This window comes from Gammaproteobacteria bacterium (assembly GCA_016705365.1).
Lineage (GTDB): Bacteria > Pseudomonadota > Gammaproteobacteria > Pseudomonadales > UBA5518 > UBA5518.
The window spans coordinates 57,672-173,014 of sequence record JADIYI010000006.1; the positions used below are offsets into that span (position 1 = coordinate 57,672).

Below are 115,343 nucleotides of genomic sequence, written 5' to 3' on the forward strand. Positions count from 1 at the left end.
TGACCCGCATGTAGGCATCGGTATCGTGCCATGGCGTGCCGAGTTCGATCTCGTAGGCAGCGGAATACTGATCGACACCGTACATGCCGAACATGTTCGATGAACCCGCCTCGCTTACCGCGGCGGCGAAACGCCGGTCGCTCGCAATCACGTAATTGGTGAGGATCCCGCCATAACTGCGCCCGCCCACGGCAAGGCGCTGCGGGTCGGCAACACCGATCTCGATCGCATGATCGACCACCGCCAGCACGTCCTGCACATCGTGATTGCCCCAGTCCGCGAAGATGGCCCGCGCGAAATCGAAACCGCGTCCCGAAGAGCCGCGCGGATTGACGCCGAGCACCGCATAACCATGGGCCGCGTAAAGCTGCCAGTCATACATGAACTCGTGGCTGAACTGGTATACCGGTCCGCCATGCAGGCGCACGATGGTCGGCAGCGGACTCTTGCCGTCGTAGCCCGCCGGGGTGCTCAGCAGGGCGTGGATCTCGGTACCGTCGGCGCCGTGCACCACCAGGTCACGCGACTCACGCAGCTGCACATCGCGCAGCCATTCATTGTGCGCGCTCAGTACTCTCGGCTCGCCCGGCAGCGCATAAATCGCATGGGGCGTCTGTTCGTCGCCCTGCAACAGCGCGATGCGTCCATTGGCGGCGATATCGTATTGAAGGGCGAAGCGCTTGCCGCTGGTGAGATACTCGACCTCGTCGCTCAGCGGATCGATCCGTGCCAGCCAGGTGTTCTCGGGCTGTTCGATCAGCGCGTAAAGACTGTTGCCGTCCGGGCTCCAGCGCGGATGATAGTAGCTGCGGTCGATGCGCCCTGGCGTGCTCAGCTTGCCGCTGTCGAGATCCGCCACCACCATCTGCCAGGGCTCGTAGTTCACCCACTTGTCAGCACCCGATTGCAGCCACACCAGCTTGCGGGAATCGGGTGACCAGTCCGGGCGCGCCTCCCAGTAGGGATCGTTGTCGGCGCCCTTCAGCGTGGAAATCCGCCGCGCGGTGGCACCGGCCTGCGGCGAGGTCACGTACACATCAAAATCGATGGTGCGGTCGGGATCAGCGTTACGCTTGGCGACGAAGGCAATCGATTTCCCGTCCGGCGACCAGGACGGCAGCCACACGTCCTCGTCGGCGCCGCTCAGCACCGTGGTCTTGCCGCTCACGACATCCAGGATGTAGAGCCGCAGGCGTTGCCCGGCGAGGTAATCGCGGCCATCCTCCTTGAACTGGAAGCGATCGATCTCGATCGGTGGCGCGGGACGATCCTCGCCCCGGCTGTCCTTGGTGGCCACCGGTGCCGGATCGGTCGCGATCAAGGCGATGCGTTTGCCATCCGGTGCCCACACGAAATCCTCTACCCCGCCCGGCATCCTGCCGAGAGTGCGCAGCTTGCCCCCGCTGGCGGCCACCAGCTTGATCTGGGTCGTGTCGTCCCCGGTATCATCGGACAGGAATGCCAGCGCCTTGCCGTCGGGTCGCCACTGCGGCTGCCATTCGCTGTTGAATGCGGTATCGGTGAGCTTGCGCCGCTTGCCGTCCGCCCAGCTGACCACCCAGATATCGCTGACCGAGGCATCGCTGTCGAGATTGCGAGTGCCGAGCGAGTAAGCCACCGCCGATCCATCCGGGCTGAGCCGCGGCCCGGAGACGTCCTCGAGGCGATTGATATCGTCCAGCGCGATCGGGCGCGCCATCGCGCCGGCAGCGGCCAGCGCCAGCGCACCGGCAATCAGAAAACGAATGGCGGAAACGACGCGCCGTGCCCGCGCGCCGGACATCAATCCGACAAGCGCGCGGCGCCTGAAACATTCCCCGATCGCGGTCGATCTCGCAGTCGAAGCAGATCTCACATCGCCTCCTCGAAACGAAGACGTGCACTGCGCAGATACGCGAGCGTGGCCTCCTTTTCACGCGCCGTATTGAAATCATCGCGCGCTGCCACATCGGCGATCGTGCGCTCGAGCCAGGCTACGAAATAGCCCGCATCCCGCGGTGAACGCACAGGCGCATCCCCCATCTCGATCCACACCGGGTTGGTGCTCGCGTAGGGATAGATATCCATCAGCAATGGTGTGGACGGCCCCCAGGCCCGCAACAACACCCAGCCACTGTGCTGCAGATCGATGCTCCCCTCGAAGTCTCCGCCGCCGTTGCGGCCGGGCTTGAGCTGCGCGACCGCCTCGCCATTGACCAGGACTTCGAGGTGATCCACCGGAATGCCGGTCCGCAGCGAGGCGCGGAATACGGCAGCACCACCGTTCGCCCGCGCCAGCACTTCGCCGGGGCGCTTGCCCTCGAGCGTGAAGCCGAGCAATGGACCGTTGCTGACAAAGCCATGTCCGCTGCGGATGCCTTCGGCAAGCGCAGCAGGACTGCGTCCGGACTGGTTCAGGAACAGACGGTTGAGCCCCACCGGCCCGCGCATGGAAGCATAGTTCGCCATCGCGTCGGTGCCCGCCCCCGCCGGTAGCCGATAACCCAGGTTCAGCAGACGGTGCCACACATCCGCGGTTGCCAGATGATCGGCAAATGATACGACTTCCATATAGTCCATGTTGCCGAGCGCCACATCCGCCGGCAGCGTGTTGGTGAGTGCTTTTTCCTTGGCCGGATCGATTGGCCAATCGAACGGATGCACATAACCGACCACCGCGCCCTGACGGTGCGCAAGCGCCGCTACCACTCCGTTGTGCGGCCACGGCGAGGCAAGCGCGGTATGCCGGTAGGCGGAGAAATCCGGGGTCAGCACATGATCGCCAAGATGCAGCACGCCGAGATGGCCCCAGTAGCTCGAGTGGAATTCCTGCGCCTGTACCAGCGTGACACCGCCGATCTCGCTCGCGCCGGGACGAAACTCGGCGATATCGTTGAGGCGCTGTTCCTTGTTCACGATCAGGTTGTAGAGCACGTCGAGGTCTTCCGCGCGCGCCGCGTCGGCCAGCGTTGCGGTGGTGTTGCGATAGTGCCCGCCATAATTCATGTGCACATGCTGATCGAGACTGGTCCAGGGACCGAACTGCGGCGGCAGCGCGTTGTCCTCGAATGCGAGTTGCAGCCGTTCACCCGCGGCCGCGAGCCTGAGCTTGCGCGTGAGCGGACGGCGTTCGAAACCGGCGCTGGCGCTGACCGATATCGCGCCCTGTGGCACCTGCAGGGTGCAGGCGTCGGCACAATGGAAATAATGCGTCTCGTGTTCCTGCACCGCGCGATCGAATCCGTCGTCGGCGCGCATCCAGGCGTCGTCGGGTGCGTAGTGGCGGCCATCGCTCCCCAGCACGCTGAGCCGCGCAGCCAGCGGCTGATCCGCCGCATCGCGCAACTCGATCCGCAACTGCGCCGTCGGCCGCAGCCAGGCGCGGCTGCGGGCCACGATCTCGCGACGCTCGCCACCAACCGTGTCCTGCACCCACAGGCTGGTATTGCCACCCTCGTTGCTGATGTACAACACCTGCTCACCATCGGCCGACCAGCGCGCATTGCGCCGGTCGAACTCGCCGAAGGTGAGCGGGAACGGATAGTCCCCGGTCGGCGTGGTCAGCCAGAGTTGATGCCATTGCCGCCCCTGGTAGCTGCTGTAGAGCAGGCGATGACCATCAGGCGAGATTTCCGGGCGCGTCGACCAGGTGGTTTCCTCGCGCAACACGTGCTGCCAGTTATCAGGCGCGTCCAGCGCCACCGACCAGATATCGCCGCTGCCCCAGGCCGCATCGCGGTTGCTGACGAAATACAGCCGCTTGCCATCCGGACTCCAGCCGGGATTGATCGCGTGATCGTATTCCGAGTAGTAGTAGCGTGCCAGCGTGGTGCGATTTTCCTTCAGCAGGCGGTGCGGCGCGAGCAAACCCTCGCCCGTGTGATCCGCGATCCAGATCGTGAACCGACCTGCCTCGCGGCTGGAGACATAGGCGATGCGCTTGCCGTCCGGTGAATAGCGCGGCTCCACGGCGACCGCCGCATCGCGCGTCAGGACCCGTTCCGTGGCGCTTGCCAGTTCGAGTTCCACCAGTTCGATGGCGTCGCGGTGCTGGCGTGCAAATACCACGCGGGTGCCGTCGGGAGAGACATCGGGTTGAAAGTCGTAGCCCGGGCCGCTGGTGAGTTCGGTGGCACGATCCTCGCCGATGGCCTGGCGCCACAGCGATCCGCCCATGCTGTAGACAACGGCCTTGCCGTCGGGGGTGAAATCCGCCGCCGAGGGACCCGTGGTCAGTTGCGGCAGATAGAGTTCGCGCCAGTAATAGCTGTGTGGCAACTGCACCTGCCGGAGCACCGCCTCGCGCGCGGCCTGCGCGGGAAGCGCCAATGCAAGCAGTGATATCGCCGCCAGCATGAGCAGCCGGGGAAGAATCCATGGTGCTGCCATCCTGAGCTCCTCCCCGGCCGATTGTGCAGTCATCCGTTCAGCGCCTCTGCCAGGCTTCCCTCGATCAGCGCCAGCGCCTCGTCGGCCGTTGCCCGGTCGATCATCAGTGGCGGCATCAGCCGCAGCGTGCTGCTGCCGCAGTTGAGCAGCACGATGCCGTTGTGGAAACCGCGCTCCAGCACCCGCTGACACAAATCGACCGCGGGCGTCCTGCAGGCCTGCGACTCCACCAGCTCCATACCAATGAACAGTCCCTTGCCGCGCACCTCGCCGATGCAATCGAAGCGCGTCTGCATCTCGTGCAGGCGTTCGAGCAGGTAGGACCCCACCGCATCCGCATTGTGCATGTACTCGCCCTGCACCAGGTCGATGGTCGCGAGCGCCGCGGCGCAGCAAACCGGGTTGCCGCCGTAGGTATTGCCGTGCGCGCCACGCGTCCACTTTTCCATGTAACGTTTTTTCGAAATCACCAGACCGATCGGCATGCCCGAGCCAAGCCCCTTGGCGAGGGTCATGATGTCCGGTCGCACCTGCTCGTGCTGGCACGCGAACATTTTCCCGGTACGCCCGATGCCGCTCTGCACTTCATCGAAAATCAGCAGGATGCCGTGGCGGTCGCACAACGCACGCAGGCCGGAGAGAAAGCCCGGCGGCGGCAACAGGTAGCCACCCTCGCCCTGGAACGGCTCGATCAGGATACCGGCCACCTCGTTGGCCGGCAGGTTGCTGCGAAAAAGCACGTTCTCGATGTACTCGAGCACCGCCCTGCCCTGGTCCTCACCACTGAAGAGCGGCCGGTAGCTGTTCGGGTACGGCACATGCGTCACCCCGGGCATGCTCGGGAAGAAGCCTTTCTGCTGCGTGTACTTGCTCGCGGTGAACGACAGCGAGCCCATGGTCCGGCCATGGAAGCCGCCGAGAAAACCGATGAAGCGCTGGCGGCCGGTGACGTAGCGCGCAAGTTTCAGCGCGCCTTCGACTGCCTCGGTGCCGCTCTGGCACATGAAGCTCATGGTGTCTTCGCCGAAGGGGTTGATCTCGTTGATGCGCTCGGCCAGGCGCACCTGGTACTCGTGCCAGAAATCGCTGGAAATATGCAGGAATTTCTCCGCGGCCTCGCGGATCGCGGCGACCACCTGCGGATGCGCGTGACCGGTGGAGCAGACCGCGATGCCGGCCGCGAAATCGAGAAAGCGGTTGCCGTCCACATCCCAGATTTCCGCGCCACGCCCATGCGCCATCACGAACGGGTAGTCGCGCGGATACGAGGGCGAAACCACGCGTGCATCGCGTGCGATCAGCGCCCTGGCATTGGGTCCCGGAAGCTCGGTACAGATATGCGGGTTGTGCATGAAATATTCCTCAGATGGGCAGGGGGTGATGAACAGCGTGCGCGCGATCGGAACGTTCGTGCAACGCGCGCAGCGCCTCGAGATGGGCACGCGATGGCGGCTCGATGGATTCCAGCGTGGCGAATCGCCCGAGCGGCCAGCCACAGGCGGCCTGCGCGGCGGCGGGATCGATACCGGGGTATATCGCCGCCAGCAGCAGCTCGCGGGTTTCGGGATGGGGACGCAACACCCCGAAATCGGTGATCACCTGTTGCGGACCCGCCCCCGGTGCACCCGAGCGATCGCGCTCGTCACCGCCACCGAGAAAGCCGCCGCTCGAGCGAAAATCGATACGCTCGACAAAACTGCGGCGCGACTGGCGCAGCACCACGAAGGTCTGCTTCGCATGCGCCGCGATCTCGGGTGCGCCACCGGCGCCGGGCAGCCGGGTCTTCGGGTGGCGGTAGTCACCGATCACGGTGCTGTTGAGGTTGCCGAAGCGGTCGATCTGCGCGGCGCCCAGGAAACCGACATCGATGCGCCCGCCCTGCAGCCAGTAAGCGAAGATCTCCGGCAAGGGCACGATGCAGTCGGCGGTATCGGCCAGCTCGCCATCGCCGATGGACAGCGGCAACACCTCGGGGCGGGTGCCGATGGTGCCCGACTCATAGATCAGAACCGTGTGCGGAGCATGCGTGAGACGCGCCAGGTTGGCAGCCGCCGAGGGTAACCCGATCCCGACAAAGCAGCTGTTGCCATCGCGCAGCAGGCGTGCCGCGGCGACCGTCATCATCTCGTCGCTGGTGTATTCCATCACTCACCCCTCCCCGCGCGCAGTCGCAGCAGGAATTGGCGATGATCGGCGGTGCCGAACACGTGCTGCTGCATCCAGGCCGAGAAGCCGTCGCGCTCGCGCGCAATCGCATCCCAGTCCTGGTAGAAAGCATTGTCGCGCGGGTAGTAACCCTGCGCATACGATGGCCAGGCACCACCGCGCACCGGCGCCACCGCGGTGATGATCCAGTGCGGCAGCACCGTGGCATTCATCGGCGCGGCGAGTTTCTCGACCTGTTCCTCGACCGTGACCAGTACCCGGGTGGCCGCCATCGCCGCCTCGCGCGCGGCGCCGAGTATGCCGCGGATCAGGACATTGCCGGCGCGGTCGACCTGCTGCGCATGCAGGATCGTCACATCCGGGTTGAGCGCGCGCACGGTGGCCAGCTGCTCCCCGGTATAGGGGCAAGTGACACTGCGGATCTGGGCGTTGTGCTGCGGCAGATCGGTACCGAGGTACCCGCGCAGGGTGCCAAAAGGCAGGCGCGCGGCACCGGCGCAATAGGCGGCGGCCATGCCGGCATGGCTGTGTTCATTCCATGCCAGCGGCTGCGGCCAGCCATTCTCGATCGCATCGCGCAAGCGGTGCAGGGAGCCGACACCGGGGTTGCCGCCCCAGCTGAAGGTGAGCTCGCGCACCAGCCCGCAGCCGATCATCTGGTCATAGATGATATCCGGCGTCATGCGCACGAGATGCAGATCGCCGATGCGCTGGCGGATGATCTCCTGCCCGGCGGCAAACGGTATCAGGTGGGTGAAGCCTTCGAGCGCCAGGGTCTGGCCCGGCGCGACATGGCGTGCGATCATCTCGCGCAGCGACAGCATTTCCATGGCACCTCACTCCACCACGGTGCGCGACTGCTCGCGCAGGTACTGCGGCAGATAATAAAACGAGGCGATGGCCTTGCCCGTGGAGCCCGAACCCTTCCAGCCACCGAAGGGCTGGTAACCGGGCCAGGCGCCGGTCGTCGCCCCCTGGGGCCGGTTGGCATAGGTGACTCCGGCCTCGATATTCTCGTGGAACCAGTCTACTTCCGCGGCACTCCCGTAGAAACCCGCGGTCAGGCCGAAATCGCTGGCATTGGCCAGCGTCATCGCATCGGCATTGTCGCGGGTCCGCGCCACGGTGAGGATCGGCAGAAACATTTCCTCGCGCCACAACGCATGTTCCCGCGGCAGTTCGGCAAGCGTCGGCTGCACATAATAGCCACGTGCGAGCGCAGCGCTGCGCAGTTGCTCGCCGCCGGCGTACACGCGGCCACCGTCCGCCGCGAGCCGCGTCGCGCAATCGACGAAACGGCGATAGGCACGCTCGTTGACCACCGGGCCGAGCCAGTTTTCGCGCACGCAGGGATCACCGATGCGGATCGCATCGATCTCGGCGCGCAAGCGCCCGATCAGTTCGTCGGCCACCGATTCGTGCACGTAGAGACGCGACAGCGCGGAACACTTCTGTCCGCCCATGCCAAACGCCGAACGCGCGATGCCGCTCGCGGCACGCTCGAGATCGGCCGCGGCGGTCACGATGCAGGCATTCTTGCCACCCATCTCGGCGATGCAGGGGCGCGGATAGTGCCGCGAGGCGAGCTTGCGCATGATCTCCATGCCGACGGCATACGAACCCGTGAAGGTCACGCCACCGATATGGGGATGCTCGACCAGCGCGCTGCCGACCACCGCGCCGCCACACACATAATTGAACACGCCCGCCGGGATGCCGGCGTCGTGCAGGCACTCGGCCAGCAGGCGCCCGGCCCACGGCGTATCGGTGGCGCCTTTGAGCACCACGGTGTTGCCGGTCACCAGCGCGGCGGCCACCGGGCCTCCGGCCAGCGCAAAGGGATAGTTGAATGGAGTGATGACCGCCCACACCCCATGCGGACGCATGACCGAGCGGTTGTGCGAACGCCAATCCTCCAGCGGATCATCGGGCAGCACCTTGTCGAAGCCGTTGTGGGCCTCGAAGTCGTTGCAGTAGCAGACAAAGAAATCCGCGGTCTCCTGGACCTCGCCAAGCGCTTCCATGCGGTTCTTGCCGACCTCCAGCGCGACCGCCGCCGACAACAGGTAAACCCGCTCCTCGATCAGCGCCGCCGCGCGGCGCAGCAATGCGAGGCGCTCGCGCATCGGCAGCGCACGCCAGGCCGGGTACGCGGCGCGTGCAGCCGCTACCGCGCGCACCGCATCGTCGGCGCTGGCCTCGGAAAAATGTCCCAACAGCAGATCGGTGTCGGCGGGACTGTATTTGCTGATGAAGGATTCGCCCATCACATCGCCGCCATCGATGTAGAGTCCGTGGCGGCGTCCGAGATCCGCGCGCACCGTGGCGAGTGCCTCGTCGAAACGCCGGTGCATTTCGGCGGGCGGGTTGTACATCGTCGAGTAGGTCAGTTTGAAGCTCATGATAGCCCCCGTGTTCAACGTGGTTCAGGAAATACCGCCGGCAACGGCCCGATCGAGCCCGACCAGCAGGCGATCGAGCAAGGCGATCGCGTCGTTCAGCTCGTGTTCGGCAATCACCAGCGGCGGTGCGAGGATCAGCAGGTTGCCGCGGGTGGCAAACGACACGCCCTCGGCCAGGGCCTGCGCAAGCAATGCGTTCAGCGCAGGATGCGGCAGTGGCCACGGCGCCAGCGGTGTCCGGGTCGCGCGGTCGCTGACCAGTTCCACCACCGCGAACAGGCCATCACCACCGCGCACATCCCCGATCGCCGGGTGGCGTGCCGCGAGTTCGCGCAGCGCACCGTACATGCTGCGACCGAGCACCCGCGAACGTTCGATCAGCTTGTCATCCGCGTAACTCTCGAGCGCCGCAACACCAGCCGCACACGACAACGGATGGCCGCAGTAGGTGAGCCCGGTATAGAGCATCTGCGAATCCAGAATCCGCGCGAGTTGCGCCGAGACCACCACCGCGCCGAGCGGCAGGTGCGCGCCGGTCAGCCCCTTGGCCAGCGTCATCAGGTCGGGTCGCCCCTCCTCGCCGTAGCGCTGCCACGCAAACCACTCGCCGCAGCGGCCGAAACCGCTCATCACTTCGTCGGCCACCAGGAACACCCCGCGCTCGCGGGTCAGCGCGCGCAACCCGGGCCAGTAAGCCGGCGGCGCCACGATCCCGTTGGTACCGGCATTGGGCTCCATCAGTACCGCGCTGACCCCGTCGGTGGCGTGCGTGTCGATCAGTTGCGCCACGTGCGCCACGGCATGGCGCGCGCAGTCATCCGCGTCGGTCGTGCCAAAAGGGCAGCGATAGCTGTAGGGAGGCAGGGCATGGCTCACGTGCATGGCCTGCGGATCGGCCTGGGCGCGCGTGCGGCTGTCGCCCGAAAGCGCCATCGCGGCATAACTCGCGCCATGATAGGAGCGATCGCGGGTAATCACCCAGCCGTTCGCGTGACCACTCGCCTGACGCGCAAACTTGATGGCGTGCTCGTTGGCATCGGCGCCACCGAGCGAGAAGAATACCCGCCCGCCTTCGAATCCGGATCGCTCCAGCAACATTTCCGCCAGCCGCGCACGCGGCTCGGCGCCCCAGGCGGCGGTCACGAAACAGAGCTTGTCGGCCTGCGCCCTTATCGCCGCCACCACCCGCGGGTGCTGGTGCCCGAGATTGCTGCACTCGGCGAGGCTGCTCATGTCGAGGATGCGCTGGCCGTCCGCGGCGTGCAGCCACGCGCCTTCCCCGCCGACGATGGTCGGCGCGTTCCAGTCGCTCTGGCGGCACCAGCTGTGCATCACGGTGTCGCGTTCGGTGAGTTCTTGCTGCTTGTTCACGGCATTATTCTGTGCGGTAATCGCACCATAATTCGTATTGCGAACAACTATAAATTTCCTCTAAGATACCTGTCAATCGGGATTTCATTCAAATCTTCACCATGGATCAAGCAAGCCGGAAAAAACGCTCCGCCGATTTCCAGAGCAGCGCGGACTACGTGCAGTCACTGGAGCGCGGCCTGGCAGTGATCCGCGCCTTTGGCAGCCAGTGTCCGGCGATGACGCTCAGCGAGGTGTCCACGCTCACCGGCCTGTCACGCGCCGTGGTGCGGCGCCAGTTGCTCACGCTGGCACACTTGGGCTATGTGCGTCAGGACGGGCGCAGCTTCGCACTCACCCCCCGCGTGCTCGAACTCGGTTACGGCTTCCTGGGATCGCAGGCTTATCCCGAAATCGCCAGGCCACCGATGGAAGCCCTGTCGCGACGGGTGAACGAATCCTGCTCGCTCGGTGTGCTCGACGGCGACGCCGTGGTGTACATGCAGCGCGTGCCGGTGCGCAAGGTCATGACCGTCGCGCTCGGCATCGGTGCCCGGCTGCCGGCCTTCTGCACTTCGATGGGCCGGGTCCTGCTCGCGGGGCTCGATGATCCGACGCTCGATGCCTGGCTCGCCACGCTCGAGCTGCGCAAGGTCAGCGAACACACCTGTACCGATCCGCGGCAACTGCGCCGCCTGATCCGCCGCGTGCGCCTCGACGGCCATGCCTATGTCGAGCAGGAACTCGAGCGCGGGCTGTGCTCGATCGCGGTGCCGCTGCGCAACCCCGCGGGCACCGTGGTCGCGGCCCTGAACGTGGGCATGCCCTATCGCGACGAGGCGCGCCCGCGCGCGCTCGGCGAGGTGCTGCCGGCGCTGCGCGACACCGCGCTCGAGATCGAACGCCTTGCCGGTCCACGCTTCCCCGCCGGCCCCGGCAGTGCGTCACAGCCGCGCGCCAACCTGCCGAGGAGCGCTTGACAATGAAGCGCGCATCACGTGAGATCGGCCGCGATCAGGCACCGGGGGGAACCATGCAGGACAGCAGATCATGAGTGGCGCGCCCGAACCGACGGGCAGTTTCGATACCGCCATCGAGCATGCCAACCGGCTGCTGCAATCGGATCCGCAACTGGCCGCGGAACAGGCCACCGAGATCATCCGCGCGGTGGGCCGGCATCCGCGGGCGGTGTTGGTGCTCGGCAATGCGCAATTGCGCTGCGCGCAGATCGAAGCTGCGCTGGCCACACTCGAGGCACTCGTTGCCGAGCAGCCCCGCTGGGCGCTGGCGCAACTCGCGCTCGGCGTTGCGCTCGGGCGTGCCGGCAACGGCGAGCGCGCACAGGCGGCGCTCGAACGCGCCGTGGCCCTCAAGCCCGATCTTCCGGATGCCTGGCTGGCGCTGGCCGACCATCGCAACGCCATCGGTGACCACGAGGGAGCCGATGCGGCCTACACCCGCCACATCAAGGCATCCACCCGCGATCCGCGCCTGCTGGCAGCCGCCTCGGCACTGGTCGAGAACCAGATCCCCGAGGCCGAGGCAAGGCTGCGCGCGCACCTGCGCGAATCACCGACCGATGTCGCGGCCTTGCGCATGTTTGCCGAGGTCGCGGCGCGACTCGGGCGCCAGGAAGACGCCGAGCACCTGCTCGAGCGTTGCCTGGAACTCGCGCCCGGTTTTGATGCCGCGCGCCAGAATTACGCGCTGGTGCTGTATCGCTCGAACAAGCCCGAGGCCGCGCTGGCCGAAATCGCCACCCTGCTCGCGATCGAGCCACGCAACCCGGGCTACCGCAACCTGAAGGCGATCGTGCTCGGCCATATCGGCGAATACACACAGGCCATCGAGTTGTTTGGCGAGTTGCTGGCCGAGTACCCCGGCAGCGCCAAGGTCTGGATGAGCTACGGACACGCGCTGAAAACCGCCGGCGATACCGAACAGAGCGTCGTCGCCTACCGCAAATGCATCGCGCTCGAGCCCGGTCTCGGCGAAGCCTGGTGGAGCCTCGCCAACCTGAAGACGCTGCGCTTCGATGCCGCCGACCTGGCCGCGATGCGCGCCGCGCTGGCACGCGAGGACCTGGCCGATGAAGACCGTTTGCATTTCGAGTTCGCGATCGGCAAGGCGCTCGAGGATGGCGCCGAGTATGCGGATTCCTTCGCCCACTACGCCGAGGGCAACCGGGTGCGGCGCGCGGGGATTCATTATTCGGCCGATGCGACCAGCGCGCGCGTGCAGCGCACGCTCGAAACCTTCACCGCGGATTTCTTCGCGACCCGCGCCGGCTTCGGCTGCGCAGCCCGCGATCCGATCTTCGTGGTCGGCCTGCCGCGCTCGGGCTCGACGCTGATCGAGCAGATCCTCTCCAGCCACAGTGCGGTGGAGGGAACCATGGAGCTGCCGGAGATTCGCGCCCTCGGGGACATGCTGCGCGAGCGCGCCGAGGGCGGCGACAGCTACCACGCGGCGCTCGCCGCAATGGATGCCGCGCAACTGCGCGCCCTGGGCGAGAGCTACCTGGAACGAACCCGCATCCAGCGCAAGACGGCGGCGCCGTTTTTCATCGACAAGATGCCGAACAACTTCATGCACCTCGGGCTGATCCACCTGATCCTGCCGAACGCACGCATCATCGACGCCCGGCGCCACCCGATGGCCTGTTGTTTCTCGGGTTTCAAACAGCATTTTGCCCGTGGTCAGCATTTCAGCTACAGCCTTCCCGATATCGGACGTTACTACGCTGACTACGTGCGGCTGATGGCGCATTTCGACGCGGTCTTGCCACGTCGTGTGCACCGCGTGTTCTACGAACGCATGGTCGGCGATACCGAAGTCGAAGTACGCCGCCTGCTCGACTACTGCGGCTTGCCCTTCGAAGCGGGTTGCCTGCGTTTCTTCGAGAACGAACGCCCGGTACGCACCGCCAGTTCGGAACAGGTGCGCCAACCCATCTACACCGGGGGGGGTTGAGCAGTGGCACCACTATGAAGCCTGGCTCGAAGCGCTGAAAATCGCGTTGGGACCGGTGCTGGCGGCCTATCCCGCCACACCGCGCAATTGAGTTAGAATCTTTTTCGTTCGTCTGAATACAACAAGAGCAGAGCTACCAATCAACAATTTTCAAGGGGAAATGCCGATGAAACGCATCAAGAAAAACAATTCTTCCGTATTCGCAAGGCTGCCGCTGGCCGCTGCGATCGTTGCGCTCAGCCCGCTGTCGCTTGCCCAGCAAGCTGTGCCACGAGGCCAGCTCGAGGAGGTGATCGTTACCGCACAGAAGCGCTCGGAGAGCATGCAGGACGTACCGATCAGCATTCAGGCCCTGGGCAACCAGAAGCTCACCGAGCTGAACGTGCACGATTTCGAGGACTTCTCGAAGATGATGCCGAGCGTCTCGGTACAGAGCTTTGGCCCCGGCCTGTCGCTGGTGTACATGCGCGGCGTGGCCAGCGGCGGCGACGGCAACCATTCGGGTTCCTCACCGAGCGTGGGCACCTATCTCGACGAGCAGCCGATCACGACGATTACCGGCGCGCTCGATATCCATATCTACGATATCGCGCGGGTCGAGGCACTGGCCGGCCCGCAGGGCACGCTGTACGGCGCCAGCTCGCAGGCCGGCACCATCCGCATCATCACCAACAAGCCGGAACTCGGCGAGTTCTCGGCGGGATACGGGCTGGAAGGCAATACCGTCGAGGATGGCGACCAGGGTTATCTCGGTGAAGGCTATGTCAATCTGCCGATATCCGACAACGCGGCGATCCGCCTGGTCGGCTGGGCCAAGCACGATGCCGGCTACATCGACAATGTCGGCGGCCGGCGCGGTTATCGCGCACTGGGCGTCGTCAGCGAGAACTCGAAATATGCCGACAACGACTACAACGATGTCGACACGTATGGCGGGCGCGCATCCTTGCGTATCGATCTGAACGACAGCTGGACAATCACACCCACGCTGATGGGTCAGAGCCAGTCGGTGAACGGCGTATTCGCCCAGGACAACACGCTGGGCGACCGCCAGGTCATGCACTTCTCCAAGGACGGGTCGGATGACCAGTGGTACCAGGCGGGCCTCACGATCGAAGGACGGATCGGCAATTTCGACCTGGTCTATGCCGGTGCCTACCTGAAGCGCGATGTCGAGGGAGAACTCGACTACAGCGATTACTCGTTCTGGTACAACGAGTATTTCGTCAACAGTCCCGACTATGCCAACGACTACCATTGCTACCTGCTGTTCGATACCGCGAACAGCGGCTACTGCGGCAATCCCAGCCAGTACATCCAGAGCGAGGACAATTTCGAGAAGCAGAGCCATGAACTGCGCGTTTCCTCGCCCTCCGACAAGCGCCTGCGATTCGTGGCCGGCCTGTTCTGGCAGGACCAGTTCCATGATATCGAGCAGCGCTACATGGTGAACGATATCCCGGTTTCGCGGGAAGTCACCGGCTGGCCCGACACGGTGTGGCTAACCAAGCAGGAACGCGATGACCAGGACGAGGCGATCTTCGGCGAGATCACCTACGACATCACCGAGCAATTCAGCATCACCGGCGGTACCCGCTTTTTCAGGACCAACAATGACCTGAAGGGCTTCTTCGGCTATGGTCTGGAGTTCCCGTACAGCGGTGGTGGCGGTGAGCGCAACTGCGTCGATGAAGCCGATTTCAACGGTGCGCCCTGCACGGTATTCAACAAGAAGACCGACGAGGACGACAATATCAGCAAGGTGAACCTGACCTACCACATAACCGATGACCATATGGTGTACGCGACCTGGTCGGAGGGTTATCGTGCGGGCGGCCTCAACCGCCGCGGCACCCTTCCACCGTACAGTTCGGACACCCTCACAAACTATGAACTGGGCTGGAAAACCACCTGGTTCGACAACACGCTGAGCTTCAACGGTGCCGTATTCCAGGAGGAATGGGAAGACTTCCAGTTCTCGATCCTCGGCCCCAACGGCCTGACGGAAATCCGCAATGCCGCGCAGGCGAAGATCAACGGGCTCGAGGTCGAGCTGAACTGGGCTGCAACCGAGGCGTTCACGCTCTCGGGCGGGTTTGCGCTGTATGACGCCTACCTGTCCGAGAATTATTGCGGATTCACCAACTCCAGCGGCTCGCCGGTGACCAACTGCGCGGTTGCCGAAGCACCGGAATACCAGGAGCTCCCGGTCACCGCCGAGAGCAAGGGGAACATCACCGGGCGCTATACCTTCAACGTAGCGGGCTACGATGCCTACACCCAGGCGACGGTGGTCTACGAAGGCAGCCGCGAGTCCGACCTGCGCACCGTCGAACGCGGCATTCTCGGCAAGATGGACGCCTACACCCTGGTCGACCTGTCGACCGGAGCGAGCTGGTGTGATGACACCTACAGCGTGGAACTGTATGTGAAGAACCTGACCGACGAAAACGCCGAGACCAACAAGTACGCACAGTGCGCCGAGGGAATCTGTGGCGCGCAGGTCTATTCGGGCGTGATCCAGCCACGCACCGTGGGCCTGCGGTTTGCACAGCAGTTCTGAGTGCCATCGGCTCCCGTCTTCGGGCGGGTGCCACTTCCACAATGTGTCGCGACCGGTAACGGCCGCGACATTTTTTTTCGCTCGCCCGCCAGGGAAGCGCTTCACACCATACGGTCAAAAGGATTGTTCATGCGCATTCGACACATGCTTCCGCTGCTGGTACTGGTTGCGTCGGCCCATGCCGCCCCAGCCGCCGTGGCCCCGGAAATACAGGCCCGCGCCATTCTCGAACATGCGGTCAATACGCGAACCGTGGCCGGCGCGGCACAGGTCCCGGTGCTCGCGGCCTGGCTTGCGGACCAATTGCGCGCCAGCGGTTTCGCGCCCGGCGATATCGAAATCCAGCCCTACGGTGAAACCGCGGCGCTGATCGCCCGCTACCGCGGAGCCGGCAACGGCGCCCCGCTGGTGCTCTCGGCGCACATGGATGTGGTCGAGGCAAATCCCTCGGACTGGGAGCGCGATCCCTTTGTGCTGACCGAGGAGAACGGGTTCCTCTACGGGCGCGGCGTGATGGACAACAAGTTCGAGCTCAGCATGGTGGTGGCCACCCTGGCGCGCTTCAAGCGCGAGGGCTATGTGCCGGCGCGCGATATCGTGCTGGCACTGAGCGGTGACGAGGAAACCACCATGATCAGCACGCGCGGGATTACCCCGCAGCTGCGCGGCGCCTGGCTGGTGATCAATACCGACGGAGATGCCAATCCTCTGGGCAGCGACGGCAAGCCGCTGGCATTCAAGCTCCAGGCCGCGGAAAAAACCTACGCCAGTTTCGAGTTGCGCGCGCACAATCCCGGCGGACATTCGAGCCGCCCGCAGCCCGACAATGCGATCTACCAACTCGCGCACGCCCTGGTTCGCCTGCAGCAGCACGAGTTTCCGCTGCAATTGAACGAGGTCACCCGCGCCTACCTCGGTGGGCTGGCGAGCCAGGCACAAGGCGCGCAGCGCGCGGCGATGGAGCAACTGGCGAAAGATCCGCACGATGCGCAGGCCGGCGCCCTGCTCAGCGCAGACCCTGAATACGTGGGCATCCTGCGCACCACCTGCGTGGCCACGATGCTGAATGCGGGGCACGCGGAAAACGCGCTGCCGCAACGCGCCGTCGCCACCGTCAATTGCCGCATCCTCCCCGGCACCCCGATAGACAGCGTGCGCGACACGCTGGTGCAGCTGATCGCGGACCCCGCGATAGAGGTCGAACTGCTCGATCGCTACCCGGAAGCACCGGCCTCGCCGTTGCGCGACGAGGTCACCACCGCCCTGCGCAAGGCAGTGGATATCCGCTACCCGGGATTGCAGATCCTGCCAAGCATGGCGGCCGGCGCCAGCGACAGCATGTACTTCCGCGCGGCCGGCATCGACAGCTACTGCGTGACCAGCCTGTTCATGCATCCCGAGGACGATTATGCGCACGGGCTGAACGAGCGCGTACCGGCGGATGCGATTGCACCCTCGCTCGCATTCTGGAACGTGCTGCTGCGCGAACTGGCCGCGAGCCCCTGATCCGGCGCGTGCGCGCGGAGCGCGATTGGCGATGCCCCGATGCCCGAAATGCGGCCATGTGCGCAGCGCAGCGGACCCGAGCGTGCACGAAGGTGTGTGTCCTGCCTGCGGCATCGCCTATGCGAAATGGCGCCGGCCCCGCCAGCGCCACCCGCGTGGGCGCGCCGCGACGCAACCGTCGGCGAGCCTGGCGGAAAGACTGTGCTGTCAACTGGGCGAACTGCCCGAACGTCGCGATCCGCCGAGCCTGATCGCGCGCCTCGGGCTGCTTCTCGCGCTGAGCCTGTGGACGCCGTGGTTCGTGCTGCACGGAATCGATTGGGAAATCATCGGCGGCTCGTTCATGCACAACGTCAACCTGCCGTTCCACGAGTTCGGTCACCTGTTGTTCGCACCCTTTGGCCATTTCATGGCGATTCTCGGCGGCAGCCTGTTCCAGCTGCTGTTGCCGCTGGGGCTGACGGCCTTTTTCGTGATCCGCCAGCGCGACAATTTTGCCGCGGCGGTGACCCTGTGGTGGACGGGGCAGAGTTTCGTCGACCTGGCACCGTATATCGCTGACGCACCGTACCGGCTGCTGCCGCTGGTCGGTGGTGGCGGCGAGGAAAGCCACGACTGGGGCAACCTGCTGACGATGCTCGGCGCGCTCGACAGCAGTCTTGCGCTGGCGCGTGCAAGCTTCACGACCGGCGCGCTGCTGATGTTGCTCGCGCTCGGCTGGGGCACCTGCCTGGTGTATCTGCAATACCACGCCCGGGATGCGGCGGGAAGCGCGTAACAGGAGCACTCAGCCGCGCTCGATACGCTCCGCCGGCACGTAGTCAAAAATGAATGTGATGCGATCCTCCGTACCCTTGTTCATCACGCTGTGGTTGAGCAGATTGTTGATCTCGTAGGCGCGCCCGACTTCGAACTGGTAAGGACGGCCATCGATCATGAAGCGCACCCGCGGGTTGGTCGTGATCGGTACGTGGATGCGATGCCCGCAGGCAAACGAGGGATGACTGTCGCGGTGTGGCGCGATCACCTCGCCCGGCAACAGCTTGGCCGCCATGGCGCGGATGATGGTGCCACCCGTGCTATAGCAGCGTTCGATGATGTCCTGCATCAACGGCACCGCCGGTTCCGCCAGCAGATCCCAGCCCGCCTCGCGGGTCACGCTGATCGCGGGCCAGCCGGAACCATCGGTGAACACCATCACCACCGACTCGGTGCGCCGGTGCACATCGTAGTCCTGCTGGCGCTGCTGGTTGGCCAGCCAGGCCGCGCGATCGAGCCCCAGGATCGCATCCGCCAGCGCCTGCATGTTCACGGGACCCAGGTCCCGCAGTGGCACACCGATATCCATCGCCTGTTCGCTCCCGCCTACTTCTTTTTTCGGTAAACCCACACGCCATCGATCATGGTGCCGAGCACCTGCGTATCGCGCACGACCGTACCGGCGGCCAGCGGATCGCGATCGACCAGCACCAGGTCCGCGGCCTTGCCGACGCGCAGCGATCCGGTTTCATCCTCGATTCCGAACATGCGTGCCGCATCGATCGTGTACGCGCGCAGCAACACCTCCACCGGCAGGGCCTGTTCCGGCACCAGCGGCGGACGTTGCGGTTCCTCCGGGTTACGCCGCGTGTGGCCGATGTCGATCGCCTCGAACGGGTTGAAGGAACTCACGTTCCAGTCACTGCCGCCCACCACCACGCCACCGGCATCGTGCACACCACGGGCCGGGTACATATAGCGCATCCGCGCGGCACCTATATACGGCGCCACCGCCTCGATGCTGTAGGGATTCGGTTGCGCCCACAGCAGCTGGAACGACGCGAACACATCGAGCGCGGCGAAGCGCGGCCAGTCCGAGGGTTCGATCAACTGCAGATGGCTGATGCTGAAACGCACCCCTCTTCCCGCCGCGGTGGCACGAGCGGCGGCAAACGCATCGAGCGTCTCGCGCACCGCGCGATCCCCGATCGCATGCACATGCACATTGAAGTCCTGCGCCGCCGCCGCGCTGACAAAACCCGCGAATGCGCGTGGTGCGACGTAGACTTCGCCGCGGTTTGCGCCGGGCTTGCCGTCGGCATCGAGATAGGGCTCGAGCAATGCCGCGCTCTGGGTCGGGTACTCGATTACCCCGTCGGCAAAAATCTTCACCGTATCGAGCGTGAGGTGCGGCAGACCGCGGTACTTCTCGCGCCAGGCACTCATCTCCGCGATGCTCGCGCTGCCGCGCGCCACGTCCGCCGCCAGCGCCGCGAATACGCGTGGCACCAGGCGCTTGCTGCGTGCCAGCTCCGCATAGACCTCGAGTTCCGCGGGATGCACCGCCGCGTCCATCACCGCGGTGATTCCCACCGCCTGCATCGAGGCGAAAACCCGCGCGGTGGCCTCGACCTTGCTCGCCAGCGAATCCTCGGGCAGCAGAGCGGTGAGCGGCTGCTGCGCGTTGTCGATCAGGTGACCGGTGGGCTCGCCATGTGCATCGCGGGTGATGCGCCCCCCCCGGGGATCCGGCGTGTTGCGATCGATGCCGGTGAGTTCGAGGCCACGAGTATTCACCCACGCGGTGTGTTCATCGGTGCCGAGCAGCGCCAGCGGCCGCTCCGCGACGATGCCATCGAGCGCCACCCGATCGGCCTCGAAAGCGGCGGGATTGAGATTGATCGCCACGACCCACTCCTCGGCACCGGCGGGGCCGTCCGCAGCCATGCAGGCATGCACCAGCGGCGCGATCGCGGCAATGTTCAGCGGCTCGTCGCCGAGACTGCAGTCATCGAGTTGCGCCGCACCGATCACCGGGTGGCTATGGGTATCGATGATGCCGGGCAGCAGCGTCGCACCGTCCACGTCCTCGACCAGCGTGCGATCGCCCTTGAATTCCAGCACCTGCGCGAGCGAACCCACCGCCAGCAGGCGCCCATCGGCGATTGCCACGGCCTCGGCACGGGGATTGTCCGTGTCCTGGGTCAGGACGCGCGCATGGGTGATGATCAGGTCCGCGTCACTCGCGTGCACCGCTGCCGCGAACACGCCCGCCCACACCGTCGCGATCCATGATGGTTGCATGCTGCTTCGCCCTTGCCCGATCCGGTTCGAGTCGCGATCATAGCGCAGGCGCCGAAGATGGCGCGCGTTTCACCATCCGGGATTGTTGTCATGTCACGCTCGCTGATTGTTGCCGCACTGCTGTGTTTTCTCGCCTCCCCGGGCTTTGCCCAAGACGGGCGCAAGGTGGTGCATGCGGGTCGGATGATCGACGTGATCAGCGGCAAGACGCTCGCCGACCGTGCCATCTGGATCGATGGCGAACGGATCGAACGAATCGATGCCTGGAGCACGGCCGCGCCCGGCATCACGGTGATCGACTGGTCAGACTACACCGTGGTGCCGGGGCTGATGGATATGCACTCGCACCTGGTCGGCGATATCCAGGGTGCCGACAGCATGAGCCTGCTCGCCAGCAGCGGGGCTCAGGACGTGATGCTCGGTGTGCGCCATGCGCGCGCCACGCTGCGTGCCGGCTTCACCAGCGTGCGCGATGTCGGGACCTATCGCGCGTGGGTCGATGTGACGCTGCGCGATGCAATCGACGAGGGCATCGTGCCGGGGCCGCGGATGTCGGTGGCCGGTGCCTACGTGACGGTGAGCAGCGGTGGCGGCGAACTCGTTGGCGCCGCGCCCGATGTGGTGATTCCCGCGGACATGCGGCGCGGTGTTGCGAACTCCGCGGATGAAGTGCGCCAGCGGGTGCGCGAACTGCTGCACGGCGGCGCCGATTTCATCAAGATCATCGCCACCGGCGCGGTACTGACTGCCGGAACCACGCCGGGTGCGCCCGAGTACAGCGAAGCGGAAATCCGCGCGGCCGTCGAGGAAGCGGCCAGGTACGGTACCTACGTGACGGCCCACGCGCACGGTGCCGAGGGCATCAAGCTCGCAGTGCGCGCCGGGGTGCGTTCGATCGAGCACGGTTCGCTGATCGATGACGAAGGTATCGCACTGATGAAGCGCAACGGCACCTGGCTGGTCGCCGATGTGTACAACGGCGATTACATCGAGGAAGTCGGGCGCCGCGACGGCTGGAGCGCCGAGATCCTGCGCAAGAACCTCGAAACCACCGAGGCCCAGCGCGAGGGCTTTCGCAAGGCCGTCAAGGCCGGCGTGAACATCGCCTACGGCACCGACGCCGGGGTCTATCCGCACGGCCTCAACGCGCGCCAGTTCGCCTACATGGTGCGCTTTGGCATGAGCCCGCTGCAGGCACTGCGCTCGGCCACCATCGATGCGGCGCGGCTGATGCGACACGAGGAAAACAGCGGCAGCATCGAAGCCGGCAAGTACGCGGACCTGGTTGCCGTCAAGGGCGATGTGCTCGCCGACATCAGCCTGCTCGAACACGTCGCTGCCGTGATCAAGGGCGGGCAGCCGCTCGAATGATTGTCACGAATTTCCCAACCGGGATCACTTCAGTACATCCCGGCTGATCAGCTCCTTCATCACCTCGGAGGCACCGCCATAGATGCGCTGCACCCGCGAATCGGCATAAAAGCGCGAGATCGGGTACTCGCGCATATAGCCGTAACCACCAAACAGCTGCAGGCAGCCGTCGGCCACCCGGTCCTGCAACTCGGTGCAGCTCAGCTTTGCGATGCTCGCGGTTGCGGTATCCAATTCGTCGCGCATCAGGCTGGCGATGCAGCTATCGAGAAAACGCTCGTGCACGGTCACCTCGGCGGCCATCTCGGCCAGCCTGAAGCGCGTATTCTGCATGGCAGCGAGCGGTTGTCCGAAGACGTTGCGCTCCTTCACGTATGCCACGGTGATATCGAGCGCACCGCGCGCGTGCGCCGCCCCGCCGATTGCGAGCACCAGGCGCTCGCGCGGCAGCTCGTTCATCAGCACCGCAAAGCCGCGGTTCAGCTCGCCGAGCAGCTTGTCGGGCCCGACTCTCACATCGGTGTAGAACAGCTCCGAGGTGTCGGCGGCGTGCTGGCCGAGTTTCTCGAGATTGCGTCCACGGCTGAAACCCGGCGCATCGGCGTCCACCAGCAACAGCGAGATGCTCTTCGAGCCACGAGCGCCGGGATCGGTCTTCGCCGCCGTGATGACAAGGTCGGCGTGCTGGCCATTGGTGATGAAGGTCTTGGAGCCGTTGATTTTCCAGCCATCGCCGTCTGCCTGCGCGCTGGCGCGGATTGCCTGCAGATCCGAACCCGCGCCGGGCTCGGTCATCGCGATCGCACCGACGCATTCACCGCTCACCATTCGTGGCAGGTAATGCTGTTTCTGCGTCTCGCTGCCCGCATTCAGCACATAGTGCGAAACAATGTCGCTGTGCACGGCGATGCTGCAGGCCAGCGCGAGGAAGCCCGCGCGGGCCAGCTCCTGCTGTACCACCACCGAGAAACGGAAATCGGCACCGATACCGCCGTATTGCTCGGGGATGTCGGTGCCCAGCATGCCCGCCTCGCCGAGCTGCAACCAGATCTCGCGCGGCATGATTTCCGCACGCTCCCAGCTGTCGTAGAACGGCGCCACCTGCTCGCGGGTAAAGCGGCGTACATTGTCGCGGTATATCGCGAGTTCGGTGTCCTGTTCGGTCATGGTGCCGCTGCTTCCCTCGATCGCTGATTAGGCGCCAGCGCGCCATTTGCCTCAGAGCCAGCCCACCCGCTTGAATTGCCGGTGCAACAGCCAGCAGGCCACCGCAATGGTCAGCAACGCGGCCGGATACCCGTAGCGCCATTGCAGCTCCGGCATCACCTCGAAGTTCATGCCCCAGATGCCGGCAAAGGCCGTCGCGACCGCAAAGATACCAGCCCACGCGGCGAGTCGCTTGTTGACCTCGTTCTCTTCGATACTGACCATCGACAGGTTGACCTGGATCGCGGTGCCGATGGTGTCGCGGATGGTATCGATCGAGGCATTGATCCGTGCCAGGTGGTCATAGACGTCACGGTAATAATCCCCGGCCCCGGCGCAGACCCGTGGCGCGCGCCCGCCGTAAAGCTTGGAGGCCGCCTCCATCAATGGCGCAACCGCGTGCTTCAGCAGCATTACCTCGCGTTTCAGCTCGTAGAGCCGCTCGATATTCGCGCGTGCGGTGCCTTTCACGAAAATCTGCTCCTCGATGGTCTCGAGCTCGGTCTCGAGCTCGTCCATCAACGGGAAATAGCCGTCCACCACCGCGTCCATCAGCGCATACAGCACGAAGCCGGCGCCGTGGCGCAACAGATCCGGTTCACGCTCGCAACGATCGCGCACCCCGAGAAAGGTATGCGAACTGCGCGCGCGCACCGACAGCACGAAATTCCGGCCGGCAAAAACGTCGAGTTCCCCGACCTGTATTTCACCCTCGTGACGCTCGAGCAGATGCATCGCGGCAAACACCGAATCGCCGTATTCCTCGAGCTTGGGGCGCTGATGACCATGGCGCGCGTCCTCCACCGCCAGTGGATGCAGATCGAACTCCTCCTGCATCTTGTCGAGTTCCGCCGGCTCGGGATCGCGCATCGCGACCCAGATAAAACAGTCATCACGGCCGATATATTCAGAGATATCCTCGACCGCGACATCCCTGAGCTTGTTGCCCTCCTGGTACACCACACAGTTGATAAGCATTTGCCGGCTCCAGCATCGCGTCATATATCCATTCAAAATAGCGTGGCCACGACACTTTGACCACGCCGCGCTCCAACATTCACGATTCCCTCGGGACGCCATGGCAGCGATGCCCCCTTTCGCCCGGGAAGCGGACTGCTCAGCGGCGGGAGCAAGTCCTTCACCCTGGTGGCGCGCGGCACCGTGATCGTCGATCGCGAAGGGATCTCGCGCCACATCGAGATAGTCCCGCAGCCCGGTCAGGAACCGGACTACGAAACCGCGGGCCGGGCAGCATCCGGATTGAAGCAATTCGTGACCGTAAACCTTTTGCGCTGCGCAGCGCAAAAGGTTTACGGTCACGAATTATCCCGAATTACTCTACTGGAAACCAAGCCATGGACCCCAACCTCCTCCACACCGCCGCGCACAAGCTCATCGCGTTCCACAAGCAGGCGCAGGAGCGCAACGAGTGGACTTTTTTCGTCGACGCGATGTACGCGCCCGGATGCGTCTATACCTGCGAGTACGCCGGCACCATGCTGGTACGCGCCGACGGCATCGATGAGATAAAGGCCACCCACTACGGGCGCGACATGCTCAAGGGCTGGGACGGCTGGACCTTCCCGTACCTGGACGTCTACATCGGCAGCGAGGGCCGCGTGATCACCCACTGGATGAACCGCGGGCCGGGCAGGCGCGCGGACGGGCGATATTTCGAGACTCCCGGCGTTTCCTTCATCACCTTCAACAATGGCGGCAAGATCAACTCCCAACTCGACCTGTTCGATCTGGCGCACCAGATGCGCCTGTGCGACGAACTCGAACAGCACGGCCTGCTGTCGGCCGAACTGAAACAGAACTGGGTGATACCAATGAAAGCCAGGTTGGTTGAAATGCTGGCAGCGGATTAATTGGGGTCAGGATTAATTGGGGTCAGAGGCATTTATTTTCCAAATAAATGACTCCGACCCCAATTAATCAACGCATCCTGGCGCGCATCAACGAGCTCGCAGCCGATCCCCGTGCCCAGGGCTGCGAAAAATTATCGGGAAAGGAGCACTACCGGGTTCGGCAGGGCAACTACCGTATTGTCTACGAGATCCGCGATAGGGTCTTGGTGGTGGTCATGGTCAAGGTTGCCCAGCGCAAGGATTCCTTTCGCCCTTAGGCAAAAATACCAATTGCCATCGCTCCACAACCGCGAGTACCATTTCCGTCAGCGCTGATTTGATTCTCGGATTGCGGGCGCTTTAGAAATTCAGCTAAAGAGGGTGTTTCAAAAACCCGCTTTGGTCGTAACCGAGCGGGTTTTTTTACACGTTGTGCATCGAGAGTGGGCTGACGCCCCGCCAACCTGCCCCCCTGAGGCAAGGTGGTGTACCCGCAAGGGTGATGCGGCCGGACCGGCAACTGTTTCAGGTCCACTGCGTACGTCAGCACGTTCCCGATGCCAGCAGGCAGCGGAGAAACGCACCATGTCCATTCCATCGGCTGAACTGGCCAATCCATTCACCAGCGCCGAGTTCGAATTGCTGCGGCAGTTTTACGCCGGCGTGCCCACGCGCGTATTGCGGCGCGAATTCGCGCTCGATCCTTGGGCGCTGCTCAACCGGCACCGTCATCTGCCTCCGGCACAGCACCAGCGGTTGCTGCACGAACTGCGTGCCAGACCGACAAGCCCCGAGGAAATCGCCACCACCGGATAGAAGCAACACGACACGCATCACGAGTGAGCTGAGGCTCCGCCAACCTGCCTGCCCGGGCAAGGTGGTCGCCCCGCAAGGGGGATGTGGCCGAACCGGCAACAATACGGGAAGCGCTTCAGCGCCTCAGCTCCCGATACGTTTCAACCCCACGTACCAGGAGTACATCGATGAGCCCCAAGACCAGGAAAACCACGCGCCAGACGCGCACCGTCAGCAGCGCCGCAGCGGCCAATGACACCGGCAACGCACTGCAACCGCCGACTTCCGACCGTTTCGCCACCATCGGCGCCTACGGTTTCGCACCAGTACAGATTGCGCTGCTCGCGGCACTGGTCACCGAGGACCCGCTGCTGCTGATCGGCCGCGCCGGCACCGGCAAGACCTATCTGCTCAACAGCATCAGCGAGGCACTCGGGCTCGAGCACCGGCACTACAACGCCAGCCTGATCGCCTTCGATGATCTGGTCGGCTTCCCCTACCCGGATGACGAACGCCAGAGCGTGCGCTTCCTGCAGACCCCGGCCACGATCTGGGGGGCGCAATCGGTGCTGGTCGACGAGATCAGTCGCTGCAAGCCCGAACACCAGAACCGGCTCTTCTCGCTGGTCCACGAACGGCGCATCCAGGGCATCGCACTGGAGAGCCTGCGTTTTCGCTGGGCCGCGATGAACCCCTGCAGCGCCGATCAGCAGGACAACGGCGAATACCTCGGCAGCGAGGCGCTCGACCCGGCCCTGGCCGACCGTTTCGCGATCATCGTCGAGGTGGGTGACTGGGCCGGGCTTAGCGATGCCCAACAACGCCTGGTCGCGAATCCCGGTGGCGAGGGCTTGCTCGCCAACGATAACGGCGCGCTGCGCACGGATATCGAAGGCTGGCGCGCATGTTTTGTGGCCGATATCGCCAACTGCCCTGCGCTGCTCATCGAGTACGCACGCATCGTGACCGGCGAACTCGGCAGGAGCGGGCTGCGCATCTCCCCACGCCGCGCTCGACTGCTGGCACGCAGCCTGCTTGCCGCGAGCATCATCGAGGGAAAGGTGCGCGAGGCATCGGTGCACACCATCCTCGAATGCAGCCTGCCGCAACGCGCCTCGGGCATCGTCCCGCTGCCGGCCAAGATCGCAGCCGCACACCGTATTGCGTGGGATGCCAGCCTCGCCACCGGCATCGACAAGTGGCTGCACGATTTCCATCTCACGCCCACCCTCGATGCCAAGCTGCGTGTGCTGGCCGAGAGCTGCCCCGGCCCCGATGCCGGCACGCTGGCGATCGAGCAATTCCTGGCCAATGATCGCCCCGAACGCTGCGCGGCCTTCGCCCTGGCGCTGTACCCGGCCGCGCTGCGTGGTTACTTGCCGCTCGGCGCCGAGGCAATCGGCGATCTCGGCCGGCTTGCCACGGAGTTGCTCAGCATCGACGGCGAGATCAGGTGGCAGGAAAGCGCGAGCCAGAACAGCACCACACACCCCGAACTGGCCGGGCTCATGCGCATCGTGGATGCGCTGCAGCCGCACAATCGTCAGCACCGCGCGCGGCAGTTGTTCTACTGGTCACTGGTGAAACGCATCGCGATCGATCAACCCGCCGTGCTCGAGCAGGAATTCAATGCCTGCATCGAGTATCTTCGCGCGAGGGCCGCGTGATGCACATCCACTCCAACCCCGGGCAGCGCTGCAATGCGGGTGCGCCGATGGGTCGCATGCGCAGCCAGCCGATCAGCAGCTCGATCCTCGGCACCGGTGCAAATGGTTACGGCTGCCCGCTGGTGATCAGCGTGGGCATCGATTTCGGCAAGCGCGACCCGCTCAATACCATTCTCAAATTGCTGGAAAAGAAGCGCATCCACGACCCGGAAGCCTTGCGCGAGCGCTATGAACTGCCGGCGGAACCCTGCATCTGCGCCGAATGGCGCGAACCAAAGCCGTTGCGCTTTGCCGCAGCCACTGTTGACGAGTTGCTTGTCCAGGTGCTGCTGCTCGGTCTGTGCACCGCACAGTACTTTGATCCGCAGCGTCCGCTGCTGCTGACCCGTGCCAGTCTCACGCGACGGCTGCAGCTCTACGCCGGCCGGGGGGTCTACGCATGAACCACCAGATGTTTCACGCCATTCTGCGCGAGCTGATCGACGAGAATCCATTCGCCTGCCGTGCACTGCTGAGAATTCTCGAGGTGGTTTTCACCAGCGAGGTAAAAACCCTGGCGGTGAGTTGCACCGCGCAACCACAACTGCTGGTCAACCTCGATTTCGTGCGCGAGCACTGCAGGAATGATTACCACGTCAAGGCCGTTCTGTGTCATGAGTTCCTGCATGTTCTGCTGCGCCATACCGAGCGCAACGCGCCCGCCAGTCTCGAGGAACACCTGGCGCTGGACGCGGTGATCAACGCGATCATTCACCGCCAGCTCGGCGAAAACTACAGCAGCTTCATGAGCGTCTTCTACGCCAGGGAAACCGGCGTGCACCGGCTGCTGCGGTGCCAGCGTAATGATGAAACCACGCACCGATCAATCGACAAGGCCTTCAGCGGGGTCTGGAGCGGTCTCTACCACGGAAAATTCCTGGCCGATGATATCCGTGAGTTCGCCCACGACCTGCGCGACGGGCGGCGCAGCGTTACACCCCGCGGCGGCTGGCTCGGCAACCACGATTGCCAGCAGGACAGCGGCATGTCGGAGGCCGTGAGCGATGCACTGGACCGCACGCTGAGGGCAATGAACGGCGACGGCATCTGGCGCTCGCAACCCGGGCGCGGAATCACCGCCCATGCCTACAGCAATCGCACCACCGGCACCGATCAGGCCATCGAGCACTGGCGTCGCAGCGCCTGGGCGGTACTTCGCAAGCACCTGCTGCCCGATCCCGAGGGTGCGAAAACCGAGTTCGAGACCGTGAACAGCAATCTGCCGGTACTCAGTCCCGGCGACCGACGCAGCTTCGCACGCGCGTTATGGAGCCCGCTGATTCCCGAAGCCGCCTGGCAACACCCGCGTCGCAGCCAGGGCGCCACTGCCCAGGTGTACCTCGACGTAAGCGGTTCCATGAACGCGGAAATGCCCTTGATCGTGGCGCTGCTCGCGCGTCTCGGCACGCACATCCGCCGTCCGTTCTGGGCCTTCAGCAACGTGGTTGCGCCCGCGCGGATCATCAACAACCGTCTGCGCGCCGACACCACCGGCGGCACCAGCATTGCCTGCGTGCTCGCCCACCTCGCCCGTACCCGACCCCAATCCGCGGTAATCGTGACCGACGGCTATATCGAGTCCGTCGAACCGCAGTGGCTTTCAGCCTGTGCCGGCATCCGGCTGCACGTGATCGTGACCCGCGACGGTTCGCCCGCCCTGCTGCAGCGTGCCGGTATCCCCTACACCCAGCTCGGGAGACTGCCCGCATGATCAGGGTTTCCGAAACCGTGTTGCCGGGTCACCCGGACAAGTTCTGCGACCAGGTCTGCGATGCGATCGTGCAGCACTGCTACCAGGTTAACCCGCAAGCCTACTGCCAGGTCGAGATGAGTTGCTGGAGCGACCAGGTATTCCTCACCGGCGGCATCGTAACGGCCCGGCCACTGCGCAAAACGCTGGAGCAGATCGTGCGCGAGACCGGCCACGAACTCGGCTATGTTGCCGGCAATGCCATCGACGCCGAGCGCTATGCCATCCACAGCACGGTATGCCAGAACATCGGGGTAGCGCGTCAATGGACGCGGCATGTGAACGATCAGTGCATCTCGGTAGGCTGGGCTGGCTACGACGAAAAGCTCGCGTGGCTGCCACCGGAGCATTTTCTTGTCCACGTGTTTCGCGAAGCACTGGTTGCCAGCTTTGCAGGTGGACGGCTGCATCGCCAGGGGCCGGACGGCAAGCTGATCGTGCGCCTGCGCGAAAACCACGACGCCTGGGTGCTCGAGCATGTGCTGCTGACCGTGCAGCAACTGGAGGATAGTTGCATTACCGAGGTGTGCGCGGCCGCGTGCACCGAACTGGGCACGGCCTACGAAACGCTGCGAGCGCGCGACCGACGCTGGGTGGCCGACTGGTGCGATGTCGAGTTGCTGGTCAACCCGAATGGCCCGCTGGTCAATGGTGGCAGCGACGGCGACAACGGCCAGACCGGGCGCAAGCTCGCGGTCGATTATTACGGCCCACGCGTGCCGATCGGTGGCGGTGCGATGTCGGGCAAGGACCTCAGCCATATCGACCGCGCCGCGGCCTATGCACTGCGCCAGGCTGCGATCCACGCCGTGCAAGGGGGTGCGAGGGAATGCCTGGTTACCGGGGTGTGGGCACCCAACCAGGGCGAGCCGCTGGATATCATCTGGCAACTCGCGGACCGCGGGCCACGCCTGCCGAATGAATGGTTCGCGCATCAGGCGATGATGGAGCGGCAGGAGGTGTCGGTGGTGGATCGCAGGCTGGCGACGGGGAGGCATTTTTACGACAGCGATCTTCCCTGGAACCGTTAGAAGCCATGCCCGTGCACAGCAATTTCACGCAGCGTCACCACCCAAGAAACAACTCGCGATCCTGTTCGTATCTTCGGTCAGGAGACCGCATGGCGCGACAAGGTGATTGCGGTTACCGAGGGGTTGCTGCCGAAGGATTGCCGGATGGTGCGCGCGATTGCCATCGCAGCGTCTTCGCTCGAATACACTTCCATCACTATTCTGTATTTGTGCAATTCGACTGATCCTGTTTGCCCGGGATTTTCTGCAACGTCCGGATCATGCGCAAACCCCTCCGGCGCGTTCAGCACGTCGACTTCGAGTGCAACGCTTGTCGATCCCGTTTCTTCATTTAGCCGCGCGATACGTTGCTGGATGAGCAGATCCAACTCCGGGCCGGACAATGAAACAAGGGAATCGCGGTCCTGGAACAGCAGCCGGTAGTTATCAGGCAGGGAATCGATCAGTTGCCCGTTCTTGCAGACTTCCCCGCTTCGCTCCTCGATTTCCCGACCGATGGTTGCGCACAGGCCATTGATTGCCGCGTAAACACCCGAGGTCCCCATTTTCCCCTTCACCGCCAGCTCGAATCGGGCGCGGTCAAGATAGTCGCGCTGGTCGAGCAGCTGGAAATCCTCCGGCTGTGCCGCAATCATCTTGCGGACAGCGGCAATACCCGTCTCGATCAAGCCGTCCCTGATTTGCTGTTTGCGCGTCCTGATCTGCCGCTCCAGCGCCAATCGAGCCTGTCTGGCCTCTTCCGAAACCTCGTCAATCGCAGCGAACAATCGCTGGATATCGGCTGCCTGGCGCAGCGCGGACTCCTTGGCTGCCTGCAATGTGGCTTCGGCCGTCTTGAACAATTTCACCCGTCTGCCCGCTTCGACGAAATCATTGTCAGTGCTCAGTTCGGTTCTGGTTGAGCGAATCTGGGCGACCAGCGCATCCTTCCATTGCTCGAAGTTGGAACTCAATACCTCGCCGGTCAGCTTTATCACCAGATCGTTCATGATCGTTTTCCGCTAGTAAATAACAACATCCTGATCGACTTCGAACCAAGCCACGCTTCCTGGAACAGTGAGGAAACTCCGGCAATGACCCAGGTCCATTGCACCAGCTACTCGCTGCGCTTGCAGTACTCGCCCGCCTTGTAATAGCCCGATGGACAGGACGAGTCGATTTGCTCTATCACATGCGTTGCCGTTTGCTTGCTGGCCACGCAGTATTCTCCGCTGCGGTAATAGCCCGACGGGCACGAGGAGCCGTGCCGCTGGGTCACCGTCCTGGGCTGTTCGCTGCTGGCCACGCAATATTCGCCCGACTTGTAATAACCGCCGGGACAGGATGAGCCGTCGCGCTCGAGTGCCGCCTTCGTTTTGTCTCCGCTGGCGACGCAATACTCTCCCGATTTGTAATAGCCGCTCGGGCAGGAAGAGCCCTTGCGCTGCAGCACGGCTTTCGTGGCGTCTTTGCCTGGCACGCAGTACTCGCCGGACTTGTAGTAACCACTCGGGCAGGCGCTGCCGGAGCGAGGCATTGCGGCCGCTTGTTCGGCATGGGTAAATTTCGCGCCACCGCCCGTGATCAGAACAATCACGATGAACAATTGCAGCGGGAATTTACTCATGAGTGCGGCGCCTCTCAGTCCTCGTAATCCCATAGCCCGTCGTTATCGATGTCACAGTCGATAACGCCGCGACTCGCATCCCATACGCCGTCGGTGTCGCAGTCGCGGTCGATGCCCTGGGCGAACCATCCGACAACGTGCAGGCCGAGAATAAAGCTGAAAAAAAACCGCATACAACTCTCCCGATTGACCGGACATCAAGTCCAATGCGTATCAGGCTGCCAAAATATTCCGCCAACTACCAGAAAGCGCGTTGAACTCTTTGTTGCGAACCCAAACGCGGGCACCAAGATCCTCGGCATGCCCATAGGACCATCTTGTCGCGCACATCGATGCCGCGTGGTCTATCAATATACCTGCTTGCTCACTGGCACAAACGAGCTCTCGCGAAAATCTCTGATTCCGTTCACACCACCGGTCAAGATGCTCTTCTGCCGCAAGAAAATCGGACTTGGCTGAATTGCAACTCGCGTGCGTGAGTACAAAATTGTGGATCAGATCGCGCGGATATCTCGACCATGGAACAAAGTGATCTACATGGCCTTCCTTTCGGATCGATCGATTGCAGTAGAAACAACGGCCTCGCTGGATTTCCTCGAGCGGACCGCGCATCTTCCGCAACGACTGGCGCTCGTCTCCGAACATGAAACTGGCCAAAGTTGCCGCTTGTCCGAGCACTGCTCGATTCGCAGGCAGATTCTGCACGAACTCCAGCCAATCCGATTGAACCAATCGCCTGATAATCTGAGCGTAGCGACGAAAATTGAATACCACGCCGGGCAGCAGGTCGATCGACTTCGATTCCTCATCAATGCGATACAGAAACTCGAGCTTGTCACCACCAATCGTCTGTAATTTGCCGAGAGGCATTTTGCAAATCAGGGCTGCTATCGTTGACCGCAGCGATTCCCATCGGCGACTGGCCCTGAGTTGCGTCAAGGTCGCAAGCTGTTCGCGTGCGGCAGAAAGAGTTGTTATGGCTTTCGCCTGTGCCCCTTTATTCTGGTGCAATCGGCCGTCCGTCGTGGAATCCATGCCACTGTATGGAAGCACTTGTCTCCAGTAAAGCTCGATGAATTTTTCGGCGATCGAAATTACCGGAACGCGCATGGGCGCGCCGCTGTCGTTGCCATGTTCGATCGCCAGTTCAACCAGCGAAAGAAGCAATGCATACTTGTATGTGGCGACGAACTGCCCTTCATCAAGCAGCTTTTCAATCATCGCGAGAAACCGAACCTGTTCCTCCGCTGATGGTTGAGCGCCGACGTAGTACGCGCGGCTGGACTCCTCGATCGAATCGTTCACCTTCAATCTCGCCAGTACTTCGCCTTGGCAGGCAATATCCACCGCACCCCGCCCCGAGGATCGGCAACGTCACCTACGAATCGTGGAATCAGGTGCATGTGCATGTGCGGAACGGTTTGCCCGGCCTGTGGACCATCGTTTATTCCGATATTGTAGGCTTCCGGATTCAATTCCGCGTTCAGAAGCGCTCTCATCGACGCCAAAAGCGCCATGAGATCCGCGCGTTCTACAGATGAAACTTCGAAAAATGAACCTATGTGCCGTTTGGGAATAATCAGCGAGTGACCCGGTGAGACAGGGTATGCGTCGCGAATGGCAATCGCGGTAGCGTTTGATTGAACTAACCTGTTCGCCGGCAGTGCACAAAACACGCATGGTCCGGTATCAATGGTGCCCTCGCCCATCACCCCCCACCACCCTGAGCCGACTCCCGCTCACCCCCGCCTCCACCACCACCTGCGCGCTGATCTGCTGCTTCAACTCAGGCACATGGGAGATGATGCCGACCATGCGCCCGGCGGCCTGCAGATCGACCAGGGTGCGGATCGCGAGATCGAGCGAGTCGGGGTCGAGGCTGCCGAAACCCTCGTCGATGAACAGCGTGTCGAGGCGGATGCCGCCGGAGTGTGCCTGCACCACATCGGACAAGCCGAGTGCCAGCGACAGCGCGGCCATGAAACTTTCACCACCCGAGAGCGTCGCAACCGAGCGCCGGGTGCCGGTGTAGGCATCCTCCACGTCGAGATCGAGCCCCGACTTGCCCCGCATATCATCGGCCTCCAGGCGCCGCAACAAGCGGTAGCGGCCCTTGCTCATGAGCTTGAGCCGGTGGTCGGCCTCGATCAGCACATCGTCGAGCAGCGCGGCCAGCACAAAGCGCTGCAGGCTGAGGCGATAGGCATTGCTGCCATTGGCGACCTGGCTCAGCTTGCCGGTCACCGCGTACTCGGCTTCGCGCGCGGCCTGTTCGCGGGCCAGGGTTTCGAGGGTCTTGAGTACCGCCGATTGCGTCTTGTGCCGCTCACCAAGCATGCCGAGTTGGTCGATGGCCTGCGTCAGCGTCGCGCGCTTGTCGCGCTCGAACTCTGCTGTTTGCGTCAGCTCCGGACGCACGAGCCCGGCGATCGCGGCCTGCTTTTCCTCCAGCGCGCGGCGTGCAAGCAGCAGCGTGTCCTGGTACTCGCGCAATTGCTGCTCGAGCCCGGCCTGTTCCTGGGGCGTGATCAGGGCCGCGCGGAATTCCTCGTTGCTGGAATAGCTGCTGCTGGCCAGTGCCTGCTGCCAGCGCTGTCCGGCAGCCTTGTGTTGCGCGCCCGCCTTTTCCGCGCCTTCGCGAGTGGCCGTGGCGCTGCTCTCGGCGGCGATCCGCGCTTCGCGAGCCTGCTCCAGCGCACTGGCGCTGGCACTGAGCAGCGCGCCGAGTTGCGCGAGTTCCGTTTCAAGCGCGGCGATGGCCCTGCCGAGCGCGGCGGGTTGCTGCATATCCTCCGGGACACGTTGCTGACGTTCACTGACCATTGTGGCAGCGCTCGCTTCCTCGCGCGCGGCGGCATCGACTGAGTCCGCAGCGCTGCGCAACTCCGCCTCGTGCACCCCGCGCTGTTGCCGCAACTTTTCCAGATCGGCCTGCGCTTCCGGCAATTCGGCGCGCAGCATTGCAAGGCGCGCGGCATCCTTGCTCAGGACCTCGCCGCGTTGCGCAAGCGCAGCAGCGCTTTCGTCTGCATGCTCGCCCAACTCGCCCTCGAGCGCCGCGATCTGCTGCTGGTTTGCCACCCGCGTTGCCGCCAGCGAACTCGACTGTTCGCGCAGCGTATCGCGCTCGGCACGCGCGCTATCCTCGGCGGTGCTGGCCTGTTCCAGCTCCGTGGCATCGGGCACCGCGCCACCCTGGTGCGCGGGTTGCGGATGCTCGGTGCTGCCGCACACCGCGCAGGGCAGTCCGGGCTGCAATTGCGAAGCCAGCACCGCGGCCTGCGCCGCGGTCCAGGCATTGGCCAGTGCGCGCGTGGTGGAGCTCGCCTGCGTCAGAGCGGCCTCGGCAGCCAACTGCTCCTTGCCAAGCGTCTTCTGCTTCTCGGTGCCTTGCTCCAACTCGGCGCGCAGCGTATCGAGGCGTTGCCGCTTTGCCAGCAACTCACGCAGCCGGGCATGTTCGGCAGGTGCATTCGCGAGCGTGTCGATCTGCGTGCGCTGCTCCGCAATGCGCGTCTCGCTGGCAGCAATCTGCCCGATGCAATGATCGAGGGCGCCCTGCAATTCGTTTGCCCGCTGCTTTGCGGCCGCAAGCGCCGCGCGCTTTGTCTGGAGTTGCGTGCTGGCTTCGGCCAGTTCGCCGACCAGGGAAACCATCGCGTTCAGCTGATCGAGCGTCTTGCTGTTCGACTCGAACAAGGGCCGCTGCGCCTGCACGGCGCTCGCCGCGCTGCTCGCATCGGATTCCGCCTGGCGTGCCAGCTGCAGCGCAGCCTCTGCGCTCTGTTGGCGCTGCAGCACCTGGGCATATTCACCCTCGCGCTCCTGCAAGGCATCGAACAAGGGCGCGATGGCGCGGGCCGCGCGGGCGCCCTCGATACGCCTGCGATTGTCCGCCTGGAGATGCTCCTGGGTTTCCAGTTGCGCCAGCGCAACCTGCGCTGCCTCGCACTGCGCGAATGCTTTTTCCTGCTGACGGGCGCGCTCCAGTGCCTGCTGCGCCACCGTATGCTGCTGCTCGGCTGCCTTGCGCGCGGTCTCTGCAACAACCAGCTCCTGTGCCAGTTGTGCCACCGCGCTCGCCAGCGCCGCGGCATTTTCCGCACCGGTATTGAGCAGCATGCCGCCCTGGCGTTCGCGCAGCCGCGCGACCTCGCTGGACAGGGCATTGGCGCGCTCGCGCAACAGGTTTTCCAGCCGCGAGTACACCTGGGTCTGGAACAGTTGCTGGAATATCTTCTCGCGCGCCTCGGAGGGCGCGAGCAGCAGCTCGCGGAACTTGCCCTGCGGCAGCACCATGACCTGGCGGAACTGTTCGGCGCTGAGCCCGGTCAGATCGATCATCATCTGGGTCGCGTCGGTGACCTTGCGCGCGACCAGCACTTGCTCGCTGCCATCCTCGGCGATGCGGTACAGCTGCGATTCGGACGGCTGGCGTGTCTTGCCCTCGCCGCTCTTCTTGGGCCGTTCCTGCTCCGGCACGCGGCGAATGCGGTAACGCGTGCCACCGAGTTCGAACAGGAACGTGACTTCGGTCAGCAGTTCGGGCACGGCGTTGTGGCAGCGCATCTGTGCCGCGTCACGCTCGTTGCTGGTGGTCTCGCCATAGAGTGCGTAGCAGATCGCGTCGAGGATGCTGGTCTTGCCAGCACCGGTCGGGCCATTGATCAGGAACAGCGGGTTTTGACCGAGTTCGGCAAATTCAAGCACCTCGCTGCCGGCAAAGGGCCCGAACGCGCACATCTCGAGACGGATCGGGCGCATCTCAGGCATCCGCCCCGGTATGGATCTGCCCGAGCAGTTCGGCGACGACGGCGGCGGCGCCGTCGTCGAGCTTCTCATTGGTCATCTGCTGCCAGAAATCGCGGAACATCGGCATCTCGCCCTGCTTCAGGCGGTCGCGCTCGGGTGCGCGCCGTTCGCCGCCCTCGTTGAGCGTCGGGCGCTCGATATGCAGCACGTTGGAATACACGGTGCGCAGCTTGCCGAGCACATCGAGCATCGCGTGGGTGTCCAGCAGACGCACCAGCAGGTAGTCCTCGGCCTGCGGATCGCTGCGGCCATTGACCAGCAGCGCCTCGAGCTCGCCCTCGATCACCCGCAGGTCGCGCCGCGCCTTCAGCTCGACTCGCTCGATCGCGCACCGGCCCGTGGCGTCCATCTCGACCACGGTCACGCTCTTGTGCTGCCTGGCTTCCGAAAAGGAGTATTTCAGGATCGAACCCGAGTAACGGATATGTTTGGCGCCGCGCGCCTGCGGGGCATGCAGATGACCAAGCGCCACGTAATCGAAGCCCGCGAAGCACGCCGCCGGCACCGTCTCCACGCCGCCCACCGCCAGCGGACGCTCCGAATCACTGCTCTCGAAGCCTTCGAGAAAACAATGCGCGATCACCACCGAACGCCGCCCCTCGGGATTGTGGGCACGGATCTGCGCGGTCAGTGCGCTCATGGCCTGCTCGTGGCCCTGCACGTCCGCGCCGAGCACCTGGCGCACGGTGGCGGGATCGGCATAGGGCAACGGGTAGAACGCGACGCTGCCGTGAGCATCATCGAGCAGCACGGGCTGCGGCTGCGGCAGCAGCGGTCCGCAGACATGAACGCCGGCCTGCGCGAGCTGGCGTGCCCCGAAGCCGAGGCGCTCGGGGCCATCGTGGTTGCCGGCAATCAGGATCACCGGCACACCACACTCACCGTTCAGCGCATGCAGCACCTGGTCGAGCAGCGTCACCGCATCCGGCGAAGGCACCGCGCGGTCATAGATATCGCCCGCGATCACCACCACGTCGATGGCGCGCGCAGCGACAATCGCCACGATCTGCTTCAGCACATGGCGCTGATCGTCGATCAACGCCACGCCATGCAGTTGGCGGCCGATGTGCCAGTCGGAGGTATGCAGGATCTTCATGTGCTCGGTAGCTTCCTGTGCGGGTCCGGCTTGTCGATCAGGCACCATTGTAGGGAGAATGGCCCGGCCCGGCGTGTTCGATCAATGCAGCTGGCGCGCAGCACGGCCCGTCTCCGCGGCCCGCAGCCGGCGCACGCGGCGGTTGTCGGCCCGGTAGGTGGTGACCAGCGTTCCGTCCTGCTCGATCACCGCGACACCGGCGAGATGATCGAGGCGCTGCAGGATACGCTTGATATCGCGGCGGGCCAGCGCCAGCGCCCGATCGCTCAGTACGAAACCCTCATCCACCGATTCGCCGTAGCGCATCACCAGTTCGAGATCGGTATTGCTCACGCCGCGCTGGCGCTGGCGCTTTGCGGCGTGAAAGCTCAGCTCGAACACGATTTTCTGTTTTGTCGATTCGCTCATGATCCACCTCCCGAGAGTACCGGCTGGTACCGTTGGACGCAGTTTCGTCCAAGTCGGCGCGACTCGCCATACTGCGAATTTGCACATGTAGGATTTGCGCGCAGATCGACGGATCTACCGTTGGGATGCCGGACAGCCGCCACGAACAGTCGCTCAAAAAACGACCGGGTCAGTCCACAAAAATGATATTTACATTCTTATTTATCAGTATGTTATATTTTATTTCTGATAATTTACACGAATACAAAATACAGGCCAGTCCTGCCGCCACTCAATCCCATATGTCGTGATTTGCTACAGGTGCCGCGCAAGGCTGATGCGACCGGGGCGATCAGGCACAATGGCCACGCAGGACGAACACCGGAGAACACATGGACACCGCCGCCTGGCCCCACCGATGGGATCTGCTCACCCGCTACCGCCTGATCGAGATCGTGGCGTTGTGGGAAGGCCGGCTCACCACCAATCACCTCGGCCACGCCTTCGGAATCGGCCGCCAGCAGGCCTCGAAGGACATCAACACCTACAACCGCGAGATCGCGCCCGGCAACCTGTTGTATGACGTCCGTCTGAAGGGCTATCGGCCGGCGCCCGGTTTCGTCCCGCAGGTCACCGCCGGCGAGGCCGACGAGTACCTGCAACTGCTGAACCGGCACCGCGATCTCGCGCTGCGCTTCGAGAGCCTCGGCCTGCAGCACGCCAATACCGAGGTACTGGCGCTGCCGCTGCGCAATGTGCGCCCGCAGATCCTGCGCCCGCTGCTCGAGGCCGCGCGTGACGCACGCCGCGTCGAGGTCGAATACGTATCGTTCACCACGCCCGAGGTCGAAACGCGGGTGATCGCGCCACACACCCTGGTATTCAGCGGCGCACGCTGGCATCTGCGCGCCTATTGCGAAAAGAACCGCGACTACCGTGACTTCGTGCTGAGCCGCTTCCGCGGCGAGGCGGACCTGATGGACGAGTCACCGAATCCCGCTGCCGCCGACGAGGCCTGGAACACCCGGGTAACCGTGCGCATCGTGCCGGATACCCGTCTCGATCCCCACCAGCGCGACATCATCGAACAGGATTACGGAATGCACGACGGCGCGCTTGCGATCGCGACCCGCGGCGCGCTGGTGCACTACCTGCTGCAACTGCTGCGCATCGACATGAACATCCTCGACGCCAACCCCAGCGCCCAGCAGATCATCGTCGCCAACCGCGAGCAACTGCGCCGCTGGCTGTTCGGACTCCAGCCCGCTCACCACTCCAAAGGAGACCTCTACCGATGAAACGATTCGACAAGCTCAGCGGCACGCTCACCGTGCAGGAACTCTCCGACCGGGTGCAGATCGAGGATCTGCTGTACCTCGAGATCACCGCGATCGATGAACGCGACTGGGATATGTGGGAGAGCATCTACACCGCGGATGCGCTGGTCGACTGGTCGGAGGCCGGCGCCATGAAAGGCACGCCCGCCGAGGTGCGCAGGTATGCCGAAGGCGTGCTGAACACATTCCCCTACCCGGCCTACCAGCACCTGTGCTCGAACCTGGTGATCCGCCTCGCCGGCGACGAGGCAAGCTGCCGCTCGATGCAGTACATCGCGGTGCCATTGCCCAACGCCGATGGCGAACGCCAGATGTCGTTTCAGGGGATCTGGTTCGAGGACCGCTTGCGGCGCACCGCCGAGGGCTGGCGCATCTGCGAGCGGATCGAGCGGCTCGCCTGGCGCCACAACTTCCCCGCGGGTTACGAGATTCCCGATCCGCTGAGATTTCGCGCGCCGGCCCGCTAAGCTCGCTGCCAGGCGCGGGGCCAGGGAAATCAGCCGGGGGAGAGCCACGAGCTCATTTTCTCGCGCCCAGGTCCGCCAGCAACTCGAGCTGCAGTTCCTGAATCTGCACCAGGCGTTCCCACTGATGGGACAGCAGGTGATCGACTTTTTCGTGCAAGTGCCGTATCTCGAGTTCCGCCTTCAGGTTCACCTGGTAATCGTGCTCGGAGCGAATCCGGTCTTTTGCCTCCTGGCGGTTCTGGCTCATCATGATGACCGGTGCCTGGATCGCCGCAAGACAGGAAAGAATCAGGTTCAGGAATATGAAGGGATAGGGATCCGGTGGCCGCCACAGCAGCAACATCGAGTTCATGCCGATCCAGATGCACAGAAACACTCCGAAGCAGATCAGGAATGCCCAGCTGCCCCCGAAAGAGGCGATCCTGTCGGCGAGCCGCTCGCCGAAACTCCAGTTCTGTTCGAACTCCGCATCGATATTCGAAGACAGCAACTCGTGCTCGCGCATGCTGCGTACGACTTCCTGCTCGAGCGATGACAATTCGCCACGCTCGGATTCGAGCAGCGTATGCAGGTAGCTGCCGCGAATCCGCGCGAGATCCGGCCGGCAAATGAATTTGTCCGACGACCAGTCCGGAACGCTCTTGAGAATTTCGGCCGCCATTTCCTTGCGCACAATCTCGCCGGAAACCACATTGCGCGCCGCAAACGACTTGCCGCAGATGGCACAGGCCTTCGGTAAAGCGCTCTTTGAATGCATGACGGTTCAACCTCTCGAGCGGATGCTCAGGCTGCAGAATACGCCACCACGCAATGCGCGCGAATCGTCGCCGGACAGCGCGCCTGCAAGTAATGGTTGCCACGGGCCGGATTCCGGCCGGCCCGCGGCACGACGATCAGTCGTCGGCGTTGCCAAGCGCCCGGTAAACCAGCGCACCGAGAACCGCACCGACGATCGGTGCCACCCAGAACAGCCACAGTTGCGCGACCGCCCAGTCGCCCACGAACAGCGCCACCCCGGTGCTGCGCGCCGGGTTGACCGAGGTGTTGGTGACCGGGATGCTGACCAGGTGGATCAGCGTCAGGCACAGACCGATCGCGATCGGGGCAAATCCGGCCGGGGCGCGCTTGGCGGTCGAGCCCAGGATCACCAGCAGGAACATCATCGTCATCACGACTTCGCAGACCAGCGCCGCAAGCATCGAATACCCGCCCGGCGAGTGCGCGCCATAGCCGTTCGACGCAAACCCCGCCGCGACATCGAATCCTTCCTTGCCGCTCGCGATCACAAACAGCACGCCACCGGCCGCAATGCCGCCAAGCACCTGCGCGATGATATAAGGCGCGAGATCAGAGGCCGGGAAACGCCCTCCCGCCCACAGGCCTACCGAAACCGCGGGATTGAGATGACAGCCCGATATATGGCCGATCGCATACGCCATGGTCAGTACCGTCAGGCCGAAGGCGAGAGCCACACCAAGCAGGCCAATGCCAACTCCCGGGAACGCAGCGGCCAGGACTGCACTGCCGCAACCACCGAGCACCAGCCAGAACGTTCCAAAAAGCTCCGCACCATACTTTTTCATTTTCTACATCGTGTGCCAGATTTTGTTTGAACGCGAGAACAACCACGCCGCGAACGGCAGCCTTTCCTCGCGGTGCACAGGGTAGCGCCGATCGGCCCGCCGCGCACCCTTCAGCCTTCCGGTCACTGGTAGTGGGAATGAGCGCGAACCGCCTTGCCGTGGCTATCGAACCGCGGCTCGCCAGACGGGTTCATTCGTCAAGCGGACAACCTGCCTGCACCAGAGTCCGCTCGCGCGAGCGATCATGCGCCAGGATGGCGAACACCACCCCGGCTCCGGCAAGCAGCATGCCGAACAGAAAAGTGAAAAGCGTATCCATGAAAAACCTCCGCGAAACGTGATACTGCTGGTTCGCAACAAAAAAGATGGCCGCCACGCGGCTGGTAGTTCTCCACGGACGAGGAGGAGCAGGCTGTCTCCAGCCACGCCGGCGTGGCGCCATCAACGCCCACGATTACGCCCGGGCGGGCCGAGCGGATCAGTGGCAAATTGCCCGGCGCCGGCATCCCGATCACGACGCGCCCCTGGGCGCCATCCCCTGCCCGGCCACCGGCGAGCACCACTCACCCTGGCCGCTTCTGATCGAAGCTGTACCACTTGCCCTCGTGCAGATAGAGCCGGTACTTCTTCGCGCACTGCCCCTGCGGATCCTCGCTGGACACACCGGTTGCGCCGGCCACGTACTCCTTCGACCGCAGGCAGCGCTTCATGTTGTCAAGATTGAGTTCCATCTGCTCCTCGAAAGTGACCGTGCGCATATTGCGGATCGGCCCGCTCCACAACCACCATGCGCCGGACACGACGAGCACCAGGATCACCAGGCGCGACACAGACTCCATGACTCCTGCTCTCGCCACACACTCGAGCTTCGAGTATAGCCAGCCCCGCGAAGCACGCCCGTGATGGCGCTCGCACAATTGCACGCTCGCCACCATCGCGTAGCCTGCGACAATCAACCACACGAAGACGAGTGGTCTTGTATACACTGCCTGCCGTCCAGAACTTCGTGCCGGAGCCCCGCCGTGACCATGACCGCGAGCATCATCCTGTTTATTGCGATTGCGATCTGGGCGATCACGCGCTTCTATCTGCGCGGCGAGGATCTCGGGCGCTTCGACCAGGGAGGGCACGTGGTACGCGGAGAGCCGCGCAATCCAAGTGCCGGTCACTATGAGGCGATCGCACTGCTGAACGAGCTCATCGGCGGCGGTACCGGCAAGCCGGGCGGACGCGAGCAACTGGTCTACCTGCGCCGGAAAATGGACGAACTCGGCGATCGCGCGGACCTGGGCGGGGTCGAGATCCGCCCTGTGGACAGCGAGGGCGTGCGCGGCGAATGGGTACTGGCCGAGGGCGCCGATCCGGCACGCCGACTGCTCTACCTGCACGGCGGTGCGTTCACGATGGGCAGCCCGAAGAGCCATCGTTCCATCACCTCGCGTCTGTCGCGGCTAGCCGGTGCCGCGGTACTGGTCGTCGAATACCGGTTGATGCCCGAGCACCGGCGCCTCGACGGGCTGGAGGACTGTAAACATGCCTATCGCTGGTTGCTGGAGAATGGACCCCGCGGCCGCGCGCCGCTCGAGACCCTGTTCGTCGCCGGCGATTCAGCGGGTGGCAATCTGTGCCTGGCGCTGATCGCCTGGGCGCGCGATGCGGGTCTGCGGCCCGCCGACGGCGCGGTGGCCCTTTCACCGGCCACCGATGGCACGTTGAGCAGCCCAAGCCTGATCGCTAACCTGCACAGCGATCATATGCTCGGCCCGATGTTCGGGCGCATGGCAAAGATACCGCGCGGCCTGCTGTTGTGGGTATCGTGGTTCACTAACCGCCTGCGACCCTGCGACCCGCGCATCTCGCCGGCTCACGGCGAGCTTTCGCGACTGCCGCCAACGCTGGTGCATGCCAGCGAGGCGGAGATGCTGCTCGACGATTCGCGCCGCTACGTGAACAAGGCGCGGGCCGCGGGCTCCCCCGCCACGCTGGAAACCTGGCACGATATGCTGCACGTATGGCATGCCTTCGAGGGCACTGTTGCCGAAGCGGCGGAAGCCTTTGGCCACATCGGCGAATTTCTCGAGCGCTGCAAACCCCGCCCCAAGGAACCCGTGTCATGAATACTTCTTCCAGCAGATCCGGATTCGACCGTCGCGCGACCGCCCAGCAGGTAACCGAGGGCCTCGATCTCGGCGGCACGACAATCGTGGTCACGGGCGCCAATTCCGGGCTCGGTCTCGAGACGCTGCGGGTGCTGAGCCTGCGCGGTGCGCACGTGGTCGCGGTGGCGCGCAGCCTCGAGAAAGCCGAGCAGGCCTGCGCCCAGGCAAGCGGCGAGACCACCGCGATTGCCTGCGAACTGAGCGACCTGGAATCGGTGGTCGAGTGTTCCAATCGCATCAACGCGCTCGGTCGCCCGATCGATACCCTGATCTGCAACGCCGGCATCATGGCCCTGCCGCGGCTGGAACAGAAAATGGGGCTGGAACTGCAGTTCCTGACCAACCATCTGGGGCATTTCGTGCTGGTCAACCGGCTGCTCGACAAGGTACTGCAGGCACCGGCCGGGCGGATCGTGATGCTGTCCAGCGCGGGCCATGCGGCGGCACCGAAATGCGGGATCGATTTTGACAATCTCTCGGGCGAAAAAGGCTACAGCGGATGGCGTTTCTACGGCCAGTCGAAACTGGCCAACCTGTTGACCGCAAAAGCGCTGGCACGGCGGCTCGAGGGCACGCGCGCCACCGCCAACGCGGTGCACCCCGGCGTGATCAACACCAACCTCGGACGGCACATGCCGGGCGTGCTGCGCCACGCAATGCGATTGATCGCGAATATCGCATTCAAGAGCGTCGAGCAGGGCGCCGCGACCCAGTGCTACGTCGCCACCCACCCTGCCCTCGCCGGCGTGAGCGGCGAATATTTTGCCGATAGCAATATCACGAAGCCGGCGCGGCGCGCCGAGAACCGCAAGCTTGCCGAGCGCTTGTGGACGGTTTCCGGGCAACTCGCCGCGGATTATCTCTGATGCCGCCCTGTCAGCGACCGGGCACCATGCCACCGTCGACGCTGTAGAGTTGACCGCTGATCCAGGCCCCCTGATCGCTGCATAAAAACACCACGATATTCGCGATATCCAGGCCGGTACCCGCGCGGCGCAGCGGCACATAGGATTCGAGCATCTGCTGCCACTGCTCGCCCCGCCCGATATCGTCGATGCGATAGGTGTCGATGATGCCGGGGCAGACCGCGTTCACCCGCACGCCATTCGGACCCAGTTCCGCCGCCATCGCGCAGGTCAGCGCGTGAATGCCCGCCTTCGAGGCTGCATAGGCCGCGGTGCGTGCGGCCATCATCTTGCCGCCGATCGATGAGATATTGACGATCGAGCCGCCGTTGCCGAGCTCGAGCAGCGCACGCCCGAAAGCACGACTCATGTAGAAGGTGCCGTTCAGGTTCACCTCGATCACCTTGCGCCACTCCTCGACCTCGAGATCGACCACCGGCACCCGATCGGCACCACGCGCCGCGCCGGCGTTGTTGACCAGCACATCGACCCGGCCGAATTCCGCAAGGCTGCGCTCGAACAGCGCATCGACCGCCAGTGGATCGGCGACATCGCTGACCAGCGCGAGCGCGCGCCGACCCAGCGCGCGCACCTCGGCGGCAACTGATTCGATATCCTGCCAGCCGGCCGCCTGCTCCTCCGCGGGATAACGATCCGGGGCGCGCCCGGTACCGGTCAAAACGACATCACAGCCGGCACGTGCCAGTTCCACCGCGATCGGCCGCCCGATCGAGCGCATCCGACCCGCGCCGGTCACCACCGCCACCTTGTTCTCGAGCCCCGTGATCTCCATGACGAATTCCTCGCTGTTGCCTGGCCGCAAGTCTAGCAGCAAGTCACTTCGCGCTGCCGGCACCCAGCAAAGAAGCTTCCCCGGCGGTCGCGAGCCTGTAGCTGTCCTCGGCCGCTCGCTCTGCTAAGATGCGGGTGTTGATCAGGAGCCCGCCATGGACGATACCCTCGACGTGATCAGCTCCAGTCTTGCCTCCTCACTGCGGCTGTGGCGCGGCACCAACGCCCATCCCGCCGCCGTGCAGCCCGCCAAGGTGCTGCAGCTCTATGACATCGAAGCCTGCCCCTATTGCCGCCTGGTGCGCGAAGCGCTGACCGAACTCGACCTCGATGCGTTGATCTTTCCCTGTCCGAAAAGCGGTCGCCGTTATCGCCCCCGCGCCCGCAAGCGCGGCGGTCAGTCGCTATTTCCCTACCTGGTCGATCGGAACACCCGTACGGCCCTTTACGAATCGGCCGATATCATCGCCTATCTCTATCGTGAGTACGGTCAGCGCCATCCGCCATCCCGGCTGATGCGCATGCTGGACGTCAGCAGCTCGATGAGCGCCAGCGCCATGCGTGGGCGCGCCGGATTCCGCGTGCGCAAATCCATCCGGCCCGCGCAGCCCCTGATGTTGTTCAGTTTCGAAGCGAGCCCCTATTCGCGCCGCGTCCGTGAATTACTGTGCGAACTGGAGATTGCCTACCTGCTGCGCAACACCGGCAAGGCCGTGTGGCAGGACCTGGGACCGCCGCGACTGCGCAAGGCGTTGTTTCCGGAGCTGCCGGTCGAGGGTCGCTGCCGGCGCGAATTGCTCGAGCGCGCCGGGCGGGTACAGCTACCCTACCTGGTCGATCCCAATACCGGCAGCGAAATGTTCGAGTCGGAGGATATCTGCCGCTACCTGCTCGAGAACTACGCCCGGGCCTGACCCTGCATTCGCAGCACGACTCATTCGCTGCCGCCACGCACGGCATGCCCCTGCGCGCGCCAGCGCAGCATGCCGCCGGACAGATTGGCCAGCTTCGTGAAGCCCGCCTTCTGCAGGATCGAGTAGGCCTGCGCCGAGCGCGCCCCGGCGCGACAGACCGTCACCAGACCCCGCTCGCGGTCGAATTCGCCGCTGCGCGTCGCAAGCTGCCCTAGCGGCACCAGCCGCGCGCCGTCGATGTATCCGAGCGGACCAACGTATTCCTCCGGCTCGCGCACATCGACGATCTGTACCGTACCGATGATTTCCTCGAGCGCCTGCGGGCTGATTTCCCAGATACCCCCGAAGGTATAGCCGAGCGGTGCCCAGTCCTGCTCGTCGCCCGGTGCCTGCACATCGGGCTCGCCGCAGCGCAGGTTGGCCGGCACCGCAACATCGATCTGGCGCGGGTGCGCCAATTGCAGGTTGCTCATGTAGCCGACGAAATCGTCCTCGCTGATCTCGCCACCGAGGCGCGGATTGAAGCGCATCTCCTCGCCCACGCTGGTTACCGTCAATCCGCGGTAGTCATGGGCCGGATAGAGCAGGCAGGCACGCGGCAGCGTGAACAGCTGAGTGTGAACCGAGCGGTACATCAGGCGCGCATCGCCCTGCTGGAAATCGGTGCGACCACTGCCGCGGATCAGCAGGCAATCACCGGTGAACGCCATGCTCTCGTCATCGAGGACGTAGCTCATGCAACCGCTGGTGTGGCCGGGCGTCGCGCGCACCCGCAATTTGCGCTTGCCGAACCCGACGCTGTCACCGTGCTCCAGATAGCGATCGGCGCCCTGGGCCGCGCCCACACGCGCCAGCGCGATCACGCTGCCGAAGCGGCGCCGGTGCAGCCAGCTTGCCGTGACGTGGTCGGCATGCACGTGGGTTTCCAGGGTCGCGACCAGTTCGAGTCCGAGCTCCTCGATCAACGCCGCGTCACGGCGCGCCTGCTCGAACACCGAGTCGATCAGCACCGCCTTGCCGCTTGCGCCGTCGGCAAGCAGGTAGGTGTAGGTCGAGGAAGTGGGATCGATCAATTGTCGCAACAGCAGCATGACGGCCTGCCTCCAGGTTCAGGAGCGAAAAACGGCACCAGTATAACGCCGGGCAGCCAAGAGCACCGACACGCGCGCCACCCGGCCAGCGCGCGCATTCAGCCCAGCAGCGGCCATGCCATCGCGACAGCCACCACCAGCATCGCGCCGGCAAAGCCCTGCTGCAGTCGCGGGCCGGCAATGCGCGCGGCCACATGGCGCCCGCCAGACATCCCGATCACGGTGCCCGCGACAAACGGCAGCGCTACCAGCCAGGGAATGGATTGGCCCTGCAATACCGCGACCCCGACCGTGCCGCCACTGATCAGGGCGATGGCCATCAGCGAGGTGGCGACTGCCGAATGCATGCTCAGATCGGTGGCCGCGCGCAGCGAGGGCACGATCACGAAGCCGCCGCCGACGCCGAGCATGCCGGAAAGAAACCCGGTCAAGGCACCGATCGCGGAGATCACCGCGAGACTGAGCGGGGTCCAGTCGAAGCGCCCGGTGCCCGGATCGAGATGGCACACCGCGACCGTCGCGCGGACCACCGCCGCATCGTCGGGGGTGCGGCTCGCCTGGATCAGCAGGCGGACACCGACCAGCAGCAGCACCAGCGCGAATGACAGCGTCAGGATATCGACCGCGAGTACCCGCGCGGCGTGCAGGCCGAATGGCGCCATCAGCCACGCGGCCAGCGCCATCAGCAGCGCGGCGCGGTAACGCACCAGGCGCACGTCCCAGGCCACCACGGTTCCAAAGCCGGCACCGATGCACACCGCGAGCAGGGCGACCGGCACCGCCTGCGGCAGGGTCCATCCCAAGCCCCACATCAGCAGCGGCACCGCGAAGATCGAGCCGCCCGCGCCGGTCAGCCCGAGCACCAGCCCCACCAGCACGCCGAGCGCGATTGCAGTGATCATCGCGCGCTGCCTCTCAGCCCTGCACCTGCTCCAGCGCCGCCGCGAGGGTGGCGAGCGTGCGCTCCACGTGATGCAGCTTGTCGAGGCCGAACAGGCCGAGCCTGAAGGTCCGGAAATCCGCCGGCTCGTCGCATTGCAGCGGCACGCCGGCAGCGATCTGCAGGCCCGCCGCGGCAAAGGCGCTGCCGTTATGCATCCCTGCGTCCCCGGTATAGCTCACGACCACTCCGGGCGCCTCGAAGCCGGGCGCCGCGACGCTGCGGATGCCGCGCTCGCCGAGCAGCGCACGCACCCGGTCGCCGAGTTCCTGCTGCTCCTCGCGCAGCTTGTCGAAGCCGTAGACCTGCATCTCCAGCATCACGTCGCGCAGCTTGCGCAGGCCGTCGGTGGGCATCGTCGCGTGATAGGCATGCGCGCCGTTCTCGTAGGCTTCCATGATCTGCAGCCACTTGCGCAGATCGCAGGCGAAGCTGCTGCTGGTGGTTGCCTCGATCCGCTCGCGCGCGGTCTTGCCGAGCATCACCAGGCCGCAGCACGGTGATGCACTCCAGCCCTTCTGCGGCGCACTGATCAGCACATCCACGCCGCAGCGCTGCATATCGACCCAGATCGCACCGGAAGCGATGCAGTCGAGCACGAACAGGCCACCGTACGCATGTACCGCAGCGGCCACCGCACGCAGATAGCTTTGCGGCAACATCATGCCCGAGGCGGTTTCGACGTGTGGCGCGAACACCAGGTCGGGGCGTTCGGTCGCGATACGCGCCACCACTTCCTCGATGGCGGGAGGCGCGAACGGCGCCTCTGCTTCTTCGCCGGTGCGGCGCGCTTTCAGCACCACCGAGGAAGCCGGTATCGAGCCCATCTCGAAAATCTGCGTCCAGCGGTAGCTGAACCAGCCGGTGCGGATCACCAGCGTTTTTTTCGCGCCGGCAAACTGGCGCGCGACCGCTTCCATGGCAAAGGTACCGCTGCCCGGAACCACGATCGCGCTGTGTGCGTTGTAGACCTGCTTCAGGATCCCCGAGACATCGTTCATCACCTTCTGGAAGGTGCCGGACATATGGTTGAGCGCACGATCGGTGTAGACCACCGAGAACTCGAGCAGGCCATCGGGATCGATATCGGGCAGCAGACCGGGCATGGTGTCCTCGCAGGGGCGCAACAGGGCAAAGGCGAAGTCTCGATGATTCATTTGCGGCTGACAAGCCGGAATGCCGGGCTCGCACCCGTCTGTGCGACATCGATCATGGCCATCACCGCGCGCATTCCGTCTGCGGCGAAGCCCGTGGCAGCTGCCCGGTCACGCGAATCGGGGCGAAATTCCCCCCGCTGAATTTGCTCTCGCCCGGCACCTCGCCTACGCTTCTTTATATTCAGGCTGCGGGAAATCGACATGCCCTCCTTCTCGTCGCCACATCGGAGAAGCCACAGACCATGATGCTCATGATTGCCGTTGCCGGTGTGGGCCTGCTGGTTGCCATCATCGGGGTAGCGCTTTACCAGCGGCCCGCGAGCAAGCCCGCGCGCCCTGCTTCCCCACCGCCGCGCCCCACCCGCGCCGTTGCCGTCGATACCGGCGCGCTCGAACGCCAGCCCCCGCCTCCAGCAAAGGACGAGGCCCCGAGCGCCCCGCTCGAGATGCCGCCGGCATTGGCCGACTTCATGCTGATCGGCGAAGCGGATATCAGCCTGGAGATGCAGGCACAACTGCAGGCCTCGCTGAACAACATCTCGCTGCCGCACCGTTCGCTGCGCGACCTGATGTCACCCGAGTTCCTCGAAAGCGGTGCCTCGAAAAAACTGAGCGAGCTGATCCTGCGCGAACCGATGCTCGCGGCCAGGTTGCTGGCGCGCGTCAATTCCTCGTTCTACGGCCTGCAGTCGGCGATCGTGAGCGTACCGCACGCGATCACCTTTCTCGGCATCAGCGCAGTGCGCAACCTGTCCCTGCGGTTCATGGCCGAGGATTCGTTCAAGGCCGAAACCCCGGAGATGCAGGCCCTGTTCGCCAATGTCTGGGATGCCGGCATGATTGCGAGCGAACTGTGCGTATTGTTGGCGCAAAAACTCGGCTGGAAGGAAACCGCCACCTCCTCCACCCAGACCGTGCTCTCGTTTCTCGGCTGTATCGCAACCATGACGCTGCTGGCGAAGGAATCCGCCACCAGGGCGTGGCGCTCCGGGCTGCTGGTCCAGACCGAGATCGAGCAGGAGGAACTCGGTCTCAACTCGATGATCGTCGGCGGCGTGCTGATGCGTCTGTGGGGCTTGCCGCAGAGCATCATCGACGATGTGAACGCGACCCAGCGCATCCTCGTCACGCCGGTCCAGGAGATCCAGAGAAGCGATCGTGCACGGCTCGCCCTGTGTTACCTGAGCTCGCGCGTCGGACAGCGCATCGCGCTTGGCGCCATACACGAGGCGCGCGACATCAACCTCGGCGCATCGACGGAAGCAGAGGATTATCATCTGCACGGTTATCTCGGCCTGCCCGAGCTGGCGCGTATCCACGAGCACCTCGCGGCACCCGATATCGGGCTGGCGATTGCACGGATGATCAGCAGCGTGAATCCTGCCGATGCGCCCGCGTCGGCCTGAATTGCTCCCGCGATCGCCGCGCCCAACAACGCCCCGAACCGGCTAGGGGCGTGAAGCGTAGCGGGATCAGCCGCTGCGGCTGGTCACTTCCAGCAGGTGGTAGCCAAACTGGGTCTTGACCGGACCCTGCACCGCATTCAGCTCCGCGCTGAATACCACCTCGTCGAACTCCCTGACCATCATTCCGGGTCCGAACTCGCCGAGTTCACCGCCCTCCTTGCCGGAGGGACAGGAGGAAAACTGCTTCGCGAGATCCGCAAAATCGGCGCCCTGCCCGATCTGTTCCTTGAGTGAAAGACACTGCTGTTCCGAATCCACCAGAATATGGCGGGCACTGGCCTTGACCATGCGATAAACTCCTTGATGACTTAAGAGGCGAATGGTAACGCGAACGCAACGCAATTTGTCGACAGCGAAGGGCGCAGCGAGTGCAATAATCGGTTGATGCACACGCCGATGACCCTGCAGTTCGGGATGGTGGGTGACACAGGTGAGCATTTTCGACAAGAGCGATCGCCCCTTTGATGCCGAGGGTATGGAGCGCCATATCGCGCGTGCGCTGACCGTGAAAGCGCCCTCCGGGCTCGTCGAGAATGCCTGGTACCAGGCCATTCGGCGGGTATTCGACCCACAACTCGTGGCCGCCGGGAATATCCCCGCGCGCCCTTGTCTTTTTGTCGGTAATCACGCGCTGTTCGCACTCGACGGCATGGTGCTCACGCCGGTGATGCTGCACCGCCAGGGTCGTTTTCTGCGCGCACTGGGTGATCGCTTCCTGTGGAATTCCCTGACCGAGAACCGCCTGCTCGCACAGGGTGCGGTGATTGGCGATCCCGCGGTATGCAGTGCGTTGATGGAACACGATTGTGATCTGCTGGCGTTTCCGGGCGGCGCTCACGAAGCGACCAAGACGGCGAGTCGCCAATACACCCTGCAATGGAAGGAGCGCTACGGCTTCGTGCGGCAGGCCGCGCTGCACGGCTATACGATCATGCCGTTTGCAATGGTCGGGCCGGACGAGTTCTACGATCACCTGATCGAAGGCGAGGACCTGCCCGACACTGCAGTCGGTAAATTTCTGCAGCGCATCGGCGTGCTCGGCGAGCATACCCGTTCGGACATGCTGCCGCCGATACCGATCGGTGCGCTCGGCTCGTTGTTTCCCAAGCCCCAACGCTGTTACATCCAGTTCGGGCAGCCGCTGGATCTCGGTCGTTACACCGGCAGGAAACTCACGCTCAAACGCCAGCAACTGATCCGCGCCGCGGTAGCGCTGCAGATCGAGACCATGCTCGGCGAGCTGCTGGAGCGGCGCGAGCGGGAAAAAGAGCGCGATGGATTGCTGCGTCGGCTGCTGACCCGCTGACGCTCGCAACCCGAGCGGCGGGGCGCTTCAGTCGGCGGCTGCAACCGGGAAGCAAACCCGGAATTCCGCTCCGGGCTCCCGGTTGAGGGCAGCGACCGTTCCATCCATCGCACGCACCAGTTGCCACACGATCGCGAGACCGATACCGGTCCCCGCGGTCTCGCGCCGCAGTTCGGATCCGGCGCGGTAAAAGAGGTCGAAGATCCTGCGGATCTGGTCCCCTGGTATGCCGGGGCCGTAATCACGCACGGTGAAACTGACGCGGCGCTCGCCGCTTTCCCGGCAGCCGATCTCGATGATCTTTTGCGGTGCGTCGTGCGCGAACTTGAGCGCGTTATCGACCAGGTTGAGGATGATCTGGGTGAAGCAGTCATCGTCGATGTCGAGCACCAGGCTTTCCGCGCCCGGCTCACGCCGGATCCGCAACTCGAACCCGGCGCGCTCTGCCAGGTTGCCGATTTTCGACTCGACCAGGCTCATCAGTTCGCCGACGCCACACGGTTTGCGCTGGTACTGCGGTTCGTTGCGGCTTATGCGGGCAAGCTGGAGAATGTTCGAGATCAGCCGCGTCAGGCGCTCGGCCTCGTCGTGTATGTACTCGTAGTACTGTTGACGCCGGTCCGGCGTGACCCAGCCTTCCCGGAGCATTTCACCGTACATGCGGATCGAGGTGAGCGGTGTCTTCAGTTCATGGCTCACTGCCGCGACAAAATCCTGCTGTTGCCGGGCGAGCTGGATCTGACTGTTGGCCAGACGATAGAGCGCCACGAAACCACCGCAAAAAACCAGCGCGATCACCACCGTTATCCAGCCCAGCACACCGGCGCCCGGACCCGATGGCAGGCGCTTGATCGTGTAGATCAGCTCCAGCGCATCGAACGGGGCCGAGAGCCGGTTGCGGTAGAGCAGCGTGCCCTGCAGCGGCTCGCCGCGCGGCGCTTCAGCCTCGCGCGCACCCCCGATCAGGCTGAGCACATCGTCGCGGTAGCCGACCACGAGATCCGACATGCCCGCCAGCAGGGTGGGGCGAAACTGCGCCTCGATCGCGCCGGCGAGAAACCGCGCCGGATCGAGCAGCAGCCCCTGGATGAATCGTTCATCCTCGCGCCACACCTTGCGAAACAGCACCAGGTGCCCGCTGTCGAGCAAGCTGAATTCCCAGGGATCGATCTCGCCGGCAAAGGTACGGATACGCAGCCGCGCGGCACCTGCCGGCACGGCCTCGTTCAGCGCCGGCGATTGCGCCGGCATCGACTGCTCCGGGCGCCGCGCTGTGTTGCTCGGCGCGCGCTGCTGCATTCCCATGGCCTCGTCGCTCGCCGACTCGCGCTCCAGGCGCTCGCTCTTCTTCTCCAGCGTGCGGTCGAGATCGAGATCCGCGAGCTTGCCGTAAACATTTGGCGCGCGGCGAGCGGCATCGGTTTCGGCATCCGCCGCGTTGCCGCCCAGCTGGTCGAAAACCTGCTGACTGTAGCGTGACTCCGGTATTGCGGAAGGCTGCGGCGCAGCGATGGCGGCGGAGTACCCGATGTCCTTGTCCTGCCTGGCACGTGGCGTGGACCCGGCCAGAGCCACACTGGCATCGGCGGATCCGGGCGCCGCGGGAGCAGCGCCGGGATCAGCCGCCACCACCGGGTGGGTACGCGCATCGCGCGCCCGAATCAGGCGGTTGTCGGCGAGCACGGCCTGGATTGTCAGCGCGAGTGCCCGGCGTTCGCCCAACTCGCGCGCCCCGATGCCAAGCGTCTCGGGCGCCTGGTCGTCCGCCGGCAGCAAGGGCGTGCTGAACCTGCCCTCGGCATCGACCTGGAAGTAACCGAGCAGGCCGGGAAAGTCCTGCGCCACCGGAAAGCGCGCCAGGGGCGAGCGTTGCGGCACATTACCCCCGGCATCGCCGCTGACCGTGAGAAACGCATAATCGGCAAAGCCGTGGGCCTCCACCGCCGCGATCCGCTCGATCATCGCCGCATCGATTCGATCGCTCAACTCCTCGGCCAGCACCCGGTACTGGTGGAACGCCTCCCACTTGAGTTGGCCGTAGGCTTGCCAGATCAGCGCGCCGGTGGGCAGCGCAAGCGCCAGGAAAAACAGCAGCAACAGCCACTTCAGGCGTGCGGAATCGAGCTTGCGGCCGACAGCACCCGGCATCGGCTCAGTCCCCGACGTCGAGCCGGTATCCCGCACCGCGCACGGTCACGAGATTGCGCGGCTGCCTGGGGTCGGCTTCGATCTTGCGCCGCAGCTTTGCGATATGGATATCGACCGTGCGCGTTTCGATATCGAGATTGCGCGCGTAGCCCCAGACTTTCGCCAGCAGTTCCTCGCGCGCCACCGGACGCCCCGGGTTCGCTGCCAGGTAATTGAGGATATCGATCTCGCGCCGCGTGAACACCAGCGGACCCTTGCTGCCATGGCCGCTCAGGTTTTCGGTATCGATGGTGATTCCGCCCAATTGCAGCGTGCGCGCCTGCTCCTGCCCGATCCGCGTGCGACGCAGCACCGCCTCGATGCGCAATACCAGTTGCTGGATGGAAAACGGCTTGCCGACGTAATCGTCGGCGCCGAGCCTGAGGCCCTCGATGATCTCCTGGTCCGAGGTGCGCGCGGTCAGCATGATGATCGGCAGCTGGCGGTCGTGCTCGCGCACGCTGTTGCAGATCGTGTAACCGTCCATGCCCGGCAGCATGATATCGAGCAACAGCAGGTCGAACTTGCCGCTCAGGGCTTTCCCGAGTCCGGCCGGCCCGCTCGCCGCGCTCTCGACCTGGTAGCCGTGATAGACCAGCACATCGACCAGGCCGGCGCGGATGGCCTCCTCGTCTTCGACAACCAGTATGCGTATCTGTCTGTTCATAGGAGGCGCAGGCTACCACCTGGCGGCGCCGCGCGAGCCCCCGCAAGGTAAAGTTTTTGTAAAACCGGGGGCCGATGTTTTACCGATCCGTGCCTGTGACCCGCGCGATTGCCTGCCTACGATGAACTCACCACATCGGGCAGCGCAACAGGAGCACACCCATGGCACTGGTCAATCGGATCGCACGGCTTTTCAAGGCCGATCTGCATGCCATTCTCGATCGCATCGAGGAACCGGCACAACTTCTCAAACAGGCCGTCCGCGACATGGAGGAGGCGCTGGCCGGCAGCGAGCAGCGTCTAGAGGCGATGGCGCGGGAGCAGGAAGCGCTGCTGGCACGAAGGGCCGCGATCGAACGCGAGCTGAGCGGGCTGGAGCAGGAGCTCGACCTGTGCTTTGCCGCGCACAAGGAGGAACTGGCGCGTGGCGTGGTCCGGCGCAAGCTCGAAAGCCAGCGCCTGCTGCAACACCTCGAGGCCCGCCACGACGCCAACGAGCGGCAACTGGCGGAGCTGCGCGCCAGGCAGCTGCGTAACCGCGCCGCGCTCGAGACAATGCAGCAGAAAGCCGCGATCTTCAGCACGTACGCACCCGCCAACGGTGACCCCGTGTTCGACGACTACGGCGGCAGTGGGCGCACCCTGGCGCTCGCCGACGAGGAGATCGAAGTCGCGTTCCTGCGCGAGCAGCAGGCAAGGAGAACCCCATGAAACAGCCCGGCTTTCCCGAAGGCGTGTTCGTGGCCGCCGCACTGGCAATCATTGCCTCCGTATGCACCACGGTGTTCGCGCCCCTGATCGGTTTCCCGGCGACCGCCCGCCTGCTGGTTCCGGTATTGGCGCTGGGCTACCTGTTGTTCCTGTTCAGCCGCAACCGCAAGCGCAGCGGGCAACTTGTCATGCTCGCGACATGGGGACTCATGGCCCTGCTCGCCTGGTGGCTGACACCACCGCTGCCGCTGTACCTGGTGATTCACGCCGGCGCCCTGTGGCTGGTGCGCTCGCTCCACTTCCACCCCGGACTGCTGCCCGCGCTGCTCGACATGGCACTCGTGGCGTTCGGCGTCATCGCGCTCTCCGCGGTGCTGTCACGCACCGGCAGCGTGTTGCTCGGCTGCTGGTGCTTCTTCCTGGTGCAGGCACTGTTCGTCGCGATTCCGCGCACGCCCGGTGCCGACTCGGCAAGCGTGCCGCCCGATGACGGGTTTCAGCGCGCCCACATGGCGGCGCAAGCCGCGCTCTCTCGATTGATCGGACAATGAACCTCAGCAAGGAGAAAGTCATGAACTACAAAGTCGCAGGAAAATTATTCGGGCTGGCGCTGTTTTCGCTGACCCTGGCCGCGATCGTGTACTACCCGGCGCTCGATGCCGCCGTGATCCGCCAGCCACCGCCACGGATCGAGCCCGTGCCGCACGCCAATCGGCAACCGGTGGTCGATGTGGTGTTCGTGCTCGACACCACCGGCAGCATGGCGGGCCTGATCGAGACCGCCAGGGAAAAAATCTGGTCGATCGCCACCACGATGGCCGCCGCGCAACCCACGCCCGCGATCCGCATCGGGCTGGTGGGTTTTCGCGATCGCGGCGATGCCTATATCACCAAGCGCGTCGAACTGTCCGGCGATCTCGATTCGGTGTATGCCGCGCTGATGGATTTCGCGGCCGACGGCGGCGGCGATGGCCCGGAGAGCGTCAACGCGGCACTCGACGAGGCGGTACGGCGGATGTCGTGGAGCCAGGCGGGCAATGCCTACAAGGTGATTTTCCTGGTTGGCGACGCACCGCCGCACATGGACTACCAGGACGAGGCGCAGTACCCGGAGATTCTCGTTGCGGCCGCGCAAAAAGGCATCGTCGTCAACACCATCCAGTGTGGCGACAGCGTCGCGACCGTGCAGCCGTGGACGCAGATCGCGAGTCTCGGCCACGGCGCATTCCTGCAGGTCGAGCAGGCCGGCGGCGCGGTTGCGATCAGCACCCCGTATGACGCGCAGATCGCCACGCTGTCGGCCCGGCTCGACGCGACGCGGCTCTACTACGGCAGCACCGAGGACAAGGCGAAGATGTCGGCGAAGATCGCCGCCACCGAGAAGCTGCACGATGGCGCCTCGGTGGCATCACGCGCGCGGCGCGGCGCCTTCAACGCCGCACCCGCCGGCAAGAGCAACTTCCTCGGCGACAAGGAACTGGTCAGTGCGGTGGCCGAAGGCAGCCTGAAGCTCGAGGAACTCGAGCATGATGCGTTGCCGGAAGCGCTGAAGCCGATGGCCCCCGCCGCGCAGCAAGCCTACATCGGGGAACTCGCAAGTGAGCGTCGGCAACTCGAGGGCGAGGTGCGCGATCTGGCCGCAGCGCGCAGCGAATTTCTCAGGAAGAAAGTCGAGCAGGCGGGAGGCGCAAAGGACTCGCTCGATCAGAAACTTTATGACACCGTCAGCCGCCAGGCGGCCGAAGCCGGGCTGGTATACACCGACGGTCCGGATTACTAGGAATCGGCAACGGGCCGGCCCGCAATCCGCGGGTCAGGCCGCCACCCACTCAGGGTATGGCAGTTTTTTCTTCCACAGGAACTCCGCGTTGAACAGCTTGCTGCGGTAGCGTGTTCCCGAGTCGCACAGGATCGTGACGATGGTGTGACCGGGGCCGAGCTCGCGCGCCAGCGCCACCGCACCGGCGATATTGATCCCCGAGGAACCGCCCACGCACACGCCCTCGTCTTTCAGCAGGCTGAAAATATACGGCAGCGCGTCGTCGTCGCTGACCTGGCAGCAGAAATCCGGCACCAGCCCCTCGAGGTTGCCCGGCACGAAACTGACGCCGATACCCTCGGCGATCGACTCGCCGCTGCTCACCAGCTCACCATGACGGAAGTGATTGAACAATGCCGAGCCCAGCGGATCGGCCAGACCGATCCTGACGTCGGGATGGTGTTCGCGCAGTGCCTGCGCCACACCCGACAGCGTACCCCCGGTGCCGACTGCGCAGATGAAACCGTCGATCTCGCCCCCGGTCTGGTCCCAGATTTCCTGACCGGTGGTGTCATGATGAATCCGGCGGTTTGCCGGGTTGTCGAACTGGCGTGCCCAGATCGCGCCGTTCCGCTCGCGCGCGCTGCGGCCCGCCGCCACCTCGCGCGCGGTGTGGATGTAGTGCTGGCTGCTGGTGTGGGGAACCGAAGGCACCAGGATCAGCTCGGCGCCGAGCATTTCCAGCTGATCGATCTTTTCCTTGCTGGCGCTTTGCGGCATCACGATCACGCTCTGATAGCCCAGCGCATTCGCAACCAGGGTCAGGCCGATACCGGTATTGCCCGCGGTTCCCTCCACGATTACCCCGCCCGGACGCAATTCGCCGCGCGCCTCGGCATCGCGGATGATGCCGAGCGCGGTACGGTCCTTGACCGAACCACCCGGATTCATGAACTCCGCCTTGCCGTAGATTTCGCAGCCGGTCAGCTCGGACACCCGGCGAAGATGAATGAGTGGCGTATTGCCGATGATGTCGGGAAGTCGCGTCTGTTTTGGCATGGGATCCTCGCGCAAATCAGTGAGTCAGACTCGGAAAACACCCGCCACCTGCAGCGTCCATTCGATGTGCGCCCCGCCCGGGTACCGGGCGTGCATCAGTGCGCTGCCGGCTGCTGCTGCTGAAGCGGCGGTGCTTCGCAGCAGCCCGGCGGCATCACTCCCGCGTAGTCGCCGTTTACCAGCATGTGAACCCAGATACTCAGGCCGAAGCCCAGCGCAACCGCCGGCGTCCACTTCAGGTGCCCGAAGAAAGTGTACCGGCCGCGCGCCTGCCCCATCAACGCAACACCGGCGGCCGAACCGATCGACAGCAGGCTGCCACCGACCCCGGCGGTGAGCGTGACCAGCAGCCACTGCTGCACATCCATCTGCGGATTCATCTGCAGCACCGCGACCATTACCGGGATGTTGTCGATGACCGCCGACATCAGCCCGACCAGGATGTTTGCCACGGTCGGGCCCAACTCCACGAACAGGTAGCTGCTCAGCTGATCCAGGTAACCGATGAAGCCGAGCCCGCCCACGCACATGATCACGCCAAAAAAGAAAAACAGCGTGTCCCACTCCGCGCGCGCCACCTCGCGAAAGCTGTCGAAGGCACCGATATCGCCGGCCTCGCCATAGCCCGCGCTATCGGTGGGGCTTGCGATGTGCGTGCGGCGCAGGTAATAGCCGAAAAATTTCAGATAGGCGAGGCCCGTCATCATGCCAAGAAACGGCGGCAGGTGCAGGAAGTTGTGAAAACACACCGCCGTGGTGATGGTCAGGAAGAACAGCGCGATGACACGCCGCGCACCGCGCTTCATGACCACGACCTCGTCACTGACCTCGGGGCGCTCCTTGCCGAGCGCGAGCGACATCAGCATCGCGGGCACCAGGTAATTCACCAGTGAGGGCAGCAGCAGCGCAAAGAAGCTCCAGAAATCGACCAGTCCCTTTTGCCAGACCATCAGCGTGGTGATATCACCGAACGGACTGAACGCGCCGCCGGCATTTGCCGCGACCACGATATTGATGCACGACAGCGCCACGAAACGCTCGTTGTTCTTGCCCACGGCCATCACCACCGCGCACATCACCAACGCGGTGGTGAGGTTGTCGATCACGGGCGACAGGAAAAAACTCGTGATGCCGGTGATCCAGAACAGCTGGCGATAGGTGTAATGGCGGTTCACCAGCCAGGTGCGCAGGCTGTCGAATACATTGCGCTCGCTCATGGCGTTCACGTAGGTCATCGCCGCGAGCAGGAACAGAAACAGCTCGGCAAACTCCACCAGGAAATGACGCACTGCGGTCTCGGCCTCGTGCGGCATGCCCCGCTGCGCGTACTCGAAGGCGATGATGGCCCAGATCATGCCGGCACCGAGCATCACGGGTTTCGATTTGCGCAGGTGGGTGAATTCCTCGCCGATCACGGCGACGTAGGCCAGGACAAAAGTGGCCAGCGCCGCAATTCCCACCCAGCTCGTGGTCAGGTCCATGCTCTCTCCTCGTTTCGCTGTCGTTGTAGCCGATGAAAAGCGCAGTACGCAACGCCAGCACGGGTTTCCACGGATCGGCCTGAAGCCCGGGTAGCGATGCCATTACCAGGGCCAACCCGCGGTCAAGCGAGGCATTATCCCGCTTTTTGGCGCTCAGCAGGACGGGAAAAAGTCGCCCTGTGCCTGTCCTCCATCTGCCATCGGAATGCGACCGGTGTCTCATCCCGGACCTCGATGCCCTCGCGATGCGTCCACCGCGGGTGATCGCTGGACTATAGTTGGATCGAATCTACTGCCCGTGCTTGCATCGCCTCTGCGGTGCACCCGCGAGCAGCGCACGCGTCGAGGAAACACGCCATGCCAGCAACAGCCTCCGAACAACTGTTCCTCGAGCTGATCAATTCGGCGCGGCTCGATCCACTCGGCAACGCCGCACGCTATATCAGCGATTACGCACCCCTGACGTCGGGCAATTCCGATATCCAGTCGGCACTGAATTATTTCGGTGTGAACGGCAGTCTCCTGCTGCAGCAGTTTTCCGCGCTGGTGCCGGTGCAGCCACTGGCCTTCAACGATGCCCTCGCGGCGGCGGCGCGGGCGCACAACGTCGCGATGATCAACGCCGACACGCAGTCGCACCAGCTGCCCGGTGAGGCATCGTTCGGGGCGCGCCTGCAGGCGCAGGGATACAGCTACAGCTCTGCCGGGGAGAACGTGTACGCCTACGCGGACAGCGAGTTGTACGGCCACGCGGGCTTCATGGTCGACTGGGGCGGCAGCGCCGCCAGCGGTGGCATGCAGTCCCCGGCCGGTCATCGCCAGAACATCATGAGCGCGAGCTTTCGCGAGATCGGCGTCGGCGTCACGCTCGAGAACAGCGGCGCCACGAGTGTCGGTCCGATGGTGGTCACCCAGGACCTCGGCGTGCGCCAGAACTCGAACAGCTTCAGCCTGGTGCTAGGCGTCAGCTACAACGATGCCGACGACAACGCGTTCTACTCGGTCGGGGAAGGCGTGGCGGGGCTGAATGTCGCGCTCGGCGCCACCAGCACCACCACCAGCGCCGGTGGCGGCTATACCCTGGAGCTCAACGCAACCGGGCTGCAGACGCTGCGCTTCAGCGGTGGCGAGCTTTCTTCCGCGGTCGATGTGAGCCTCAACCTGGTGAACGGGAAGAACTACAAGATCGACGTGATCGATGCGCACACCTTGCAGACATCGGTTTCCGCCACGGTCTCCGGCCCGATCAGCGTGATCAACGCGCTCGGGCTGAGCGGTTTGTCATTGACCGCCACCAGCGGCAGCCAGACGATCAACGGCAGCGCGGGCAACGACACCCTGAATGGCGGTGCGGGCAACGACACCCTGTTCGGCGGCGCCGGCAATGACAGCCTGCGCGGCGGCAGCGGCAGCGATACCCTGCACGGTGGCAACGGCAACGACACCTACGTGGTGACACGAGGCGACACCCTGATCGAAGCCGGAGCTGCGGGAATCGACACCGTGCGCAGCGCGGTCAGCTGGAAACTCGGCGCCAATCTCGAACACCTGAGCCTGGTCGGTGCGAACGCAGTGAACGCAACCGGCAATGCCGCGGCCAATCACCTCACCGGCAACAATGCCGCCAATGTGCTGAACGGTTACGCCGGCGCGGATTCATTGCGTGGTCTCGCAGGCAACGATGTGCTGAATGGCGCGCTGGGAAATGACACCCTCAGCGGTGGTGGCGGCGAGGACACCTTCGTATTCGCCCACGCGCTCTCGCCAGCCAATGTCGACACCATCAGGGATTTCAGCAGCAGCATCGACCGCATCCGTCTCGATGACGATGTGTTCAGCGCATTGACCGCGGGCACGGCGCTGAGTGCCGAGCAGTTCCACTCGGGCGCGGGCGCCACCGCGGCCCACGATGCGAGCGACCGTATCGTCTACGACACCGCATCGGGCGCGCTCTATTACGATGCCGACGGGATCGACGGGGCCGCTGCCATCAGGTTTGCGATCCTCGGCACGGCCTCGCATCCCGCGCTGGCGGCCAGCGATTTCGTGGTGGTCGGCTGAGCACGGTGGCGCGCTCGAGGCGCGACCTCAGCCCGCTCGCGTCCTGAGGAGTGCCCGCTTTTTCAGCGCGCGGATCTCGCACCGGAAGCCGTCCGCGATCGACTCGATATCGGGCACCATGCGCTTGCAGCCCATCGCACCCAGGCACAGCCGGCCCGCGCTGCTCATGACCGTGAGATTCAGCCCGGAGTTGAGCTGCACCGGACCGAATGGATAGAGGCGCAGCACCCGCGCGCCGGCACAATAGAGCGGTTTTTGCGGGCCCGGCAGGTTCGAGATCACCAGGTTCCACAACGGTGGCAGTTGCTCGCCGAGGTGACTGCGCGAGTACAGCTCGATCACCTGGGTGAGCAGCCACGGCACCGTGATGCTGGTCAGCAGATCGGTGGCCTGGCGAAACACATCGCCCTTGCCGTGGCCGTGACGCTCCTTCGCGCGAGCGGTCTGCGCATGGATCGCGAGCAGGCGCTGCACCGGATCGGCGTCCTGCAGCGCAAGCTCGGCGAAAATCATCGACACCCGGTTGCCGGCATCGTCAGCGCCGGCAGCGGCACTGCGCACGGTCACCGGCACGCTGGCGATCAACGCTCGTTCCGGCAAGCCCCCGTGCCCGAGCAACCAGTCGCGCAGCGCACCGCCGCAGGCCGCGAGCACCACGTCATTGACGGTCGTGCCGAACGCATTCCTGATCGCTTTCACGTCGGCGAATGCCACGTCCGCCATCGCCACGCTGCGCTGGCGCGACAGCGCGCCGTTGAACGGCGTCGGCGGCGCCTCGAACAGGCCGGCTGAGTGCGCACCGGCATCCAGCTGCAGCCCCGGCTCGCCGCTGCCCGCATCCCTGCTGCGCAGCAAGGTGGCGCCGATATCGGCAAGCGCACGCCATGCGCTGAATGGTTTGGCCGCGAGCGCGCGCGAGGTATCCAATGCGAACCATGCCAGCGAGGGCGGCTGGTCGGGCGTCCACTCGCGCTCCGGCACCACACGGCGATGTCCGCGCGGCGCGAGATCGAGCAGGGTATTCATCATCGCCACCAGCCGCCCGCCGTCCATCGCCGCATGATGCACTTTCACCACCAGCGCGACATTGCCGTCACTCAAACCCTCCACCAGGTGCATCTCCCACAGCGGCAGCGAGCGATCGAGCAGGCGCCCCGCCACTTCGCCGACGAATTCGGCGAGCTCGCGTCGGCCACCGGGCGCGGGAAGGGCCGCGCGGTGCAGGTGGTTGTCGAGCGAAAAATCGGGATCCTCCAGCCAGTGCGGATCGCCGAGGCGCAGCGGACCCTCGACCAGGCGACGGCGAAACGGCGCGACCAGGTGAATGCGCTTCCCGATATCGCGGCGCAAGCCGGCGAAGAGCGAACGCGCCGGTCGTTCGAGGATCAGCACGCCCATGGTGTGCATCGGCATCTCGGGAGTCTCGGCGTAGAGCATCCCGGCATCGAGGCTGGATACGCGCTGCATCAGCGTGGCTTCAGTGCCAGGCGCAGCAGCGCATCGAGTGCGCGCTGTGGCAGTCGGTTGAGCACGACCCGCTGCGGATCGGGCTTCACCGAATAGGCGATCCGCGGGCACGTCGCGCTGAGCGCCGTGTGCACCACCTGCGCCAGCACCTCCGGCGGGTGCGCCTTGGCCTGCTCCTTGATCGTCGCCTGCCCGATATTGCCGAGCAGGTCCCCGAAGTATTTCGAGGCCTGCGCGGCGCGCGCGAAATTCCGCTCGATGCTGCTGACCATCGCGGTACGAAAAGGACCCGGCTGGATCTTGATCACCGGCACCCCGAGAAACATCAATTCACGGCGCAGCGCATCGGAATAGGCCTCTATCGCGTGCTTGCTCATCGCGTAGATGCCATTGAACGGCATCGCGCTCTGCCAACCGGTTTCGGAACTGATGTTGACGATGCGCCCCTTGCGCGCCAGCAACAACGGGAACAGGGCATGGTTGACCCGCACCGTACCCATCACGTTGACGTCGAGCACATGGCGAATCGTTTCGGGATCGACCTCGATCACCGAGCCGACCTCGAGTATGCCGGCAAAATTGACGATGCCATCCAGGCCCTCGCACGAGCGCGCCACCTGCGCCACTGCCGCGTCCACGCTCGCCTGTGCAGTGACGTCGAGCACCAGCGTGGTGATGTTTTCCTCGCCGCCCAGTTCGCGCAACGCAGCCTCGGCGAAATCGGCCGCGAACACCTGCCAGTTGCGCGCGGCAAGATAACGCGCCGTCGCACCGCCCAAGCCACCGCCGGCGCCGGTAATGAATACGCTGCGCCTGGAATCCGGACCGCGGGACATCGTTCAACTCCTGATTGGAACGCCTGCAGGCAATGCTACGCGCCCGGGAGCCCGGCGATCATTGCCATACATCATCAAATCGGCGAATAACCATGCAGCGGCGTTGCCCACCTGTGCCTTGAACCGGCAGGCACAGGACAGTCCTCGCGATCGCGATCAGCCTCGCCGCCACCATCCGCAGTCATCGTTCGTAATCCCAGATACCGTCATTGTCCAGATCGCGGTCGATGCCGCCGGCATCGTGGTCCCATATGCCGTCGTTGTCGAGATCCCGGTCGATGCCACCGGCATCGTGATCCCAGGTGCCGTCGTTGTCGCGGTCACGGTCGATGCCGCCCATATCGGCATCCCACACGCCATCGTTGTCGAGATCACGGTCTGTTCCACCCACGTCCGCGTCCCACACCCCGTCATTGTCTCGGTCGCGATCGATGCCACCGCGGTCGGCATCCCACACGCCATCGTTGTCGCGGTCGCGATCGATGCCCTGCGCCTGCGCTGTCGCGAGCCAAAACAAAGCCATCAGCGCGAATACCGTCCTCACGCCCATGCCCTGCTCCCCCTCTTCCCGTGCTTTGAATTCGCCTGCAACAGGCACATTGCCGGCCGCTGCCTGCTGACACGCCGATGCTGCGCCAGCCTAGTTTCCATCCGACACGCCCCAGGCATAGCGTTGCGCCGCGAGAAAGCGCAGCGCATCGTCATGGCCGCAGCACCGCTCCTGCAGGCTGGCAAATTTCGCGCAGGCCAGCACGAAGGGTTCCGCAATCGGGGCGTGAAACACGATTCCTTCCAGCCCGGCCCAGTCGGCCGCGATCATCTGCACCAGGTACATCAGCTCCGGGTTGCCGCCATAAGCGCCGCAACCCCAGTTGCCGCCGTGGAGCCTGATCCGGGGCGGTTCATTGCCCGGCAGGACACACGCCTGCACCGTCGCGCGAAAACCCGAATACGCGGTACGCAGCGCATCGTCGATGGTCTCCTCGCGATACACGCCACTGCCACCGGCCGGCGCCACGATTGCCAGCAGGTTGCTGAGCGCAGACGCCTCGATACGAGAGCTTGCACGCACGATCACATCCGGCGTGGCGCGGGCAAAGTGGTTGCCATAGAGGCCCTGCGGCCGCCCCTGCCCCGTGTTCGCGTCAGTCGCCACCGCGATCCGCCGCGCGACGCCCTGCACCAGGACCGGCGTGGGCATGCCCGCACGATCGCGCGTGCGGGGATCGTAGCGCTCGTGCTGTCGCGCCAGGCACACCAGCTTTTGCCGCACGCTCGCGAGCAGCGGGTGTTCCGCTACCTGCATTTCATCCTGTGCGAACAAGGGGCTGCCATAGGCAAAGAACAACTCCCCGTCGGCGAAATTGAGATGCCACTCGTGCCCGGGAGCAACACCGGGCGAAGGCCGGTAGCTGAAGTATCCCGGCTCGGCGCTGACCAGCAAGGCGCTGCCGCAGCAGGCCTTGACGGGCGTGGCGCAAGGCCAGCGCGACACCCAGATTTCGCCACGCTCGACCTCACCGGGCGGGTACGCCAGATCGTAAAGCAGCTGCTTGTGCGGATGACTGAACACCGGTGGATGGGCTCGGCGCAATTCCGCCGTGTTCCAGCTTTCGCGAAACAACGGCTTCATGGCTGCCGGCTCCGCGATCCGGGGCCGTAGGGGCATCGTGCGCCCGGGCTCATCGACGCATTCCTGCACGCTGCCCGGCGCGCGCTGGCACAACACGTACTCGAGCTGTGCATCGGTCTCGATCGTGGCGGCACGCGCGGCGCGCACCGCGCTCACCGCCTGCGCTGGCGGCATGCCAAACTCGATCAGCAGGCGCGCCGCCAGCAGGCCGGTGCGGCCGAGTCCGCCCTTGCAGTGCACCAGGATCTTGTGCCCCGCGGCCAACCGCGCACGCACTACTGCGCCATGCGCGCTCCAGGCGGCCTCCCACTGCGCGTCGGGAATGCCCGCATCAGGGATCGGCAGATGGAAGTAGTCGATGCCGGCCGGAAGCCGCTCGGCGGTATCGGCCACACCGAGTTCGAGCATCTCGTGCTCTTCCACCAGGTTGATGATTGCGCGCGCACCCCAGCTTGCGATGGCCGCGAGATCGGTATCGAGATCGCGCTCCCAGGCGCCCGAAATCGCCTCGCGCTGGCGTTTGCCGGGGCAGAATGTCAGGCCGATGACACCCCTCGCGCCCGGTACCGCGACTTCGTCGATGCGCAGCGGATCGCTGCTGCTGTTTCTCACCACCGCATGCTCCATTTTTCTCACTCCGATGCGCCCCAGTGGCGATCCCGATGGACCGGCAAAGATGCTCCCGGCAGGGGGATCGTCTCAGGGGCGCTTGACACTCTTTATCGCACGCCGACAGTGTCTCTTGCCACGGCATCACCAGATGAGGCCGACGGCGCTGATCCCGAAAAATCGAGCACGACGTCCAGCCCCGATTGCCCCACCGTCACGCGTTGCGGGGCGTTGCCCGCCCCCTGGCCTCATGCCATGATGCCGCAAACACCCCGGGGCATGACCATGGATCGTACCGAGCGCTTTCACAAGATCCAGCAATTGCTGGAGAACCGCCGCCTGGTCACTTTCCGGCAATTGCAGGAGGCCTGCGAAGTTTCGCGGGCCACGTTGCAGCGCGATCTCGAGTACCTGCGCAACCGCTTCAACGCCCCGATCGTCTTCGACCGCGACGCCGGCGGGTATCGCTTCGAGGCGCTTCCCGCCGAGGCCGGCGGCCAGTTCGCGCTGCCGGGGCTGTGGTTCACCTCGCAGGAAATCCACGCCCTGCTGACCATGCAGCACCTGCTGGCCAATCTCGACCCGGGCGGGCTGCTGGCTCCCCATGTGCAGCCATTGATGACCCGCCTCAACACCCTGCTCGGCGAGGCAAAGAATCCCGCCGAGGAAATCCGCCGCCGCGTGCTGCTGGTCGGGATCGGCAGGCGCGCGATGAAGCTCGATCACTTCGAGAAGGCCGGCGCCGCGCTGCTGCACCGCAAGCGCCTCGAGATCGATTACTACGCGCGCGGCAGCAACGAGACCACGACGCGCCAGGTCTCGCCCCAGCGCCTGGTTCACTATCGCGAGAACTGGTACCTCGATGCCTGGTGCCACCTGCGCAAGGGGCTGCGGAATTTCGCGGTCGATTCGATCCGCGATGCGTCCATCGTCGACCGCCCGGCACGCGAAGTGCCGCGTTCGACGGTGGAAACCGTGCTCGGCCCCGGCTACGGCATCTTCACCGGCAAGAAGGTCGCGACCGCCGTGCTGCGCTTCACGCCCGAGCGCGCACGCTGGGTCGCGACCGAAGCATGGCACCCCGACCAGCGCGGCGAGTTCGGCAAGGATGGCTACTACACCCTGCGCTTACCGTATGCCGATGACCGGGAGCTGATGATGGATATCCTGAAGTACGGGGCGGATTGCGAGGTGGTGGGGCCGAAACAGTTGCGAAACAGTATTTCCGCCGAGCTGGATGAAATGAAAAAGGCCTATCGTTGATGGTTCAACACCGCAGTTCGAGGAAAGCGGGACCGACCGACTCGAAGCTTTTTGTGTGGTGACCCACGCTACTGCTGCGCCCGCTCCAGCTCGAACATCCGGTAGAGGATGCGGCGCCATTCCTCGTATCGCTGCTGCAGGCTGCCGTCGAGGGATACCATCCGGCCTTCGATCTCGAGCAGCGTCGGAGACAATTCGTTGTTCAGTCCGGTCGCGAGCAACGCGACTTCCTGCTGCTCGACTTTCGACCATTTGTAGGCGTTGTAGCTTTGCTTCATCGACTCGTAGGCATCGAGATGACGCTTGTCCTTTGACTTCAGCTGCTCGGTGCGGGATTCCACGTAGAACGATTCCTCGCGGATGATCTTGCGCCACATGTCATAGCTCGGCGTCATCCGGTCAAAGAGTTCCGCGTATTGCTCGTCAACGGCATCGACGAACAGGTATTCGTGCTCACGCACGCGCTCGATGCGCTCCATCAGCGGATCATTGGCGGCGGGAAGACGCCGCAATTCCCATATCCCGAGAGCGTTTTTTTCCAGGTAACCGGCGAAGGCATCCGGCACCAGTGAGCGGGCATACAGCAGCTTCGATACCTGTTCGATACGCCCGATCTCGGACGCACCCAGCTCATTGGCCTTGTTCCGCAAATCGTCGGCGATCTGCCGGTACAGGAACGCGAACAGCGGTTTCGAGCTGTTGCGCGCGCTGGAAAAATCCTGCTCGGACGTGGTGGCCTTGTAGGTCTTGTTCAACCACTCCCGACCGGTGCAGTCGAGCGCCTTCAGCGCAATCTCCAGCACCATCCCGTCGGAACGCACGATCGTGCCGGAGATCAGCAACTCGGCGCCAGGATCAGGTGCGGGCAACACGCGCACAACACCCCAGTTATCCGATGCCACCAGGGTCTGGCGCAATACAAAGGGCAGATAGTTTGCCTCCGCGCGTCGCACCTCCGGGAAGATGCCCGGGGACGGATTGAGCTCGATGTCTTCGGGAATGCCCGGGTCGAAAGCGACCAGGCCGATATCGAGCTGCTGAAACGCCCCCGCCCCGAGGGCCGGTCCCGTCGCGGCGAGACAACACAGCGCAACCGTCAGCATGGCCCACGGAATCCGCAGGATTCTCATGGGGATTTCCTGCTGCAGACATTGCCGCGCGTCAGCGTGAACCGGCAGTCGAAGTCCTCGCGGGGTGCCTCGAAGCGATAGAAGAACTTGTTGATGGTAAAACTGGTCGATTCCTTGCCCGAGTATACGGTGGTCGCGATGCGCAGCTCGTTGCCATCGGGCCCGATCGTCAATCGATGAAGAACATTGAGCTTGCCGGGCAGCGCCATGCGCAGCACCAGGTCGTTTCCGTCCCAGCCGCAGGTTTCGCTGCCGAGCGGGTGCTTTTCGGGGTCGATGGTCGTTTGCAGGAAATCACACCCGAGCGTGAAATCCTGGTTGCGCGATATCTGGATATCCTTGTCGGTCTGGGCAATCTCGACGATCGTCGACGTGGTGATGTATTCCGCGAAGCGTGCCAATGGAATCAGCGATTCGAAGGATTGATCGCCCGAGACACTCAGGCCGAGCGCAGGCTCGCGGTTATGGTAGGGATCCCTGGCGCGCTTTTCCGCCTCGCGCTGCCGCGCCTGGTACAGCGCATCCATGATGCCGCGGGCCGTTTCACTGCGCGCGTAATTCATTTCCCACGAGCCGGAAAAATCGGCGATCTTTTGCCGCTGAACGGGTACTTTCTGCGCCGCGCAGGCGGCCAGCGCAACGAGCGCTGCAAGCAACAGCAGGCGCGGGAAAATCAATTGGCCGCACCGGCGGGAGATCCGGTCCGGCCGAACACGCGGCCCAGGTCCTTGCCGATGAAGTAGAGTGTCGGCACCAGGAACAGCGTCACGAAGGTCGCGAACAGCACCCCGAAGGCGACCGAGATCGCCATCGGCTTGACGAATTCGGACTGGATCGAGGTTTCGAGCTGGATCGGCAACAGGCCGACAAACGTCGTGAGCGAGGTGAGAATCACGGCGCGAAAGCGCGTCGGGCCCGCTTCCATCACCGCCTCGCGCCAGTTCCGTCCCTCGTCGATATAGTGGTTGATGAAATCCACCAGCACCAGGCTGTCATTGACCACCACGCCGACCAGGCCGATGATCCCGATGACCGACAGCATGCTGATGTCCTTGCCGAGCAGGAGATGGCCGATGATCGCGCCGATGATGCCGAAGGGGATCACCGACATGATCAGCAGGGGCTGCACGTAGCTGCGCAGCGGTATGGCAAGCGCGCCGAATATCAGCAGCAGCACGCCGATCAGTCCAAACCACAATGCCTGCGAGGACTGTTGTTCGGCCTCCGCTTCGCCGCTCAACTTGTAGGTCACGCCGGGGTAGCGCGCGAGAATGCCGGGCAGCGCCTCGGTGGTCAGGGCCCGGGCCACATCTCCCGGTTCGACCTGAAACTTGTTGATATCGGCCTGGACGTCGACGACGCGCTGCCGGTCGATCCGGTTGATCGCGCTCACGCCGCTCTGCTCGTGCGCTTCACCCACCACCGGGAACGGCACCTTGCGCCCGTCCGGCAGGCGGACCCACATCGAACGCAGGGTCGCCAGCGTGGTGCGCGCACTCTCGGGAAAGCGCACATAGACGCGCACTTCGTGGCGCGCGCGTTGCACGCGCTGGATTTCGGCGCCGAAAAAAGCCTGGCGCACCTGGCGTGCCAGTTCCACGTCGCCAAGCCCGAGCGCGGCGCCTTCGCGCGTGACCCGGATATCGAGCTCGGCGCCACCGCCGTTGAAGGTGTCGCGAATATCATGCACGCCGCTGATCCCTGCCGCCGCGTGGCGCAATTCTTCGGAAGCGCGCCGCAGGCTTTCGATGTCATGGCCACGCAATTCGATATCGAAGGCGGGTATGCCGGGCCCCGCGTTAGCATCGATACTGAGCGAGCGCACGCCCTCCAGCGGACCCAGGGCTTCGCGCAGCCATTGCGCCAGCACCACCGAGGTGATGCTGCGCTGCTCGCTCGACAGGAGTTCGATATCGATGCGCGCGCTGGTATCGGTATCGGAGACGACCAGCAGCTCGACGATCACGTCACGGGCCGCCGCATCCTGCTCCCTGAAACGCTGGTTCATCGCCTGGGCCGCCACCTCGACCCGCTGCGCATAGGCGTGGGTCTTTTGCCAGGCGGTGCCCTGCGGCATCTCCAGCTTGATCGCGATGCCGTTCGACGGCACGTTGGGGAAGAAAACGAAGCGCACGATTCCGGAAGGCACCAGTGCCAGGCAGACAATCAGTACTGACACGAACAACGCGAGCGTGATGTAGCGGTTGCGCACGGCGAGATCCAGCACACGGGTGTAGGGCCCGCGCGCGAAATCCGACAACGCAGCGGTAAAACGCCGCTGGATACGCCGGATACGCGCCAGCACGCCGTGGCGGGCCGGGTCCTCATCGATCCGGATATTGCGCAGATGCGCGGGCAATATCAGCTTGGTCTCGATCAGCGAGAACAGCAGGCACAGGATGACCACCGGGCCGATGTGGGTCATCGCCCGCGCAAACCCTTCGGTCAGAAACAGCGAGGGGCCGAATGCGATCATCGTGGTCAGGGCGCCGAAAACCGTCGCGGTGGACACACGCCGCACGCCACGCACGATGCTGGCCAGGCCCTGGCGTTCGGCTTCCAGGCGGGCGTAGGCGCTTTCGGCGGTCACGATGCCATCGTCGACCAGGATGCCGAGCACGAGGATGAACGCAAACACCGACAGCACATTGATCGATATCGGCAGGCCGAATATCTGGATCGTCGCCAGCGTGGCCAGGATGGCGAAGGGCACGCCCATGATCACCCACAACGCCAGACCGACATCGAGGAACAAGCCCAGCGTCAGCACCACCAGGAACGCGCCCTGGGCCGCGTTTCTCAGCATCAGCGAGATACGCCCCCGCAGTATCTCGCTCTGGTCGTACCAGCCGTCGAGGTGTATTCCCGGTGCGAGAGAGGCGCGTTTGCGCTCGATGTAATCGTGCACCTGCTGCGTGATATGCAGCACGTTCTGGTCACCCACGCGATCGACCACCAGGGTGAGCGCGCGCTTGCCGTTCAGTGTGCTGAGCACCGGCTGGTCGACGAAACCGTCGCTCACGCTGGCCACGTCGCCGAGCAGCAGGCGAGTGCCATCCGCGCGGCTCAGCAGGACCAGGGCCGCGAATTCCTCGCCGGTGTAGGCCTGCGATACGGAGCGCAGGGTGACCGAACCCTGGGCGGTGCGCACCCGTCCGCCCGGCAGGTCACGCGAGCGCTCGCGCACGGCAGCGACCACCTGGTCGAAATCGAGGCCATGGCGGCGCAGCGCGGCATCGGAGACTTCCACCGAAATCTCGTATTCGCGTTCGCCGAGTACATTGATTTCACTGATGCCATCGAGGCCAGGATCTCGTCGCGGATCTGTTCGCCGAGCCGCTTCAGGCTGCGCTCGTCCACATCGCCGGACACGCTGACCCGGATGGCGCCGCTGCGCCAGATCAGTTCCTCGACTATCGGGGCCTCGGCATCCAGGGGGAAGGCCGCAATGCCGTCGACCCGCACCTTGGCTTCGTTGAGCGCCCTGGAGAGATCGGTGCCCGGCTGCATCTCGACGGTCACGACGCCCACGCCTTCCTGCGCCACGCTGCGGATCTCCTCGATGCCGACGATATCGCGCAGCGCTTCTTCGATCTTGATGATCACGCCCTGCTCGACCTCTTCCGGCGAGCTCCCGGGATAGGGAACCGTGACCGTGAAGGTATCGGTCGGGAAGCTCGGAAACACTTCCTTGCGGATGCTGCCGAGCGACGCCAGGCCGGCGCAGAAGACCACCAGCATCAGCAGGTTTGCGGCGATCGGGTTGGAGGCCATCCACCCGATGATGCCGCCCTCGCTGCGATAACGTGACTCAGCCATCGATGCCCGACACCGGCATGCCATCGAACATCAGCTCGAGGCGTGTCAGGGCAACCGCGTCGCCGTCCTCCAGCCCTTCGCCGATGATCACCTGCTCCTCGTCGAGGCGCGTGATTTTCACGGCGCGCCGGCGCAGGTATCCGTCGGCGAACACGAACACGCTGTTCCCGTCATGTATCGTGGCTCGCGGCAGCGCAAATGCCCCCGCGACGGGCCTGCCCGGCAACCCGGCCTCGACAAACAAGCCGAGCGGCAGTGCCGCGCCATGGCGTTCGGCATCATAGGGGAAGTCGACTTCGACGATGACCGGAAACACGCGCGTCTGCGCGTCCACGCGCTGCTCCACGCGGGCCAGCCTGCCGGCCCACCGGTGTTGCCTGGCGCCGAGCCGCGCCTCGAGCCACACCGCTTCGGTGGTTTGCGCATCGAGGAAACCCGCATCGGCGGCGCTGACCGGCAGGCGCACCTCGGCGAGGTCGGTGCCGAGCAGCCGTGCGATACCCATTCCCGGTGCGAGGTATTGGCCGAGTTCGGTCAGACGGGTATCGACGAGGGCATTGAACGGCGCCCGAATCTCGGTGTGGGCGAGGTCCTGTTCCGCCTGACGGATGCGCTCACGCGCGGCCTGCACCCGGGCATCGGCCTCGTTCATGGCAGCACGGCGCTTGAGGGCCGTGGCATCGGCCAGCGCCATTTCCGCGCTGGCGAGTGCGACGCGGGCATCGGCCAGCACCACGCGGTAATCGATCGGATCGAGCCGTGCCAGCAGCGTCCCCTGCGCGACGCGCATGCCGGAGACGAATTCCGGCGCGATCCATTCGACCCGCCCGGCCACGTCGGCGGCCAGGTCCAGTTGGCGGCGGGCCGTCACCGTGCCCTGCGCGCGGATCATTACCGGCACATCGCCTTTCTTTACCCGCAACAGTTGCACCTGGGGCAGTGGCGCCGTGGCGTCGTTGCGCGGCAGCGCCGGGCGCGATTGCACCATCAGGAAGGCAATGGCAATCGAACACAGCACCAGCAGCGGCGGAACGAGGGGCTTCAGGCCCTTGCGCAGAATCAATGACAACTCTCCCAGGACAGGCGGCAAATCGACGGCAGTACCGCCGCTGGCGTGCTTGCATCAGTCACGGCAGCCGTCGCGGATTGTACGGGAAATCCGCGGCTTTCGATCTCTGGCGTGAATATGGGGGTGGATTGCCAGGCGGCAGGGACAGCGGATGCATCCCGGACAGAGCGCGCGATACCCGAGGCAGCGCGCGCCGGATCAGGCGATCAGATCTTCAACCAGGGCGGCGCGTCGTGCCCAGGGCCGCGGGCAAATGCCTGCGGCACACCATCGAGCCCGAGCACCGCGGGATTACCGCTCCACCATACCGAGTTGCCGGTACGGCTGCTGATCAGCCAGCGCCCGCCGACGCGTCGCAGTTCGTCGTTGTACCACGCCCCGATCAGCAGGGTGCCGTTCGGTGCCAGCGCGTTCACGACATGCTGGGCATACAGATAACTGCGCGCCGCGGCGCGCTCACCATCGATGTGCAGCAGGGGCTGGCCGACGAAATGCTGCGTGGCATCCAGCCGCCCCTGCCCCTGTTCCAGCATGTGGCGGTAGCCACGCGGATCGAAGCTACCCGCGACCGGGATGTCGATCCTGGCATCCGCTGTGAACAGCGACTCGAGCAGATCGAAATCGCGCGAGTCGAGCGCCACCGGATACTTCAGCAGCAGCTGCGTGATCTGCTGCGCATCGAGCAGGGATTGCAGTGTCCATCATCGGGTCCTCGGCGCGCCGGTTCAGTTTCCGCGCTCGATGCTATCAGGTCCGAACGGCTGCAGCATATGCCGGGAGAGGTTGCCGAAATGTTCCGAGACGATCTCGCGCTCGCTGTAGCGCCACTGGCCATCGACCTTCTCGAAACGATCGAGATTGCGACCCGCCACTACCGGCTGCAGCGGAAAATCCTCGATTCCTGAAACACCACGATATAGGAACGGCACACCGCGCTGAGGCCATCGGCGGAGATATCGATGATCGGGTTCGAGACCGTGTGCTTGGTGCCGGGAGTCCCGGTGTGCGGGTAGATTCGCGTATAAGCCTGGTACATCGCCACGATCGCGGCCGGGTCATCGAGCACGTCCGGATTGTCACCTGGTGTCACCAGGCATGCATTTGCAAACAGTCGCGCCATCCCCTCGAAATCACCGCGATCGAGATGCTCGCAGTACAGGTAAAGCAGCTTCTGGATCTGGTAGATATCGTCGGCCATCGTCGTGCTTCCTTTTTGTGGCGGATGTTCATCTTTGTGGCGGATGTTCATCGTGATCCGGAGCCCGTCGGCGTCTGCCCGCTCACGTACGAAGCCGGCGCAGGCGAGAGGCAGGGCGAGACAGAACGCAACGCGGTTCCAGCGCATCGAAGTCTATGCGCGCTGGCGGCGGCGGCTTCATCCGTGCGAATGAAATATCCGTAATCCCCTGCGAGGGTCGCGGCGGGGGTACGATCAGGAAAACGGGAACGGCGCAACGTAATGCATTTGCGTGATGCAGGCGGACCCGAACAGGACGATTATTGCTAAGCTCAGCCCCGTCCATCACCGTTCAGGAGCAAACGATATGCACCATACCTCTTCCCCGCAAAGCGGCGTAATCGTCACGGGAGGCGCGTCCGGCATCGGGATGGCCTGCGCCGAGGCGCTGGCTGCCACCAGGCGCCCGTCGCGGTCTGGGATCTGCACGAAGAAGCGGCGCAACGCGTGGCGCGGGATATCGGGCAACGCTTCGACGTCGCGACGACAGGCATCGGGATCGATCTGTGCACTACCGATGCGATCGATGCCGCGGTTCGCGCGACACGCGCCGCGCTGCCGTCGATCGGCGGCCTGGTTCACGCCGCGGGTGTATCGATGCCCATCCCGCTGAACGAACTCGAGGTTGCGCAGTGGGATGCCGTGCTCAACGTGAACCTGCGCGCCCTGCCCTTCGTGGTCAAGGCGATCCATGCGGACCTCGTGGCAAACCCCGGATCGGCCGTCGTGGGGATCGCCTCGATCAACGCAACGCTCGGCAACGCGGCGAACCCCGCCTACTCCGCCTCCAAGGGCGGCATGCTGTCACTGGTGCGTTCGCTCGCCGATTTTCTCGGCCCGCACAACGTGCGCATCAATTCGGTATCGCCGGGCCAGATCGACACGCCGATGCTGCGGCCCACCGTCGAGATACTCCCCGACGGCTATTTTGAGAAGCGCATTTTGCTCGGTCGGCTCGGCCAGCCGCGCGAAATCGCCGCCGTGGTGCGCTTCCTGCTCTCCGACGAGGCCAGTTATGTGACCGCCGCCGAAATCGTGGTCGACGGCGGCAATATAACCTCGCAGCGTGGCTGAAGCGCGCGTCGTGGCACGGCGCTCGCTTCAATCCTGCCGCTCGACCAGGTAATCCAGCGACGCTTTGCCCGCGCCGTTTACCGCCAGCCAGAAAAAGATCACGAAATACGCAGCCTCTTCGAATCCAAACAGCGTCTCGATGGAGTCCACGTACTCCCATTTCGCGAAAATGACGGCGACGATCATGACCACGGCCAACCCGCCGCCCGCGACGCGGGTGACAAGCCCCAGCATCAGCGCAAGGCCACCAAAACACTCCAGGCCGGAAACGAACGGCGTGAGAATTTCGGGGAACGGGATGCCCCAGTCCTTGAAGTACCCGGTCATCTGCGGCAGGTTATTGAGCTTTCCCCAACCTGTCAGCATGAATACGTAGCCTGCGACCAGGCGCGCCGCGAGCGGCCCGGTCCACAGCAAGTGCGCGGCAATCTGTTTGGGCCACAAGATGAGCAGCTTCATGGCGAGCTCAGGAACGATGCTGCGGGACGGATTCTGGTTCATGCGATGTTCCTTGTGCATGGCTCTCGCGTGTATTCGCGCCAGGCGAGCAATCCGTTACGCATCCAGCGCGAAAACCAATGCGCAAGCTGGCTGCCGAGCTCATCCTCCGGCAGCTCCAGTTCTGCCTGCAGCTCATCCAGTGCCGCACCGACCGGTGTGCCATCAAACAATTTTTCCAGCAGCAGATATTCATTTTCTCCGAGCGCCATGCGCCAAACGACATCTTCGTGCCGGAACACCGCGACGAAGGTCCTTTCGGGTGTCGGCGGCGGCGGGAATTGGCCCTCCTGCACCGCGAGAAAGTAATCGTTGACCGGGAAATCGAAAGCAAGCAGGCGCAATGCGGTGCGTGGCCGGAGAACGCATTGCAGCAGGTCATCAGGCGTCATTCCTTCGAGATGCGCCGGCTCCAGGGCTATCGTCTCCTGCGGATCGAGCAACTGCGAGACGGATTTTTCAAGCGTTGCAAGCTCGCACGCGAATGGATCTCCTGAGGAATGGCGGGCAAGATATCCTGGCAAATGCGCCGCATATCTGCCGATATTGAAATGTGCCGACTCCACGCTGTTGACAAAATCCGTGATCAGACCCTCGAATGCATCGTCACCGAGGAAATGCTTCAGCACGGGATAATCGTCCACCGTTGCCTCATGGAGCCGATAGCGGTAGGCGTTCACATAGACCGCCAGCTGCTCGGCAGGCGCGAATTGTTTCTTCGCGTGAATCCAGGTATCCGGTTTGCTGTCAATTTTCGCACCGACCAGAATGGCTTCCTGCATGCGCAACTGCGATTCGTCGAGTGGCTCTGCAATACCGTTCACGCGGCGCGCCCGCGCGCCGGCAAGCTCGGGCAATGGCGCGTAGTGCGGGGCGTCGGCCGCGGCGGCCTTCGCCTTGTCCAGTTCGGCGTAAAGCACATCCCATTGCGGCACGTTGTCATCCCACTCAACCATGGTGTTGATGGTGCGCCCCGCCGTATGGATGACGTACTTGTATAGCGCCCAGACTTCATCGACCACATGATCGTCATGGGTATCGATGATGTGCGTGCCGTAGTTACGGTGTCCGGAAAGATGAATTTGCGCGACCTTGTCCAGCGGCAATGCATCGATATAGGCTTTCGCATCCAGGCGGTGGTTGTAGCACGTGACATAGACGTTATTTACGTCCAGCAACAAATGACAGCCGGACTCCCGAGCCATGGCGGCAATGAACTCCGCTTCGGGAATGGTCGAGTGCTTGAATTCGAGGTATGTCGAGGGATTTTCCAGGGCAATCGGGCGCCCCAGATAATCCTGTACCTGCTTGATGCGTGCGACGATATGCCGCAGCGCTTCTTCCGTGTAGGGAACCGGCAGCAAATCGTGCAGATTCCTGTGGGCCACTCCGGTCCAGCAGAGATGGTCGGAAATCCAGGCGGGGCTGGCAAAATCGATCAACCCTTTGAGCTTGCGCAAGTATTCGGAATCAAGCGGATCGACCGTGCCGATTGACAGCGCGACGCCGTGCATCGCAATCGGGTAGTGATCGCGGATGCGGGCAAGATTGCGCTTTGCCCTGCCGTCGGTATCCATGAAGTTTTCCGAAATGATCTCGAACCAGTCGACTTGCGGCGTGTGCGCAAGAATATGCGCGTAATGCGGTATCCGCAGGCCCAGACCAAAGCCCAGATCGGGAAACGGCGAAAGAGTGTCAGGCATGTGCGAAACTCGAGAAAGGGGGGCGTCATGCCCCCCTGTTACCATCAACAGCCTACTCGGCGGGCTTGCTGCCATCGGTTGCGCACGAACCGTGACCTTTGCATTCATTCTTGCCGTCAGCGCCCTGACCTTTGCACGCATTCTTGCCTTTGCACGCGTGCTTTTCCATTTGCTGTTGTATCGAGCCGGATTTTTCCATGCTATCGCCGGAGCCTGCGGCCTGTGCGATGCCGGCGCCCATGACGCCAACGCCGAGAAGGCCGGCAAGTGCGGCGGCAGCAAGTTTTTTCGAGTTAGCCATAGTAGTGTCCTTTGAAAAAATGAGGTTGATCGTGGTTTCTGCGCATCGCGGCTTCCTGCGCATCGGGAAGCGCCGGAAGTCATCGACACATGCCTTATTCGCTGGCGCGACGGGGAAAGTTACAGGGCTTCGTGGAAATACGGGAAATCGATGGAGATTGCGGTAGTGCCGCTCCTACCATTTCAGCAGCTGCTTGCCGACGACTGCACCAAGGGCAGCAAAGAGCAGCGTGGGCAGGTAATGCCAGGCGGCCAGATGCAGCATGGAATCATTGGCTTCGGCCAGGCGGAGCGTCAGGCAACCTATGCTGCCGGCGGCAAGCAAGGCAAAGGCACCGGCCTGGTATTGCCGCACACTCGCGCCCTTGCGCAGCAGAATGAAAATCAGTGCCGAAGGAATCATGGCAACCGCGGCGATACACAGCGCGCATTCCGTGGCCGCTTCGCTCGTCGCCGGCATGACCATGCGCACATCCGGCAGCATGAACATCTGCCGCACGATGAGGAGCGAGAGCAAAAAGCATACTGCGTGAGGCAGAAGCAGGAATCTGGGCTTCTGAAAGGCATCCGGGTACATGGCAAGCACGCTGGCCACTGCACTGGCGAGCAACAAAGCCACGAGCAATGCCGCTTCAGCGGCAAAGGCAGGACGTTCGAACTGCACCACAAGGTCCGGGCGCAAGCCCAGAATGAATTGGATGCCGACGGCATAAATGACAAGCACCGCAACAAGTCGCACTCCCCAGTAGCCGGGCGACAGAGGCCTGGTCGGAGTAATGGCCTCGCTGCTCAAACGGGCGATGAGTTCTTTCGTATCCGTCATGACGAAAATTTTCCCTGATTTTCTTCAGTGCCCGATGTGCCGCCACTTTCACGGCGGATTCGTTCATGTTCATTTGCACGCCAACTTCCCTGGCGGTGAAACGCTCCACGTGCATCAGGGTCAAAATCCGCCTCTGGCTTTCCGGCACGTCTTTCAGCAGTTCATCTATGGATTCGCCGTCCGCACCTGATTGGGTTACATCGGGCAGGATTTCTTCCAGCCCCTGTATATCAATGGTCTTGTCGCGCCGCTGCGTGTAGTGCTTGCGCAAATGGTCGGCAATGCGAAATTTCGCAATCGAGGTCAGCCAGGGCATAACGGGGCGCTGTCCGTCGTAGGTGTGCCGGACTTTGTGGATGGAGATCAATATCTCCTGCACCACATCATCCACGTCGCAGGCGGCACATTTCGGTGCTGCCATGCGCCGGAGAATCGGGGTAATGCGGTGCAGAAACCGCGCATACGCGCGTTGATCCTGCGCCAGCCCGGCGCGGAACAGGGTCTCCAATTCCACATGTTCATCGACGTCTGTTATCACGAGGTGCTCTGCCTGGGATTGCCAGGAAAGAAGCTGACACGGGTGCCAGATTGGCAGGGTGTCGGTTCCGCTCGTCTTTCCTTTGCATTCGTACCGCGTTTGATGCGAGGAACAAAGCATATCATGTAGCCGTTTTGGCGAACGCCTGCATATCGCGAGTCGCTTCGCTGCCGCGCTGCGCGAGTTGGGGCCGGCGAACTTTTTGTATTGAGACGGCGATGCTGCAGCCCGCGTTCAATTCACTCCCGGCCCCTACACCCTGATATCACCGGCGCGCAGGCGCTGGTACGTCGCGGCGTCGAGCACGCGGTAACGGCCGGCGGTCTCGTCGCGGAAGTAGAGGGTCGAGGCGATGACGCCGGGGTCGAAGCCCTGGCGCTGCAGCTCGACCTTGCGCACCTTGAAAGTGCCTGTCATCTCGACCTGTTCGATCACGCGCAGAAACACCGGGCGCGCGTAGACCGGCAATCCCCCGACATGCCGGTAGAAATCCTCTCCCGCGATATCCACCTCGCCCGCCAGTTCGAGCGCCGCCATGCCGGCGCGCCCTTCCATTCCCGGCACTTCGACGCCATAAACGACGGCCAGGCCGACGCCCGGGTAGCGCGCCAGCACCTCCTCGACTTCCTGCGTCGAGACGTTCTCGCCTTTCCAGCGGAACGAATCGCCGATGCGGTCCACGAAGTAGAAATATCCCTCGCTGTCGCGCTTGAGCAGGTCGCCGCTGCGGAACCACGAGTCGCCGTGCTCGCGCACATCGGGCACGATCTTGGCGCGCGTCGCCGCGGCCGAGGTGTAGCCTTCGAAGTGAACCAGCTCGGAGCGCTTGCCGCCCGCGATCCGGCCCAGCAGTTCCCCCGACTCGCCGCTCGCGCACTCCACGCAGAGACCGCGCGCATCGCGCACGTGGGCGTCCTTCTCGACGTCGTAGCGCACCAGCGCCGCCTTGATACCGGGCATCAGGCGCCCGATGGAGCCCGGCCGCCCGCGCAGGTTGACGAGGGTCACGTTGGACTCGGTGGCGCCGTAGAACTCGACCATGCGCGGCACGTTGAATCGACTCGTGAACGCCTTCCAGATATCGGGACGCAGGCCGTTGCCGACCGCATAGCGGATGCGATGGCGGGTGTCGTATTTCCCGGGCGGCTGCGCCAGCAGGTAACGGCACATCTCGCCGATGTACTGGAAGCTCGTGGCGCCGGACTCCGCGATGTCCTGCCAGAACTGGCTGGCGCTGAAACCGCGCCGCAACACCAGCCGCGCACCGGTGAGCAGCACCGCGTTCACGCAGATCACGCCACCCACCGTGTGGTAGAGCGGCAAGGCGCAATAGAGCGCATCGCGGGCACCGAAACCCGACAGCAGATGGTAACTGCCCCCCGCGAGAAAGCGCGCATGGCTGAAGCGCGCGGCCTTCGGCAGGCCTGTGGTTCCGGAGGTGTAGATGTAGAACAGCGGGTCACCGGACTGGAGCCCGGCGCGCAGCGAGGCCGGCGGGTTTTGCGTCGAACAGCCGGTCAGCTCGCGATCCAGGCTGGCGAGGCCATCATCCGGCACGCTCGCCCCGTCGCGGCAGCTCAGGTACGCGGGCAGCGCCCGCACCGGCTCCGAGGCGAGCGCGCGATACGCCGCCAGGCACTCGTCGCCGATCACGATCGCACGACAGGCGGCCGACTCGATCACGTGCGCGAGCGATTGGCCGCCGAGGTGCGTGTTGATCAGCGCGGTGGTGACACCCACCTTGGCCAACCCGGCCCAGATGCTCAGGTACTGCGGGCGGTTCTCCATCATCAGCGCGACCACATCGCCCTTGCCGAGGCCACGCCCGATGGCCCAGTGCGCCACGCGGTTGGCCTCGCGGTTGAATTCGGCGAAGGTGGTATTGCGGCCCTCGAACTCCACGAACACGCGATCGGCGAAGCGCCGGACGCTTTTTTCGACCAGGTCGGCAGACGTGTAGGTCTTCCCGGGCCGCGCTTTCAGCATGGCGGGCAGCCAGCGGAGCGTGCGCCAGAAAAGCTTCAGATCATCCGTATGCATAATGCGTAGATCCCAACGGGCCGCAGCACCCGACATTCGTTGCGGGACTCCGGCGTCTGGCTGACTGCTCCCGGAAATCTGGATCATTGGCGGTATCAGCGCAGCACTTTTTCAAGACAGGGATGGAAAATCAATATATCCAGCGTCTCCGGCACCACCGTAAAAGCGACTCGACCGGCCGGAGGATTCAGCGCCGTCCCGGCCTGCAGGCGCTGGGCGAGATCCGGCGTTGAAATATACTCGCCCAAAGCTGACGGCATCGGCATAGCCACTCTCGATCGCCGCTATCGCGCTGTCCCTGTGGTACGCGCCGTTTGCCACGTAGGCCCCTGTATAGGCACTACGGATTGCTCTGACACCGCTCTCGGATTCAGCGGTATTGTCATTCTGACTGACCGCCACGGAGACCAGGTTGCGCTCGATCATGTCGAGGAAGGCGATGTTGCGTTTGCCCAGTTGACTTGCCAGGCAGGAAAACAAGCTGACGGGATCGCTGTCATGGCAGTCCCAGGTAACCACCATCGGTGAAATGCGAATGGCGGTACGACCGCCCCCGATTTCCGCAATGACGGCATCGACAACCTCCAATACGAATCGACATCGATTGGCTATCGAACCGCCGTAGTGATCGTCACGCTGATTGGTGCCGTCGCGCAGGAACTGGTCCAGCAGATAACCGCTGCCCGCGTGTATCTCGACGCCGTCGAAACCCGCCTCCAGTGCATTGCGAGCGCCCTGCCGGAACTGATTGATGAGCCCTGGAATCTCATCCAGTCTCAATGCCCGCGGCGCAGTGGTTCTCTCAAAACCGTTGGCGGTAAACGTATTTATATCGCCATGCACATCCGAGGCGGAAACAGGGGCCTCGTTGTTTGGCTGCATGCTCGCATGCGCGACGCGTCCCGAGTGCCAGAGCTGGCACATGATTCGCCCGCCCCTTTCATGCACCGCGTCGGTGACGCGTCTCCATCCCGCTATCTGAGCCGCGTTATATATGCCGGGAGTGGCCAGAGTACCGTCACCCTGTTGCGAAACCGTCGTGGCTTCCGTGATGATCAGTCCGGCACCTGCCCGCTGGGCATAATAGATCTCGGTGGACTTGTCGGGTATGCGACCCGGAACCCTGGCGCGCGTCATGGGCGCCATCAGAATCCTGTTTTTCATTTCAATTTCGCCGAGTTTCATTGGCGAAAACAGTACTGCTCCATTCATCATTCCAGCCCTTGGCAACCGTGAGCCCTAAACAAGTGACAACAAATCGTCTATCCACACCTGGATGCGTGATTTCCCTGTGCCGACAAGCGTTATTGTACATGGGCAACACCGGGCAAAACCGCTAGCATCGCAATAGTCCCGTCAAGCAGCAGGATCAGCGCATCGCGTCATGTCCGAGCAGATCGTCATCACCGAGAAGAGCAGCCAGGCAAAGGATGTGCGCGCCGCGGTCGGTTCGCGTTATGGCCTTGTTCTTGCGGCCGAGGGACATCTGCTCGAGCTGCTGGAACCCGAGGATGTGGTACCCGCGTGGAAGCGCTGGTCGGCGGTGCTGCTGCGCCCGGAGGGCCTTTTATGGAACGCGCCCCGCGAAAGGTGGCAACAAGGCCGCGAAGCTCAAGGCGATCCGCGAGGCACTGAAGAGTGCCAGCCGCGTCTGGCTGGCGACGGACTGTGATCGCGAGGGCCAGCTGATCGGCCAGGAGATTCTCGAGCATTGCCGTTACCGTGGGCAGGTGATGCGCGTGATGTTCACGGCACAGGATACCCAGACCATCCGCGATGCATTCTCCGGCGCCAGGCCCAATAGCGAATACGCGCGTCTCTATGCTGCCGCGGTTGCCCGCCGCCAGGCCGACCAGATCTACAACCTCTCGCTGACCCGCACCGCGACGGTGATCCTCGGCAAGGGTGCGCGTGGCGTGATCGGCGTCGGACGGGTCAAGACCCGACCCTGGCGATCGTGTGCCGGCGCGAACTCGAGATCCGCAATTTCGTGCCCACGGGATTTTTCGAGATCGTCGCGAACGCGCGGGTCGCGGGCGGCGAGTTCCGCATGCGCCACGCACCCGCGGAGCGCATCGTGCAGCGCGACATGGCCGAACGCGTGCTCGCCGCGGCCAGCGGCTTCGAGGGACCGCTGACGGTCCAGGTAGAGGACAAGCGCCAGAGCCCACCAAGGCTGCACGATCTACCCTCGTTGCAGAAATATTGCGCGGGACGCTTCGGGTGGGGTGCTGCGCGGACACTCGAGGTGGCACAGGCACTCTATGACGGCGCAGGAAAAAAGATCATCACCTATCCACGCGCCGAAGTGCGCTACTTGCCCGAAAACCTGCAGGCCGATGTGCCGCGCATGGTGGCCGGATTGCAGGCCGGGCAGGCATTTGCGGGGATACCGGTACCTACCCCACCGGTCATTCGCAGGGGCGCGGGCGGCAGCTTCAACGACAAGGGGCTCGAGGGCGCAAGCCACCATGCCGTGATCCCCAACGTCAACACGATCGAGTCACTGCGCGAGGTGTGGCCACGGCTTTCGCCGGATGAGCGCAAGCTGTTCGATGTGATCGCCCGCGCCTACCTTGCGTCCCTGATGCCCGATTTTCGCTACCGCCAGACCAGTGTGTCGCTGGACGTGCAGGGTTTTGCGTTTCGCGCGAGCGGGCGCCAGCCGATCGATCCGGGTTGGCGCGCTGCATTTCCCGATTGGCAGCCCGCGGAAGAAAAGGGCGACGAGGCGCAGATGCTGCCCGCGCTGCGCAACGGCGAAGCTGCCGCGCTGCACGACCCGGCCATCGAGGACAAACAGACCCGCCCTCCTCCGCGCTACAACGAGGGTACGCTGATCGAGGCGATGCAGAATGCCTGGCGCTTCGTCGAGGACAAGCTGCTGCGCGATCGTCTGAAGGAAGCCCGCGGAATCGGCACACCGGCAACACGCGCCGAGATTATCGGCGGGCTCAAAAGCAGGGATTCCTGGCGACCCAGGGCAAACATATCGTGCCCACCGGGAGCGGGCTGAAGTTGTTCGAGGTGCTGCGCGGGGCCGACGCCGCGCTGGTCGATCCCGGTGTCACGGCGCGGCTCGAGTGCCTGCTGGATGATGTGGTGGTCGGCAAACAGGAGATGATCGCGGCGATCGATGCGGTATGCGAGGTGGCGCAGCGCATCATCGGTCGGCTCGAGAGCAGTCCCCCTTCGATCGCGATTCCGCTCGAACCCGACTCACCCAGGCGCGCACGAAAAAAAGCCGGGGCGAGCGAGGCGAGCGATTCAAGGAAGGCTTTCAAACCGCGCAAATCACGCACCGCAAAAGCGCGCGCCGGTTCTTCCGCCCCCTCCTCCACGCAGACCAACACACCGCTGCGCATACCCTACGGAAACAAGGAACTCGCGCAGCAACTGGGCGCGCGCTACGGTGCGCAAGGCTGGTATGCGCCGCCGGGCGTTGCGCTGGATGCGTTCAGGGAACGGGGATGGGTCTGATGCGCCGAGGTGTCATTGACACCCGATTTCAGGCTGGATACCCGGTGATGTGGTGGATCGCGCGGTACAGCGGCGCGAGATTGCCATACATCTTGCGGTACACCTCGCGATAGAGCCGGTCGTAGAGCCTCCGTCTCGTTTCGTCGGGATGGAATACCGCGCCGCGGTGCGTCATGTGACGGATCGCGGTGGCGTGATCCGGATACAGGCCCGCACCGACAGCGGCATTGATGGCGGCGCCGAGCCCGGATGTTTCATGGGTGTGCGGCCGCTCGGCGCTCATGCCGAAAACATCCGCGGTGATCTGCATGGCCTGGTCGCTCTGCGAACCGCCGCCGGAGACGCGCAGCGTCGCGATTTTCACGCCGCTGCGCGCTTCCACGCGCTCCTTGCCCTCGCGCAGCGCATAGGCCAGCCCCTCGATGATCGCGCGGTAGATGTGGGCGCGGGTGTGCACGTCGCCGAAGCCGATGATTGCGCCCTTGGCTTCCGGTCCGGGCTGGCGCAGGCCCGGTGACCAGTACGGCTGCAGCGTCAAGCCCATGGACCCGGCCGGCACCGTCTTCAGCAACTCGTCGAACAGCTGCTCGGGTTCGATGCCGCGCCCCGGGCCTGCAGTTCCTCGCGCTGCCCGAATTCGCGGCGAAACCAGTTCACCATCCAGTATCCGCGCTGCACGATCACCTCGGTGTTGTAGGCGCCGGGCATGGCGGCCGGGTACGGCGGCAACATCCGGATCACCTCGACATAACGGCGGTTGGTGGTGTTGAACGTGGCCGTGGTGCCGTAGCTCAGACTGCCGATGTCCGGGCTCATGCAGCCCGCACCGATGACCTCGCAGGCCTTGTCGGCGCCGGCAGCGATCAGCGGCAATCCGGCGGGGATGCCGGTCTCGCGCGCGGCGCCGTCGCTGATGTGTCCGAGCAACTCGCCCGGCGCCCGCAGCTCGGGCAACTGTTCCCGCCGGATCGGGAGCGCCTGCCACTTCCAGTCCCCGGGCGCGGCCCAGCGAAAATGCTTCACGTCGAACGGCAGGTAGCCGACCTGCGCGGCCACGGCGTCCACGAAGCGACCGGTCAGCCGGTAGCTGTGATAGCCCGAGAGCAGCAGGTACTTGTGGGTGCGATTCCAGATTTCCGGTTGCTGCCGCGCGAGCCAGTTGCACTCGGCCTCGCTGCGAAAATAGTCCAGCGTCGCACCGCGCCCGCTCAGCCGGATCAGCGGGTCCCAGATGCCGCCCATCGGCGGCAGATCCTCGCTGCGACGCTGGTCCAGCCATACGATGGCCGGTCGCAGGGGCTTGCCCTGCGCATCGAGATTGACGACGGTGGCGCGCTGCGTGGTGAGCGCCACGGCACGGATCTGATCGCGCGGGAAATCAATCGTTTCCCACAGTTGCCGGCAGGCCGCGCAAAGATTCGCCCAGTAGTATTGCGGATCCTGCTCGGCCCAGCCCGGCTGCTCCGAAAAATACGCTTCCAGCGCCACCTTGCTCTTTGCGACCAGCTGCCCTTGCAGGTCAAATACCAGGGCGCGCACGCTTTGCGTGCCGTTGTCGATCGCGAGCAGGTAGGGTTTCACGGCCCGCGGGTCCATGCTCAGGCGCCCGGAAGCGAATAACTTTGGCGCCATATTTCCCGGTAGCGCCGCAATTCCTCCTGCCACTGCGCGTCGGACCACAGCAGTTCCTGCTGGCAGATGCTCCGCACCGCAGGAATGATCGCTTCGCCGCCGTCGCGGCACAGCAGCCCGAGGCGCGTGCGGCGCAACAGCAGGTCATCGAGATGCACCACCTGTTCGTTGCGGCACGACCAGCGCATTTCCGCGAGGCAGAACGCGGTGCCCGCGATGCGCTCGCGCTCGCCCGCCGCGCACTGCTCCAGCAGATTCCCTGCCTCGTCCCCGTAGCGGCCGATCATCCGCAGGGCCCAGTCGCGGTCGGGCACCGCAAGGCTGGAAAGGGCGATGCAAGCCGGCTCCAGCACCCACTCCTCGGTGTTGCTCATCGCCTGCCCCTGCAGGAATGGCTTGGCCGCGCTCAGGGTATCGCGCGCGATCAGGCGAAACGTGGTCAGCTTGCCGCCACTGACGCTGATCAGACCCTGATCGACCCACACCTTGTGATCGCGTTTTTCCCGGGAGGGGTCCTTGCTTCGATCCTTGCTGATGACGGGCCGCACACCCGCCCAGGTGGACAGGATGTCCGCCTCGCCGATGCCAGAACCGGGAAATTCCCGGCGCACCAGCTGCAGCAGGTAATCCACTTCCTGGCGGCTGATGGCGGGCTCGTGCTCCAGCGATGCATCGTGATCGAGATCGGTCGTGCCGATCACCGTGAATCCTTCCCAGGGAAAGATGAAGGTGGCGCGCCGGTCTGCGGGATGGAACAGGGTCAGCGCCTCGGCGACCGCCAGCCGTTGCGCGGAAACCAGGAGGTGGCTGCCGCGCAGCCGGCGGATGGTGCGCTCATGGGCGACCGCCTCGCGCAGCTCGTCCACCCAGGCGCCGGTGGCATTGACCACCACGCGGGCGCGCAGATCCAGCGTCTCGCCGTCGATTTCATTGCGCAGGGTCAGGCCGTCAACCCGTCCGGATGCGTTGCGCAGCAGGCCCTGGGCCGCGACGTAGTTGAGCGCCACGCCACCCTCCTTGGCGGCCTGCTGCAGCACGCGCAACACCAGGCGCGCGTCATCCGTGATGGCGTCCGTGTAATAGCTGGCCCCCTTCAGTCCCTCGCTGCGAAGACCCGGGGCTTTTTGCAGCACGCTGCGGGCATCGAGCCAGGCGCGCGTCCTGACGCCTGCCAGGATGTCGTAGAGCCCCAGCAGGATGCCGAACAGCAGCCGGCCCGGAAACTGGCCCTTGCGGATCGGGAACAGATAGCCCATGCGTTCCACCAGGCCGGGGGCCTCGCGGATCAGGCGCTCGCGTTCCAGCGCCGAGTGGCGCGTGAGCGCAATATCGCCCTGGGCGATATAACGCAGACCGCCGTGCACCATTTTCGACGAGCGGCTCGACGTGCCCCAGGCAAAATCCTTCTGCTCCACCAGCAATGCCTTCAAGCCCTGGCGCGCGGCCTCGCGCAGGATGCCCGCGCCGGTGATGCCGCCGCCGACGATGATCATGTCGTGGGGCGTCGTGGCCTCGCCCAGGCTGCGCCAGATATCCGCGCGATTACCCAGTGTGCTCATGTTCGATCCTGGATCAGCTTGCCGGGGTTCATGATGCCGGAGGGGTCGAACTGCCGGCAAAGGCTGCCGATCGCCGCGATCCCGAGCGCGCCTTTTTCCGCCGCGAGGTACGGCGCGTGATCCGCGCCGACACCGTGTTGATGGCTGATCGTGCCGCCCTGCGCAACGATCTGCCGCGATGCGGCGCCCTTCAACTTTTGCCAGCGGGCAAGGGTCGCGGCATAACCGTCGGCGCAGCGGAACACGCAGGTGGTGTAGACGCTCGAGCCCTGCGGATAGAGGTGCGAGAGGTGCGTGTAGGCGTGGACCTTCTCGCCCTCGTCATCGAGCGCGTGGCTCAGGGCGCTTTCCATTGCCGCGAGCGTCGGGTTCACGCGGTTCCAGTCGACGGCGGTCTCGACCGTGTCCACCGCATAGCCGTTCTCCCACAGGGCGTGGCGCAGGTAGGGGGCCAGAAACCGGCTTTCCTGCCATTTCCTGCCGAGCAGCGTCCCGGTATCGACGCCGCCGTGGGCGCGGATGATCGGCCTGCTCAGTTTCATCGCCGCCTTGCAGAAGGCGCGGCTGCCGGTAAGACCGAAGGTGAACATGCATTTTTCGGCACGCACGCCGCGCAGCCCGAGGTATTTCTCCAGCAACGCGATGGCCCCGGCATGACCGGCCAGCCGCAACTGGCTCCAGGTCTCGCGGGCGTTGCCGAGGCGCATCATCGACAGCGGAATCTTCTGCTGTGCCAGCGCACGCAGCGCGGCCGTGGCGCTATCCCAGTCGGGAAAGAACGCCACGTGGAAGTCTTCCTGCCCCGGCAACGGCGTGACGCGCACCTTGACGTCGGTGAGGATGCCCATGCGGCCCTCGGAGCCCAGGATCATCTCGCGGATGTCGGGCCCGGCGGAAGATGCCGGCACGGTCGGGATCTCGAGACTGCCGACCGGGGTTTCGATATGACCGCCCGCGAACAACTGCTCGATACGCCCATAGCGCAGCGACTGCTGGCCGCTGGAGCGGCTCGCGACCCAGCCGCCGATGGTGGCCAGTTCCCAGGACTGCGGAAAATGCCCCAGCGTGTACCCGGCCGCCTTCAACTGCGATTCCACCTGCGGCCCGGGCGTGCCCGCGCCGAAGGTCGCGATCTGGCTGTGCGGATCCAGGTGGCGCAGCCCGCTCATCGCCGCCAGGCTTATGGTCAGCACCGGCCTGGCGCCGGCCTGCGGCGTAATATGCCCCACCACCGAGGTGCCACCACCGTAGGGAATGACGGCCACGTCGTGGTGGAGCGCAAACTCCAGCAATTCGCGAACCTGTGCGGCATCTTCGGGGAACGCGACGCCGTCCGGGAACTGGCCGAAGTCACCGCTGCGCATCGCGAGCCAGTCCGGCAGGCTCTGGCCACGGGCATGCCGCACGCGCACTTCCCGATCGCCAACGATCAGCGGGTGTTCCGGCAGCCGCGAAGGCGGCACCCTGGCGATGACCTCCGCCAGGGACGCATCCGGCAGCGGCCTGCCCTCGCCGATCAAGCCGGCGAGGAACCGGCGAGCCGCAGGCTTCAGCGGCAGCTCTGTGCCGTCATCACCCCAACCGTTCCAGCGTCGCATGAGCAGGCTCCGTGTTCCGTGGGAAAAAAATTTCCCGGTTTGCGCAGGGGTGTGAGGTAGTGCAGGTGCGGGTTCTGCCAAATCAACGTGAAATCACCCTTGGCCGTGTGTCCCACAGCCTGCGTGAGGACACCTGCTTTATCGACGAAGTCTTCTCATCCTGCGGAAAGGACAATGTGCCATGACCTGAAACTTTTATACAAGCCGCCCGGATGCTGACAAAAGAATGACCGCTTGGTCATGCTTTGTCCGTGCGGTTACGTACATAGCCGTGTGGGGCAAATTGTTGCTCAGGCCGCCACGGGAAACTGGTATAAGCTCCCGGTAACGGGATTTCCACACTCAGGGATGTTCTGGATAATTCCGAACATGGACGATAATGCGCGCTGACGCATTTTTTTGGGAGGCTGAATCCGGTGCGAGGGAAATCCCAGTCAGACAGCGGCTTCGAAAAGTTTCGCAGGAAGACCCGCAAGGGAACCGACGTCCGCGCCGATCCGCTCGTGTGAGAAATTTTCCCGTGCTGTCTCACTCCCGAACCTGGAACCCAACCCATGAATAAATTGAAACAACAGTGGAGCGAGTTGCGGTCGACGTTCTGGTTTTTGCCATTTCTGATCGTCCTGACCAACATTGTCTACGCGGTAGTACTGATCCAGACGGACTACGCCGGGGGTGACCGGTGGCTGGCCCAGTGGCCACGGACATTTGGAGTCGGGGCGGAAGGCGCGCGCGATATGTTGTCTACGCTTGCCGGTTCGATGATGTCCGTTATGGGCATCACGTTCTCCATGACCCTGCTGGCATTGGCGCTGGCTTCGAGCCAATACACCTCGCGCATCTTGCGCAACTTCATGCGCAGCCGTGTCACGCAGGTCACGCTGGGAACCTTTGCCGGAATTTTCATCTATTGCTTGATCGTGTTGCACACGATCCGCACCGGCGATGCGCCATTTGTGCCGAGCCTGGCGGTCTTTTTCGCTTTTGTCCTGGCGTTTGGCGGCATTGCGGTCCTCATCTTTTTTATTCATCACATCGCCTCGTCGATCCAGGCTTCCAGCATCATCGCCTCGGTCGCTCAGGAAACCAACGCGTCCATTGATCGGCTGTTCCCGGAAAAACGCAAACCCGGCCCGGACAAAGCCAATGGTGAAGAGAACGAGCAGCTTCTTCCGTCCCGGGATGAAAGGACCTGGTACGCGGTGCCGGTGGAGGTGAGCGGCTACATACAGAGCGTAGATAATGACGCCATCCTGCGCCTGGCGCAGGCCACGAGGACCATCGTGCGAATGGAGCACGGCATCGGCGCGTTCGTTGTGCAAGATACTGCGTTGGCGTCGCTAGCCCTGACCTACCCGCCAGATCAAGAGACGATTGATGCCCTGAAACGGGCTTACAGTATTGGTCGCCATCGCACCGTTGATCAGGACCCCGCTTTCGGTATCAGGCAGATCGTGGATATGGCCTTGAAGGCCCTTTCGCCCGGTGTCAATGACACCTCGACGGCGGTAATGTGCGTGGATTACCTGACAGCAATTCTGGCTCGGCTATCTTGTCGGCAATTCCCGCCATCGCACCGTTACGACGGAGGTACGCTGAGGGTGCTCGCCATCGTTCCGGCCTTTGAAGGTCTGTTGGCCGAGGCTTTCGATCAGGTTCGGGACAGCGCCGCAGGCAATGTCGCCATCATGGCGCGTATGCTCGGCGCCATCGATACCATCGCCAGTCTCACGGTCAGCCCGAGCCACTTGCGAGCACTCGACGAACAGGTGCAGTGGATTGCCGAGCTGGCCGATCGCAGCATCGAATCCACCCATGATCGCGCGCGGATTGAAAGGCGGTTGATGCACGTGCGCGAAGCGCTCGCATCTCACGTGTAATGCGAGCACCAGAGAGGACATGATCATGCTGGTAACCTTTTCCTGTCCGGCCTACTCGAGCATAACGATGTTCGGCGAAGTGGCAATCCAACTGCTCAAACTGATGGGGCACAGCGGCACGGTGCCCGGCGCCCTGCTGGCGGTAGACGTCCATGCGGCGCTGGAACATCTGGAGACTGCGTTAGAGGCCGACAAACAGTCGCCGGAGCCGGAAGAGTCCGTGGAAACAGAGGAAGGCGAACCAGCCGTAGGTCTCGCGCACCGCGCCTGGCCTCTGATCGAATTGCTCAAGGCGGCGGCAAAGGCAAAATGCGACGTGATGTGGGACAAGAACAACTAACAAATAGGGAGTTCCTCCGGCTATGCCGGGCGATTTCCCATTTTGGTTAAGACGTAGCGTAACAAATTCCGCGCATCATGCGCACCCACGTCATCTTCTTTGGCACACCCGTTGGGAATGATTCATAAGAGCAGCACGGCTTACAAGCCAAACCGAACAGCCAATTGATTCGGAAGACTGCTTTTCAGTCGCCAGTGCACCGTGATGGGTTTCTCCCCCTGCCATGAATGAAATTCCAGGTCACCACAGTAAACAAAAGGCGCACCCGCTCCGCTCGGTGTTTTTCTCTTATCTCGAACAAATAGATGAACCGCAATGCCCAATCGTGCGTGATTTGAAATATTTTTCCCCGCCTTCGAGTCCTGTCTTGTTTGGTTCTGGCTGACCCACTGGAACTCGTCGCGCGCCAGGAACTTGTCCTCATACTGGTGCTCGCTAGCCAGGCCGCCTTTATTCAATGAAACCAAAAGGAACATATGCTCCTTATCCTGAACGAATCCTTGGTTCCAACGCGCGGTACTGAAAGATAGGCCCCAAAGCGGGGCAATGTCTTGTCGCATGTATTCGTGCCAAAGCTCGGCGCTTTGTGTGCTACTGCCCAGCGGCGAAAGCGTGTAACCGTCGCCATCAAATTCAAACTTCACGCGTTGATTCGTACCTGGCAAGCCAGCACCCTCGCCGAAGAAGCTCCGCAATATCTGATGTAGCTGATTTCCCTCGCTGTCAGCCGCACGCATAACGTTCACGGCGATCTTTACAAAATTCGCCTCATAGGCATCACCCCCAACATTAACCGGGGTCCATCCGCTCGGAATTCCGGGATGCTGGTCCCGACTTGGCAGCATCAATATAGGGTTGCCGCCGGAGTGGATCACTTTGCACACGATCTGCCGTGCGTACCTGGCTTCGCCGTGCAAACGCTCGAGATACTGCGCGAGGCGCCAATCACTAATTTCTCGAGTGAGCGTTTGTAGTGCTTCCGTATGTGTGATGTCCAGGTTCGATGTCGCGAACTCTCCGTCGCCGTAACTGAAATAGGCTTTATTGTTCGTACCGCGACCTTCACGCCACGCTTGGATCGGATTGCTCTCCAGCAATTTTTTCAGCTTTTCTTCGTCAATCAATGCTTCACCAAAGTCCTGTGCAAGTAGCTGGCTGCGTGAGGCCAGCTTGGCGACGCCGCCCACCAAATCATCAATGCCAATTTTTCCGGGGAATTGATTGGCTGCGAGCATGGCCTGAAGGGTAACCATCTTGTAGCTCCTGGTCATCTGCGTGACTTCGATGGCTTCGAAAAATTGCTGATTCTCCCGAAAGGTATTCGCCTCTGCGTCATCCAAATCACCTTCCGCTTGAACAAATCCCAGCCAGGAGCCGTAGCTAGTCCGGACGGTCCTGGGATCGTATCCTTCATGAAACGCCTCGCTAGCCATGGGCCGACGCCCGTGCAACTCGCGGAAGCTGCGATACCATACGGCAACTTGGTCTGCGACCGCAGCCGGGTGGGCCAACTGCTTGAGGATATCGAGCGCTTCGAGGTCGTATTCAACGGAGCATCCTGGGGGAAGTTCCAACTCACCGCGCTCCAGGCGCCGCAAGGCCATGCGCACTTCACCGGGGCGCGTACCCGCGCCGGGAAGCAGAATCATCGGCACTTGCAAAAACGTGCGGTGATTACCGATGTAGTCGATGACAGAAAGGTGTGGCTTGTCGTCTGCTTTGCGCAAACCGCGCCCGAATTGCTGTAGCCAGAGAATTTTCGACTCGGTGGGTCGCAACATCAGCACCGTGTCGATCGCCGGCACGTCTACGCCCTCATTGAACATATCCACCGCGAAGATGATCTGAAGTTCGCCAGATTCGAGTTGTTCGGAGATTGCGTGCGCGGCGCGGAACGAGGTCCTGAGTGAACAGCAACCGCACGCACTCCGCGATCCCGGAAGAATTCTCCATAAAGTCCGCATGGCGCATGGAAACGCAGAAGGCTAGAGTTCGACTCTGGCCGCGTCGAGTCCACTGCTCATAGGCATTGGCAGCCCCGCGTCTCGGTGGCAACTGCATGTTCCAGCAGCGGGATCGAATCGCCCGTTGCGCCACGGAATGTTGGCGAATTCGACTTCATCTCTCACTCCGTAGTACCTGAACGGACTGAGCAGTTCGCGCTGGATACCGTCCACCAGATCGCAGCGATAGACCAGGTTCTCGCCACACAATGCGAGCAAGTCGCCACCGTCCGATCGCTCCGGCGTAGCCGTAAGCCCCAACAGGAATGCGGGTTCGAAATAATCGATCAGGCGCCGATAGGTGGCGGCTGCGGCATGATGGAATTCGTCCAGCACGATGTAGTCGAAGCGATCTGGCTCAAACTGGCGAAGGTGGGTTGCACGACTCAATGTCTGCACAGAGGCGAACAGCACCTCCGAGTCCCGATCGTATGTGCCACCTCCGTACAGGCCGAAATTCGTGTCCGGCCGGATGCGCCGAAACGTACGCATCGCCTGATTCAGGATCTCTTCGCGGTGCGCGACGAACAAGACCCGCTTGAACGACTCGCTGTCAAACGCAGAAAGCCAGGTCTTTCCAAGACCTGTTGCCATTACCACGAGGCCCGCGCGGTTTCCGTCCAAACGGGTTTGCTTCAGTGCTGCAAGAGCATCTGTCTGTATGCCATGCGGGGTGGGCACTTCGGGTGCCGGCTCCTGTTCAGGATCAACACCTGTGGAAGTATCCGGATGTTTGACCAAGCGAGTTTCAGCGTAGCGATCAATCCAGTCTGAAGTCAGGAATCTGGTCTTGGGATGGCGAAACAGCCGCTCGAATTCCCCGGCTACGTCACGCAGCGGCGCCACGTTCAGGTTGCCATCAATACGCTGATTCCACTCCAGGCCGCGTTCAAGCGCGTGCCGCGTCAGATTGGAACTGCCGATAAATGCAGTCGCGGCAGAGACGTCCCGATGGACAAGGTAAGCCTTGGGGTGGAAACCCAACTGCGCATCCGTCTCGAATACGCGCACCGTCGCGCGCTCGCCGTACTCCTCACTCAGGTCAAGCAAGCGGCGCAGGGCGCGGGGCTCGGTTACCCCAAGATAGTCACCTGTCAGGAATCGCAACCTTCCGTTGCGCCCAGCGGGGTCCACGAGATCGATGAGATTGCGCTCAATCTTGTCCAGCCCAGCCTCCGTCACGAATGCCACCGCAAGATCGAGCTGGATCGCTTGCGCCATTTCGCGCAATAACGCAGGCAACAGTGGATTGGCCTCATTGCCCAGAATGCTGGCGACCGTGGTATAGGCTGGCGCAGCCTCCTGAATATCCTTGAGATAGTTGGCCTTTTCAGGAATCACATAACGGACACCTCCACGCGGGTCAGCCACATCACCGCTATAGCGAGGAATCAGGTGCACGTGCAAGTGCGGAACTGTCTGACCCGCGGCTTCCCCGATATTTACGCCGATGTTGTAACCGGCTGGCGCATAACGCGCCTCGATTGCGCTGCGCGCCACCTCGATGCCATCCAGCAATGCGGCTTGCTCACTCCGCGAGGCATCGAACCAATTGGCAACATGTCGGCGAGGAACGATCAGCGCATGCCCTTTGCTGACCGGAAAGCCGTCCCACAAGCAACGCATATGCGGGTCTTCGTGGAAGACTCGCTTCTCGTCTGGATCACAGAAAGGGCAATTCATTTCTTATCCCTGATTGACAGCACACCTTCCAAACCTTGCGCAACGCATTGGCTGCAGCGCCAACGCGGCATCGGACGGCTGGCAATGCGACTGGCGTGGCAGACGGGACAGATGTGGTGGTAGCGGCGTGCAGTACGTCCAGTTGCATGTTGCGCGATGCCAAGTCGAATTTTGGGTTCGAAGCCGGCCGCACTCATCAGCGCTTGCCACTCTCGGCCGTGTGGCGATACAGAGCTGCCATGGCGATGGAAAATCACCAGGTGCGCCAACTCGTGACAGAGGGCGGCATCGAAAAGACATGCATCTTCGTTGAGCAAAGAAATATTCAGGCGAATCAATCCGCGTTCGGGATAGCTCATGCCAAGAGAGCTGGTGAGGCGGCTGGAGAACTCAATCCTGACGCGACGAAGTCGCGCAGGGACTCCCCATACATCCAGCCATCGCGAAGTAGCGTCAGACATTGACGGTATTGCGCGTTGTTCGGGGGCATTAGTCGAGCGCATCAATGCTGCGTATTCCGGTGAAACTGGACAGTCAATCCGGTCCAAACTGGACAGCTGATCCGGCGCAAAGTGGACAGCGCTCGGAGCGAAGCGACGCGGGGTTGCCGAGGCGCATCATCGACAGCGGAATCTTCTGCTGCGCCAGCACACGCAGCGCTGCCGTGGCGCTATCCCAGTCGGGAAAGAACGCCACGTGGAAGTCTTCCTGCCCCCGCAACGGCGTTACGCGCACTTCCCGATCGCCAACGATCAGCCGGTGTTCCGGCAGCCGCGAAGCCGGCACCCTGGCGATGACCTCCGCCAGGGACGCATCCGGCAGCGGCCTGCCCTCGCCGATCAAGCCGGCGAGGAACCGGCGTGCCGCGGGCTTCAGCGGCAGCTCTGTGCTGTCATCACCCCAACCGTTCCAGCGTCGCATGAGCAGGCTCCGTGTTCCGTGGGAAAACAATTTCCCGGTTTGCGCAGGGTCTCAGGTAGTGCGTGTGCGGGTTCTGCCAAATCAACGTGGAATCACCCTCAGCCGTGTGTCCCTCCGCCTTTGCGAGGACACCTTCTTTATCGACGAAGTCTTCATGAAAATCAACGGCAAGCCACACTGCCCGCGGCGTGTTGTCGATCAGGATGGAGAGCTTGTGGATGCTTATCTTCAAGCGAAGCGGGATGGGGGGGGCTCTACAACTACGCACCCCCATTTAGGACACGCCCCAGCCCCTAAATGAAGGAGGACCAGGCAGCAGGACTCCTGTCACCTTGTGCCCGAGCAATCCGCGCCAGCTTAATCAGAGCGGCATCGCTCCGCATTCCATAAGATACGCAGCAATCCCATCGTAGAAAACAACATCTCGCGTTTCATCCTCACCCGCCGTATCCCCCTTCGGCACAAAGATCACCATGCCCTGACGAGCTCGTGTCAGGATTACGCGGTAGCCGTTCTTGGCGACATCGATCAGCTTGTCACGCTGCCAATCGCTGCCTGAGAGCTTGAAAGCCGCCCAACCGTTCTTTTCACGGCGCAAATCAGCATCCCACGCGACGATAGTGAAATCCAGCTCCAAGCCCTGGATCTGGTACTGGTTCTGAACTGTTTCAAGTGAATTGGAAGCTCGGATATCTGTGCTGGGCGCTAGCATCCAGTCGGCGATGTTCGGCTTGTAATTGACGAATAGCCCATCGGCTGCCAGCCGTTTCGCCTGCCCAGACGCGATAATGCCAGCCCGATGGCCAACCAGCGTCTGTGGCCGCGCCCAGCCGCGCGCCGCCGCGAGGTTGCGAGTGAGCAGAATGGGGCATCCGTTTACATTTAAACGGGTTGCACATGCCGCTGCTTTTGAGCTGTCATTTTCGAGTAGCGCAGCCACCCAAGCCTCAACCTCGGCATTTCGATAGAAGCGCATCGACTGTTGTAGATGCCCGTGCTCAAGCGCCCTTCGCGCCGGGTGCGTTGCCCAAGTTTGTCCCCCACTCAGTTCCGCCAGAGCCAGCGTCTCCTCAGCAATGGAAAACGTCCAGCCCAGCTCGTCCGCGGCTTCCAGCCAGGCGACGATGCCGCGCTCACCGCGATTGATGGCTTGATTGTGACCTACAAGCGCCACCACAACGGTGCCACCTTCAGGGTAGGCCTCACGCTGCACCTGCAGAATCAGATCCGCCTCGTGATCAGCAAGTGGCTGACCCAACACCTGGCGGCCCTTCTCATAGGTTCGCTGTGCCTCATCAAACACGAGTACACGCGCATCTTCCTGCTTATGCGCACTACCACGCCGACCTAGAAAGTTGTGTGCTTTGACGATCTTGAAGCTAGCGGCGGCACCAACCAGCGCCGCGTCCATGTGTCTATAGCCTGTCGGGGTCCAGGCGCTGGCTCGACTTCCCTGCTTGCGGTACGAGTCGCCTAGGGCACGGTTCAGCACGTCGACGAGTGGGGCGTTGCCGGTGACGAACACCGCCTCGCGTGCATGGGGCCCGCGCATCACCAGGTCGAGGCCGACCAGGGTTTTTCCAGCCCCGGGCGCGCCGGACAGGAAGACAATATGATGGCGTCGCTGATCGATGGCCTCGTCAATGTGGCAGCGAATCTCAGCCACGCTTGCGTCGATCGCCGCCTTTGGCGCCGCGTGCGCGTCAATGGCAGCGACATCATGATGCCCATAGAGCGAGAGCGTGGCATCCAGGATGGACGAAGATGGCTTAAACGGTGAATCAAGCCAGGTCTCGGCTGAGACCGAATGCTCCGATCGACGCGCGCTCAGGCCAAGTGCAAAGGCTTGGCTCAGCGTATTGCGGTCGCACTCGATCGGGCGATGTGCAAGATCTGGCCAGCTATGGCCACCGAGCCGTAACTCGTCAGGCACGTTTGGCGCCGTTCCCCGCGTAAGCGCAAGCACAGGAACCACGATCGCCTGATACTGCGTGCACCACGCCTGTGTGGCCTTGTGGAACTCCAGCAGATTCACCGCGTAATTCATCACCTGGTCGCGATCTGCCCGTCCCAGCCGACTACGCTTAAATTCAATTACGAATAGCGCCCCCGCCGCCAACAATAAGCAATCCATCCGCAAGCCGCGGCGACGAAAGTCGAACTCAAGAATCACATGTGAAATCGCCTCACAGCCGTCCTGGGATAGCGCATGACGCACCATATCAATGCGCTCATCTAGGTGCTCCTGCAGCATTCCCAAGCTGTGGAGCCACTCCTCCCCTTGCGTCGCCTCCACTTCCAGGCTCTCGTGTACCGCGCGGCCGGCAAGTGTGTCTGCAATGTTGTTTCCGGGTGTGTCGAGAAACTCCTGGCGCGACGCGACATACCAAGCGGGGGATCTACCAACGGAGTTCTGCTGCACGACATTGTTCTCGATATAGTATGTATGAATTTTTCAACGCAGCTTCTTCGGCGGCGCCTCGACAACAGACAACTGTTCCAGCTGATACGCAATGCGCTGCACTTGGGCATCTTCAAGGCGCGATATGCCAGTGGGTTTTGACATCCACTCGGGTTTTTTCGGGTTGATGACTGTTACATCACCTTTAGCCGCGCGCTGCACATACCATCCAGGCAACGCCAACACACCGCGCACCGTGATCGGCTCACCAGTTGCCTTACTCAGTTTCTGAGCCAGCCAGCGGGCCTGTCGCTCGGCCTGCTGTAGGGGTTTTGTCTCGGTCCATCCAGGAAATTTCAATGCCTTGCCATCATAAGTCACCGTTACCCCCTCCCTGCCGCCACCCATTTCGGGTTTCAATCTTGACTTGGTCTCCACCGCGAATATGCCACCCGGCCCGACCACCACATGATCGATATTGAACTCTCCACATTGAAGGTCATGGAACAAGCGACATCCGGATGCACGCAGCACTTCAAGTTCTTGCGCTACGACCAGTTCGGCGTCAACGGCTTGTAATATCTTTCGCCGCGAAGTGCCACGTCTGAACGCAAGCGCTGTTACAACCACGGTGACAATCACACCAGTCGACAAATAAAATTGCCATTTGCTATCTTCGAAATTGAGCTGTCGACGCCACATGTCGGCAAAAAACATGGTGGATACAGAAAACGGGAGCATTAATGCCGCAGCAATGTACGCGCTAATCTCATCATTTAGATCTGTAAGTTTCTCTCTTAAACCTTGAGCAGGTTGACGCAGCATATCCGTCGTCAGTGGTGAACGTCTGCGGTCTCTGCTGCGCAGCAACTTTAGCGTGAATATCGTCGCAATGATGATTGAAAACGAAACAATCATGGGAATTGCGATTACGAGCAATCGAAACATGAGTCTGTACCTTTCCCGCGACAAGATATATTCGGCTTCACGAAGCGTAGCCGCATTAGGGCAGAGGCAAATTAAGACTGATTTATGGTTTCGCGATAACCCGAATGGGGCAAGTTGCAGTCGCATCACCTCGGTGTCGGCATCGATCCAGAACTTATCTATTTGGGCCGAATCAGCCGGATGAATTTCCGCAACAAATTCGCGGTCGCATCCGGCGCGCGAGGCCATGCTTCGCGTAAATCGCTCCGCAAGCCCTGCCGATTTATGACTTGCGCCATCCTTGGTGCTCTCCCTGCGGGCGCACTCGCTGGAAAAGTTCCGTTCTGGAATGAAAGAACGACTCCACGACCGCATTGTCCCAACAGTCACCGCGCCGACCCACGCGCGGCTCGATGTTGTGATCGCGGCAGCACTGCAGCCAGCCATCGCTGTCCTACTGCGAGCCCGAGACGGAATGGATCAGCACAGCCACAATCTGTTCAGCTGAATATCGCGTCTTCTACACGGCAAACTCCTCGGCCCAGATGGGCCTGGTTTGCCGGAATAACCAAACTCTTTGTGGTCCGGACTGGTCATAGCGCCCCAGTCAAATCAGTGCAGCCGCCGGCGCCGCGACGCACGTGACAGGACCGTAGGGCCGGACTCGGCCGAATCCCGACCGGCCGGACGCCCCATCCTGAAGGCGCAAAGGTGTACCAGGCGGTCATCGACAATCAGTGATCCCCCGTTGATTTCAGGGGAATCCAGCCGGACGTCTTCTCCAAGGCCAACCGCCCGATAGTGGCTGCGCTCGGCCTGCCGTATGGCCTCGATCAGCCCCTGACAATCCGCACCGGTGCCGGCCACCGCCTTGTCGCTGCGCTCATCGATGGCATCGAGCGCATAGCTCGTCACCAGTTTCTTCAGCTGCTTTGCGAGTGTGACGGGCGAATCGAACAGATCCATGCCGATGAGTTGCCCGCGTTGGGGGGCGGCCCGTGCGCTTTCCCGCGGCGCTGAACGGGGGGGGGGGGGGGGGCGGGGGGGGGGGGGGGCTGTACGGGTCCGTCGGCACCCATCGAGGCGTTGATGTGCGCGGTCTTTTCCGCCCGCCCTCGCGAGAAATGGGCGCGGCCGGCCGCGCTGAACTCATCCGACTGCCGGCTCCAGCGACCCGCCTCGACGCACGAGACCGGGATCACCGTTTCGCTCTTTGCCGCAACCATGATCGTCAGGTTGACGATGCGGTTCTGCTTGGCGCCGACCAGTTCCTCGCCATCGAGCAACAGGACGGGTATCTCGGCCTCGTTGACCAGGCACAGATTGGGCACACTGCCCTGCTCGGAGACTTCCGTCACCCGAACCTGGCCGGATTGCAGTGCTTCCTCCAGCGTCAGGTAACCCGGCTGCCCCACGGCATCGCCGAGCAGCGGGAACATGGTGAGATTCTCCAGCGTAACCGGGCTGCCCATTCGAATACCGGACAAGGCGATATCCAGTGCTTTCATGTCACGACGTCTCCACAAATATGCGATTCAAGGAATGATTGTGAACTGATGCGGCCTCATGCCATGAGGCTGACAGCGATTGCGTTTTTTAACAGCATGGTGTTATATTCGCTGTCATGTTTAAAGATGTCACCCAACCCCAGTACTCCATCGGGCAACTGGCCGAACTGGCCGATGTCAGTCGGCGCACGGTGCACTTCTACGTGCAGCAGGAACTGATCGACCCGCCGGAGGGGCGGGGGCGCGGCAGTTTCTACACCGCGCGGCACCTGGAGCAGCTGCAGCGCGTGTTGAAGCTTCAGCGCGAGGGCTTGCCCCTGCGCCGGATCCAGAGCATGTCCGAATCGGTGCAGGTGCGCGCGGCATCGGCAACGCCGGACCGGGCTTTGGTGATGCGCCTGGCGGTTGCACCGGGCATCACGCTGGAGTTGGCCGCCGGGCCCGGCGGGGAAATTCCGACATCGGAGCAACTGAAGGAACTGGCGCAACGCTGCGCGGAAATACTCGAGCGCAAATCGTAGGCAATCGCGTGGTACTGGTCCGCAACCGCGCCAACAGCAACAAGAGGTCGTGTCATGGGAACGCAGGAATCAATCGCAGGCGGGATGTTTGTCAGGAACTCGAACGCACGGGTGCCGCTGACCGGTGTGCAGATCGAGGTGGTCGGCAGCGGGGCCGCGGCGCGGGTCAGCGTGCGCCAGAGGTACATCAATACGGAGCAATCGCCCATTGAAGCGGTGTACAGCTTTCCGCTCGAGGAAGGCAGTGCCGTCTGCGAGCTGATCGTTGAAATCGGCGGCAGGAAACTGCTCGGCAGGATCGAGGAGCGGGAAAAGGCCTTCGAGCAGTATGACGAGGCAATGGCCGCCGGCAATGGTGCGTTTCTGGCCGATCAGGACCGGCCCAATATCTTCACGATGAGCGTTGGCAATCTGCTTCCGGGCCAGGAAGCGATAGTGTGCCTGGGGTACGCCACAGAGCTCGAACAGCATGGCGACAGCGTGCGCATCATGCTGCCGACAACGATTTCGCCGCGCTACGTGCCGCAGCCGATGCTTGAATCCGCCGATCCCGCCGAACTGGAGCGGATCAACCCGCCTACCGTGCGCGGCCCGGTGCCTTACGGCCTGTCACTGACGGTGGAATACACCGCCCCGCAAGGCGTGACGTCGGTGGCCTGCCCTTCGCATCCGGCGCGGGTCGAGATCGAAGGCAATCAGGCCCGAGTTGAATTGATGGGCTCCGCCATACAACTCGACCGCGACTTCGTGCTGAACGTCACCCTCGCGAGGCCATTCGATGCCTGCGCCGTGCTGACGCGCGATGGGGATGGCGCCCATGCGATGATGGTCAATCTCTACCCCGACCTGAAACAGTTCGCCCGCCAGCCGAGCGAATTCATCTTCCTGCTCGACCGTTCGGGGTCGATGGAGGGCGACAGCATCGCCCAGGCGCTGAACGCGCTGCGCCTGGCGCTGCGGTCCATGGACGAAGGCGATACCTTCAATATCGTGGGTTTCGGCAGCGATTACGAGCTGATGTTTCCGGAAAGCCGCCCGTACACGCAAGCATCGCTCGACGAGGCGACCAACACGCTCGAGGGCTGGGATGCAGACCTCGGCGGCACCGAACTGCTCAAACCGCTCCAGCAGATACTGAAAGCCGGCCAGGGAGCGCTGGCGCGCCAGGTCATGCTGCTGACCGACGGCCAGGTCGCAAACGAAGCCGAGTGCATTGCCGCCGTGGCCGGGCAATCCGGATCCATGCGCATCTTTACGTTTGGCATTGGCCACGGCGCCTCCGAGTTTCTTGTGAAGGGTCTTGCGCGAGCCTGCGGAGGCAAGGCCGAATTCATTCATCCCAATGAACGCATCGAGCCCATCGTCATGCGTCAGTTCAGACGCGCCGCGGCGCCGTATCTGCGCAACGTACGCCTGGATTGGGGCGGTCTGGAGCCCGAACTCGTGGCGCCCGAACTGGTCCCTGCCCTGTTCGACGGGGACCGATTCACGGTGTATGCGCGGGTCGGCAACTCACCCGCATCCGGGTCTGCGGAGGTGGCTGTGCTCGCGGATGGGCCCAAAGGTTCGCTGCGGTTTCCGCTCAACCTGGACTTCAACACCGTAACCGATCGACCGATGGTGCCGGTCCTGATGGCACGCTCCGCCATACGCGAACTGGAGGAGGGACGCAGTGCCGCAATGGAGCGCGGTTCGAATCAGCGCGCGCGCAAGAAGGACGACACGAACAGCAAGGTACTCGAGCTTGCGCTGAAGTATCAGATACTCAGCTCGCAAACCAGCTTCATTGCCGTCGAGGAGCGCGCGGAGGGCACGCAGAGCGAACGCGCCCAACTGCGCCGCGTTCCGGTGGCGTTGACGCAGGGCTGGGGTGGTGGTTCAAGCGAAGGTCCATGCCTTGCATTGAGCGCAAGCAATTATGGCGCTGGCCACATGAATTTTCCTGCATGTGAAAGGAGCGCTGGTGTCGCAACTCCCGACACCGATGCATACCCTGGACGCATGGATTGCGCTGGTCCGCCGATGCTTGCGCGCGGTAGCTTCAAGTTGAAGCGAACTTTCGACGCGGTACGCGGCCGCATTGGCAAACGACGGGGCGTTGGCTCCGATGGCTCACAGAATCCCGAGCCAATGAGCGCTGATTCGAAACTGATGCGCTTGACGATGGCGCAACATGCCGACGGCAGTTTCCTGCTGGACGATACGACGCTGAAGATTTTCGGGCTGGATCGTATCTCGCTGGAGTCTGCATCAAGATCGCTGGGTCGCAGTACCGCTGCGGATTCGGCGGTTCATACCGCGGTAGCGCTTGCCCTGCTGGCCCGGCACTTCAGCGATCGTCAGGATGAATGGCGGATGCTTGCCGACAAGGCGCAACGCTGGCTGGAGAAGCAGGCGTTGAAATTGCCGGACGATGTGGCGTCGTGGGCGATATGGGCGGCGCAGGTGTGCGGGATCGAGTGACCATTCGAACGCGAGGGGGCGGAGTTGATGCTTTATGGGTCGTTCGCAGGAAACACGATTCGGCACCGCCCCCCATTGTAGTGACCTGCGCTCCGCTCAATTCAAGCAACACTTCTTGTATTTCTTGCCGCTGCCACACGGGCAAGGATCATTGCGGCCCACCCGCGGCTCGCTGCGGCGTATGGGCTCCATGGACATTTCCAATTCCTTCATTCGCGCCTGCCAGTACGCGTGTATTGCCCTGGCACTCGGTGCGATTGCCTGCTGGCGCTCGACCACTTCTTCATCGGAGCCTTCGTGCCCAGGCCAATCGGCGTCCTCGGTAAACGCAAATATTGCAAGAAGCGGTTCCGTAACCTCTTTACCGCCGCTCAACCAGAGCTCTGGATTCAACTTCACGCCACGCGCGTAGCCTTCACACCATTCGTCGACAATCGTGGACGTGCGGCCCTCGAACTCGCTCTCCATGAAAAAAGGCTCGAACTGTTCCGGCTCATCCATCAGTTCCGCAATGATTCCATTCATGTGCCGTACAAACAGCGAGAAAATTTCCTCGAATTCCGCCGTGTTCTTCCACACGGGTTCGAAATCACCCCACACCGCCGGTAACCACTGCGAAGGCATCACGGCCACCGGGCCACTGACAACGGCAGTGAAAAACCCGTCCAGTTCGCTGATATCCAGCACGCCCTCGTCTTTGCCGACCATGTCTTCATCCTCGTCACCGAAACGGGCGAGGAGAAACTCGTCCAGGCGAGCGAATTCATCTTCCGACATTGGGGTGAGCAGGTCTTTCATGAGTCAATCGCCGGACACGGTGGTTGATGCGCCAAGTATGAGGCGGGATTGGTCCACGGGCCAGAACATCGCACCCCGGCGAGACACTGCGCGAAGACGTGCTGCCCGCGCTGGGATTGTCGGTCTCCGCGGCCGCTGAGCAGCTCGGGATTGCTCGCGTCACACTTTCGCGTGTTTTGCACGGGCGTTCGAGCATTTCGGTAGACCTGGCACAGCGCCTGGAACTGTGGCTCGGCGGGCCTGAGGCGGGCCCCAGCGCAGAGAGTTGGCTCTGCGGGCAGATAGCCTTTGACCTGTGGCAAGCGCGCAAGGGCCGCAAGCAGCCATCGGTCGCACTGGCGCCGACGCCCCCCCGCCCCGAGTAGCGGCTTTGTTTGGAGTCCTCCGGGCGACATCACGCGCTGCCGTAGGTGCAGGTCCCGGCCAGTGCACCCGCGTTGAAGACCTGTTCGAGCCGTCCGACGCCGTTATAGGCGGTGATTTTGATCGGAAGCGAAAATAAATCTGTCCCCATATTCCGTCCCCATATTCCATGCCGAGCAGCAGGGTTGCACAGAATTATAGGCATTGCCTATACTGCGCAACAGACTCACACCATGCCAGCCGAGATCACCGTGAATACAGGCTATACAATTGCAGCCACTTTTCCCCAGATTGGAGTGTGTTTCGTGCCTCAAGTGCTCAGCAAAGATTCCAGCGGCGCCCGTATCGCCCAGTTCCGCAAGGACAAGGGCATGACGCAGAAAGTACTCGCCGAACGGCTCGGCGTCTCCCAGCCCGTCGTCTCCGATTACGAGACCGGCGTCATCCGCCTGCCGGCCGATGTCGTGGTCGAGATCGCCAAGCTCCTGGCCGTGACCACCGATGAGATTTTGGGACTGAAGGCGGAAGCCCGTTCGGCTTCCGGTCTTAAGAACCGCCGCTTGTCACGGCGGCTGCGGGCGATCGATGCGTTGCCGAAACGCGATCAGGAAGCGCTGCTGCGCACCATCGACGCCTTTATCTCGAAGCCCGCCTGAAGGTCACTACCATGAACACCCGTGATGAACACGTCCTGATCGAGAAGTTGCGCAGCCTGCCACCACAGCGTCTGGCCGAGGTCGAGGATTTCGTGGACTTCCTGCATAGCCGCGACGACGACCAGCGGCTGGTGCGGGCGGCAGCCGCGTTGTCGGAAAGCGCGTTGCATGCCGTGTGGGACAACGAGGACGATGCCGACTATGACCGCCTATAACTTCGGCGATGTCGTGCTCGTGCCGTTCCCGTTCACCGATCAGACCACCACCAAGCAGCGCCCCGCAACCGTGATCTCGAGCGAGGCCTACCACCGGGCCCGGTTCGATGTGATCCTGCTGGCTGTGACCAGCCAGGTGCGGCCGACCCTCGCTGTCGGCGAGGTGATCGTCCAGGACTGGAAGGGTGCGGGACTGTTGAAACCGTCCGTGCTCAAACCGGTCATTACCACGATCGAGCAGCGGCTGATCATAAAGAAACTCGGACGGCTAAAGGAAGACGACCGCATCGCGCTCAAGCATGCGATCAGTACCGTTATCGGCTGACCCGGCAAATTGCGGCCCCAAACCTTGTCTCTCGGTCCGGTACTGTCCGATTGCCATTCGCAGGCTTTTTCGTGTTTCTGCCGTGTCTCCGAACGGAGAACCGTAACGCAGCAGACTGTGTGGCGGTGAGACGCAGTCTGCTACTAACCCGTCTCCGGAATTTTCCCTGCTCACGGGAAATCTACAGGGAAAATCATTCGCTTCTATCGCACGTTGCCATGCATACCCCCTTGGCCCACTGATTTAGCAGCAGATATTTTAAGGAATTCAGACTGAACGCTTCTGATAACAGGGAATTATCAGGGAATGGGCGTTGAAGTCGGACTTCGCGCCACCGAGCATGTTTTTCACTTCGATTGGCAATGATTTACGCATTCGCACCCCACACGTCGAGATAAATAAATCCGTCCCCATATTCCGCACGTCGAGATAAATAAATCTGTCCCCATATTCCCTGATCGGTGAATCCTCGCGTGTAGATCGAGTTCTCATTGGCCAGCAGCGTGCTCATGCTGGCGGCATCAATGTCGCTCGCCCAGTTGCTCTCGCGCCGCCCCCCCCAAAGGGATCAAAGCTGATCTTCTCTCCAAGAACCGCCCCGCTGGCATTGGTCACCGCATCGACCGAGCCCAGATGATCATGATGCAGATGCCGCGAAAAGATGGAGATCTGGTTCCCTCCCCAGGCATCCAACTTCTTGATGCGCTGTACCGCCGCACTCGCGCTCACCCGCTCCACCACGTCCCCCGAAACGCCCGTGGGTGGGCCGGTGACCTCATAATCCCCCAGGTACACCGTCACCAATTGCTTTTGTACCCCGGTTTCATCCCATGTCTCTAGACCGAGGTAGCGCTGCCCGTTCGGGTCATACCAAAACTGCTCGCGCGCGGTGGGCGTGGTCGTGCCCGCGCTGGTGCCGACCGTGATCATTTGCACGTTGCTCCGGGCATCGTAGGACAGGAATGTATCATCGCCCGAGATTGCGTCGTATTGCGTGATGTTCCCGGCCGCGTCGTAAAATAAATCTGTCCCCACATTCACCATATTCTCTGCTGGGCGCCGGCAGTACGGAATGTAATCTGCAGTGTTAGCAGGAACACAACCTGCCCAGATGCGTTTGACGGCTACCGGAGTGAAAAATAGGCGTCAATTCCTGCTAGCATGCTCGCAACCGCTGCAGACGACAGAATCAGCCCCATGATCCGACTCAGTACGCTCGCGCCGGAGTTGCCAATGAGGCGGTGTATGCGGGTTGCCCACAGCATGAGCACCAAGGTGATTCCCAGTACCAGAAGCAGAATGGATGTTGTGAACAACTGCTCCCAGAGGTCAAAACGATCTTTGTCTGTGAGCATCACAGCCGCCAGCATTGCACCTGGACTGGCAATGGAGGGGATCGCTAATGGAAACACCGCCGCGTCTGCAGCGCTATCTACCCGGAGTTCCTCCTCAGGTTTGCTTTCACCGAATATCATGCTCAGTGCGAACAGGAAGAGCACTACCCCTCCGGCGATCTGGAAAGCCGCCAGAGGAATACTCATCACGGACAGTAGTAATTCGACTGCCAGAACGAAGAAAACCAGGACCACAGCGGCGATGATTGTTGATCGGATTGCGATTCTTCGTCTCTCGATCTCTGAAAAATTCTGGGTCAGCGCAATAAAGACGGGTATCGTGCCGATCGGGTCGATTACGGTGAAGAAGAACACAAAGGTGGAGACGAAATCGCGCAACTAGACAGCTCCGGTCTTCTGATGGAAATTCAGGCCGACCCTCGGCGAGGAACAACAAGGTAAGTATGCAGGCATGAAACGCGACCACGATACACATGAGGAATTCGGGCTGTCCAGCTTTCAGGATGACAAACTGATCTCAGGCCTTTCCCGGATCATACGTCTGGCGGTTCGATTCCTCGCTGTACTCATGACTTTTGTCATCGTCTGGGGGGTTTGGGATGTTGTCTGGGTGCTCTGCGAGCGGCTCATGGCGCCGCCCTTCATGCTTCTCGAAATTACTGACATTCTTGCCACCTTCAGCGCGTTCATGGCCGTACTGATAGCGATTGAGATATTCATCAACATTGTGATGTACCTCAAAGACAACGTGATCCATGTCAATCTGGTGATTGCGACCGCGCTCATGGCGATCGCGCGGAAGGTTATCGTGCTGGATACCGCCCACGTTGAATCAGCGTACATATTTGCCATTGCGGCGGTTGTGCTGGCGCTCTCGGTCAGCTACTGGCTGCTGCACAAGACCGCGCCGCTGGCGTGGGTGGCGGCGCGCAAGGCGAAAGACGAGCGCGCCTGATCAGGGAAACGAGCTGGGCCCAGGCATGTCGAGCCTCCTACTCCGGTGAATTCCAGATGGGCGACGTATAGGCCCGCTCGGTGACAGTTGTGCGGGTGCCGTCCAGCAGTTTGATGTTGAAACTCTTCGCGTCTTATGCCATCCAGCGGGGTGTAGGGATCTCTATCACCCGGGCGTAGTAGAAAGCCTGCTGACCATCCGGATCTTTCCAGACGATGATCCGCTCAGTTGCACCGATGGAGTTGCTCCAGGTCGCATTCTTCACATCCACGGTGCTGCCGTTAGAGGGTACCTTGCCATTTCGATCACGCTTGCGGACTCCGCTCCAGACCATGTCATGCATCTTCTCCTGGAGTTCGCCCTTGCCATCCAGCCAGCCTTTGACGATCTGAATGCGATCCAGATTGTCGCCCAAGGAATCCATCATGGCAGCGACGAGGAAGGCCGGCTTTACCCACAAGATCACGGTCACACTGATTCAGCACTTTGGCAGTGCACTGAACCTGAATCTACATTTCCATATGCTGTTTCGCGACGGGGTGTACACCGACGGCCACCGCGGCGAGCTTTATGACTGACCGCGCCGGCCATCGCGCTCGATGGCGGGCTCTGCGCGGGCTAAATCTCCGCGAGCGTTCCACGCGGCGCTTGCTGGCCACGCGCCGCGATAATCCGTACCATTCGCGCCCGCGATCCGACACCCCGATTCGACACGGCCCATGAACCCGATCCCGCTGCACAACCGACAGACTGAGGACTGGCAACGCGCGCTGCGCGAGGCGATCCGCGATCCGCGCGAACTGCTTGCCATGCTGGGTCTCGCGGACTCCGCGCTTGCTGCACAGCTCGATACGGACCCCAGCTTCAGGGTACGTGTGCCACGCGGATATGCACAGCTGATGCGCCACGCAGACGAACGCGATCCGCTGCTCCGCCAGGTGCTGGCGCTCGAGCAGGAACTGCGGGAGCACCCCGGTTACCGCGCCGATCCGCTCGCCGAGGCGCAGGCTTCGCCGGTTCCGGGCCTGCTGCACAAGTACGCCGGTCGCGCGCTGTTGATGAGTTCGCCTGCCTGCGCGGTGCATTGCCGTTACTGCTTCCGTCGTGAGTTTCCCTACCAGCAGCACAGCGATGGCCTCGCGCTCGCCGGTGCGCTCGAGCACCTCCGCCAGGACCAATCCATCGCTGAGCTGATTCTCTCGGGCGGTGATCCGCTGACGCTCAAAGACGATGCGCTGCACGCGTTGTTTGCGCAGCTCGGCACGATCACGCAGCTGCGACGCGTGCGCATCCACACGCGAACGCCCGTAGTGATTCCACAGCGTGTGACGCCGGGACTGCTTGCATTGCTTTCCGCGCAGCGCATGCCGATCGTGATCGTGCTTCACGCCAATCATGCCAACGAACTCGGCGCGGACTTCGCACATGCCGCCCTGCAGTTGCGGGCCACCGGCGTCACTTTGCTCAACCAGTCGGTGCTGCTTGACAGCGTGAACGATGACGCGGATGCGCTGTGTGCGTTGTCGGAGCGGTTGTTCGAATGCGGCGTGCTCCCCTACTACCTTCATTTGCTGGACCCGGTGCGCGGTACCGCCCATTTCGACGTCCCGGAACAACGCGGCAAGCAGTTGATCGCCGCAATGCGCAACCGCCTCCCCGGCTACCTTGTCCCGCGCCTCGCACGCGAAATCGCCGGCGAGGCCGCCAAGCAGGTGCTGGCTTCCTGAGCGCCCGCGGGTACCCGCGCAGCCTGCTGCCGCACTACTTCGAACAGTTTTCCAAAGTCGAACTGGGGAAACGCTACAGCGATGTCCTTGAGTACTCATCGGGGCGGCGGTACGGGCTCGGCTGCACCCTAACGGGTGCGCCGGCACTACCCTTGCCCCTCAGTATTTGCTGACCTGCCGGAGTCCGTTGGCCTGCCGTCTCTTTCGACCCGCTGGAACTGCCATACCAGAACGGCATGATCCCTGAGATCTCTCTCCTCAATCTCATCTTCGAGTAGTGGCTTTTCAAGCGCTTCTGTACCCCACACACACCCCCTGTCCACCCCTGTTGAGTTCCGTCAGGAATTGCCCCACTTTTTTGATGAGCGACTGGTCCATGGCGGCGGAATCGAATCATTTCGATTTCAACCAGTTGGATGCTGTTGAAGCGGGCCAGTCCCGAGTTGAACAAGTGCGGGAAAGTGGATCGTTTCTGGATGGAACTCAACAGCCCGCAGCTCCCACAGATCCGGGCGTGTCGTTGGTTATTATATATGCAATAGTTCGCGCTTTACGTTAAATGTTGCATATGAAACAAAGGATCTTTCGACTTCCCCGAGGCCGCGCACAGCTGGTCAGCGTCGTATCCGCAGCGGGCGACGTCATCCGGGTAGATGACGTCGTCAGCGCTCTTCAACTCGACCGCACTGCGGCCGCCCAGCGTCTCTCACGCTGGACAGAACAGGGTTGGCTAAGGCGCGTCGGTCGGGGCGTCTACGTCGCCGCGTCAATCGACACGATGCGGTCCGACCACGTCCTTGACGACCCTTGGGTTCTCGTCCCCGCACTCTTCGCGCCAGCTTACATCGGCGGGCGCACGGCAGCCGAGCATTGGGATCTCACCGAGCAAATCTTCAACGACATCTTCGTGATGACGGTGCAGCCCGTGCGTCAGAAGCGCCAAGTGCGACACGGCGCGCCATTTTCGTTGAAGCATATTCAGGAACGAAAGCTCTTTGGCACCAAGAGCCTATGGCGCCATCAGACCCGCGTGCCGGTATCCAACGTACACCGCACGGTCGTCGACATGCTGGATGACCCTGCGCTCGGCGGTGGCATCCAACACGTAGCCGATTGCCTTGCCACATATCTGCGATGCGATGATCGCGATGATGAGAAGCTCATCGAGTACCCGCTGTGCGTCTCGGCAAAGGCGCTGTTTTCAAGCGCCTCGGGTTTCTGGCAGAGTACTTGCCCGACGGTGCTGAGCTCGCCCGCCTTTGCGGGCGCCATCTCAGCGGTGGCCATTCGAATCTCGACCCTGCCCAGGACGGGCCGCACGTCGTGACAAAATGGCGACTGCGCGTGCCTGTTCGCTGGTGTCACGAGAAAGCGAAGTGATCGAAAAACGCGAAATCCTTGCTGCATCCCATCAGGCATCCTTGACACCGCGGGCCGACGTCCCCCCGCCCTGAGTAGTGAGCGGTTTTGTTTAGAGTCCTCCGAGCGACATCCCGCGCTGCCATAGGTGTAGGTCCCAGCCAATGCACCCGCGTTGAAGACCTGTTCGAGCCGTCCGACGTCGTTATTGGCGGTGATCTTGATCAGAAGCGAAAATAAATCTGTCCCCTTATTCGGTCCCCGTATTCGTCATCAAGATCGCGGGTCGCAGTACCGCTGCGGATTCGGCGGTTCATACCGCGGTAGCGCTTGCCCTGCTGGCCCGGCACTTCAGCGATCGTCAGGATGAATGGCGGATGCTTGCCGACAAGGCGCAACGCTGGCTGGAGAAGAAGGCGCTGAAATTGCCGGACGATGCGGCGTCGTGGGCCATGTGGGCGGCGCAGGTGTGCGGGATCGAGTGACTTGAGAAATTCATCGGTATATCAACCGGGGGGGGCAGGCGGGGGGCGCGCCGTGCGCGGGGTCGGCGCGGCCCCGCCGGGGGGGGGGGGGGGGGCCGGGGGCGGGCCGGCGGGGGGCCTGGGGGCCCCCGGCGGCGGGGGGGGGGGGGGGGGGGGGGGGGCTTCGGTCCGGGCGGCCCGGGGGGGGGGGGGGCGGGCCCCCGGGGCCGGGCTCCTCCTAGAATTTAGCTCTGGATAAGATTACTCTCCACGTGAGTTATCTCACGCCTGCCGTGCGCCAAGCAGCACGTCGTCATGGAGATGCTCGATGGACTGCTGGCGCAGGCCGGCCGCTAAAGGGGAAATCGCGATGGAACACATCATCAATCTGCATATCGAGAAATTGCCCGAAGGCGTCTACCTCGCCACCTCCGATGAGGTGCAGGGTCTTATCGCGCAGGGCCGCACCATCGAGGAAGCTGTCGAGATTGCCCGCGATGTGGCGAAGAAGCTCATCGAGGCGCAGCAGGGAACTGGACCGTTACTACCGCCGGCACGCGAGACGCTCGACTATCCGCTGATCGTCAACCTGTAATGGGGAGATTGGCTGGCTTTCGCTACCGCACCATCGTACAGCGGCTCAAACGTGCCGGCTTCGAATTCCACCGCCAAGCCGCCGGCTCCCACGAGATTTGGCACAACCCGGTGACCAACTGCTACACCACCATCCCAAACCATCCCGGCGATATGCCGGAAGGCACGCTGCGCGCCATCCTCAAGCAGGCAGGAGTCGAGATCGAGGAGTTTTTGAAGTAGTTCAGCAAGGAGCGGTTCCGAAATCTCTTTACCGCCGCTCAACCAGAGCTCTGGATTCAACTTCACGCCACGCGCGTAGCCTTCACACCATTCGTCGACGATCGTGGACGTGCGGCCCTCGAACTCGATCTCCATGAAAAAAGGCTCGGTTTCATCCCATGTCTCAAGACCGAGGTAGCGCTGCCCGTTCGGGTCATACCAAAACTGCTCGCGCGCGGTGGGCGTGGTCGTGCCCGCGCTGGTGCCGACCGTGATCATTTGCACGTTGTTCCGGGCATCGTAGGACAGGAATGTATCATCGCCCGAGGTTGCGTCGTATTGCGTGATGTTCCCGGCCGCGTCGTAAAATAAATCTGTCCCCATATCCCCGTCCCCATATTCCTAAAATAAATCTGTCCCCATATTCTAGTCCCCATATTCCCCTCAGCCGGAATGGGTGGCAGCATTGGCCGGAATACGCACCCATATTCCCCATCGAATACCGAGAGAATCTTGGACTTACGGCATAAAACCAGTCCAAGTTTTTATCCGCACCCCCAGTGGGTCAGTATTGGACGGACGTCAACAGGGTATCGGATTTCGGAGCAGTTTGGCGCCCCCAGAATCGCTGTCAGAGATCCGCTGGTTGCTTCGGCAAACGCTGCCGGTAGTGTTTCACCGTCACGATCTCTACGCGATCTGGTCTGACGACGTAAATCAGGCGAAACGGCCGCTCCAGTACTTCGCGCAAATCGTCCTGTTGATACTCAGGCACGCGCCGGTCAGCACGGGGATCGAATACAAGGCGCTCCGAGCGGCGTGTCAAACGGTCGACGACCTGTTTGGCTCGTATCGGCGAGTCCTGCGCGATGTGGTCGTGGATCTCTCTCAGGCGGGTCTTGGCCTTATTCTGACCAGGCTACCTTCATTCCGGCAGGTCGTATTCGCGCCTTAGGTCTTTCACGTCAGTCATTCGACCGGCGTTGATGTCCGCCAGTCCTTCCTCGATGTCCGCGCGCACTTCAAGTCGATAGGCGAGCTCCTGCCAAGTGACGCCGTCGGGCAGTTCATCAATCAGCTTGTGCGCTTCGTGCTTGGGGCTCTGGTTCGTTGCGGTCGGCACATTCGGACTCCTCTGCTCTGGCCAATTTTTGCACACTAGCCTCGTGGTTTGTTGAAATCCATTCAGCAATGACCCACAACTCGCTCAGAGTGCGGCTTGGAATTGCCCCTAATGGTCCAGTCTGAAGGGTTCACGCGAAGCGTGGATCAATATCCAATCAGCCCACGAAGTGCCTCCGGTCGGAGAACCGTAACTCAGCAGACTGGGTGGC

At 63.1% G+C, this 115,343-nt stretch carries 98 protein-coding genes, 8 pseudogenes and 3 riboswitches (1 of these 109 only partly in view); of the genes and pseudogenes, 41 read left to right on the forward strand and 65 right to left on the reverse strand.

The genetic code is table 11. From position 1 onward, the window contains the following. From IPF49_06250 to IPF49_06280, 7 genes are all read right to left on the reverse strand, one after another. On the reverse strand, positions 1-1,699 hold the 5' portion of the coding sequence (locus IPF49_06250; protein MBK6287231.1) for a S9 family peptidase. The gene continues 242 nt to the left of window position 1, outside the view; the window shows 1,699 of its 1,941 coding nt (coding positions 1-1,699); it begins with the start codon at positions 1,697-1,699; its stop codon lies off the left edge, out of view. A gap of 152 nt (positions 1,700-1,851) precedes the next feature. Continuing rightward, a complete protein-coding gene (locus IPF49_06255; protein ID MBK6287232.1) occupies positions 1,852-4,368 on the reverse strand; it encodes a CehA/McbA family metallohydrolase in 2,517 nt (838 codons plus the stop codon). A gap of 29 nt (positions 4,369-4,397) precedes the next feature. Beyond that, positions 4,398-5,720: an acetyl ornithine aminotransferase family protein gene (locus tag IPF49_06260; protein ID MBK6287233.1), complete on the reverse strand. Its 1,323-nt coding sequence runs from the start codon at positions 5,718-5,720 to the stop codon at positions 4,398-4,400. Between the two features lie 10 nt (positions 5,721-5,730). Next, the gene (locus IPF49_06265; GenBank protein MBK6287234.1) at positions 5,731-6,516 is read right to left on the reverse strand and encodes a CoA-transferase subunit beta; all 786 of its coding nucleotides are present in this window, start codon (positions 6,514-6,516) and stop codon (positions 5,731-5,733) included. Beyond that, positions 6,513-7,364 carry a CoA transferase subunit A gene (locus IPF49_06270; protein MBK6287235.1) on the reverse strand — a complete coding sequence of 284 codons (852 nt, stop codon included), beginning with the start codon at positions 7,362-7,364 and terminating at the stop codon, positions 6,513-6,515. Before IPF49_06270 ends, IPF49_06265 begins: the two co-directional genes overlap by 4 nt. A 6-nt stretch (positions 7,365-7,370) precedes the next feature. Further along, positions 7,371-8,936, reverse strand: a complete 1,566-nt coding sequence (locus tag IPF49_06275; protein MBK6287236.1) for an aldehyde dehydrogenase family protein — start codon at positions 8,934-8,936, stop codon at positions 7,371-7,373. A 24-nt stretch (positions 8,937-8,960) separates the two neighbouring features. Beyond that, on the reverse strand, positions 8,961-10,268 hold the full coding sequence (locus IPF49_06280) for an aminotransferase class III-fold pyridoxal phosphate-dependent enzyme (protein MBK6287237.1): 1,308 nt from the start codon (positions 10,266-10,268) through the stop codon (positions 8,961-8,963). 140 nt (positions 10,269-10,408) lie between these two features. Between IPF49_06280 and IPF49_06285 the strand changes: the two genes are divergently transcribed. From IPF49_06285 to IPF49_06305, 5 genes and pseudogenes are all read left to right on the forward strand, one after another. Further along, positions 10,409-11,266 (forward strand): helix-turn-helix domain-containing protein, encoded by an 858-nt coding sequence (locus IPF49_06285; protein ID MBK6287238.1) that lies wholly within the window; start codon positions 10,409-10,411, stop codon positions 11,264-11,266. Between the two features lie 70 nt (positions 11,267-11,336). Beyond that, positions 11,337-13,350 (forward strand): annotated as a pseudogene (locus IPF49_06290) (sulfotransferase). A 69-nt stretch (positions 13,351-13,419) separates the two neighbouring features. Next, the gene (locus tag IPF49_06295) at positions 13,420-15,822 is read left to right on the forward strand and encodes a TonB-dependent receptor (protein ID MBK6287239.1); all 2,403 of its coding nucleotides are present in this window, start codon (positions 13,420-13,422) and stop codon (positions 15,820-15,822) included. A 129-nt stretch (positions 15,823-15,951) separates the two neighbouring features. After that, positions 15,952-17,328 (forward strand): M20/M25/M40 family metallo-hydrolase, encoded by a 1,377-nt coding sequence (locus tag IPF49_06300; protein MBK6287240.1) that lies wholly within the window; start codon positions 15,952-15,954, stop codon positions 17,326-17,328. 58 nt (positions 17,329-17,386) lie between these two features. After that, positions 17,387-18,106 carry a hypothetical protein gene (locus IPF49_06305; GenBank protein MBK6287241.1) on the forward strand — a complete coding sequence of 240 codons (720 nt, stop codon included), beginning with the start codon at positions 17,387-17,389 and terminating at the stop codon, positions 18,104-18,106. 9 nt (positions 18,107-18,115) lie between these two features. On the opposite strand, the gene IPF49_06310 is transcribed toward IPF49_06305, so the two are convergent. Next, positions 18,116-18,676 carry an aspartyl/asparaginyl beta-hydroxylase domain-containing protein gene (locus tag IPF49_06310; GenBank protein ID MBK6287242.1) on the reverse strand — a complete coding sequence of 187 codons (561 nt, stop codon included), beginning with the start codon at positions 18,674-18,676 and terminating at the stop codon, positions 18,116-18,118. 17 nt (positions 18,677-18,693) lie between these two features. After that, positions 18,694-20,391 (reverse strand): amidohydrolase, encoded by a 1,698-nt coding sequence (locus IPF49_06315; protein ID MBK6287243.1) that lies wholly within the window; start codon positions 20,389-20,391, stop codon positions 18,694-18,696. A gap of 90 nt (positions 20,392-20,481) precedes the next feature. On the opposite strand from IPF49_06315, the gene IPF49_06320 reads away from it, so the two are divergent. Continuing rightward, positions 20,482-21,762, forward strand: a complete 1,281-nt coding sequence (locus IPF49_06320) for an amidohydrolase family protein (protein ID MBK6287244.1) — start codon at positions 20,482-20,484, stop codon at positions 21,760-21,762. A 24-nt stretch (positions 21,763-21,786) separates the two neighbouring features. Here the strand turns inward: IPF49_06320 and IPF49_06325 are convergent, their stop codons facing one another. After that, positions 21,787-22,929, reverse strand: a complete 1,143-nt coding sequence (locus IPF49_06325; GenBank protein ID MBK6287245.1) for an acyl-CoA dehydrogenase family protein — start codon at positions 22,927-22,929, stop codon at positions 21,787-21,789. A gap of 51 nt (positions 22,930-22,980) precedes the next feature. Beyond that, positions 22,981-23,946, reverse strand: coding sequence for a magnesium/cobalt transporter CorA (gene corA / locus IPF49_06330; GenBank protein MBK6287246.1), 966 nt, complete (start codon positions 23,944-23,946; stop codon positions 22,981-22,983). A gap of 377 nt (positions 23,947-24,323) precedes the next feature. Here corA and IPF49_06335 point away from each other — a divergent pair, with 377 nt between their 5' ends. The 7 genes from IPF49_06335 to IPF49_06365 all read left to right on the forward strand — a co-directional run bounded on the left by IPF49_06335 (position 24,324) and on the right by IPF49_06365 (position 30,100). Then, complete coding sequence (locus IPF49_06335; GenBank protein ID MBK6287247.1) at positions 24,324-24,839, forward strand: nuclear transport factor 2 family protein; 516 nt, start codon at positions 24,324-24,326, stop codon at positions 24,837-24,839. A 47-nt stretch (positions 24,840-24,886) separates the two neighbouring features. Beyond that, complete coding sequence (locus tag IPF49_06340) at positions 24,887-25,096, forward strand: type II toxin-antitoxin system RelE/ParE family toxin (protein MBK6287248.1); 210 nt, start codon at positions 24,887-24,889, stop codon at positions 25,094-25,096. A gap of 41 nt (positions 25,097-25,137) precedes the next feature. Further along, a riboswitch (SAM riboswitch) is annotated at positions 25,138-25,215 on the forward strand. Positions 25,216-25,247: 32 nt separating this feature from the next. Further along, positions 25,248-25,352: riboswitch (SAM riboswitch) on the forward strand. 51 nt (positions 25,353-25,403) lie between these two features. Beyond that, positions 25,404-25,634 carry a hypothetical protein gene (locus IPF49_06345; protein MBK6287249.1) on the forward strand — a complete coding sequence of 77 codons (231 nt, stop codon included), beginning with the start codon at positions 25,404-25,406 and terminating at the stop codon, positions 25,632-25,634. Positions 25,635-25,643: 9 nt separating this feature from the next. Then, positions 25,644-25,747: riboswitch (SAM riboswitch) on the forward strand. Between the two features lie 54 nt (positions 25,748-25,801). Then, positions 25,802-27,280: an AAA family ATPase gene (locus IPF49_06350; GenBank protein ID MBK6287250.1), complete on the forward strand. Its 1,479-nt coding sequence runs from the start codon at positions 25,802-25,804 to the stop codon at positions 27,278-27,280. Next, on the forward strand, positions 27,277-27,723 hold the full coding sequence (locus tag IPF49_06355; GenBank protein ID MBK6287251.1) for a hypothetical protein: 447 nt from the start codon (positions 27,277-27,279) through the stop codon (positions 27,721-27,723). Before IPF49_06350 ends, IPF49_06355 begins: the two co-directional genes overlap by 4 nt. Then, positions 27,720-29,030, forward strand: coding sequence for a VWA domain-containing protein (locus IPF49_06360; protein ID MBK6287252.1), 1,311 nt, complete (start codon positions 27,720-27,722; stop codon positions 29,028-29,030). Before IPF49_06355 ends, IPF49_06360 begins: the two co-directional genes overlap by 4 nt. Next, on the forward strand, positions 29,027-30,100 hold the full coding sequence (locus IPF49_06365; protein MBK6287253.1) for a methionine adenosyltransferase domain-containing protein: 1,074 nt from the start codon (positions 29,027-29,029) through the stop codon (positions 30,098-30,100). The genes IPF49_06360 and IPF49_06365 overlap by 4 nt, the downstream gene beginning before the upstream one ends. A 77-nt stretch (positions 30,101-30,177) precedes the next feature. On the opposite strand, the gene IPF49_06370 is transcribed toward IPF49_06365, so the two are convergent. The 8 genes from IPF49_06370 to IPF49_06405 form a co-directional block, all read right to left on the reverse strand. Next, the gene (locus IPF49_06370) at positions 30,178-31,089 is read right to left on the reverse strand and encodes a hypothetical protein (protein MBK6287254.1); all 912 of its coding nucleotides are present in this window, start codon (positions 31,087-31,089) and stop codon (positions 30,178-30,180) included. Positions 31,090-31,196: 107 nt separating this feature from the next. Continuing rightward, positions 31,197-31,706, reverse strand: coding sequence for a hypothetical protein (locus tag IPF49_06375; GenBank protein ID MBK6287255.1), 510 nt, complete (start codon positions 31,704-31,706; stop codon positions 31,197-31,199). A gap of 14 nt (positions 31,707-31,720) precedes the next feature. After that, positions 31,721-31,879, reverse strand: coding sequence for a hypothetical protein (locus IPF49_06380; GenBank protein ID MBK6287256.1), 159 nt, complete (start codon positions 31,877-31,879; stop codon positions 31,721-31,723). A gap of 40 nt (positions 31,880-31,919) precedes the next feature. Next, positions 31,920-33,011 carry an HNH endonuclease gene (locus IPF49_06385; GenBank protein MBK6287257.1) on the reverse strand — a complete coding sequence of 364 codons (1,092 nt, stop codon included), beginning with the start codon at positions 33,009-33,011 and terminating at the stop codon, positions 31,920-31,922. A 2-nt stretch (positions 33,012-33,013) separates the two neighbouring features. After that, the gene (locus tag IPF49_06390; GenBank protein ID MBK6287258.1) at positions 33,014-33,415 is read right to left on the reverse strand and encodes an HIT domain-containing protein; all 402 of its coding nucleotides are present in this window, start codon (positions 33,413-33,415) and stop codon (positions 33,014-33,016) included. After that, a complete protein-coding gene (locus IPF49_06395) occupies positions 33,396-36,470 on the reverse strand; it encodes an SMC family ATPase (protein MBK6287259.1) in 3,075 nt (1,024 codons plus the stop codon). Before IPF49_06395 ends, IPF49_06390 begins: the two co-directional genes overlap by 20 nt. 1 nt (position 36,471) lies before the next feature. Beyond that, complete coding sequence (locus IPF49_06400; GenBank protein ID MBK6287260.1) at positions 36,472-37,614, reverse strand: exonuclease SbcCD subunit D; 1,143 nt, start codon at positions 37,612-37,614, stop codon at positions 36,472-36,474. An 81-nt stretch (positions 37,615-37,695) separates the two neighbouring features. Further along, positions 37,696-38,022 (reverse strand): hypothetical protein, encoded by a 327-nt coding sequence (locus tag IPF49_06405; protein ID MBK6287261.1) that lies wholly within the window; start codon positions 38,020-38,022, stop codon positions 37,696-37,698. 371 nt (positions 38,023-38,393) lie between these two features. Between IPF49_06405 and IPF49_06410 the strand changes: the two genes are divergently transcribed. Together IPF49_06410 and IPF49_06415 are read left to right on the forward strand one after the other, a co-directional pair. Then, a complete protein-coding gene (locus IPF49_06410) occupies positions 38,394-39,299 on the forward strand; it encodes a WYL domain-containing protein (GenBank protein ID MBK6287262.1) in 906 nt (301 codons plus the stop codon). Then, positions 39,296-39,805 carry a nuclear transport factor 2 family protein gene (locus tag IPF49_06415; protein ID MBK6287263.1) on the forward strand — a complete coding sequence of 170 codons (510 nt, stop codon included), beginning with the start codon at positions 39,296-39,298 and terminating at the stop codon, positions 39,803-39,805. Before IPF49_06410 ends, IPF49_06415 begins: the two co-directional genes overlap by 4 nt. A gap of 52 nt (positions 39,806-39,857) precedes the next feature. Here IPF49_06415 and IPF49_06420 read toward each other — a convergent pair whose 3' ends face one another. The 3 genes from IPF49_06420 to IPF49_06430 form a co-directional block, all read right to left on the reverse strand. Beyond that, positions 39,858-40,562 carry a DUF1003 domain-containing protein gene (locus IPF49_06420; GenBank protein MBK6287264.1) on the reverse strand — a complete coding sequence of 235 codons (705 nt, stop codon included), beginning with the start codon at positions 40,560-40,562 and terminating at the stop codon, positions 39,858-39,860. Positions 40,563-40,698: 136 nt separating this feature from the next. Further along, positions 40,699-41,388, reverse strand: coding sequence for an aquaporin Z (aqpZ, locus tag IPF49_06425; protein MBK6287265.1), 690 nt, complete (start codon positions 41,386-41,388; stop codon positions 40,699-40,701). Between the two features lie 563 nt (positions 41,389-41,951). Continuing rightward, positions 41,952-42,227, reverse strand: a complete 276-nt coding sequence (locus IPF49_06430) for a hypothetical protein (GenBank protein MBK6287266.1) — start codon at positions 42,225-42,227, stop codon at positions 41,952-41,954. Positions 42,228-42,416: 189 nt separating this feature from the next. On the opposite strand from IPF49_06430, the gene IPF49_06435 reads away from it, so the two are divergent. Both IPF49_06435 and IPF49_06440 read left to right on the forward strand, forming a co-directional pair. Then, positions 42,417-43,505 (forward strand): alpha/beta hydrolase, encoded by a 1,089-nt coding sequence (locus IPF49_06435; protein MBK6287267.1) that lies wholly within the window; start codon positions 42,417-42,419, stop codon positions 43,503-43,505. After that, a complete protein-coding gene (locus tag IPF49_06440) occupies positions 43,502-44,413 on the forward strand; it encodes an SDR family oxidoreductase (GenBank protein ID MBK6287268.1) in 912 nt (303 codons plus the stop codon). Before IPF49_06435 ends, IPF49_06440 begins: the two co-directional genes overlap by 4 nt. A gap of 10 nt (positions 44,414-44,423) precedes the next feature. Here the strand turns inward: IPF49_06440 and IPF49_06445 are convergent, their stop codons facing one another. Continuing rightward, positions 44,424-45,245 carry an SDR family oxidoreductase gene (locus tag IPF49_06445; protein ID MBK6287269.1) on the reverse strand — a complete coding sequence of 274 codons (822 nt, stop codon included), beginning with the start codon at positions 45,243-45,245 and terminating at the stop codon, positions 44,424-44,426. 154 nt (positions 45,246-45,399) lie between these two features. Between IPF49_06445 and IPF49_06450 the strand changes: the two genes are divergently transcribed. Beyond that, positions 45,400-46,158: a glutathione S-transferase N-terminal domain-containing protein gene (locus IPF49_06450; protein MBK6287270.1), complete on the forward strand. Its 759-nt coding sequence runs from the start codon at positions 45,400-45,402 to the stop codon at positions 46,156-46,158. Between the two features lie 20 nt (positions 46,159-46,178). On the opposite strand, the gene IPF49_06455 is transcribed toward IPF49_06450, so the two are convergent. The 3 genes from IPF49_06455 to IPF49_06465 form a co-directional block, all read right to left on the reverse strand. Further along, positions 46,179-47,246 carry an MBL fold metallo-hydrolase gene (locus tag IPF49_06455; protein ID MBK6287271.1) on the reverse strand — a complete coding sequence of 356 codons (1,068 nt, stop codon included), beginning with the start codon at positions 47,244-47,246 and terminating at the stop codon, positions 46,179-46,181. Positions 47,247-47,347: 101 nt separating this feature from the next. Beyond that, on the reverse strand, positions 47,348-48,151 hold the full coding sequence (locus tag IPF49_06460; GenBank protein MBK6287272.1) for a sulfite exporter TauE/SafE family protein: 804 nt from the start codon (positions 48,149-48,151) through the stop codon (positions 47,348-47,350). 13 nt (positions 48,152-48,164) lie between these two features. Further along, positions 48,165-49,295 (reverse strand): alanine--glyoxylate aminotransferase family protein, encoded by a 1,131-nt coding sequence (locus IPF49_06465; protein ID MBK6287273.1) that lies wholly within the window; start codon positions 49,293-49,295, stop codon positions 48,165-48,167. A gap of 293 nt (positions 49,296-49,588) precedes the next feature. Between IPF49_06465 and IPF49_06470 the strand changes: the two genes are divergently transcribed. Then, the gene (locus tag IPF49_06470; protein MBK6287274.1) at positions 49,589-50,752 is read left to right on the forward strand and encodes an HDOD domain-containing protein; all 1,164 of its coding nucleotides are present in this window, start codon (positions 49,589-49,591) and stop codon (positions 50,750-50,752) included. 66 nt (positions 50,753-50,818) lie between these two features. On the opposite strand, the gene IPF49_06475 is transcribed toward IPF49_06470, so the two are convergent. Then, positions 50,819-51,100 (reverse strand): peptidylprolyl isomerase, encoded by a 282-nt coding sequence (locus tag IPF49_06475; protein MBK6287275.1) that lies wholly within the window; start codon positions 51,098-51,100, stop codon positions 50,819-50,821. A gap of 142 nt (positions 51,101-51,242) precedes the next feature. On the opposite strand from IPF49_06475, the gene IPF49_06480 reads away from it, so the two are divergent. Continuing rightward, positions 51,243-52,118, forward strand: coding sequence for an acyltransferase (locus IPF49_06480; GenBank protein ID MBK6287276.1), 876 nt, complete (start codon positions 51,243-51,245; stop codon positions 52,116-52,118). Positions 52,119-52,145: 27 nt separating this feature from the next. Here the strand turns inward: IPF49_06480 and IPF49_06485 are convergent, their stop codons facing one another. Then, entirely contained in the window at positions 52,146-54,266 is a 2,121-nt protein-coding gene (locus IPF49_06485; protein ID MBK6287277.1) for a HAMP domain-containing histidine kinase, read from the reverse strand. A gap of 4 nt (positions 54,267-54,270) precedes the next feature. Continuing rightward, complete coding sequence (locus IPF49_06490; GenBank protein ID MBK6287278.1) at positions 54,271-54,972, reverse strand: response regulator transcription factor; 702 nt, start codon at positions 54,970-54,972, stop codon at positions 54,271-54,273. Between the two features lie 161 nt (positions 54,973-55,133). Here IPF49_06490 and IPF49_06495 point away from each other — a divergent pair, with 161 nt between their 5' ends. From IPF49_06495 to IPF49_06505, 3 genes are read left to right on the forward strand one after another with little or no spacing between them, the layout of a single operon-like run. Continuing rightward, positions 55,134-55,682, forward strand: coding sequence for a PspA/IM30 family protein (locus tag IPF49_06495; GenBank protein MBK6287279.1), 549 nt, complete (start codon positions 55,134-55,136; stop codon positions 55,680-55,682). Then, complete coding sequence (locus IPF49_06500) at positions 55,679-56,233, forward strand: hypothetical protein (protein MBK6287280.1); 555 nt, start codon at positions 55,679-55,681, stop codon at positions 56,231-56,233. Before IPF49_06495 ends, IPF49_06500 begins: the two co-directional genes overlap by 4 nt. A 20-nt stretch (positions 56,234-56,253) precedes the next feature. Next, positions 56,254-57,462: a VWA domain-containing protein gene (locus tag IPF49_06505; protein ID MBK6287281.1), complete on the forward strand. Its 1,209-nt coding sequence runs from the start codon at positions 56,254-56,256 to the stop codon at positions 57,460-57,462. Between the two features lie 33 nt (positions 57,463-57,495). On the opposite strand, the gene IPF49_06510 is transcribed toward IPF49_06505, so the two are convergent. Both IPF49_06510 and nhaD read right to left on the reverse strand, forming a co-directional pair. Continuing rightward, complete coding sequence (locus IPF49_06510; GenBank protein MBK6287282.1) at positions 57,496-58,500, reverse strand: cysteine synthase A; 1,005 nt, start codon at positions 58,498-58,500, stop codon at positions 57,496-57,498. A 95-nt stretch (positions 58,501-58,595) separates the two neighbouring features. Next, positions 58,596-59,981: a sodium:proton antiporter NhaD gene (gene nhaD / locus IPF49_06515; protein ID MBK6287283.1), complete on the reverse strand. Its 1,386-nt coding sequence runs from the start codon at positions 59,979-59,981 to the stop codon at positions 58,596-58,598. Positions 59,982-60,338: 357 nt separating this feature from the next. Between nhaD and IPF49_06520 the strand changes: the two genes are divergently transcribed. Beyond that, positions 60,339-62,042 (forward strand): hypothetical protein, encoded by a 1,704-nt coding sequence (locus IPF49_06520; GenBank protein ID MBK6287284.1) that lies wholly within the window; start codon positions 60,339-60,341, stop codon positions 62,040-62,042. 27 nt (positions 62,043-62,069) lie between these two features. On the opposite strand, the gene IPF49_06525 is transcribed toward IPF49_06520, so the two are convergent. The 4 genes from IPF49_06525 to IPF49_06540 form a co-directional block, all read right to left on the reverse strand. Next, positions 62,070-63,509, reverse strand: coding sequence for a wax ester/triacylglycerol synthase family O-acyltransferase (locus tag IPF49_06525; GenBank protein ID MBK6287285.1), 1,440 nt, complete (start codon positions 63,507-63,509; stop codon positions 62,070-62,072). Next, a complete protein-coding gene (locus IPF49_06530) occupies positions 63,509-64,345 on the reverse strand; it encodes an SDR family NAD(P)-dependent oxidoreductase (GenBank protein ID MBK6287286.1) in 837 nt (278 codons plus the stop codon). The genes IPF49_06525 and IPF49_06530 overlap by 1 nt, the downstream gene beginning before the upstream one ends. 181 nt (positions 64,346-64,526) lie before the next feature. Then, positions 64,527-64,895: a hydrolase gene (locus tag IPF49_06535; protein MBK6287287.1), complete on the reverse strand. Its 369-nt coding sequence runs from the start codon at positions 64,893-64,895 to the stop codon at positions 64,527-64,529. A gap of 90 nt (positions 64,896-64,985) precedes the next feature. Continuing rightward, positions 64,986-66,605, reverse strand: coding sequence for a dual specificity protein phosphatase family protein (locus IPF49_06540; protein MBK6287288.1), 1,620 nt, complete (start codon positions 66,603-66,605; stop codon positions 64,986-64,988). Between the two features lie 267 nt (positions 66,606-66,872). Between IPF49_06540 and IPF49_06545 the strand changes: the two genes are divergently transcribed. Further along, the gene (locus IPF49_06545; GenBank protein MBK6287289.1) at positions 66,873-67,850 is read left to right on the forward strand and encodes a YafY family transcriptional regulator; all 978 of its coding nucleotides are present in this window, start codon (positions 66,873-66,875) and stop codon (positions 67,848-67,850) included. 68 nt (positions 67,851-67,918) lie between these two features. Here IPF49_06545 and IPF49_06550 read toward each other — a convergent pair whose 3' ends face one another. From IPF49_06550 to IPF49_06580, 7 genes and pseudogenes are all read right to left on the reverse strand, one after another. After that, on the reverse strand, positions 67,919-68,980 hold the full coding sequence (locus tag IPF49_06550; protein MBK6287290.1) for a hypothetical protein: 1,062 nt from the start codon (positions 68,978-68,980) through the stop codon (positions 67,919-67,921). Next, the gene (locus tag IPF49_06555; protein MBK6287291.1) at positions 68,977-69,657 is read right to left on the reverse strand and encodes a hypothetical protein; all 681 of its coding nucleotides are present in this window, start codon (positions 69,655-69,657) and stop codon (positions 68,977-68,979) included. The genes IPF49_06550 and IPF49_06555 overlap by 4 nt, the downstream gene beginning before the upstream one ends. Next, positions 69,654-72,754: pseudogene (locus IPF49_06560) on the reverse strand (efflux RND transporter permease subunit). Before IPF49_06560 ends, IPF49_06555 begins: the two are co-directional and overlap by 4 nt. A gap of 37 nt (positions 72,755-72,791) precedes the next feature. Beyond that, positions 72,792-73,862, reverse strand: a complete 1,071-nt coding sequence (locus IPF49_06565) for an efflux RND transporter periplasmic adaptor subunit (protein MBK6287292.1) — start codon at positions 73,860-73,862, stop codon at positions 72,792-72,794. A 212-nt stretch (positions 73,863-74,074) separates the two neighbouring features. Then, on the reverse strand, positions 74,075-74,563 hold the full coding sequence (locus tag IPF49_06570; GenBank protein MBK6287293.1) for a nuclear transport factor 2 family protein: 489 nt from the start codon (positions 74,561-74,563) through the stop codon (positions 74,075-74,077). Between the two features lie 30 nt (positions 74,564-74,593). Then, positions 74,594-74,740, reverse strand: coding sequence for a hypothetical protein (locus IPF49_06575; GenBank protein MBK6287294.1), 147 nt, complete (start codon positions 74,738-74,740; stop codon positions 74,594-74,596). Next, positions 74,740-75,066, reverse strand: coding sequence for a nuclear transport factor 2 family protein (locus IPF49_06580; GenBank protein MBK6287295.1), 327 nt, complete (start codon positions 75,064-75,066; stop codon positions 74,740-74,742). The genes IPF49_06575 and IPF49_06580 overlap by 1 nt, the downstream gene beginning before the upstream one ends. A gap of 346 nt (positions 75,067-75,412) precedes the next feature. Here IPF49_06580 and IPF49_06585 point away from each other — a divergent pair. Further along, a pseudogene (locus IPF49_06585) lies at positions 75,413-76,179 on the forward strand (SDR family oxidoreductase). A gap of 27 nt (positions 76,180-76,206) precedes the next feature. Here IPF49_06585 and IPF49_06590 read toward each other — a convergent pair. The 6 genes from IPF49_06590 to IPF49_06615 all read right to left on the reverse strand — a co-directional run bounded on the left by IPF49_06590 (position 76,207) and on the right by IPF49_06615 (position 83,293). Continuing rightward, entirely contained in the window at positions 76,207-76,638 is a 432-nt protein-coding gene (locus IPF49_06590; protein ID MBK6287296.1) for a DoxX family protein, read from the reverse strand. Positions 76,639-76,676: 38 nt separating this feature from the next. Then, the gene (locus IPF49_06595; GenBank protein MBK6287297.1) at positions 76,677-78,380 is read right to left on the reverse strand and encodes a DUF692 family protein; all 1,704 of its coding nucleotides are present in this window, start codon (positions 78,378-78,380) and stop codon (positions 76,677-76,679) included. A gap of 475 nt (positions 78,381-78,855) precedes the next feature. After that, complete coding sequence (locus IPF49_06600; GenBank protein ID MBK6287298.1) at positions 78,856-79,419, reverse strand: DUF1109 family protein; 564 nt, start codon at positions 79,417-79,419, stop codon at positions 78,856-78,858. Beyond that, the gene (locus tag IPF49_06605; GenBank protein MBK6287299.1) at positions 79,313-80,041 is read right to left on the reverse strand and encodes a sigma-70 family RNA polymerase sigma factor; all 729 of its coding nucleotides are present in this window, start codon (positions 80,039-80,041) and stop codon (positions 79,313-79,315) included. Before IPF49_06605 ends, IPF49_06600 begins: the two co-directional genes overlap by 107 nt. Positions 80,042-80,293: 252 nt before the next feature. Then, positions 80,294-82,081: a long-chain-acyl-CoA synthetase gene (locus IPF49_06610; GenBank protein ID MBK6287300.1), complete on the reverse strand. Its 1,788-nt coding sequence runs from the start codon at positions 82,079-82,081 to the stop codon at positions 80,294-80,296. A gap of 111 nt (positions 82,082-82,192) precedes the next feature. Further along, positions 82,193-83,293 (reverse strand): alkene reductase, encoded by a 1,101-nt coding sequence (locus tag IPF49_06615; GenBank protein MBK6287301.1) that lies wholly within the window; start codon positions 83,291-83,293, stop codon positions 82,193-82,195. A 172-nt stretch (positions 83,294-83,465) separates the two neighbouring features. On the opposite strand from IPF49_06615, the pseudogene IPF49_06620 reads away from it, so the two are divergent. Further along, positions 83,466-85,561: pseudogene (locus IPF49_06620) on the forward strand (DNA topoisomerase III). A gap of 28 nt (positions 85,562-85,589) precedes the next feature. On the opposite strand, the pseudogene IPF49_06625 reads toward IPF49_06620, so the two are convergent. The 3 genes and pseudogenes from IPF49_06625 to IPF49_06635 form a co-directional block, all read right to left on the reverse strand. Beyond that, a pseudogene (locus IPF49_06625) lies at positions 85,590-87,157 on the reverse strand (FGGY-family carbohydrate kinase). 2 nt (positions 87,158-87,159) lie between these two features. Next, a complete protein-coding gene (locus IPF49_06630; protein MBK6287302.1) occupies positions 87,160-88,752 on the reverse strand; it encodes a glycerol-3-phosphate dehydrogenase/oxidase in 1,593 nt (530 codons plus the stop codon). Then, positions 88,749-90,350, reverse strand: a complete 1,602-nt coding sequence (locus IPF49_06635; protein ID MBK6287303.1) for an FAD-binding oxidoreductase — start codon at positions 90,348-90,350, stop codon at positions 88,749-88,751. Before IPF49_06635 ends, IPF49_06630 begins: the two co-directional genes overlap by 4 nt. Before the next feature lie 554 nt (positions 90,351-90,904). Here IPF49_06635 and IPF49_06640 point away from each other — a divergent pair. Continuing rightward, positions 90,905-92,230, forward strand: coding sequence for a DUF2254 domain-containing protein (locus IPF49_06640; GenBank protein ID MBK6287304.1), 1,326 nt, complete (start codon positions 90,905-90,907; stop codon positions 92,228-92,230). A gap of 25 nt (positions 92,231-92,255) precedes the next feature. After that, entirely contained in the window at positions 92,256-92,570 is a 315-nt protein-coding gene (locus IPF49_06645) for a DUF1840 domain-containing protein (protein MBK6287305.1), read from the forward strand. A gap of 140 nt (positions 92,571-92,710) precedes the next feature. On the opposite strand, the gene IPF49_06650 is transcribed toward IPF49_06645, so the two are convergent. The 8 genes from IPF49_06650 to IPF49_06685 all read right to left on the reverse strand — a co-directional run bounded on the left by IPF49_06650 (position 92,711) and on the right by IPF49_06685 (position 102,013). Next, complete coding sequence (locus tag IPF49_06650) at positions 92,711-94,375, reverse strand: DUF3427 domain-containing protein (protein MBK6287306.1); 1,665 nt, start codon at positions 94,373-94,375, stop codon at positions 92,711-92,713. Between the two features lie 180 nt (positions 94,376-94,555). Then, the gene (locus IPF49_06655; GenBank protein ID MBK6287307.1) at positions 94,556-96,256 is read right to left on the reverse strand and encodes a DEAD/DEAH box helicase family protein; all 1,701 of its coding nucleotides are present in this window, start codon (positions 96,254-96,256) and stop codon (positions 94,556-94,558) included. Beyond that, on the reverse strand, positions 96,253-96,762 hold the full coding sequence (locus IPF49_06660) for a SprT-like domain-containing protein (protein MBK6287308.1): 510 nt from the start codon (positions 96,760-96,762) through the stop codon (positions 96,253-96,255). The genes IPF49_06655 and IPF49_06660 overlap by 4 nt, the downstream gene beginning before the upstream one ends. Positions 96,763-96,790: 28 nt before the next feature. Next, positions 96,791-97,177, reverse strand: coding sequence for a hypothetical protein (locus tag IPF49_06665; GenBank protein ID MBK6287309.1), 387 nt, complete (start codon positions 97,175-97,177; stop codon positions 96,791-96,793). A 361-nt stretch (positions 97,178-97,538) separates the two neighbouring features. Further along, complete coding sequence (locus IPF49_06670) at positions 97,539-99,599, reverse strand: DUF2075 domain-containing protein (protein MBK6287310.1); 2,061 nt, start codon at positions 99,597-99,599, stop codon at positions 97,539-97,541. Positions 99,600-99,632: 33 nt separating this feature from the next. Continuing rightward, positions 99,633-100,952 (reverse strand): NERD domain-containing protein, encoded by a 1,320-nt coding sequence (locus tag IPF49_06675; GenBank protein ID MBK6287311.1) that lies wholly within the window; start codon positions 100,950-100,952, stop codon positions 99,633-99,635. A 165-nt stretch (positions 100,953-101,117) separates the two neighbouring features. After that, positions 101,118-101,471, reverse strand: a complete 354-nt coding sequence (locus tag IPF49_06680; protein MBK6287312.1) for a hypothetical protein — start codon at positions 101,469-101,471, stop codon at positions 101,118-101,120. Further along, the gene (locus tag IPF49_06685) at positions 101,429-102,013 is read right to left on the reverse strand and encodes a hypothetical protein (GenBank protein MBK6287313.1); all 585 of its coding nucleotides are present in this window, start codon (positions 102,011-102,013) and stop codon (positions 101,429-101,431) included. Before IPF49_06685 ends, IPF49_06680 begins: the two co-directional genes overlap by 43 nt. 116 nt (positions 102,014-102,129) lie before the next feature. On the opposite strand from IPF49_06685, the gene IPF49_06690 reads away from it, so the two are divergent. Both IPF49_06690 and IPF49_06695 read left to right on the forward strand, forming a co-directional pair. Next, entirely contained in the window at positions 102,130-102,534 is a 405-nt protein-coding gene (locus IPF49_06690) for a MerR family transcriptional regulator (protein ID MBK6287314.1), read from the forward strand. 54 nt (positions 102,535-102,588) lie between these two features. After that, a complete protein-coding gene (locus IPF49_06695) occupies positions 102,589-104,997 on the forward strand; it encodes a VWA domain-containing protein (GenBank protein MBK6287315.1) in 2,409 nt (802 codons plus the stop codon). A 96-nt stretch (positions 104,998-105,093) separates the two neighbouring features. On the opposite strand, the gene IPF49_06700 is transcribed toward IPF49_06695, so the two are convergent. Then, the gene (locus IPF49_06700; GenBank protein ID MBK6287316.1) at positions 105,094-105,795 is read right to left on the reverse strand and encodes a UPF0149 family protein; all 702 of its coding nucleotides are present in this window, start codon (positions 105,793-105,795) and stop codon (positions 105,094-105,096) included. A 47-nt stretch (positions 105,796-105,842) separates the two neighbouring features. Here IPF49_06700 and IPF49_06705 point away from each other — a divergent pair, with 47 nt between their 5' ends. From IPF49_06705 to IPF49_06720, 4 genes are all read left to right on the forward strand, one after another. Further along, a complete protein-coding gene (locus tag IPF49_06705; protein ID MBK6287317.1) occupies positions 105,843-106,160 on the forward strand; it encodes a HigA family addiction module antidote protein in 318 nt (105 codons plus the stop codon). A 231-nt stretch (positions 106,161-106,391) separates the two neighbouring features. Continuing rightward, on the forward strand, positions 106,392-106,814 hold the full coding sequence (locus IPF49_06710; GenBank protein ID MBK6287318.1) for a helix-turn-helix transcriptional regulator: 423 nt from the start codon (positions 106,392-106,394) through the stop codon (positions 106,812-106,814). 11 nt (positions 106,815-106,825) lie between these two features. After that, positions 106,826-107,029: a toxin-antitoxin system, antitoxin component, Xre family protein gene (locus IPF49_06715; protein ID MBK6287319.1), complete on the forward strand. Its 204-nt coding sequence runs from the start codon at positions 106,826-106,828 to the stop codon at positions 107,027-107,029. Beyond that, positions 107,007-107,354, forward strand: a complete 348-nt coding sequence (locus IPF49_06720; GenBank protein ID MBK6287320.1) for a type II toxin-antitoxin system PemK/MazF family toxin — start codon at positions 107,007-107,009, stop codon at positions 107,352-107,354. The genes IPF49_06715 and IPF49_06720 overlap by 23 nt, the downstream gene beginning before the upstream one ends. Positions 107,355-107,861: 507 nt before the next feature. Here IPF49_06720 and IPF49_06725 read toward each other — a convergent pair. Together IPF49_06725 and IPF49_06730 are read right to left on the reverse strand one after the other, a co-directional pair. Continuing rightward, positions 107,862-108,398 (reverse strand): hypothetical protein, encoded by a 537-nt coding sequence (locus tag IPF49_06725; GenBank protein ID MBK6287321.1) that lies wholly within the window; start codon positions 108,396-108,398, stop codon positions 107,862-107,864. An 80-nt stretch (positions 108,399-108,478) separates the two neighbouring features. Then, positions 108,479-109,087, reverse strand: a complete 609-nt coding sequence (locus IPF49_06730; GenBank protein MBK6287322.1) for a MarC family protein — start codon at positions 109,085-109,087, stop codon at positions 108,479-108,481. A 73-nt stretch (positions 109,088-109,160) separates the two neighbouring features. On the opposite strand from IPF49_06730, the gene IPF49_06735 reads away from it, so the two are divergent. Then, positions 109,161-109,664, forward strand: coding sequence for a phosphate-starvation-inducible PsiE family protein (locus tag IPF49_06735; protein MBK6287323.1), 504 nt, complete (start codon positions 109,161-109,163; stop codon positions 109,662-109,664). A 37-nt stretch (positions 109,665-109,701) separates the two neighbouring features. Here the strand turns inward: IPF49_06735 and IPF49_06740 are convergent. Further along, positions 109,702-110,091: pseudogene (locus IPF49_06740) on the reverse strand (DUF3604 domain-containing protein). Here IPF49_06740 and IPF49_06745 point away from each other — a divergent pair. The 5 genes and pseudogenes from IPF49_06745 (at position 110,057) to IPF49_06765 (ending at position 114,030) form a co-directional block, all read left to right on the forward strand. Beyond that, positions 110,057-110,215 (forward strand): annotated as a pseudogene (locus tag IPF49_06745) (transposase). The pseudogenes IPF49_06740 and IPF49_06745 overlap by 35 nt on opposite strands. Positions 110,216-110,383: 168 nt before the next feature. Further along, a complete protein-coding gene (gene epmB, locus IPF49_06750) occupies positions 110,384-111,391 on the forward strand; it encodes an EF-P beta-lysylation protein EpmB (protein MBK6287324.1) in 1,008 nt (335 codons plus the stop codon). A 568-nt stretch (positions 111,392-111,959) separates the two neighbouring features. Beyond that, positions 111,960-112,771 (forward strand): annotated as a pseudogene (locus IPF49_06755) (type IV toxin-antitoxin system AbiEi family antitoxin domain-containing protein). A gap of 813 nt (positions 112,772-113,584) precedes the next feature. Next, on the forward strand, positions 113,585-113,809 hold the full coding sequence (locus IPF49_06760; GenBank protein MBK6287325.1) for a type II toxin-antitoxin system HicB family antitoxin: 225 nt from the start codon (positions 113,585-113,587) through the stop codon (positions 113,807-113,809). Further along, the gene (locus tag IPF49_06765) at positions 113,809-114,030 is read left to right on the forward strand and encodes a type II toxin-antitoxin system HicA family toxin (protein ID MBK6287326.1); all 222 of its coding nucleotides are present in this window, start codon (positions 113,809-113,811) and stop codon (positions 114,028-114,030) included. The genes IPF49_06760 and IPF49_06765 overlap by 1 nt, the downstream gene beginning before the upstream one ends. Before the next feature lie 610 nt (positions 114,031-114,640). On the opposite strand, the gene IPF49_06770 is transcribed toward IPF49_06765, so the two are convergent. Together IPF49_06770 and IPF49_06775 are read right to left on the reverse strand one after the other, a co-directional pair. Further along, positions 114,641-114,901 (reverse strand): type II toxin-antitoxin system RelE/ParE family toxin, encoded by a 261-nt coding sequence (locus IPF49_06770; protein MBK6287327.1) that lies wholly within the window; start codon positions 114,899-114,901, stop codon positions 114,641-114,643. Between the two features lie 33 nt (positions 114,902-114,934). Continuing rightward, positions 114,935-115,132 (reverse strand): hypothetical protein, encoded by a 198-nt coding sequence (locus tag IPF49_06775; GenBank protein MBK6287328.1) that lies wholly within the window; start codon positions 115,130-115,132, stop codon positions 114,935-114,937. Between the last annotated feature and the right edge of the window lie 211 nt (positions 115,133-115,343).

Bases quoted from the DNA above. Each gene is read 5' to 3' on its own strand.
- IPF49_06255 (MBK6287232.1), bottom strand. From the start codon at position 4,368: ATGGCAGCACCATGGATTCTTCCCCGGCTGCTCATGCTGGCGGCGATA.
- IPF49_06260 (MBK6287233.1), bottom strand. From the start codon at position 5,720: ATGCACAACCCGCATATCTGTACCGAGCTTCCGGGACCCAATGCCAGG.
- IPF49_06270 (MBK6287235.1), bottom strand. From the start codon at position 7,364: ATGGAAATGCTGTCGCTGCGCGAGATGATCGCACGCCATGTCGCGCCG.
- IPF49_06275 (MBK6287236.1), bottom strand. From the start codon at position 8,936: ATGAGCTTCAAACTGACCTACTCGACGATGTACAACCCGCCCGCCGAA.
- IPF49_06280 (MBK6287237.1), bottom strand. From the start codon at position 10,268: ATGCACAGCTGGTGCCGCCAGAGCGACTGGAACGCGCCGACCATCGTC.
- IPF49_06285 (MBK6287238.1), top strand. From the start codon at position 10,409: ATGGATCAAGCAAGCCGGAAAAAACGCTCCGCCGATTTCCAGAGCAGC.
- IPF49_06295 (MBK6287239.1), top strand. From the start codon at position 13,420: ATGCCGATGAAACGCATCAAGAAAAACAATTCTTCCGTATTCGCAAGG.
- IPF49_06300 (MBK6287240.1), top strand. From the start codon at position 15,952: ATGCGCATTCGACACATGCTTCCGCTGCTGGTACTGGTTGCGTCGGCC.
- IPF49_06310 (MBK6287242.1), bottom strand. From the start codon at position 18,676: ATGGATATCGGTGTGCCACTGCGGGACCTGGGTCCCGTGAACATGCAG.
- IPF49_06315 (MBK6287243.1), bottom strand. From the start codon at position 20,391: ATGCAACCATCATGGATCGCGACGGTGTGGGCGGGCGTGTTCGCGGCA.
- IPF49_06320 (MBK6287244.1), top strand. From the start codon at position 20,482: ATGTCACGCTCGCTGATTGTTGCCGCACTGCTGTGTTTTCTCGCCTCC.
- IPF49_06325 (MBK6287245.1), bottom strand. From the start codon at position 22,929: ATGACCGAACAGGACACCGAACTCGCGATATACCGCGACAATGTACGC.
- corA (MBK6287246.1), bottom strand. From the start codon at position 23,946: ATGCTTATCAACTGTGTGGTGTACCAGGAGGGCAACAAGCTCAGGGAT.
- IPF49_06335 (MBK6287247.1), top strand. From the start codon at position 24,324: ATGGACCCCAACCTCCTCCACACCGCCGCGCACAAGCTCATCGCGTTC.
- IPF49_06340 (MBK6287248.1), top strand. From the start codon at position 24,887: ATGACTCCGACCCCAATTAATCAACGCATCCTGGCGCGCATCAACGAG.
- IPF49_06345 (MBK6287249.1), top strand. From the start codon at position 25,404: ATGTCCATTCCATCGGCTGAACTGGCCAATCCATTCACCAGCGCCGAG.
- IPF49_06350 (MBK6287250.1), top strand. From the start codon at position 25,802: ATGAGCCCCAAGACCAGGAAAACCACGCGCCAGACGCGCACCGTCAGC.
- IPF49_06360 (MBK6287252.1), top strand. From the start codon at position 27,720: ATGAACCACCAGATGTTTCACGCCATTCTGCGCGAGCTGATCGACGAG.
- IPF49_06365 (MBK6287253.1), top strand. From the start codon at position 29,027: ATGATCAGGGTTTCCGAAACCGTGTTGCCGGGTCACCCGGACAAGTTC.
- IPF49_06370 (MBK6287254.1), bottom strand. From the start codon at position 31,089: ATGAACGATCTGGTGATAAAGCTGACCGGCGAGGTATTGAGTTCCAAC.
- IPF49_06375 (MBK6287255.1), bottom strand. From the start codon at position 31,706: ATGAGTAAATTCCCGCTGCAATTGTTCATCGTGATTGTTCTGATCACG.
- IPF49_06380 (MBK6287256.1), bottom strand. From the start codon at position 31,879: ATGCGGTTTTTTTTCAGCTTTATTCTCGGCCTGCACGTTGTCGGATGG.
- IPF49_06390 (MBK6287258.1), bottom strand. From the start codon at position 33,415: ATGGGCGAGGGCACCATTGATACCGGACCATGCGTGTTTTGTGCACTG.
- IPF49_06395 (MBK6287259.1), bottom strand. From the start codon at position 36,470: ATGCGCCCGATCCGTCTCGAGATGTGCGCGTTCGGGCCCTTTGCCGGC.
- IPF49_06400 (MBK6287260.1), bottom strand. From the start codon at position 37,614: ATGAAGATCCTGCATACCTCCGACTGGCACATCGGCCGCCAACTGCAT.
- IPF49_06405 (MBK6287261.1), bottom strand. From the start codon at position 38,022: ATGAGCGAATCGACAAAACAGAAAATCGTGTTCGAGCTGAGCTTTCAC.
- IPF49_06410 (MBK6287262.1), top strand. From the start codon at position 38,394: ATGGACACCGCCGCCTGGCCCCACCGATGGGATCTGCTCACCCGCTAC.
- IPF49_06415 (MBK6287263.1), top strand. From the start codon at position 39,296: ATGAAACGATTCGACAAGCTCAGCGGCACGCTCACCGTGCAGGAACTC.
- IPF49_06420 (MBK6287264.1), bottom strand. From the start codon at position 40,562: ATGCATTCAAAGAGCGCTTTACCGAAGGCCTGTGCCATCTGCGGCAAG.
- aqpZ (MBK6287265.1), bottom strand. From the start codon at position 41,388: ATGAAAAAGTATGGTGCGGAGCTTTTTGGAACGTTCTGGCTGGTGCTC.
- IPF49_06430 (MBK6287266.1), bottom strand. From the start codon at position 42,227: ATGGAGTCTGTGTCGCGCCTGGTGATCCTGGTGCTCGTCGTGTCCGGC.
- IPF49_06435 (MBK6287267.1), top strand. From the start codon at position 42,417: ATGACCGCGAGCATCATCCTGTTTATTGCGATTGCGATCTGGGCGATC.
- IPF49_06440 (MBK6287268.1), top strand. From the start codon at position 43,502: ATGAATACTTCTTCCAGCAGATCCGGATTCGACCGTCGCGCGACCGCC.
- IPF49_06445 (MBK6287269.1), bottom strand. From the start codon at position 45,245: ATGGAGATCACGGGGCTCGAGAACAAGGTGGCGGTGGTGACCGGCGCG.
- IPF49_06450 (MBK6287270.1), top strand. From the start codon at position 45,400: ATGGACGATACCCTCGACGTGATCAGCTCCAGTCTTGCCTCCTCACTG.
- IPF49_06460 (MBK6287272.1), bottom strand. From the start codon at position 48,151: ATGATCACTGCAATCGCGCTCGGCGTGCTGGTGGGGCTGGTGCTCGGG.
- IPF49_06465 (MBK6287273.1), bottom strand. From the start codon at position 49,295: ATGCCCGGTCTGCTGCCCGATATCGATCCCGATGGCCTGCTCGAGTTC.
- IPF49_06470 (MBK6287274.1), top strand. From the start codon at position 49,589: ATGATGCTCATGATTGCCGTTGCCGGTGTGGGCCTGCTGGTTGCCATC.
- IPF49_06475 (MBK6287275.1), bottom strand. From the start codon at position 51,100: ATGGTCAAGGCCAGTGCCCGCCATATTCTGGTGGATTCGGAACAGCAG.
- IPF49_06485 (MBK6287277.1), bottom strand. From the start codon at position 54,266: ATGCCGGGTGCTGTCGGCCGCAAGCTCGATTCCGCACGCCTGAAGTGG.
- IPF49_06490 (MBK6287278.1), bottom strand. From the start codon at position 54,972: ATGAACAGACAGATACGCATACTGGTTGTCGAAGACGAGGAGGCCATC.
- IPF49_06495 (MBK6287279.1), top strand. From the start codon at position 55,134: ATGGCACTGGTCAATCGGATCGCACGGCTTTTCAAGGCCGATCTGCAT.
- IPF49_06500 (MBK6287280.1), top strand. From the start codon at position 55,679: ATGAAACAGCCCGGCTTTCCCGAAGGCGTGTTCGTGGCCGCCGCACTG.
- IPF49_06505 (MBK6287281.1), top strand. From the start codon at position 56,254: ATGAACTACAAAGTCGCAGGAAAATTATTCGGGCTGGCGCTGTTTTCG.
- IPF49_06510 (MBK6287282.1), bottom strand. From the start codon at position 58,500: ATGCCAAAACAGACGCGACTTCCCGACATCATCGGCAATACGCCACTC.
- nhaD (MBK6287283.1), bottom strand. From the start codon at position 59,981: ATGGACCTGACCACGAGCTGGGTGGGAATTGCGGCGCTGGCCACTTTT.
- IPF49_06520 (MBK6287284.1), top strand. From the start codon at position 60,339: ATGCCAGCAACAGCCTCCGAACAACTGTTCCTCGAGCTGATCAATTCG.
- IPF49_06525 (MBK6287285.1), bottom strand. From the start codon at position 63,509: ATGCAGCGCGTATCCAGCCTCGATGCCGGGATGCTCTACGCCGAGACT.
- IPF49_06530 (MBK6287286.1), bottom strand. From the start codon at position 64,345: ATGTCCCGCGGTCCGGATTCCAGGCGCAGCGTATTCATTACCGGCGCC.
- IPF49_06535 (MBK6287287.1), bottom strand. From the start codon at position 64,895: ATGGGCGTGAGGACGGTATTCGCGCTGATGGCTTTGTTTTGGCTCGCG.
- IPF49_06540 (MBK6287288.1), bottom strand. From the start codon at position 66,605: ATGGAGCATGCGGTGGTGAGAAACAGCAGCAGCGATCCGCTGCGCATC.
- IPF49_06545 (MBK6287289.1), top strand. From the start codon at position 66,873: ATGGATCGTACCGAGCGCTTTCACAAGATCCAGCAATTGCTGGAGAAC.
- IPF49_06550 (MBK6287290.1), bottom strand. From the start codon at position 68,980: ATGAGAATCCTGCGGATTCCGTGGGCCATGCTGACGGTTGCGCTGTGT.
- IPF49_06580 (MBK6287295.1), bottom strand. From the start codon at position 75,066: ATGGCCGACGATATCTACCAGATCCAGAAGCTGCTTTACCTGTACTGC.
- IPF49_06590 (MBK6287296.1), bottom strand. From the start codon at position 76,638: ATGAAGCTGCTCATCTTGTGGCCCAAACAGATTGCCGCGCACTTGCTG.
- IPF49_06595 (MBK6287297.1), bottom strand. From the start codon at position 78,380: ATGCCTGACACTCTTTCGCCGTTTCCCGATCTGGGCTTTGGTCTGGGC.
- IPF49_06610 (MBK6287300.1), bottom strand. From the start codon at position 82,081: ATGCATACGGATGATCTGAAGCTTTTCTGGCGCACGCTCCGCTGGCTG.
- IPF49_06615 (MBK6287301.1), bottom strand. From the start codon at position 83,293: ATGAATGGAGCAGTACTGTTTTCGCCAATGAAACTCGGCGAAATTGAA.
- IPF49_06630 (MBK6287302.1), bottom strand. From the start codon at position 88,752: ATGAGCACACTGGGTAATCGCGCGGATATCTGGCGCAGCCTGGGCGAG.
- IPF49_06635 (MBK6287303.1), bottom strand. From the start codon at position 90,350: ATGCGACGCTGGAACGGTTGGGGTGATGACGGCACAGAGCTGCCGCTG.
- IPF49_06640 (MBK6287304.1), top strand. From the start codon at position 90,905: ATGAATAAATTGAAACAACAGTGGAGCGAGTTGCGGTCGACGTTCTGG.
- IPF49_06645 (MBK6287305.1), top strand. From the start codon at position 92,256: ATGCTGGTAACCTTTTCCTGTCCGGCCTACTCGAGCATAACGATGTTC.
- IPF49_06655 (MBK6287307.1), bottom strand. From the start codon at position 96,256: ATGAATTGCCCTTTCTGTGATCCAGACGAGAAGCGAGTCTTCCACGAA.
- IPF49_06665 (MBK6287309.1), bottom strand. From the start codon at position 97,177: ATGCGACGCTGGAACGGTTGGGGTGATGACAGCACAGAGCTGCCGCTG.
- IPF49_06675 (MBK6287311.1), bottom strand. From the start codon at position 100,952: ATGGCTGGCTGCAGTGCTGCCGCGATCACAACATCGAGCCGCGCGTGG.
- IPF49_06680 (MBK6287312.1), bottom strand. From the start codon at position 101,471: ATGGATCTGTTCGATTCGCCCGTCACACTCGCAAAGCAGCTGAAGAAA.
- IPF49_06685 (MBK6287313.1), bottom strand. From the start codon at position 102,013: ATGAAAGCACTGGATATCGCCTTGTCCGGTATTCGAATGGGCAGCCCG.
- IPF49_06690 (MBK6287314.1), top strand. From the start codon at position 102,130: ATGTTTAAAGATGTCACCCAACCCCAGTACTCCATCGGGCAACTGGCC.
- IPF49_06695 (MBK6287315.1), top strand. From the start codon at position 102,589: ATGGGAACGCAGGAATCAATCGCAGGCGGGATGTTTGTCAGGAACTCG.
- IPF49_06700 (MBK6287316.1), bottom strand. From the start codon at position 105,795: ATGAAAGACCTGCTCACCCCAATGTCGGAAGATGAATTCGCTCGCCTG.
- IPF49_06710 (MBK6287318.1), top strand. From the start codon at position 106,392: ATGCCAGCCGAGATCACCGTGAATACAGGCTATACAATTGCAGCCACT.
- IPF49_06715 (MBK6287319.1), top strand. From the start codon at position 106,826: ATGAACACCCGTGATGAACACGTCCTGATCGAGAAGTTGCGCAGCCTG.
- IPF49_06720 (MBK6287320.1), top strand. From the start codon at position 107,007: ATGCCGACTATGACCGCCTATAACTTCGGCGATGTCGTGCTCGTGCCG.
- IPF49_06725 (MBK6287321.1), bottom strand. From the start codon at position 108,398: ATGGTGAATGTGGGGACAGATTTATTTTACGACGCGGCCGGGAACATC.
- IPF49_06735 (MBK6287323.1), top strand. From the start codon at position 109,161: ATGAAACGCGACCACGATACACATGAGGAATTCGGGCTGTCCAGCTTT.
- epmB (MBK6287324.1), top strand. From the start codon at position 110,384: ATGAACCCGATCCCGCTGCACAACCGACAGACTGAGGACTGGCAACGC.
- IPF49_06760 (MBK6287325.1), top strand. From the start codon at position 113,585: ATGGAACACATCATCAATCTGCATATCGAGAAATTGCCCGAAGGCGTC.
- IPF49_06765 (MBK6287326.1), top strand. From the start codon at position 113,809: ATGGGGAGATTGGCTGGCTTTCGCTACCGCACCATCGTACAGCGGCTC.